Source organism: Georgenia sp. X1117, assembly GCF_057784635.1.
Genome location: NZ_CM173492.1, coordinates 2,559,937 through 2,674,141 on the forward strand (window position 1 = coordinate 2,559,937; position 114,205 = coordinate 2,674,141).

102 protein-coding genes and 4 tRNA genes (2 of these 106 running past the window's edge) are annotated in these 114,205 nt (G+C 73.5%); 73 read left to right on the plus strand and 33 right to left on the minus strand.

Annotation, left to right across the window (positions count from 1 at the left end):
* Positions 1-1,319, plus strand: partial view of a cytochrome c biogenesis protein ResB gene (resB, locus tag AC3D3D_RS11820; protein ID WP_463661790.1) — the 3' portion only. Its footprint begins 496 nt before the window's first position; 1,319 of the gene's 1,815 nt are visible here — the last part of the coding sequence; its start codon lies off the left edge, out of view; it ends in the stop codon at positions 1,317-1,319.
* Between the two features lie 80 nt (positions 1,320-1,399).
* On the plus strand, positions 1,400-2,404 hold the full coding sequence (gene ccsB, locus AC3D3D_RS11825; protein ID WP_463661789.1) for a c-type cytochrome biogenesis protein CcsB: 1,005 nt from the start codon (positions 1,400-1,402) through the stop codon (positions 2,402-2,404).
* A 150-nt stretch (positions 2,405-2,554) separates the two neighbouring features.
* On the opposite strand, the gene AC3D3D_RS11830 is transcribed toward ccsB, so the two are convergent.
* On the minus strand, positions 2,555-3,190 hold the full coding sequence (locus AC3D3D_RS11830) for a PLD nuclease N-terminal domain-containing protein (protein ID WP_463661788.1): 636 nt from the start codon (positions 3,188-3,190) through the stop codon (positions 2,555-2,557).
* A 60-nt stretch (positions 3,191-3,250) separates the two neighbouring features.
* Between AC3D3D_RS11830 and AC3D3D_RS11835 the strand changes: the two genes are divergently transcribed.
* Positions 3,251-3,706: a DUF4229 domain-containing protein gene (locus tag AC3D3D_RS11835; protein ID WP_463661787.1), complete on the plus strand. Its 456-nt coding sequence runs from the start codon at positions 3,251-3,253 to the stop codon at positions 3,704-3,706.
* A 63-nt stretch (positions 3,707-3,769) separates the two neighbouring features.
* Here AC3D3D_RS11835 and AC3D3D_RS11840 read toward each other — a convergent pair whose 3' ends face one another.
* From AC3D3D_RS11840 to AC3D3D_RS11860, 5 genes are all read right to left on the minus strand, one after another.
* A complete protein-coding gene (locus AC3D3D_RS11840) occupies positions 3,770-4,642 on the minus strand; it encodes a 1,4-dihydroxy-2-naphthoate polyprenyltransferase (RefSeq protein ID WP_463661786.1) in 873 nt (290 codons plus the stop codon).
* A gap of 44 nt (positions 4,643-4,686) precedes the next feature.
* Positions 4,687-6,033: an AMP-binding protein gene (locus tag AC3D3D_RS11845; RefSeq protein ID WP_463661785.1), complete on the minus strand. Its 1,347-nt coding sequence runs from the start codon at positions 6,031-6,033 to the stop codon at positions 4,687-4,689.
* A gap of 51 nt (positions 6,034-6,084) precedes the next feature.
* Positions 6,085-7,305 carry an MFS transporter gene (locus tag AC3D3D_RS11850; RefSeq protein ID WP_463661784.1) on the minus strand — a complete coding sequence of 407 codons (1,221 nt, stop codon included), beginning with the start codon at positions 7,303-7,305 and terminating at the stop codon, positions 6,085-6,087.
* Positions 7,306-7,389: 84 nt separating this feature from the next.
* A complete protein-coding gene (locus AC3D3D_RS11855) occupies positions 7,390-7,785 on the minus strand; it encodes a MerR family transcriptional regulator (protein ID WP_463661783.1) in 396 nt (131 codons plus the stop codon).
* Positions 7,786-7,802: 17 nt separating this feature from the next.
* The gene (locus tag AC3D3D_RS11860) at positions 7,803-8,771 is read right to left on the minus strand and encodes a 1,4-dihydroxy-2-naphthoyl-CoA synthase (protein WP_463661782.1); all 969 of its coding nucleotides are present in this window, start codon (positions 8,769-8,771) and stop codon (positions 7,803-7,805) included.
* Positions 8,772-8,843: 72 nt separating this feature from the next.
* Here AC3D3D_RS11860 and AC3D3D_RS11865 point away from each other — a divergent pair, with 72 nt between their 5' ends.
* Both AC3D3D_RS11865 and menD read left to right on the plus strand, forming a co-directional pair.
* On the plus strand, positions 8,844-9,878 hold the full coding sequence (locus AC3D3D_RS11865) for an o-succinylbenzoate synthase (RefSeq protein ID WP_463661781.1): 1,035 nt from the start codon (positions 8,844-8,846) through the stop codon (positions 9,876-9,878).
* Positions 9,875-11,581 (plus strand): 2-succinyl-5-enolpyruvyl-6-hydroxy-3-cyclohexene-1-carboxylic-acid synthase, encoded by a 1,707-nt coding sequence (menD, locus tag AC3D3D_RS11870; protein WP_463661780.1) that lies wholly within the window; start codon positions 9,875-9,877, stop codon positions 11,579-11,581. Before AC3D3D_RS11865 ends, menD begins: the two co-directional genes overlap by 4 nt.
* Before the next feature lie 117 nt (positions 11,582-11,698).
* Here menD and AC3D3D_RS11875 read toward each other — a convergent pair whose 3' ends face one another.
* Positions 11,699-12,523 (minus strand): LysR family transcriptional regulator, encoded by an 825-nt coding sequence (locus AC3D3D_RS11875; protein ID WP_488512051.1) that lies wholly within the window; start codon positions 12,521-12,523, stop codon positions 11,699-11,701.
* Between the two features lie 173 nt (positions 12,524-12,696).
* Here AC3D3D_RS11875 and AC3D3D_RS11880 point away from each other — a divergent pair, with 173 nt between their 5' ends.
* The 6 genes from AC3D3D_RS11880 to AC3D3D_RS11905 all read left to right on the plus strand — a co-directional run bounded on the left by AC3D3D_RS11880 (position 12,697) and on the right by AC3D3D_RS11905 (position 18,975).
* On the plus strand, positions 12,697-13,941 hold the full coding sequence (locus AC3D3D_RS11880) for an FAD-dependent oxidoreductase (RefSeq protein WP_463661778.1): 1,245 nt from the start codon (positions 12,697-12,699) through the stop codon (positions 13,939-13,941).
* A 28-nt stretch (positions 13,942-13,969) separates the two neighbouring features.
* On the plus strand, positions 13,970-14,833 hold the full coding sequence (locus AC3D3D_RS11885) for an NAD-dependent epimerase/dehydratase family protein (protein WP_463661777.1): 864 nt from the start codon (positions 13,970-13,972) through the stop codon (positions 14,831-14,833).
* A 35-nt stretch (positions 14,834-14,868) separates the two neighbouring features.
* On the plus strand, positions 14,869-15,609 hold the full coding sequence (locus AC3D3D_RS11890) for an ABC transporter ATP-binding protein (RefSeq protein ID WP_463661863.1): 741 nt from the start codon (positions 14,869-14,871) through the stop codon (positions 15,607-15,609).
* Positions 15,606-16,520, plus strand: a complete 915-nt coding sequence (locus AC3D3D_RS11895) for an ABC transporter permease (RefSeq protein WP_463661776.1) — start codon at positions 15,606-15,608, stop codon at positions 16,518-16,520. Before AC3D3D_RS11890 ends, AC3D3D_RS11895 begins: the two co-directional genes overlap by 4 nt.
* Before the next feature lie 28 nt (positions 16,521-16,548).
* Positions 16,549-17,568 (plus strand): ABC transporter substrate-binding protein, encoded by a 1,020-nt coding sequence (locus AC3D3D_RS11900; RefSeq protein ID WP_463661775.1) that lies wholly within the window; start codon positions 16,549-16,551, stop codon positions 17,566-17,568.
* A 216-nt stretch (positions 17,569-17,784) separates the two neighbouring features.
* On the plus strand, positions 17,785-18,975 hold the full coding sequence (locus AC3D3D_RS11905; protein ID WP_488512642.1) for an isochorismate synthase: 1,191 nt from the start codon (positions 17,785-17,787) through the stop codon (positions 18,973-18,975).
* A 19-nt stretch (positions 18,976-18,994) separates the two neighbouring features.
* Here AC3D3D_RS11905 and AC3D3D_RS11910 read toward each other — a convergent pair whose 3' ends face one another.
* Positions 18,995-19,381, minus strand: a complete 387-nt coding sequence (locus AC3D3D_RS11910) for a TraR/DksA family transcriptional regulator (protein WP_463661773.1) — start codon at positions 19,379-19,381, stop codon at positions 18,995-18,997.
* A gap of 64 nt (positions 19,382-19,445) precedes the next feature.
* On the opposite strand from AC3D3D_RS11910, the gene cmtR reads away from it, so the two are divergent.
* The 26 genes from cmtR to AC3D3D_RS12040 all read left to right on the plus strand — a co-directional run bounded on the left by cmtR (position 19,446) and on the right by AC3D3D_RS12040 (position 45,768).
* Positions 19,446-19,802: a Cd(II)/Pb(II)-sensing metalloregulatory transcriptional regulator CmtR gene (cmtR, locus tag AC3D3D_RS11915; RefSeq protein ID WP_463661772.1), complete on the plus strand. Its 357-nt coding sequence runs from the start codon at positions 19,446-19,448 to the stop codon at positions 19,800-19,802.
* 2 nt (positions 19,803-19,804) lie between these two features.
* Positions 19,805-20,488, plus strand: coding sequence for a cation efflux transmembrane domain-containing protein (locus tag AC3D3D_RS11920; RefSeq protein WP_463661771.1), 684 nt, complete (start codon positions 19,805-19,807; stop codon positions 20,486-20,488).
* A gap of 280 nt (positions 20,489-20,768) precedes the next feature.
* Positions 20,769-21,101 carry a methyltransferase family protein gene (locus AC3D3D_RS11925; RefSeq protein ID WP_488512643.1) on the plus strand — a complete coding sequence of 111 codons (333 nt, stop codon included), beginning with the start codon at positions 20,769-20,771 and terminating at the stop codon, positions 21,099-21,101.
* A gap of 222 nt (positions 21,102-21,323) precedes the next feature.
* Positions 21,324-21,764, plus strand: coding sequence for a YtoQ family protein (locus AC3D3D_RS11930; protein WP_463661769.1), 441 nt, complete (start codon positions 21,324-21,326; stop codon positions 21,762-21,764).
* A gap of 189 nt (positions 21,765-21,953) precedes the next feature.
* The gene (locus AC3D3D_RS11935; protein ID WP_463661768.1) at positions 21,954-23,492 is read left to right on the plus strand and encodes a S1C family serine protease; all 1,539 of its coding nucleotides are present in this window, start codon (positions 21,954-21,956) and stop codon (positions 23,490-23,492) included.
* A 116-nt stretch (positions 23,493-23,608) separates the two neighbouring features.
* Entirely contained in the window at positions 23,609-24,304 is a 696-nt protein-coding gene (locus AC3D3D_RS11940) for a demethylmenaquinone methyltransferase (RefSeq protein WP_463661767.1), read from the plus strand.
* 344 nt (positions 24,305-24,648) lie between these two features.
* Complete coding sequence (locus tag AC3D3D_RS11945) at positions 24,649-24,816, plus strand: hypothetical protein (RefSeq protein ID WP_463661766.1); 168 nt, start codon at positions 24,649-24,651, stop codon at positions 24,814-24,816.
* Positions 24,817-24,831: 15 nt separating this feature from the next.
* Positions 24,832-25,608 carry an ABC transporter substrate-binding protein gene (locus tag AC3D3D_RS11950; RefSeq protein ID WP_488512645.1) on the plus strand — a complete coding sequence of 259 codons (777 nt, stop codon included), beginning with the start codon at positions 24,832-24,834 and terminating at the stop codon, positions 25,606-25,608.
* Positions 25,609-25,803: 195 nt separating this feature from the next.
* Positions 25,804-27,102 (plus strand): geranylgeranyl reductase family protein, encoded by a 1,299-nt coding sequence (locus AC3D3D_RS11955; RefSeq protein ID WP_463661765.1) that lies wholly within the window; start codon positions 25,804-25,806, stop codon positions 27,100-27,102.
* Between the two features lie 232 nt (positions 27,103-27,334).
* Positions 27,335-27,697, plus strand: coding sequence for an NADH-quinone oxidoreductase subunit A (locus AC3D3D_RS11960; protein WP_463661764.1), 363 nt, complete (start codon positions 27,335-27,337; stop codon positions 27,695-27,697).
* Positions 27,698-27,759: 62 nt separating this feature from the next.
* Positions 27,760-28,314 (plus strand): NuoB/complex I 20 kDa subunit family protein, encoded by a 555-nt coding sequence (locus AC3D3D_RS11965; RefSeq protein WP_463661763.1) that lies wholly within the window; start codon positions 27,760-27,762, stop codon positions 28,312-28,314.
* Positions 28,311-29,030 (plus strand): NADH-quinone oxidoreductase subunit C, encoded by a 720-nt coding sequence (locus AC3D3D_RS11970; protein ID WP_463661762.1) that lies wholly within the window; start codon positions 28,311-28,313, stop codon positions 29,028-29,030. The genes AC3D3D_RS11965 and AC3D3D_RS11970 overlap by 4 nt, the downstream gene beginning before the upstream one ends.
* Positions 29,030-30,373, plus strand: a complete 1,344-nt coding sequence (locus AC3D3D_RS11975) for an NADH-quinone oxidoreductase subunit D (protein WP_463661761.1) — start codon at positions 29,030-29,032, stop codon at positions 30,371-30,373. The genes AC3D3D_RS11970 and AC3D3D_RS11975 overlap by 1 nt, the downstream gene beginning before the upstream one ends.
* The gene (gene nuoE, locus AC3D3D_RS11980) at positions 30,370-31,197 is read left to right on the plus strand and encodes an NADH-quinone oxidoreductase subunit NuoE (protein ID WP_463661760.1); all 828 of its coding nucleotides are present in this window, start codon (positions 30,370-30,372) and stop codon (positions 31,195-31,197) included. Before AC3D3D_RS11975 ends, nuoE begins: the two co-directional genes overlap by 4 nt.
* On the plus strand, positions 31,194-32,519 hold the full coding sequence (gene nuoF, locus AC3D3D_RS11985; protein WP_463661759.1) for an NADH-quinone oxidoreductase subunit NuoF: 1,326 nt from the start codon (positions 31,194-31,196) through the stop codon (positions 32,517-32,519). The genes nuoE and nuoF overlap by 4 nt, the downstream gene beginning before the upstream one ends.
* On the plus strand, positions 32,516-35,119 hold the full coding sequence (locus AC3D3D_RS11990; protein ID WP_463661758.1) for an NADH-quinone oxidoreductase subunit G: 2,604 nt from the start codon (positions 32,516-32,518) through the stop codon (positions 35,117-35,119). Before nuoF ends, AC3D3D_RS11990 begins: the two co-directional genes overlap by 4 nt.
* Positions 35,116-36,489, plus strand: a complete 1,374-nt coding sequence (gene nuoH, locus AC3D3D_RS11995; protein WP_463661757.1) for an NADH-quinone oxidoreductase subunit NuoH — start codon at positions 35,116-35,118, stop codon at positions 36,487-36,489. The genes AC3D3D_RS11990 and nuoH overlap by 4 nt, the downstream gene beginning before the upstream one ends.
* A 1-nt stretch (position 36,490) precedes the next feature.
* Entirely contained in the window at positions 36,491-37,216 is a 726-nt protein-coding gene (gene nuoI, locus AC3D3D_RS12000) for an NADH-quinone oxidoreductase subunit NuoI (protein ID WP_463661756.1), read from the plus strand.
* Complete coding sequence (locus AC3D3D_RS12005) at positions 37,213-38,205, plus strand: NADH-quinone oxidoreductase subunit J (protein WP_463661755.1); 993 nt, start codon at positions 37,213-37,215, stop codon at positions 38,203-38,205. Before nuoI ends, AC3D3D_RS12005 begins: the two co-directional genes overlap by 4 nt.
* Positions 38,202-38,501: an NADH-quinone oxidoreductase subunit NuoK gene (gene nuoK, locus AC3D3D_RS12010; RefSeq protein ID WP_463661754.1), complete on the plus strand. Its 300-nt coding sequence runs from the start codon at positions 38,202-38,204 to the stop codon at positions 38,499-38,501. The genes AC3D3D_RS12005 and nuoK overlap by 4 nt, the downstream gene beginning before the upstream one ends.
* Positions 38,502-38,512: 11 nt before the next feature.
* Positions 38,513-40,480 carry an NADH-quinone oxidoreductase subunit L gene (gene nuoL, locus AC3D3D_RS12015; protein ID WP_463661753.1) on the plus strand — a complete coding sequence of 656 codons (1,968 nt, stop codon included), beginning with the start codon at positions 38,513-38,515 and terminating at the stop codon, positions 40,478-40,480.
* Between the two features lie 24 nt (positions 40,481-40,504).
* Positions 40,505-42,250: a complex I subunit 4 family protein gene (locus AC3D3D_RS12020; protein ID WP_463661752.1), complete on the plus strand. Its 1,746-nt coding sequence runs from the start codon at positions 40,505-40,507 to the stop codon at positions 42,248-42,250.
* The gene (nuoN, locus tag AC3D3D_RS12025; protein ID WP_463661751.1) at positions 42,247-43,842 is read left to right on the plus strand and encodes an NADH-quinone oxidoreductase subunit NuoN; all 1,596 of its coding nucleotides are present in this window, start codon (positions 42,247-42,249) and stop codon (positions 43,840-43,842) included. The genes AC3D3D_RS12020 and nuoN overlap by 4 nt, the downstream gene beginning before the upstream one ends.
* Positions 43,839-44,837 carry a polyprenyl synthetase family protein gene (locus tag AC3D3D_RS12030; protein WP_463661750.1) on the plus strand — a complete coding sequence of 333 codons (999 nt, stop codon included), beginning with the start codon at positions 43,839-43,841 and terminating at the stop codon, positions 44,835-44,837. Before nuoN ends, AC3D3D_RS12030 begins: the two co-directional genes overlap by 4 nt.
* Before the next feature lie 28 nt (positions 44,838-44,865).
* Positions 44,866-45,198: a transposase gene (locus AC3D3D_RS12035; protein ID WP_463661749.1), complete on the plus strand. Its 333-nt coding sequence runs from the start codon at positions 44,866-44,868 to the stop codon at positions 45,196-45,198.
* Positions 45,199-45,324: 126 nt separating this feature from the next.
* Positions 45,325-45,768 carry a hypothetical protein gene (locus AC3D3D_RS12040; protein ID WP_463661748.1) on the plus strand — a complete coding sequence of 148 codons (444 nt, stop codon included), beginning with the start codon at positions 45,325-45,327 and terminating at the stop codon, positions 45,766-45,768.
* Here the strand turns inward: AC3D3D_RS12040 and AC3D3D_RS12045 are convergent.
* Both AC3D3D_RS12045 and AC3D3D_RS12050 read right to left on the minus strand, forming a co-directional pair.
* On the minus strand, positions 45,678-47,261 hold the full coding sequence (locus AC3D3D_RS12045) for an MFS transporter (RefSeq protein WP_463661747.1): 1,584 nt from the start codon (positions 47,259-47,261) through the stop codon (positions 45,678-45,680). The genes AC3D3D_RS12040 and AC3D3D_RS12045 overlap by 91 nt on opposite strands.
* On the minus strand, positions 47,258-48,154 hold the full coding sequence (locus AC3D3D_RS12050) for an ABC transporter substrate-binding protein (protein WP_463661746.1): 897 nt from the start codon (positions 48,152-48,154) through the stop codon (positions 47,258-47,260). Before AC3D3D_RS12050 ends, AC3D3D_RS12045 begins: the two co-directional genes overlap by 4 nt.
* Positions 48,155-48,399: 245 nt before the next feature.
* Between AC3D3D_RS12050 and AC3D3D_RS12055 the strand changes: the two genes are divergently transcribed.
* Genes AC3D3D_RS12055 through AC3D3D_RS12070 form a run of 4 tightly spaced genes read left to right on the plus strand, consistent with a single transcriptional unit; the run spans position 48,400 to position 53,615 of the window.
* Positions 48,400-50,028 (plus strand): ABC transporter substrate-binding protein, encoded by a 1,629-nt coding sequence (locus AC3D3D_RS12055; protein WP_463661745.1) that lies wholly within the window; start codon positions 48,400-48,402, stop codon positions 50,026-50,028.
* Positions 50,025-51,086 (plus strand): ABC transporter permease, encoded by a 1,062-nt coding sequence (locus tag AC3D3D_RS12060; protein ID WP_463661744.1) that lies wholly within the window; start codon positions 50,025-50,027, stop codon positions 51,084-51,086. The genes AC3D3D_RS12055 and AC3D3D_RS12060 overlap by 4 nt, the downstream gene beginning before the upstream one ends.
* Positions 51,076-52,020 (plus strand): ABC transporter permease, encoded by a 945-nt coding sequence (locus AC3D3D_RS12065; RefSeq protein ID WP_463661743.1) that lies wholly within the window; start codon positions 51,076-51,078, stop codon positions 52,018-52,020. The genes AC3D3D_RS12060 and AC3D3D_RS12065 overlap by 11 nt, the downstream gene beginning before the upstream one ends.
* Entirely contained in the window at positions 52,017-53,615 is a 1,599-nt protein-coding gene (locus AC3D3D_RS12070) for a dipeptide ABC transporter ATP-binding protein (protein WP_463661742.1), read from the plus strand. The genes AC3D3D_RS12065 and AC3D3D_RS12070 overlap by 4 nt, the downstream gene beginning before the upstream one ends.
* Before the next feature lie 38 nt (positions 53,616-53,653).
* Here AC3D3D_RS12070 and AC3D3D_RS12075 read toward each other — a convergent pair whose 3' ends face one another.
* Positions 53,654-54,004 (minus strand): HepT-like ribonuclease domain-containing protein, encoded by a 351-nt coding sequence (locus AC3D3D_RS12075; protein ID WP_463661741.1) that lies wholly within the window; start codon positions 54,002-54,004, stop codon positions 53,654-53,656.
* A complete protein-coding gene (locus AC3D3D_RS12080; RefSeq protein WP_463661740.1) occupies positions 54,001-54,444 on the minus strand; it encodes a helix-turn-helix domain-containing protein in 444 nt (147 codons plus the stop codon). The genes AC3D3D_RS12075 and AC3D3D_RS12080 overlap by 4 nt, the downstream gene beginning before the upstream one ends.
* A gap of 213 nt (positions 54,445-54,657) precedes the next feature.
* Here AC3D3D_RS12080 and AC3D3D_RS12085 point away from each other — a divergent pair, with 213 nt between their 5' ends.
* Positions 54,658-56,655 (plus strand): thioredoxin domain-containing protein, encoded by a 1,998-nt coding sequence (locus AC3D3D_RS12085; protein WP_463661739.1) that lies wholly within the window; start codon positions 54,658-54,660, stop codon positions 56,653-56,655.
* An 82-nt stretch (positions 56,656-56,737) separates the two neighbouring features.
* On the opposite strand, the gene AC3D3D_RS12090 is transcribed toward AC3D3D_RS12085, so the two are convergent.
* From AC3D3D_RS12090 to eccCa, 4 genes are all read right to left on the minus strand, one after another.
* Positions 56,738-58,138, minus strand: a complete 1,401-nt coding sequence (locus AC3D3D_RS12090; RefSeq protein ID WP_463661738.1) for an ATP-binding protein — start codon at positions 58,136-58,138, stop codon at positions 56,738-56,740.
* A 63-nt stretch (positions 58,139-58,201) separates the two neighbouring features.
* Positions 58,202-59,218, minus strand: coding sequence for a carbohydrate kinase family protein (locus tag AC3D3D_RS12095; protein WP_463661737.1), 1,017 nt, complete (start codon positions 59,216-59,218; stop codon positions 58,202-58,204).
* Positions 59,215-60,600 (minus strand): mannitol dehydrogenase family protein, encoded by a 1,386-nt coding sequence (locus AC3D3D_RS12100; RefSeq protein WP_463661736.1) that lies wholly within the window; start codon positions 60,598-60,600, stop codon positions 59,215-59,217. The genes AC3D3D_RS12095 and AC3D3D_RS12100 overlap by 4 nt, the downstream gene beginning before the upstream one ends.
* Before the next feature lie 136 nt (positions 60,601-60,736).
* A complete protein-coding gene (gene eccCa / locus AC3D3D_RS12105) occupies positions 60,737-64,831 on the minus strand; it encodes a type VII secretion protein EccCa (protein ID WP_463661735.1) in 4,095 nt (1,364 codons plus the stop codon).
* Between the two features lie 210 nt (positions 64,832-65,041).
* Between eccCa and AC3D3D_RS12110 the strand changes: the two genes are divergently transcribed.
* Together AC3D3D_RS12110 and AC3D3D_RS12115 are read left to right on the plus strand one after the other, a co-directional pair.
* Positions 65,042-66,421, plus strand: coding sequence for a hypothetical protein (locus AC3D3D_RS12110; RefSeq protein ID WP_463661734.1), 1,380 nt, complete (start codon positions 65,042-65,044; stop codon positions 66,419-66,421).
* Between the two features lie 614 nt (positions 66,422-67,035).
* Complete coding sequence (locus AC3D3D_RS12115; protein WP_488512068.1) at positions 67,036-68,541, plus strand: RDD family protein; 1,506 nt, start codon at positions 67,036-67,038, stop codon at positions 68,539-68,541.
* 146 nt (positions 68,542-68,687) lie between these two features.
* On the opposite strand, the gene AC3D3D_RS12120 is transcribed toward AC3D3D_RS12115, so the two are convergent.
* From AC3D3D_RS12120 to AC3D3D_RS12160, 9 genes are all read right to left on the minus strand, one after another.
* Entirely contained in the window at positions 68,688-70,079 is a 1,392-nt protein-coding gene (locus AC3D3D_RS12120; RefSeq protein WP_463661732.1) for a hypothetical protein, read from the minus strand.
* 31 nt (positions 70,080-70,110) lie between these two features.
* Positions 70,111-70,461: a hypothetical protein gene (locus AC3D3D_RS12125; RefSeq protein ID WP_463661731.1), complete on the minus strand. Its 351-nt coding sequence runs from the start codon at positions 70,459-70,461 to the stop codon at positions 70,111-70,113.
* A gap of 63 nt (positions 70,462-70,524) precedes the next feature.
* Positions 70,525-72,381: a hypothetical protein gene (locus AC3D3D_RS12130; protein WP_463661730.1), complete on the minus strand. Its 1,857-nt coding sequence runs from the start codon at positions 72,379-72,381 to the stop codon at positions 70,525-70,527.
* 55 nt (positions 72,382-72,436) lie between these two features.
* Complete coding sequence (locus tag AC3D3D_RS12135) at positions 72,437-72,781, minus strand: hypothetical protein (RefSeq protein ID WP_463661729.1); 345 nt, start codon at positions 72,779-72,781, stop codon at positions 72,437-72,439.
* Between the two features lie 73 nt (positions 72,782-72,854).
* A complete protein-coding gene (locus tag AC3D3D_RS12140; RefSeq protein WP_463661728.1) occupies positions 72,855-74,783 on the minus strand; it encodes a hypothetical protein in 1,929 nt (642 codons plus the stop codon).
* A gap of 86 nt (positions 74,784-74,869) precedes the next feature.
* Positions 74,870-75,589 carry a septum formation family protein gene (locus AC3D3D_RS12145; RefSeq protein WP_463661727.1) on the minus strand — a complete coding sequence of 240 codons (720 nt, stop codon included), beginning with the start codon at positions 75,587-75,589 and terminating at the stop codon, positions 74,870-74,872.
* Positions 75,589-75,969 carry a hypothetical protein gene (locus tag AC3D3D_RS12150; protein ID WP_463661726.1) on the minus strand — a complete coding sequence of 127 codons (381 nt, stop codon included), beginning with the start codon at positions 75,967-75,969 and terminating at the stop codon, positions 75,589-75,591. Before AC3D3D_RS12150 ends, AC3D3D_RS12145 begins: the two co-directional genes overlap by 1 nt.
* Positions 75,970-76,104: 135 nt before the next feature.
* The gene (locus tag AC3D3D_RS12155) at positions 76,105-76,401 is read right to left on the minus strand and encodes a WXG100 family type VII secretion target (RefSeq protein ID WP_463661725.1); all 297 of its coding nucleotides are present in this window, start codon (positions 76,399-76,401) and stop codon (positions 76,105-76,107) included.
* Between the two features lie 35 nt (positions 76,402-76,436).
* Positions 76,437-76,736, minus strand: coding sequence for a WXG100 family type VII secretion target (locus AC3D3D_RS12160; RefSeq protein WP_463661724.1), 300 nt, complete (start codon positions 76,734-76,736; stop codon positions 76,437-76,439).
* 381 nt (positions 76,737-77,117) lie between these two features.
* On the opposite strand from AC3D3D_RS12160, the gene eccD reads away from it, so the two are divergent.
* The 5 genes from eccD (at position 77,118) to AC3D3D_RS12185 (ending at position 83,206) form a co-directional block, all read left to right on the plus strand.
* Complete coding sequence (eccD, locus tag AC3D3D_RS12165; protein WP_463661723.1) at positions 77,118-78,458, plus strand: type VII secretion integral membrane protein EccD; 1,341 nt, start codon at positions 77,118-77,120, stop codon at positions 78,456-78,458.
* Positions 78,459-79,901, plus strand: a complete 1,443-nt coding sequence (gene eccB, locus AC3D3D_RS12170) for a type VII secretion protein EccB (protein WP_463661722.1) — start codon at positions 78,459-78,461, stop codon at positions 79,899-79,901.
* Positions 79,898-81,286 carry a S8 family serine peptidase gene (locus AC3D3D_RS12175; RefSeq protein ID WP_463661721.1) on the plus strand — a complete coding sequence of 463 codons (1,389 nt, stop codon included), beginning with the start codon at positions 79,898-79,900 and terminating at the stop codon, positions 81,284-81,286. Before eccB ends, AC3D3D_RS12175 begins: the two co-directional genes overlap by 4 nt.
* 82 nt (positions 81,287-81,368) lie before the next feature.
* Entirely contained in the window at positions 81,369-82,769 is a 1,401-nt protein-coding gene (locus AC3D3D_RS12180) for an FAD-dependent oxidoreductase (protein ID WP_463661720.1), read from the plus strand.
* 29 nt (positions 82,770-82,798) lie between these two features.
* Positions 82,799-83,206, plus strand: a complete 408-nt coding sequence (locus AC3D3D_RS12185; RefSeq protein ID WP_463661719.1) for a hypothetical protein — start codon at positions 82,799-82,801, stop codon at positions 83,204-83,206.
* Positions 83,207-83,246: 40 nt separating this feature from the next.
* On the opposite strand, the gene AC3D3D_RS12190 is transcribed toward AC3D3D_RS12185, so the two are convergent.
* Positions 83,247-84,179: a hypothetical protein gene (locus AC3D3D_RS12190; RefSeq protein WP_463661718.1), complete on the minus strand. Its 933-nt coding sequence runs from the start codon at positions 84,177-84,179 to the stop codon at positions 83,247-83,249.
* 247 nt (positions 84,180-84,426) lie between these two features.
* Between AC3D3D_RS12190 and AC3D3D_RS12195 the strand changes: the two genes are divergently transcribed.
* Together AC3D3D_RS12195 and AC3D3D_RS12200 are read left to right on the plus strand one after the other, a co-directional pair.
* Entirely contained in the window at positions 84,427-85,875 is a 1,449-nt protein-coding gene (locus AC3D3D_RS12195; RefSeq protein ID WP_463661717.1) for a hemolysin family protein, read from the plus strand.
* Positions 85,872-86,900 carry a hemolysin family protein gene (locus AC3D3D_RS12200; protein ID WP_463661716.1) on the plus strand — a complete coding sequence of 343 codons (1,029 nt, stop codon included), beginning with the start codon at positions 85,872-85,874 and terminating at the stop codon, positions 86,898-86,900. Before AC3D3D_RS12195 ends, AC3D3D_RS12200 begins: the two co-directional genes overlap by 4 nt.
* 92 nt (positions 86,901-86,992) lie before the next feature.
* On the opposite strand, the gene AC3D3D_RS12205 is transcribed toward AC3D3D_RS12200, so the two are convergent.
* Complete coding sequence (locus AC3D3D_RS12205) at positions 86,993-87,490, minus strand: YajQ family cyclic di-GMP-binding protein (RefSeq protein ID WP_463661715.1); 498 nt, start codon at positions 87,488-87,490, stop codon at positions 86,993-86,995.
* Positions 87,491-87,606: 116 nt separating this feature from the next.
* Between AC3D3D_RS12205 and AC3D3D_RS12210 the strand changes: the two genes are divergently transcribed.
* From AC3D3D_RS12210 to AC3D3D_RS12245, 8 genes are all read left to right on the plus strand, one after another.
* A tRNA-Tyr gene (locus AC3D3D_RS12210) sits at positions 87,607-87,687 on the plus strand.
* Positions 87,688-87,954: 267 nt separating this feature from the next.
* Positions 87,955-88,027, plus strand: a tRNA-Thr gene (locus AC3D3D_RS12215).
* Positions 88,028-88,078: 51 nt separating this feature from the next.
* Positions 88,079-88,152 (plus strand) — tRNA-Met (locus AC3D3D_RS12220).
* Positions 88,153-88,208: 56 nt separating this feature from the next.
* Positions 88,209-88,379: a 50S ribosomal protein L33 gene (gene rpmG / locus AC3D3D_RS12225; RefSeq protein ID WP_463661714.1), complete on the plus strand. Its 171-nt coding sequence runs from the start codon at positions 88,209-88,211 to the stop codon at positions 88,377-88,379.
* Between the two features lie 32 nt (positions 88,380-88,411).
* Positions 88,412-88,885, plus strand: a complete 474-nt coding sequence (locus AC3D3D_RS12230; RefSeq protein ID WP_463661713.1) for an FAS1-like dehydratase domain-containing protein — start codon at positions 88,412-88,414, stop codon at positions 88,883-88,885.
* Complete coding sequence (locus tag AC3D3D_RS12235) at positions 88,882-89,313, plus strand: MaoC/PaaZ C-terminal domain-containing protein (RefSeq protein ID WP_463661712.1); 432 nt, start codon at positions 88,882-88,884, stop codon at positions 89,311-89,313. The genes AC3D3D_RS12230 and AC3D3D_RS12235 overlap by 4 nt, the downstream gene beginning before the upstream one ends.
* An 11-nt stretch (positions 89,314-89,324) precedes the next feature.
* A complete protein-coding gene (locus AC3D3D_RS12240) occupies positions 89,325-90,455 on the plus strand; it encodes a UDP-N-acetylmuramate dehydrogenase (protein WP_463661711.1) in 1,131 nt (376 codons plus the stop codon).
* 42 nt (positions 90,456-90,497) lie between these two features.
* Positions 90,498-90,944, plus strand: a complete 447-nt coding sequence (locus tag AC3D3D_RS12245) for a protein-tyrosine phosphatase family protein (protein WP_488512073.1) — start codon at positions 90,498-90,500, stop codon at positions 90,942-90,944.
* A gap of 91 nt (positions 90,945-91,035) precedes the next feature.
* Here AC3D3D_RS12245 and AC3D3D_RS12250 read toward each other — a convergent pair whose 3' ends face one another.
* From AC3D3D_RS12250 to AC3D3D_RS12260, 3 genes are read right to left on the minus strand one after another with little or no spacing between them, the layout of a single operon-like run.
* Positions 91,036-91,947 carry an esterase/lipase family protein gene (locus tag AC3D3D_RS12250; RefSeq protein ID WP_463661709.1) on the minus strand — a complete coding sequence of 304 codons (912 nt, stop codon included), beginning with the start codon at positions 91,945-91,947 and terminating at the stop codon, positions 91,036-91,038.
* Positions 91,944-92,930: an alpha/beta fold hydrolase gene (locus tag AC3D3D_RS12255; protein ID WP_463661708.1), complete on the minus strand. Its 987-nt coding sequence runs from the start codon at positions 92,928-92,930 to the stop codon at positions 91,944-91,946. The genes AC3D3D_RS12250 and AC3D3D_RS12255 overlap by 4 nt, the downstream gene beginning before the upstream one ends.
* Positions 92,927-93,979 carry an adenosine deaminase gene (locus tag AC3D3D_RS12260; protein WP_463661707.1) on the minus strand — a complete coding sequence of 351 codons (1,053 nt, stop codon included), beginning with the start codon at positions 93,977-93,979 and terminating at the stop codon, positions 92,927-92,929. The genes AC3D3D_RS12255 and AC3D3D_RS12260 overlap by 4 nt, the downstream gene beginning before the upstream one ends.
* Before the next feature lie 97 nt (positions 93,980-94,076).
* On the opposite strand from AC3D3D_RS12260, the gene AC3D3D_RS12265 reads away from it, so the two are divergent.
* A complete protein-coding gene (locus AC3D3D_RS12265) occupies positions 94,077-95,372 on the plus strand; it encodes a phosphotransferase family protein (RefSeq protein WP_463661706.1) in 1,296 nt (431 codons plus the stop codon).
* A 190-nt stretch (positions 95,373-95,562) separates the two neighbouring features.
* Positions 95,563-95,973 carry a hypothetical protein gene (locus AC3D3D_RS12270; RefSeq protein ID WP_463661705.1) on the plus strand — a complete coding sequence of 137 codons (411 nt, stop codon included), beginning with the start codon at positions 95,563-95,565 and terminating at the stop codon, positions 95,971-95,973.
* A gap of 16 nt (positions 95,974-95,989) precedes the next feature.
* Here AC3D3D_RS12270 and AC3D3D_RS12275 read toward each other — a convergent pair whose 3' ends face one another.
* The 3 genes from AC3D3D_RS12275 to AC3D3D_RS12285 form a co-directional block, all read right to left on the minus strand.
* Positions 95,990-96,664 carry a response regulator transcription factor gene (locus tag AC3D3D_RS12275; RefSeq protein ID WP_463661704.1) on the minus strand — a complete coding sequence of 225 codons (675 nt, stop codon included), beginning with the start codon at positions 96,662-96,664 and terminating at the stop codon, positions 95,990-95,992.
* A complete protein-coding gene (locus tag AC3D3D_RS12280; RefSeq protein WP_463661703.1) occupies positions 96,664-98,361 on the minus strand; it encodes a sensor histidine kinase in 1,698 nt (565 codons plus the stop codon). Before AC3D3D_RS12280 ends, AC3D3D_RS12275 begins: the two co-directional genes overlap by 1 nt.
* Before the next feature lie 188 nt (positions 98,362-98,549).
* Positions 98,550-99,770: a pyridoxal phosphate-dependent aminotransferase gene (locus AC3D3D_RS12285; RefSeq protein ID WP_463661702.1), complete on the minus strand. Its 1,221-nt coding sequence runs from the start codon at positions 99,768-99,770 to the stop codon at positions 98,550-98,552.
* A 163-nt stretch (positions 99,771-99,933) separates the two neighbouring features.
* Here AC3D3D_RS12285 and AC3D3D_RS12290 point away from each other — a divergent pair.
* The 12 genes from AC3D3D_RS12290 to fusA form a co-directional block, all read left to right on the plus strand.
* Positions 99,934-100,006, plus strand: a tRNA-Trp gene (locus AC3D3D_RS12290).
* A 109-nt stretch (positions 100,007-100,115) separates the two neighbouring features.
* The gene (gene secE, locus AC3D3D_RS12295) at positions 100,116-100,367 is read left to right on the plus strand and encodes a preprotein translocase subunit SecE (RefSeq protein ID WP_463661701.1); all 252 of its coding nucleotides are present in this window, start codon (positions 100,116-100,118) and stop codon (positions 100,365-100,367) included.
* 80 nt (positions 100,368-100,447) lie between these two features.
* Positions 100,448-101,317: a transcription termination/antitermination protein NusG gene (gene nusG, locus AC3D3D_RS12300; RefSeq protein ID WP_463661700.1), complete on the plus strand. Its 870-nt coding sequence runs from the start codon at positions 100,448-100,450 to the stop codon at positions 101,315-101,317.
* A 55-nt stretch (positions 101,318-101,372) separates the two neighbouring features.
* On the plus strand, positions 101,373-101,804 hold the full coding sequence (gene rplK, locus AC3D3D_RS12305; protein WP_463661699.1) for a 50S ribosomal protein L11: 432 nt from the start codon (positions 101,373-101,375) through the stop codon (positions 101,802-101,804).
* Positions 101,805-101,895: 91 nt separating this feature from the next.
* The gene (gene rplA / locus AC3D3D_RS12310) at positions 101,896-102,612 is read left to right on the plus strand and encodes a 50S ribosomal protein L1 (protein ID WP_463661698.1); all 717 of its coding nucleotides are present in this window, start codon (positions 101,896-101,898) and stop codon (positions 102,610-102,612) included.
* Positions 102,613-103,198: 586 nt separating this feature from the next.
* A complete protein-coding gene (gene rplJ / locus AC3D3D_RS12315; RefSeq protein WP_463661697.1) occupies positions 103,199-103,723 on the plus strand; it encodes a 50S ribosomal protein L10 in 525 nt (174 codons plus the stop codon).
* 65 nt (positions 103,724-103,788) lie between these two features.
* Positions 103,789-104,178 (plus strand): 50S ribosomal protein L7/L12, encoded by a 390-nt coding sequence (gene rplL, locus AC3D3D_RS12320; RefSeq protein WP_463661696.1) that lies wholly within the window; start codon positions 103,789-103,791, stop codon positions 104,176-104,178.
* Between the two features lie 583 nt (positions 104,179-104,761).
* Positions 104,762-108,259, plus strand: coding sequence for a DNA-directed RNA polymerase subunit beta (rpoB, locus tag AC3D3D_RS12325; protein ID WP_463661695.1), 3,498 nt, complete (start codon positions 104,762-104,764; stop codon positions 108,257-108,259).
* 51 nt (positions 108,260-108,310) lie between these two features.
* Positions 108,311-112,207: a DNA-directed RNA polymerase subunit beta' gene (locus tag AC3D3D_RS12330; RefSeq protein ID WP_463661694.1), complete on the plus strand. Its 3,897-nt coding sequence runs from the start codon at positions 108,311-108,313 to the stop codon at positions 112,205-112,207.
* A gap of 383 nt (positions 112,208-112,590) precedes the next feature.
* A complete protein-coding gene (rpsL, locus tag AC3D3D_RS12335; RefSeq protein ID WP_425708342.1) occupies positions 112,591-112,965 on the plus strand; it encodes a 30S ribosomal protein S12 in 375 nt (124 codons plus the stop codon).
* Positions 112,965-113,435, plus strand: coding sequence for a 30S ribosomal protein S7 (rpsG, locus tag AC3D3D_RS12340; RefSeq protein WP_463661693.1), 471 nt, complete (start codon positions 112,965-112,967; stop codon positions 113,433-113,435). The genes rpsL and rpsG overlap by 1 nt, the downstream gene beginning before the upstream one ends.
* Before the next feature lie 72 nt (positions 113,436-113,507).
* Positions 113,508-114,205 carry the beginning of an elongation factor G gene (fusA, locus tag AC3D3D_RS12345; RefSeq protein WP_463661692.1) on the plus strand. Its footprint extends 1,417 nt past the window's final position, so the window shows 698 of its 2,115 coding nt (coding positions 1-698); its start codon is at positions 113,508-113,510; its stop codon lies beyond the right edge, outside the window.

Below are 114,205 nucleotides of genomic sequence, written 5' to 3' on the forward strand. Positions count from 1 at the left end.
GGCACACCGTGCGCAGCTACGCCGCCGCCCCTGCCGAGCTCGGCGGGTCCGCCCGCGGCTCGCTGCGCCGCCGCTTCCGCACCGCGGTCACGACGAAGGACGACGGCACCGTCGAGGTCGCCGCCGAGCGCGGCTACCTGCGCGAGACGGGCAACATCGTCTTCCACCTCGCCCTGCTCGCCGTGCTCGTGGCCTTCGGGCTGGGCCAGATGGTCTCCTACCGGGGCCAGGCGGTCGTCGTCGAGGGGGAGAGCTTCGCGAACTCCGTGGTCGACTACGACTCCTTCGACGCCGGCTCGCTGGTGAGCACGGGCTCGCTGTCGCCGTTCACGCTCACGCTGACGGAGTTCACCTCGGAGTTCACGCTCGACGCCCAGGCCCGCGACTTCCGCGCCTACGTCGACGTCACCCGTGCCGACGGGACCACCGAGCCGGGCGAGATCGCCGTCAACCACCCGCTCGACGTCGACGGCACCCACGTCTACCTCTCGGGCAACGGGTACGCCCCGCGCCTGACCGTCCACGACGGTGCCGGCGAGGTCGCCTTCTCCCAGCCCGTCCCCTTCCTGCCCGAGGACGGGGTCTACACCTCCCGCGGCGTGGTCAAGGTGCCCGACGTCTCCGCGGGGCAGGAGCAGCTCGGCCTCACCGGAACCTTCCTGCCCACCGCGGTCGTCGACGACACCGGCACGCCGGTCTCGATCCACCCCCAGCCCGAGGACCCGCTGCTCGTGCTCACGCTGTGGGTGGGCGACCTCGGGCTCGACGAGGGCGTCCCGCAGAACGTCTACGTCCTGGACACCGACGGCATGCGGCAGGTCTACGAACCCGCGCCCGACGGCTCGGCGGGCTCGGCCGAGGGGGGCCAGACGCCGCTGACGATCTACCTCACCCCCGGCCAGACCGTCGAGCTGCCCGAGGGGCTGGGCTCGATCACCTTCGAGGACCTGCCCCGGTTCGCGGCCCTGGACCTGCGCGACGACCCCACGCTGCCCTACCTGCTGGTCGCCGCGGTCGTGGCGATGCTCGGGCTCTTCGGATCCCTGTTCGTGCCGCGTCGTCGCCTGTGGGTGCGGATCACCCCCGACGGCGAGGGGTCGCGCCTGGAGACCGCGGCGCTCGCCCGCGGTGACGACCCGGGCACCCGCCGCGAGGTCGAGCTGCTGCTCGAGGCCCTCGGGCCGGGCACGGAGCAGGCCGAGGAGGACGCGGCGCGGTCCGCCGAGCAGCCGTCCGACGAGAACGCGGCGGAGTCCGCCGAGAAGCCCGCCGAGGATCCGCCGGAGGGGAGTGGGCAGGACGGTCCCACGTCCGGCTGACCGTCACCGGCCCGTTCGCCCCGGGGTGCACAATGGCAGGGAAGCGCGCCCGCCGGGTGCCCCGATCATGAGGACCTTGCATGCCCGAGTCCACGTTGGCCCAGATCTCCACCGCGGCGATCTACGGCGCCATCGCCGCGTACGTCGTGGCCCTGCTCGCCTTCGCGATCGACCTGGCGCGGCTGGCCGACCATGACGAGCGCGGCCGCCGGTTCGCGCGGATCGGCATGTCGACGATGGTGGCCGGCTTCGCGATCCACACCGTCGGCGTCGTCGCGCGGGCCGTGGCGACCGAGCGCGTCCCGTGGGCGAACATGTACGAGTTCTCGATCGTGTTCACGCTGGTCGCCGTCGGGATCTTCCTCCTGCTCAACCGCTCGCGCGACCTGCGCTACCTCGGGGCGATCGTCGCCGGGCTCGTCGTGCTCTCGCTCGGAGTCGCCGTCTCCGTGCTCTACGTGCGTGCCGACGGCATCCCGCCGGCCCTGGACAGCTACTGGCTCATCATCCACGTGTTCGTCGCCACGATCGCGGTCGGCGTCCTGGGGGTCTCCGCGGTCCTCTCCCTGGCCCAGCTGCTCCAGGAGCGCGCCGAGATCGGGCGGGCCCGGCGCGAGGCCGAGGCGCTGACCGCGGCCGACAGCGAGGCCCTCGTCGCCGCCTCGGGCACCACCACCCGCGGTTCCGGTACGGCGGGTACGGCGGGCACCGGCGGCGCGGAGCGCACCGGGTTCGCCGGCTACCGCGACCGCCTCTCGGAGCGGATGCCGAGCTCGGCCGAGCTCGAGCGGATGGCCTTCCAGCTCATCGCCGTCGGCTTCATGCTGTGGACCTTCACGCTCATCGCCGGCGCGATCTGGGCCGAGCACGCCTGGGGGCGGCCGTGGGGCTGGGACGTCAAGGAGGTCTGGTCGCTGCTCATCTGGATCGTCTACGCGGCGTTCCTGCACGCGCGCCTCACCCGCGGGTGGGAGGGGCGCCGGGCGGCCTACCTCTCGCTGACCGCCTTCGCGCTCATCCTCGGCAACTACTTCATCGTCAACCTGCTGCTCAACTCCCGGCACGCCTACTCCGGTATCGGCTGACACCGGTACGGCTGCGCCGGCATCGGGCGACGACGCCGGGCGGGCGGGGCTCGATCCCGCGAGCAGGAACGGGGGAGCGCCCGGGCCGACGGTGGACGACCGACCCTCAGGCCGGGGAGTCCGGCGCTGCCGGTCGGGACGAGCCGGCGCTCAGGCGGGGGAGCCGGGGCTGCGCCTCGGGTCGTCGACGGCGACGCCGCCGCCCGGCTCCTCACCGTCGTCGAGGCTGTCGGTGTCGCGCGGATCGGCGTCCCGCGGGTCTGCGTCGCGCGGATCGGCGCCGCGCGGGCCGGCGCCGTCCTCACGGGCAGGAGGGTCGAGCAGGTCGCCCTCGGCGTGGGGCGGGTCCCCGGCCCCGAACGCTCCGTCGCCCCCGGTCGCCCCGTCGGGGCTCTCCCCGGCGGAGAGGGCGGTGCCGCGACCACGCTCGCGTTCCTCGTCACGCTCGCGCTGGCGCCGCTCCCGCTCACGACGACGACGGTCGGCCTCGAGCCTGGCGAGGAACTCCGGGTCGTCGTCGGGGGCGACCGGGCCGCTGCTCGGACGCCGACCGGCCGGGCCGCCGCTGGGCGCGCCGCCGGCCGCGCCGCGAGCGCCCGATCCTGCGGCCATCCGGGCCAGCACGATCCAGCCCAGGGCGCCGATGACGGGCAGGAAGAGGATGAGGATGATCCAGATCGCCTTGGGGATGCGGGCGGGCATCCGCTCCTCGGGCGTGCGGGCGCAGTCGATCAGCGCGAAGACGATGACGGCGACCGCGAGCAGGATCGGAACGATGCGTGACACTCTCCTAGGGTAGGTCGGCGCCCGGCCGTCGGTGGTCGATGGTCGACGTAGCCTGTCGCGGTGGCCATCCTCAGGTACGCGCTCGCGCGCATCGCCGTCCTGCTCGCCGTCGCGGGCGTGCTCTACCTGCTCGGGGCGCGGTCCTGGCTCATGTGGCTCGGGGCGCTGGTCCTGGCCGCGATGGTCTCCTACGTCATCCTGCCGGGCCACAGGAACGCCGCCGCGGGCACGCTCGCCCGCCAGGACGACCGACGCACCCGCGTCGACCGCGACGCCGAGGAGGAGGACACCATGCTCGACGTCGCGGAGACGGGCACGGGAGAGGACGCGGAGGTCACAGGGGACACGGCCGACGCGGATGCGCGGACAGCCGCGGACGCCGGACCGGACGCCGCCACCGACGCCGACGCGGGCACGGACGCCGAGGGTTCCACCCTCGAGCGCACGCCCGAGGCCCTCGAGGACGCCCCCACCTACCACGACGGCCCGGAGGAACGGGACGAGAACCGGGACTGAGCCGCCGGTCCGGCCGGCCACCACCGCGGGCGGCGGGCCGCCCCGGAGCCGCTGCTGCCGGCGTCAGGCCAGTGCGAGGCCGAGGCCGAGCAGCACCCCGTAGGCGAGCTCGAGGAACCCGGTGTCGCGCAGCACGACGATGAGCTCGCGCCCCGCGGCCCCGCGCAGCACCGGAGTGCAGCAGCGCACCACCAGGGGCACGGTCGCCAGCACGAGCAGCGACCATGGCGCGACCACCGCGCAGACCAGGCCGAGCAGCACGGGCACCACAAGCATCGCCACGTAGGCCGCCCGTGCCCGTCGCTCGCCGAGGCGCACCGCCAGGGTCCGCTTGCCCGCGGGGGTGTCGGTGGGGATGTCGCGGATGTTGTTGACCATGAGCAGCGCGCAGGCGATGAGCCCCACGCCCACGGCCGCCGCCCACGCCGTCCACGGCAGCGTGGCCGCCTGCGTCCACGTGGTGCCCAGCGTCGCGACGAGGCCGAAGAACACGAAGACGAAGATCTCGCCGAGCCCCATGTACCCGTAGGGGCGGCTGCCGCCGGTGTAGCCCCAGGCGGCCAGCACGCACACCGCGCCCACCGCGAGCAGCCACCACTGGCCGGCGAGCGCGACGAGGACCAGTCCGAGCACGGCGGCCACCGCGAAGCTCGCCAGCGCCGCCGCCTTCACCCGCCCCGGCGCGGCCAGGCCGCCACCGGTGAGCCGCTGCGGACCGGTGCGGAACTCGTCGGTGCCGCGCACGCCGTCGGAGTAGTCGTTGGCGTAGTTGACGCCGACCTGCAGCGCGAGGGCGACCCCGGCCGCGAGCAGCGCGCGGGGCACGGAGGCGGCGCCGACCTGGGCGGCGGCGCCGGTGCCGAGCAGCACGGGGGCCACGGCGGCCGGCAGGGTGCGGGGCCGGGCGCCCTCGATCCAGTCGGCGACGCTCGCCATCACACCTCCACGCATGCGGCCCGCGGGCGCGGGCATCCTCGAGGTTAGTCCGCCGCGGGGGAGGTCCTCGCCCCGTGCCGTGCGACGTCGAGCACGCGGGGGCCGGGTTCCCCGGCCGGTCTCGCCGGGTCGTCGGCCGGACCCGCACCGGGATTGTCACCGGCCCGTCGTGCACCGGCCCGCCGTGCGTCTGCCGCGTGCAGCGCGTCGGCCGCGAGGGCGGCGACCGCCCGGCGGTCGACCTTGCCCGGACCCCGCAGCGGGAGGTGGTCGGTGAGCACGAGCGCGCGGGGAGCGTGGGCGGGGGACAGGTCCGCGCAGGCCGCCCGGGCGGCGCCCAGCAGCTCTGCGGCGCCGCCACCGGAGGGGGAGGCGGGGACGACGACGGCGACCACGAGGTCGCCCCACTCGGGGTCCGGCACCCCGACGACAGCGCACTCGGCCACCCCGTCGACCTCGCCGAGGTGCCGCTCGACCAGCAGCGGGGAGACCGTCACGCCGCCGGTCGTCAGGGCGTCGTCGAGGCGGCCGAGGATCTCCAGGCGTCCGCCGGCGAGCCGGCCCGAGTCGGTGGTGCGGAGCCGGCCGCCGACGAAGGTGGGGGCGTGCGCGGGGGCGTCGTCGAGGTAACCGGTGGCGAGGACGGGGCCGGACAGGTGGACGCGCGTCTCGGCGTCGACCTCGACGCGGACCCCGTCCAGCGGGACGCCGTCGTAGACGCAGCCGCCACCGGTCTCGGTCATCCCGTACGTGCGCACCACGCGCAGGCCCGCCTCCGCGGCGCCGCGTCGGGCCGCCGGGGCGAGCGCGGCCCCGCCGACGAGGATCGCGGCCGCCCGCGCGAGCGGGGCCGTGACGCCGGGGCCGGCCGCGAGGGCGCGGACCAGCTGGGTGGGCACGAGCGAGAGGTAGGTGCGGCCCTGCTCGGCGCTCGCCGCGACGACCTCGGCCAGCCGGCCCGGCTCGAAGCCGCCGGCGGTGTCGAGCACCGCCGGCGGGGCGCCGGCGAGGAACGAGCGGGTGAGGATCTGCAGCCCGGCCACGTGGTGGGCGGGCACGGCCAGCACCCAGCGGCCCGGAGCGCCTAGCCGCTCGTGCGTGGCCCGGGCGGAGGCCGTCAGCGCGGCGGCGCCCAGGGCGACGACGTGCCCCCGCCCCGTCGTCGAGCCCGAGGTGCGCAGCAGCACCGCGGTGCCGGCGGGCACCGCGGTGACCAGGTCGGCCGCGAGCTCGGCGCGGGCCCCGTCCGGGTCCGTACCCGGGGCGACCGGCAGCAGCGGCGGCAGATCGGCCCCGGCCAGGCGCGCCGCGAGCGCGCGGTACAGGTCGGCGACGGCGCCGGGGTCGGTCCCGCCGGGCAGGACCTCGACGTCTGACGGGTCGGCGCTCACCGGGCCAGGTTAGGCCGCCGTGGCCACCGGAGCCGCCGTGGCCGCGGTGCGTCAGCGCGCGCGCTCGCCGGAGAGTGCCGAGGGGTAGCGCCTGACCGCCAGCGTCGTGACGCCCAGGTTGACGAGCCCCACCGTGCCCGCCGCGGCGAGGACGGCGACCCCGCCACCGACGGTCAGTGCCGCGCCACCGATGATTCCCGCGACGGCGATGCCCACGTACAGGCCGCTGGTGTTGAGGGCGATCGCCTCGGTGCCGGCGGGACCGGCGACCTGCAGCGCCCGTGCGTTCATCGGCGGGTTGTAGGCCCACCCCGCGGCGCCCCACCCGACCATGCCGAGGGCGAGCACGCCGAACGGGACCCGCCCGTCGAACGCCACCCCGGCGGCGGCGAGGCCGAGGATCGAGACGACCAGCACGGCCAGCAGGGTGAGGAGCGACCGGTCGGTGCCCCAGCGGTCGTTGAGCCGCCCGCCGACGACCGTGCCCACGGCTCCGGCCACGCCGTAGATGCCGATCGCCACCGGCACCAGGTGGGCGGCCCCCCAGCTCACGTCGCCGACGACCGGGGCGATGAAGATGTACGGCATGAAGCCGCTCGTGGCACCGATCGTCGTCCCCAGCACGCAGCTGAGCACGGCCGGGTGCCGCAGGACCCGCACGCGCTCACGGACGGTCGTCTCCGGTGCCCCGGGCAGATCCGGGAGCGTCAGCGCGGTCACCACGGCGGCGAGCGCCGACAGCGCCGCGACGAGGACGAAGGTCGCCGGCCAGCCGTACGTCCCGCCCACCCAGGACCCCAGCGGGACCCCGACGACGAGGGAGACCGTGAGGCCGGCCGCCACCGTCCCGATCGCGCGCCCGGTGTGCCCCGACGGGGCGAGCCCGCCGGCCAGCGCGAACGCTGCCGGGCTGATGGCCGCCGCGACCAGCGCGGCGAGGACGCGCATCCCCATGAGGATCGCGTAGCTCGGGGCGAACGCGGTCGCGAGGTTGACCAGCGCGAACAGCGCCAGACCGCCGACCAGGAGCCGCTTGCGCGGCAGTGCGGCGGTGGCCATGGCCAGCACGGGGGCGGACACGGCGTAGACGAGGGAGAACGCGGTGACGAGCTGCCCGGCGGCCGCCTCGCTCACCCCCAGGTCGGCAGAGATCTCCGGCAGGATCCCGGCGATGATGAAGTCGTCGGTGCCGATGACGAAGGTGGCCAGCAGCAGGCCCGGCAGCCAGGGCATCGCTGAGGTCGAGGGGGCCGGTGCGGCAGGTGATCGCATGCCGGGGACGCTAGGAACCTGCCGCTGGCGTCAGGGTCAACCCCGGGGGTGGGACCGGTGGCGGTGGGCCTGGCGGTCGGCCGGTCAGTGCCGGCCGGGACCGTCGAGGGAGGACCGCACGGAACCGGCGTGCACGCGCAGGCGGTCGCGCACGGTCTCGAGCCGGGCGATGAGCGCGTCGAGCCTCTCGAGCCTGGCCTGGATGGGTCCCAGCTCGGCCCGGCACGGGGGAGTCTGGTCGGCCGGCAGGTCGAGGCACCCGGCCTCGGCGTGCTCACGGATGTCCTCGGTGGTCAGCCCGACGTCGAGGAGCGCCTTGACGTTCTCCGCGCGGACGACCGCGTCCTCGTCGTAGAGGCGGTAGCCGTTCCCCGCCCGCGCCGGACCGAGCAGCCCCTGCTGCTCGTAGTGGCGCAGCGCCCTCGGCGTGGTGCCGAGCCGGGCGGCCAGCTCGCCGATCTGCATCGTCGCTCCCGCCATCGACCCAGACTACGGGCTCACACCTGGTAGCCGAAGCGGCTCCAGTCCGGCGCGCGCTTCTCCAGGAACGCGTCGCGGCCCTCCTGGGCCTCCGCGCTGCCGTAGGCCATCCGCGTGGCCTCCCCGGCGAAGACCTGCTGGCCGGCCAGGCCGTCGTCGGCCAGGTTGAACGCCAGCTTGAGCATGCGGATGGCCTGCGGGGACTTCGTGGCGATGATCCGCGCGTACTCCAGGGCGGTGGGCTCGAGCTCGGCGTGCGGGACGGCCTCGTTGACCACGCCCCAGCGCTCGGCGTCGGCGGCGGAGTACTCGCGCGCCAGGAAGAAGATCTCGCGGGCCCGCTTGTCCCCGACCTGGCGGGCCAGCAGCGTCGAGCCGTAGCCGGCGTCGAAGCTGCCCACGTCGGCGTCGGTCTGCTTGAACCGACCGTGCTCGAGGGAGGCGACCGCGAGGTCGCAGACCATGACCAGCGAGTGGCCGCCGCCGGCCGCCCAGCCGCCCACCGCGGCGACGATCACCTTGGGCATCGTGCGCATGAGCCGCTGGACCTCGAGGATGTGCAGGCGCCCGGCCCGGGCGGGGTCGACCTGCTCACGGCGGCCCTCGACGTCGGCGCCGGCGTCCGCGCCGTCGACCTCGTAGCGGTACCCGTCGGCCCCGCGCACGCGCTGGTCGCCGCCCGAGCAGAAGGCCCAGCCGCCGTCCTTGGGGGAGGGGCCGTTGCCGGTGAGGATGATCGTGCCGACGTCGTAGGTCAGCCGGGCGTGGTCCAGGGCCCGGTAGAGCTCGTCGACGGTGCGCGGACGGAAGGCGTTGCGCAGCTCGGGGCGGTCGAGGGCGATGCGCACCACCGGCAGGTCCCGCTCGCCGTCGGGGCCCCGCTCCACGCCACGGTGGTACGTGACGTCGGTGCCCTCCCACCCGGTCACGTCCCGCCACACGGCCGGGTCGAACGTCTCGGACACCTGCTTCGGGATCGTGCTCACCGGGCCACGGTAGCCCGGTCCACGCGGCGTCGTCGGCGGTCGGGCAGCGGCGCGCGCGGGTACCCTTGGCCGGTGCCCCACCCTGCCCAGCCGGAGCCCGCGCGCACCCGCGCGGTGTACTCGACGGCGCTGCGCACCCGCTTCCGGGGCCTCACCCGACGCGACGGCGTCCTGCTCCGCGGCGAGGCCGGCTGGGGCGAGTTCTCCCCCTTCTGGGACTACGACGACGCCGTCTCCGCGCCCTGGCTGGCCGCGGCCCTCGAGGCCGCCGACGCTGGCTTCCCCGACCCGTTGCGCGAGCGCGTGCCCGTCAACGTCACCGTCCCCGCCGTCGGCCCCGAACGCGCGGCCGCGATCGTGCGCGCCTCCGGGGGCTGCACGACCGCGAAGGTCAAGGTCGCCGAGCCCGGGCAGACCGCGGCCGAGGAGATCGACCGGGTGGCCGCCGTGCGCGAGGCCCTCGGCCCGGCGGGACAGATCCGGGTCGACGCCAACGCCGCCTGGGACGTGGACACCGCCGTTCTCCGGCTGCGGGACCTCGACCGCGCCGCCGGCGGCCTGCAGTACGCCGAGCAGCCGGTGCCCGGCGTCGAGGACCTGGCCGCGCTGCGCCGACGCACCCACGTGCGCCTCGCCGCCGACGAGTCCGTGCGCCGCGCCGAGGACCCGCTGCGCGTGGCCCGTGCCCGCGCCGCCGACGTCCTCGTCCTCAAGGTCCAGCCGCTGGGCGGCGTGCGGGCCTGCCTGCGCCTGGCCGAGGAGGCCGGTCTGCCGGTGGTCGTCTCCTCCGCGCTGGAGTCCTCGGTGGGCCTGGCCGCCGGGGTCGCCCTCGCCGCGGCCCTGCCCCTGCACGAGCTCGACGGCGTGCCGCTGGCCGCCGGGCTCGCCACCGGCCACCTCCTCGAGCGCGACGTCACCACCGCACCGCTGCTGCCCACCGACGGGCATCTGCCCGTGCGCACGGTCGAGCCCGACGCCGTCCCGCCCGCCGACGCCGACACGGAGCGTCGCTGGCTCGACCGGCTCGAGGCGGTCGCCGCCCTGGGCGCCCACGGTGCCCACGGCGACCGACGCGCGGACGCGAGCCCGGCACGGGGCGCGCGATGAGCGCCGCCGAGCACCCCGAGGCGAGCGCGCACCTCGTCGCCCGCGACGTCGTGCGCGCCCTCGTCGCCGGCGGCGTGCGCGACGTCGTCGTCGCCCCCGGCTCACGTTCCGCGCCGCTGGCCCACGCCCTGCACTCCGCCGAGCAGGACGGGTGGCTGCGCCTGACCGTGCGCATCGACGAACGGGTCGCCGGCTTCGTCGCCCTGGGCCTGTCCCGGGCCGGCGAGCTCGAGCCGGGCGACGCGCCCGCACCCGCACTGGCCCGCCGACCGGTGGCCGTGCTGACGACCTCCGGCACGGCGGTGGCCAACCTGCATCCGGCCGTCCTCGAGGCCGACGCCGCCGGGATCCCCCTCGTCCTGCTCACGGCCGACCGCCCCCACGAGCTCCGGGGCACCGGCGCGAACCAGACGACCGACCAGGTCGGCCTGTTCGGGCCGGCCCTGCGCCACCTCGTCGACGTCCCCGCCGGCGCGCCCGCGGGTGCGCCGCTCACCCAGCACGTGCGGCGGGCGCTCGCCGCCGCGACCGGCACCCGCACCCGGGACCCCGGCCCGGTCCAGCTCAACATCGGCTTCCGGGAGCCGCTCGCGCCGGACAACCAGTGGGCGCCCGGGCCGCCGCCGGAACGCCGTTCGCTCGTCCACGCCGCGACCACCCCCGAGCCGGTCACCCTGCGGCGCGGCCCCCGCACCGTCGTGCTCGCCGGCGACGCGGCCGGCCCGGCGGCCCGCCGCCTGGCCGAGGCCGGGGGCTGGCCACTGCTCGCCGAGCCCTCCTCGGGGGCGCGCGGCGGTCGCTGCGCCGTCCCCGCCTACCGTGAGCTCCTCGACCTGCCCCAGCTGGGCGGCCGCATCGAGCGGGTCGTCGTCGCCGGCCACCCCACGCTGTCGCGGCCCGTCACCCGCCTTCTCGCGCGCGCGGATCTCGAGGTCGTCGTGCTCGCCGCCACCGGCCGCTGGCCCGACGCCGCCGGGACGGCCACCACCGTCGCCGCCGACGCCGTGCTCGATCCCGACGACGACGGCCCGGGGCCGGACGAGCGGTCCTGGCTCGAGCTCTGGGCCGACGCCGGGCGCGCCGTCGTCGCCCGCCTGGCCCACCCCGCCGCCGGGCCGGCGGGCACCGAGAGGCTGGACGCCCTCGCGGTGGCGGCCCTGGTCGCCGGGGGCGCCCGCCGCTCGGGCACGCTGCTGCTGGGCGCCTCCCGGGTGGTGCGCGACGTCGACCTCGTCGGGCAGCCCTGGATGGACCCCCTGCCGCACGTGCTGGCCAACCGCGGGCTGGCCGGCATCGACGGCACGATCTCCACCGGTGCCGGGCTCGCCCGCGGCTCCGGCCGGCCCGTGCGCGTGCTGCTCGGCGACCTCACCTTCCTGCACGACGCCGGCGGACTCCTGCTGGGCACCCTCGAGGACGAGGTCGACCTCCAGGTCGTCGTCGCCGACGACGCCGGCGGCGCGATCTTCTCCCTGCTCGGCCACGAGGACGCCACCCCGGACGGCTTCGCCCGCCTGTTCACCACGCCGCAGACGGCCGACCTCGAGGCCCTCGCGCGCGGGTACGGCGCCAACTACCAGGCACCGCGCACGCTCGACGAGCTCCAGGCGGTCCTCGCGGCGCCGATCTCCGGTCGGTCGGTCGTCCACATGCGGATCGGCGAGCGCCGCGCCGAGACCTCCCGGGCACGGTCGCTCATCTAGACGCGTGGGCAGGCAGTCGAGACGCGGCCGAACCGGGACTGCACGGTGCACGAGGCACGCCGATGACCGCTGACCGGAGCAGCCCTGGGCGTCGGCAGCCGTCTTCGGCCCGCACGTTCAGAGAGTCGACATCTCATACGGCCGCGCCGAGATCGCCGCTGCGACGGCGAGGGTCGCCTCGCCCGCACCGCGCGAGTACGCCACCCAGCTCGTCAGCTCGAGCGCACCCGGGCTGATCGCTACCCACGGCCAGGACGGTACGAATCTTTGCGCGGTGTCCCTCGTGACAAGGAGGCCGTCCGCCCCGGCAGCGAGGGCGACCAGCTCGACGTGCTCGCTGAACCGGCGGAACCGCCAATCCACCGCGGCACTCACCGCGGCCGCTGCGGCAACAAGATCCCGCCACTGGCCGGAGTTCTCCCACGTCTCATGGCCCAGCACCCGGCGACCGTGCATGTCGGCAAGCGATCGCACCTCGCCCGCCAGCTCGGGTCGCACGGCGATGCCGAGCTGCTGGCGGAACACTTCCTGAGTGACGAGCCCGCCGGCGTCATGGTGCAGTATCCCGACGTCGAGACGCCCCTCCTTCAGTGCTCGCTCCTGCTCCGGGGTGAAGAGGTCGACGAGGTCGAGGTCGATGTGCGGGTGACGCTCGCGAAGGTCTCCCATGACCTCGGTGAACCAGCTGGTGGGCAGGCTCGGGGGCATACCTACCCGTACCGTCTCTCGTTCGGCGGCCGCGGCCGTCATCACTTCGGGGATCCGAGCAATGTCCGCGGAGATTCGGCGGTAGTGCCGCAGGAGGCGTTCGCCAGCCGCCGTCGTCGTCACGCCGCGAGAGCTGCGACGAAGAAGCTGGGTGCCGAGCTCGCGCTCGAGGTTGCGGACCTGCCTCGAGAGAGAAGGCTGGGTCATCGCCAGGTGTGTGGCCGCGCGGGACATCGACCCGGTCTCGGCGCAGGCCGCGAAGTACGACAGGTGACGAAGCTCCACGTCCCTAACCTATGCCTCCTGGGCATGGCTGCGAGGAAGAAGGCACTTCCGGTTGCCGACCAACCGTGTGAGCCTGTCGGTCGGCACCCGCCCGGGTGGCCGACGGACGCAAGGGAGCGTGCATGGTGGGGTACGACGTTGTCGTTGTCGGCGGTGGAGCAGCGGGGATCGCGGCTGCCGTCGGAGCGTCCCGTACGGGAGCCCACACCTTGCTCGTCGAACGCTACGGCTACCTCGGCGGCGCGGCCACGGTCTCGAGCGTCCTCACGCACTGCGGATTCTTCGACCAACAGCGTCGCCAGGTGGTCGCCGGCATCGGTCAGGACGTCCTTGACCGGCTCGCCGCACAGGACCTGTACAAGGTCCACACCGTCAGCTCGACGGGTAACACCATCGTGCTGCTCGACCTCGAGACGATGAAGCGGGTCTACGACGAGCTCGTGCTCGACTCCGACGTCGACCTCCTGCTCCACACCACGCTGGCCGGTGCTCGGGGCAACGCCGAAGGACCATTCGAACTTGACCTCCTGCACCGCGGAGGTGTGGACACGGTCGCCGCGCGCGCTGTCGTCGACTGCTCCGGCGACGGCGCCCTCGCCGGCCAGCTCGGCGCCGCGATGGCGGTCTCTCCCGTCGCGGACCGACAGGCCGCTACCCAGGTCATGCGCATCGGCGGCATCGCCGACGGTGGCCCGGAGATCACGTCGTCGGTGCTCGACGCCGCGGTCGGCGCGTATGTCGAGCGCACCGGGGCGCGAATCGATCGGACGAGCGGGATCGCCGTGCGGACCCCTGTGGTCGGCGACGTCATGCTCCTCCTCGCCGACCAGGTCGTCGACGCCCTCGACCCGCGCGACCTCACCCGTGCCGAGATCGAGAGCCGTGCTGAGAGCTGGCACTACCTACGTGCACTGCGCGAGGGCATTCCCGGCTGGTCGGACGCGTACCTGCTGTCCACCGGCCCACAGATCGGGATCCGCGAGGCACGCCGTGGTGCAGGAACCGCCACCGTGACCGCCGACGACGTGCGGACCGGCGCCCGTTACCCCGAGACGGTGGTGGCCCGCGGTGGCTGGCCGATGGAGCTCCACCTCGAGCCCGGAGTCACACGCTACGAGCGCGTCGCCGACCGCGGCCACTTCGACATCCAGTACGGCTCGGTCTCATCCGCCAGTCATGAGGGCCTCTTCCTCGGCGGTCGTATCGTCTCGGCAGACCCGCACGCTTTCGGCTCGGTGCGCGTCATGGGCACTTCCTTCGCCACGGGCCACGCGGCCGGAATCGCCGCGGCCGGCTACGCCGACGGCCGGGGTCGGGACGTCGGCTGGACCCGAGCCGTGCTTGCTGAGCAGAAGGCGCTGCTGTGACTCGGTCTCGGACGAGGGGAGGCAGGCGGTGAGTCGCATCGTCCTCACAGGAGCCGGGGGTTCCCTGGCCGCAGACGTCATGCCCGCCCTGCTCGAGGCGGGGCACCAGGTCGTGGCTGTCGATCTCGCGCCGCCGGACCCACGGCCCGGCCTTCTGCCGGTCCGGGCCGATGTCACCGACCTCGCGACGATGCGTGAGGCGTTCGCGGGCGCCGATGCCCTCGTCCACCTCGCCGGCATCCCGCTCGAGGACGACCCCGACCGGTTGTGGGACGTCAACGTGCGCGGCACGCAGGTAGTGCTCGAGGCGGCCCGCTTCGCCGGCGTCCATCGCGCCGTCCTCGCCAGCTCGATCCACGCCGTCGGATTCGTCCCGGTCCCCGAGGTGGCCCGCGGGATCGGCCTCACCAGCGTCCCGGTGGAGGATCGAGTTCCTGACGATGCCGCCGTCCGTCCGAACACCTACTACGGGGCCTCGAAGGCAGCGGTCGAGGCGCTCGGCTCGCTGTACGCGGACCGGTGGGGACTTGAGGTCGTCCTCCTGCGCATCGCCAGCCGGCAGGCGGAGCCGACCGCGCGGCGTCATCTGAGGACATGGCTCTCGCCCGCCGACGCCGGCCGGCTCGTGCTTGCGTCGGTCAGTGCCCAGGTTGTCGGCTGCACCACTGTCTTCGGGGTCTCCGCGAACTCCGGTCGGTACGTGAGCGACGCTGCCGCCGCACGCGTCGGTTTCACGCCGCAGGACGACGCCGAGGAATACCGTGACCGAGTGCTCGTGACTCCCGTCGAGCACGACCCGTCCGCCGGCTGGCTCCATCTGCTTGGCGGAGAATTCTGCTCACCGGAGCCGCCGCGCGCGCACGGCTCAACCACCTACCCGGAGGCCCAGTGACTTCCCCAGGCTCCAGCGCGATTCAGGTGCGCGACATCTCCAAGGTCTTCTTCTCGGGCGCTGGCACGACAGTGGCGCTCGACCATGTTGCCCTGAACGTCGACGAAGGCGAGTTCGTCTGCATCCTCGGCCCGTCCGGGTGCGGCAAGTCCACGCTCCTGCGCATCATCGGCGGCCTCGAGACTGCGACCGCGGGCGAGGTCGCCATCGCGACGTCCGACAGACCGGCCTTTGTGTTCCAGGAGCACGGAGTCTTCCCCTGGTACACGGTTCTCGAGAACGTGGCTTTCGGGCTGCGTATGAACGGCGTGCGACGGGCGAGCCGCATCGCCACCGCCCGAGAGTGGATCCACGCCGTCGGGCTGAGCGATTTCGAGGATGCCTACCCGCACAACCTCTCCGGCGGCATGCGGCAGCGCACCGCCATCGCCCGTGCCTTCGCCACGGGTTCCGACCTCCTCCTCATGGACGAGCCGCTCGGTGCCCTCGACGCGCAGACGCGCCAGCTCATGCAGGAGCTCCTCATCGACCTGTGGGAGAAGGAGCGCAAGACGGTCGTCCTGGTCACGCACTCCATCGAGGAATCCATCCTCCTCGGCGACCGCGTCGTGATGATGTCCGCCCGCCCCGGGCGTATCCGCCGCGAGATCACCGTCCCCTTCGAGCGGCCCCGGACGATGGGGCTCGAGGCCTCGGCAGAGTTCGCCGAGCTGCGCTACGGCATCTGGAACGACCTGCGTGACGAGGTCATGGCGAGCGAGGGGGCCAGGGCATGAGCACCGGGACCACGCGGAGGACCGCACCAGACAACGGTCACCGAGGGACCGGCGATGAGCGACGTGTCGACGACTCAGTCGTCGAGCAGGCCGCGCGGGCCGAGGCTGCCCGTGCGAAGCGGCTGCGTACACGTGACCTCGTGCTCTCGATCGGTACGCCCATCATCCTGCTGGCGCTGTGGGAGTGGGGCGCGCGGACGGGCGCGATCGATGCGCGTCTCTTCTCGGCCCCGAGCGAGGTGTTCCGTCGCACATGGGAGATGCTCGCCTCGGGCGAGCTGGGCGATCACATCTCCGTCACCGTCTACCGGTTCGCCACGGGCTACATCGCCGGCGGTCTCCTCGGCGTGGTCGTCGGCATGCTGCTAGGGATGTCTCGGGCGGCCAACGCGGCATTCGGCCCCCTGTTCTCGGCGTTGTACGCACTCCCGAAGATCGCGATCCTTCCCCTGCTGTTCCTCATCTTCGGGCTCAACGACACCTCCCGGATCATCGCGGTCGCGGTGACGGTGTTCTTCGTCCTCCAGATCAACACCCAGGGTGGGATCCGTCAGCTCGATGCCAAGGTCCAGGAGGCGGCGACCGCCTACGGCGCCGTGGGTACCAAACGGCTCGTGCACGTGATCCTGCCTGGCGTCCTCCCATCGGTATTCACGGGCTTCCGGGTGGCTGCCGGCCTCGGAGTGGTGATCGTGACCGCGGTCGAGTTCGTAGCCTCGGACTCCGGTCTGGGTTACCTGATCTGGAACTCGTGGCAGCTGTTCCAGCCGGAGAAGATGTACGTCGGTCTCGTCAGCGTGGCGCTGCTGGGCGCGTTGGTCACCCTCGTGGTCAACGTCGTCGAGCGAATCGCCGTGCCATGGCGGCGCGACGGCGCAGGACGACGACGGAGTCGTCGCTCGAACCGGTGATCGGTTCATTCACCCACAAGGAGAGAAGATGAGACGACAGACCCGGATCGCCGCCGCAGCCGCGGCGGGACTTGCCCTCACGCTCGGTGCGTGCGGTGGATCCGACGACGATGGTGACGACGGCGATGCCGGGGGCCTTGAGACGGTCGACGTCATTCACGTGCCCTCGACGCTGTTCGCGCCCCTGTACGTGGCGGACGAACGTGGTTACTTCGAGGAGGCCGGCATCGAGCTGTCGCTCGACACGGTGCAGGCCGGGCAGGACGCCATCCCGCTGACCGCTGCCGGCCAGGCGGACGTCCTCATCGCGGGGTTCGGCTCGGGCCTGTTCTCCGCAGTCAACGACGACCTCGAGATCCGAGTGGTCGGTTCCATGGGTGGTGGCGGTGGTGAGCCCGACAACTCGCCCACCGCGCTCATGGTGGCTTCCGACCTCGTCGAGTCAGGCGAGATCAGCGAGATCGCCGACCTTGAGGGACGCACCGTCGCACTGTCGGGTGGCCTCGGGGGTGCCGGCGCGTATCAGTTCGCGGCGGTGCTTCTCGAGGCCGACCTCACGCTCAACGACATCGAGGTCCTCAACGTGGGTTTCGGTGACATGGCGGGAGCCCTTGCGAACGGCCAGGCGGATGCGGCGATGCCGCCAGCGCCCTTCACCACCGCGATGGAGGAGGACGGTACCGCGGAGCAATTCGCCCTCCCCCCGGCCGGGACCATCGCCTCCGGTGTCATCTACAACGAGGAGTTCATCGACTCGGACCTCGCCCAGCCGTTCTTCGACGCGCTCGTCCGCGGCTCCCTCGACCTCCAGGACGACCCGTACGACCCGGAGATCCTCCAGATCCTCGCCGACGCCACGGGCCAGGATCTCGAGGTCCTGGAGGCCAACCCGTCCTACGTGTGGGAGCCGGACCTCGCGCCTGCGACCGAGCAGCTCCAGCTCCAGCAGGAGGCGTTCCGTGCGGCGGGCCTGTTCGACTTTGACGACGACGTCCCTCTCGAGGACCTCGTGGACACCCGGTTCGCGGAGAACGCGCCGACCGAGTAGCTGCCGTCGGTCGGCAATGACCGATCGGGACCGACCGGGGCGGGTGCGAGCGGCCCGTCCCGGTCGTCCCGGGCCCTAGTGAACCGGGGCAACGAGAAGTGACGCGAGAGGGAACCACGCATGGATGACAGGCCCATCGACGCTCCGGTCAGCACCGGTGGTGCGCCGCTCGAGGAGGCGCTCGCAGCCGGGGACGTCCGGCATGCCGCGATCTGGATGCGCGAGGGTCGAGGCCTCGTGGCCCGCGGGGGACTTCGGGTCGGCCTTACCGGCCCTGATCGTCTTGCGCGGCTGGAGGGGCTCTGGCGGGCCCTCGACGTCCGTGCGTCCGGCGGCCACACTCCGGTCGCCTTCGTGGCCTCGACGTTCTCCGACAGCTCACCGACCGCGTCGGTCCTTCACATTCCGGCGGATGTCGTGCGCATCGGGTACGGCGCCGCAACGTGGCATCAGACGGTGCGTCCGGGGTCTGTCGACGAGGCTCTCGACGCCGATGCCGAGTGTGCCGGAGCGGTGCATGCTGCGCGCGAACTCGAACCGTCGGGGTCAGGTGCGCCGGTCGACAGAGTGGGTGACCCGGACGTCGACCCAGGCGTGAATGCGGCCCGCTACGTCGATCTCGTGAAGCACGTGCTCACGGACATCGCCAGCGGGGACGTGCGCAAGGTCGTCACCTCACGTGCACTGGTGCGACAGGAGTCGCCCGAGGTCCTCGACCGACTCCCGGCACTGCTTGCCGAGGCCTATCCGGGTGCCTGGACGTTCGCCGTCGACGGCCTCGTAGGGGCGACACCCGAGCTGCTCGCCGCCCGGACGGGGGAGCGCGTTCGGTCGCGGGTTCTCGCGGGTTCGCTTCCGCGCGGGAGCCGACCCGACACGGACCTGGTCGCCGAGATCAGGACCTCCCGCCGGTTCGCCGAGGAGCATGCGCACGCAGCCCGTTCCGTCGTGGAGGGGCTCGCCGCCGTGCTCGAGCTCGAGGTGGGGGATCCCGCGCCGTTCGTCCTTGAGCAGCCCAACATCTACCACCTGGCCACGGACGTCGCGGGGCGCTCCAGCTCGGGCCTTGGCCTGCTCGACATCGTCGCCGCCATCCATCCGACGGCTGCTGTCGCGGGCACCCCCCGCGATGCGGCGACGGCGATCATCTCCCGCCGTGAGGCGCACGACCGCGGCCGCTACGCCGGACCGGTGGGCTGGATCGACTCAGCGGGTGATGGTGAGATCGGCCTGGCCCTGCGCTGCGGTCAGGTCGAGGGGGACTCGATCCGGCTCTTCGCCGGCGGCGGCATCGTGGCCGGCGCCGACCCGGACGACGAGGTGGCCGAGACCGAGGGCAAGCTGCGCCCCATGCGCGAGGCACTCGCGGCCGCCCGCGCCTCGCGGCGCCGCACCGCGCGTCACTGAGCCTGGCTGGGAGCACCACCTACGCCGTTCTCGTCGAGCCTGCGCACCCGACGCAGGTGGTCGCCTCCGGCCGGACCGCGAGCCTGGCCGGCGGGATCGGGTTCCCGCAGACCGCGCAGCGCCCGCCCTCGCCCCGGTCGCGGCGGGCGAGGGCCTCGTCGATCACCGCCAGCGTCTCGAGCCGCATCCGGCGCAGGCCCTCGAGGCGCGACCACTGCGTCGACAACGGCTCGCCCTCCGGGTCGTGCTCGTCGTCGTCGGACCCGTCCCGGCGCGCGCTCCGCAGCGCGCCCAGCTCCTGCTCCACCTCGGCGAGCCGTGCTGCCGCCTCCGCGCGGCGAGCGTCGAGCCCGTCCGCGGCCGGACCGCCGCGATCCGCGGGGCGCGACGACGAGGTCTCGGTCATCGGCACAGTCTGCACCCGTGAACCTGGCCTTCAAACAGGTCAGCAATCGCTGTATGGTCAGTACATGCTGACCATTGCCACGCGGGTGGAGGCGATGAACCGCCTCGGCCGGGCCATGGCGGACCCGACCCGGTCCCGCATCCTGCTCGCGCTCCTCCAGGCGCCCGGCTACCCGGCCCGGCTCGCCCGAGAGCTCGACCTCACGCGGACGAACGTGTCGAACCACCTGACCTGCCTGCGCGGCTGCGGCATCGTGGTCGCCGAGCCGGAGGGCCGGCAGACCCGCTACGAGATCGCCGACCCGCACATCTCCGCCGCGCTGACCGCCCTGGTGGACGTCACGCTCGCCGTCGACGAGAGCGCGCCCTGCGTGGACCCGGCGTGCACGGTGCCGGGCTGCTGCGAGCGTCGCGAGGCGTGACGATGACGTCGACGACACTGGCACCGGCACGCGTCGAGGTCCTGCGACGGCGCATCAGGGTCGTCGTCACGATCACGATCACCTGGAACGTCATCGAGGCCGTCGTCGCGCTGCTGGCGGGGCGGGCCACGTCGTCCTCGGCGCTCATCGGATTCGGGCTGGACTCCACCGTCGAGGTGCTGTCCGCCGCGGCGGTGGCCTGGCAGTTCGCGGCCCCCGACCCGCAGGTGCGGGAGAAGGTGGCGCTGCGGGTCATCGCGGTGTCGTTCTTCGCCCTGGCCGCCTACGTCACGGTGGACTCCGTGCTCTCGCTCGCCGGCCTGAGGGACCCCGAGCACTCGCCGGTCGGCATCACCCTTGCCGCGCTCAGCCTCGCCGTCATGCCGTTCCTCAGCTGGTTCGAGCGCCGCACCGGACGCGAGCTCGGGTCCGCCTCTGCGGTGGCGGACTCCCGGCAGACCCTCATCTGCACGTACCTCAGCGCGGCCCTGCTCGTGGGTCTGCTGCTCAACAGCCTGCTCGGCTGGACCTGGGCCGACCCGCTGGCGGCACTCGTCATCGCCGTCGTCGCCGTGCGGGAAGGCGTCCAGGCCTGCCGGGGCGATGCCTGCTGCGCCGCCCCGGCAGCCGTACCGGCCGGCGATCAGGTGACCGACTCGCCCGTGGACGGCTGCTGTGCGCGCTGACGGGGGTGCCGTGGAGACTCCGACGACGCGCCGGATACCGCCCGTCGTGCTCATGGCCGGTGCGCTCGCCGCTCAGCGACTGATCGCTCGGCGACGCGTTCCGGCACGAGCATCGCAGGGCGGGGCTGTGGTCGTGCTGGCGGCGTCGGCCTGGTTGGTGGGCCGGCCGCTCCTGGAGTTCCGGCGGCGACGCACGACCGTCAGCCCGGTCGCCCTCGGTGCCGGCACGTTGGTCACGTCCGGCCCGAACCGGTTCACCCGTAATCCCATGTACCTCGGCATGGCTGGGGTCCTTCTCGCTCACGCGCTCAGTCTGAGATCGCCGGTGGCGGTCCTGCCGGCAGGTGTGTTCATGGCGGTGATCGACCGTGTCCAGATCCCCGCCGAGGAGGTTGCGCTGCGGACGCTGTTCGGGGACGAGTACGACGCCTACGTCCGGGCGACGCCGCGCTGGCTCGTGCCCCGTCTCTCGGCGCGACTGTCCGGTGCGGCCTCTGACGGCCTGGCGCTGCACCGGCCCGCAGTGACCCGAGGAGGTTTCTCCCATCTGCCCCGGCACTCGCTCGCGACCCCCAGCGCCGAGATCGTCGGCGACCTCCGGGGAGAGCGTTGACCCCGTTCGCCCTCGACACATCGGCGTCTGCCTAGCTGCTGGTCGAGGAACCGGGCGTCCAGTTCCGTGCGCCGGCAACCTGATCTCCGGGCCTGGGTCTTCGCCCACCTCCCTCCGCACACGGCCGGACGTGGCCGCGCTGGCACGCCGTGCCGGACCGGTGGCATGGTGAGGCCGAGAGCGGGCCACGCCCGACCGCACGACCCCGAGGAGTCTTCGGCCATGACCTTCTCCGTCTACCTGTCCGGCGAGATCCACACCGAGTGGCGTGACGAGATCCGACGGGGCGCGGAGGCCGCCGGGCTCGACGTCACGTTCAGCGCGCCGGTGACCGACCACCCCGCCAGCGACGCGGCCGGTGATCATCTCGGCGAGACCCCGAGCCAGTTCTGGCGCGACCACCAGTCCGCGAAGGTCAACGCCATCCGCACGCGCACCCTCATCGAGCAGAGCGACCTGGTCGTCGTGCGGTTCGGGGACAGGTACAAGCAGTGGAACGCCGCCTTCGACGCCGGTTACTGCGCCGCGCTCGGCACGCCCTACATCACCCTGCACGACGAGGACGTCGTCCACGCGCTCAAGGAGGTCGACGCCGCGGCGCAGGCCTGGTGCACGACCACCGACCAGGTCGTGGAGACCCTGCGCTACGTGCTCGAGGGGTAGGTCCGGGCACCAGCCGGCGACACGGATCGGCGGCGCTCCGCCGGGGTCGATGCCGTCCGGTCCGCGCCGCTCCCAGTCCGTTCCCAGGAACGGCCGAAGATCCACAGACGGATCCCAGCGTGCATCGACGACGCACCCAGCGGGGCGGGGTTACCTCGTGGTCGTCACGTCGACCACGAGGAGCACGAGATGTCGCACGATCCCGACCAGCGCAACCACCCGGACGGAGCCCGGCCGGACTCCGACGCCGCCACCCACCCGTCGGACCGGTGGCACCCGACGGGCCAGGCCCACCCCACGGGCCAGGCCCACCCGTCCGACCGGGCCTATCCGTCGGCCCAGGTGGACCCGTCGGCCTACGGGCCGCCGACCGGCCCGCGGTACCCGGCACCCGCCGCCGCCCAGGGACCCTACGGCCGCACGGCCGTGCCGGGCGGCTTCGGCGCGACGGTCTCCGGTGCCCTCACCCCGCACCCGTCCGGTCACACGGCACGGCCACCAGCCGCCGGCACCGCCCCGACCGGCACCGCCCCGACCGGCGTCGCTACAGCCGCGCCCGCCGTCGACCCGGCCGTGCCCGGGGCCGCGACCGCAACCGCCGAGCACCCCCGCGGCGGCTTCCGCACCGCCCTGCTGGCGGCCTCCCTGGCCGCCGTGCTCGCCGCCGGCACCACCGCCGCCCTGACCGGGGCCTTCCGCGACCCCGCCACCACCGCGACCGTCGACCAGCCCGTCTCCTCCACCGACGCCTCGGCCGAGGTCGTCCAGGCCTCCGACGCGTCGGCCACCGACGTCACCGGCTGGAGCGAGGTCGTCGACGCCGTCACCCCCTCGGTGGTGGCCGTCTCCGTGTCCGGCGGGCAGGGGGAGGGGCTCGGCTCGGGCGTCGTCCTCGACACCGACGGGCACGTGCTGACCAACGCCCACGTCGTCGACGGCGCCGACCAGGTCACCGTCACCCTGGCCGACGGCCGCATGATCGCCGCGGAGATCGTGGGCAGCGACCCCGCCTCGGACCTCGCGGTCCTCGCCCTGTCCGACGTCCCCGACGACCTCCAGCCGGCCGAGCTCGGCTCGGACTCCACCCTCACGGTCGGCGACCCGGTGCTCGCGGTCGGCAACCCGCTGGGCCTGCAGTCCACCGCCACCACCGGCATCGTCTCCGCCCTGGACCGCCCGGTGACCGCCTCCGGCGTCGACGGATCGTCTGCCTCGGTGACCGCGGCCATCCAGGTCGACGCCGCCGTCAACCCCGGCAACTCCGGCGGCCCCCTGTTCGAAGCCGAGGGCCGGGTCGTCGGCATCACGAGTTCGATCGCCACCCTGTCCGGCGGCGGCGAGCAGTCGGGCAGCATCGGCGTCGGCTTCGCCATCCCCGTCGACCTCGCGGCCCGCGTCGCAGAGGAGCTCATCACCGACGGCACCGCCTCGCACGCCTACCTCGGGGTCCGCATCGGCGACGGCGAGGCGGAGGCCGACGGCGTCACCCGGTCCGGCGCCCTGGTCGGCAGCGTCGAGCAGGGCACCCCCGCCGAGGAGGCCGGCCTGCGGGAGGGCGACGTCGTGGTGAGCATCGACGGCGCCCCGGTCTCCTCCGGGGTGGCGCTGACCGCCGTCGTGCGCGAGCACGTCGACGGTGACCAGGTCACCCTCGGCGTGGTCCGCGACGGCACCACCGACGACGTCGAGGTCACCCTCGCCGCCACACCGGACGGGGCGGTGCGCTGAGCGCGGCAGGGCCCGGCGGGGGCGGACCCGCCGGGCCCGGTCCGGCCCGGGCCCCGCGGCCGACGACCCGCTGGGCGCCGTCCGCACCGGCGGCGCATCACTGGGACACTGGGGCCATGAACCGAGCCGGCCTGGACAAGGACCCCCGAGCGGTCGCGGGGATGTTCGACGACGTCGCCCAGCGCTACGACCTGACCAACGACGTCCTCACCTTCGGCCAGGTCCGCATCTGGCGGGCCGCTTCCCGGCGCGCGCTCGACGCCCGACCCGGCGACCGCGTCCTCGACCTCGCCGCGGGCACCGGCACCTCATCCGCGGAGCTCGCCGACCAGGGCGTCGACGTCGTCGCGTGCGACTTCTCCACCGGGATGATGTCGGTGGGCAAGCGCCGCCGCCCCGACCTCGCCTTCGTCGCCGGGGACGCCACCCGCCTGCCCTTCGCCGACGCCTCCTTCGACGCGGTGACGATCTCCTACGGGCTGCGCAACATCGTCGACCACGTGGCCGGGCTGCGCGAGATGCTGCGCGTGACCCGCCCCGGCGGCCGGCTCGTGGTCACCGAGTTCTCCACGCCCACCTGGGCGCCGTGGCGGGCGACCTACCACTTCTTCCTCACCCAGGCGCTGCCCCGCATCGCCCGGCTGTCCTCGTCGAACAACCCCGCCTACGGCTACCTGGCGGAGTCCATCGAGGACTGGCCCGACCAGGAGGGCGTCGAACGAGACCTGCGCTCGGCCGGCTGGGGAGCCGTCCAGCACCGCAACCTCTCGGGTGGCATCGTCGCCGTGCACCGGGCTCGCCGACCCTCCTGAGCCCAGGCTCGGGTTGTCCGACAACAGGATCGGTGTCGACGAGCATCGTTGAGCAGTCGGAAGCCGAGGCCGGTGATCGCCGCGCTCCGCGATCGGCCAGGGTGTGACCGCGTCGCAGCCCGCCCCTACGTCCGGTGCAGATGCGCGACGGTTTCGTGCGTTGCAACGATTGCGTGTCCCGCGATCGCGAGAAGTGATGACTAGCGGTGGTCAACGTGTGATAGATGCGCGCACGCCGCCACGTGTCTGTCATGGTTCACCCGCGCTCACTGTTGAGCGACCTCCTCCCGGCGGTTGCCGACAGCAGCCCCCCGATCACTCCACGACATCGAGGAACGGCAGACATGCGGAACCACCGATCGCTCGCGCTCGCCACATCCACCGGTCTCCTCGTCACCCTTGCCGCCTGCGGTGGGGCCTCGGACGACGAGAGCGCCTCGGGTGACGACGGCGGGCTCACGCCCATCACGGTCGGGGCTCTGCCCATCCTCCCGACCGCCGGTCTCCAGTGAGGGATCGACGAGGGCATCTTCGAGGAGCATGGCCTCGACGTCACGCTCGCGACCAGCCAGTCCGGTGCCGCCCTCATCCCCTCGGTCGTGGCCGGCGAGTACGACTTCGGTACGAGCAACTCGGTCTCGGTGATGGTCGCGCTCGACGCGGGCCTCCCGATCCAGGTGACCTCCGGGTTCGTCAACGCGCTCCCGGAGGGGGACGACATCACCGGCGTCTACACGCTGCCCGGGTCCGGCATCGAGTCTCCCGAGGACCTTGCCGGTGCGTCCGTGGCGGTGAGCACGCTCAACAGCGTGGGAACCGTGACCGTGCGCGAGGTCGTGCGCCGCCACGGCGGAGACCCCGACGCGATCGAATTCGTCGAGCTCGGCTATCCGGACATGCCGGCAGCGCTCGAGTCCGGCCAGGTCGACGCCATGTGGAACGTCGAGCCCTTCCTCACCACCGTCGAGCAGGAGGGTGCGGAGCTGGTCACCTGGAACTTCCAGGAGCTCGCCCCGGGTGTCTCGACGATGGTCATGGTGGCCGCGGCGGACCAGGACCCCGAGCTCGTCGAGCAGTTCACCGCTGCGCTCGACGATGTCCTGACGCAGGTCGAGGACGATGAGGAGGGACTGCGGGCCACCGTCCCCTCGGTGCTCGACCTCGACCCCGAGATCGTCGAGATCGTCCGGATCGAGCAGTTCGCGACCGAGGTCGACACCGAGCTGCTGCAGGTGTTCGCGGACCTGGCACTCGCCGACGAGCTCGTCTCCGAGCCGGTGGATCTGTCCGACTGGGAGAGCTGATCCCGCACCGCTCAGCGTGCCCCGCCAGGGACCTTCGTCCCACCCTTTACGTGCGGTGAATGTCCCGGAAATCCGCGGAAAGTCCGGGGAGCGACGAGCATCACCCCGCCGGGCTCCCCTGCGGTCGAGAGCCCCCGCGGACCGGGCTACGATTCTTCGGGCGGATCGCCCCACCGACCCCCGAGGAGCCTGACCGTGACTGCCGCACCAGTCGTCGACGACGCGGACGTCGTCGTCGTCGGCGCCGGTCCGGCCGGGGCGAGCGTGGGGCACTACCTCGCCCAGCAGGGGCACCGCGTGATCGTCCTGGAGAAAGGCAGCTTCCCCCGGGACAAGGTCTGCGGCGACGGCCTCACCCCCCGCGCGGTCGCCGAGCTCATCCGCATGGGCGTGCCCACGCGCGAGGAGGACGGCTGGATCCGCAACCACGGCCTGCGCACCTCGGGCGCCGGTCACCGGATCGAGATCCCCTGGCCCGAGCTGGCCTCCATGCCGTCCTACGGCCTGGCCCGCGCCCGCTCCAGCCTCGACGAGATCCTCGCGCGGCACGCCCAGGCCTCCGGCGCCGACCTGCGCGAGGGCATGAGCGTGACCGGCGCCGTCCGCCACGAGCGCACCGGTCGGGTCGTCGGCGTCACCGCCCGCCCCGTCGACGAGCGCGGCCGCCGCGCCGGCGAGGAGGTCACCTTCCGGGCCCCGCTCGTCGTCGACGCAGGGGGCGTCTCCGCCCGCCTGGCCACCTCGACGGGCATCGAGAAGGACGCCGGCCGACCCATGGGCGTGGCGATCCGCACCTACTTCCGCACGCCCCGGCACGACGACCCGATGATGGAGTCCTTCCTCGAGCTGTGGGACGGCAAGCCGGGGGAGTCGAACCTCCAGCCCGGCTACGGCTGGATCTTCGCCCTCGGCGACGGCACCGCCAACGTCGGCCTCGGCACGCTCTCGCCCACGGCCACCCCCACCAAGCTGGACTACAAGGGCCTGTTCGCCACGTGGATGCGCAACGTCCCCGAGGAGTGGGGCTTCACCCCGGAGAACCAGGTCGGCGAGCTGCGCAGCGCCGCCCTGCCGATGGCCTTCAACCGCAAGCCGCACTACAAGGACGGTTTGCTGCTCGTCGGCGACGCCGGCGGCATGGTCTCCCCGTTCAACGGTGAGGGCATCGCCTACGCCCTGCAGTCGGGCCGCATCGCCGCCGACGTCATGGGTCAGGCGCTCGCCCGCACCTCGGACTACGAGCGCGTCAAGGCCCTGCGCACCTACCCGCGCATCATGGCCGAGGAGCTCGGCGGCTATTTCACCCTCGGCCGCGGCTTCGCCCACCTCATCTCGCACCCGCGGATCATGCGGGCCTGCGTGAGGTACGGCCTGCCCCGCCCGGTGCTCATGCAGTTCGTCATGAAGCTCCTGGCCGACGGCTACGACACCCGCGGCGGGGACTGGATGGACCGCCTCATCGCGGCGCTCGCCAAGGCGGCCCCGGCGTCATGACCACCACCCGCACGACGACGTGCCCCCGCACGCGGGACCTCCGTCCCACCGCCTGCCGCGCCACGGCGGGCACCGACACGCCGGGCGGCGCCACCGCCCGGGGCGCGGAGCGCCAAGCGGCGGGAGCCGGCTGCGGGAACGTCTACCCTGGGAGACGGGTACGGATCGCGCGCACCAGGGCCGCGCGCAGCTATGACAGCAGGTCCACCCCGAGGATGCAGACGGAGGACAGATGACCAACCCCTACGTGCCGTTGCTCATCATGATGGCGGTGGCGGGCGCGATGGCCCTCGGCGGCCTCGGCGCCAGCCTGATCATCGGCCCCAAGAAGTACAACCGCGTCAAGGTGGCCAACTACGAGTGCGGCGTCGACCCGACGCCGCGCGCACCCTCGGCCGGCCGGTTCCCGGTGAAGTACTACCTCATCGCGATGACCTTCATCATCTTCGACATCGAGGTCGTCTTCCTCTACCCCTGGGCGGTGACGTTCTCCGAGCTCGCCGCCTTCGGGCTGATCGCGATGCTCGTCTTCATCGCCCTCATCACCGTGCCCTACATCTACGAGTGGCGCCGCGGAGGCCTGGAGTGGGACTGACCGGCGCGCGCTGAGCGCCGCCACCAGCCCCAGCACTCACACCACACCTGAAAGGACCACGCATGGGCATCGAGGAGAAGCTCCCGGCAGGGTTCGGACTCACCACCGTCGAGGCCGTCGCCGGGTTCGCCCGCGCGAACTCGCAGTGGCCGGTCACCATGGGCCTGGCCTGCTGCGCCATCGAGATGATGGCCGCCGGCACGCCCCGGTTCGACATGGCCCGCTTCGGCCTGGAGGTCTTCCGCGCCTCGCCCCGCCACGCCGACGTGATGATCGTGTCGGGCCGCGTGAGCCACAAGATGGCCCCGGTCGTGCGCAACGTCTACGACCAGATGTCGGACCCCAAGTGGGTCATCTCGATGGGCGTGTGCGCCTCCTCGGGCGGCATGTTCAACAACTACGCCATCGTCCAGGGCTGCGACCACATCGTCCCGGTCGACATCTACCTGCCCGGGTGCCCGCCGCGCCCCGAGATGCTCATCAACGCCATCCTCGAGCTGCGCGAGCAGGTCAAGAAGGCGCCGCTGGGCGTCAACCGCGTCGAGGCCGCCCGTGCGGCCGAGCGCGCCGCCCTCGGTGCCACCCCCACGCACGAGATGAAGGGGCTGCTGGCGTGAACGAGATCGACCCCGGCGGGGATGTCACCGCCCCCGGCCCGGAGGGCCGCACCGAGCTCGACGTCGTGGCCGTGCGCCGCGGCCAGTTCGGCGTGCACGGCTCCGGCGACACCTCCGGCTTCGGCGGCCTCGTCGTCGCCATCAGCGAGCCCCCGGAGGCCGAGCGGCCCTACGGCGGCTGGTTCGACGAGGTCGTCGACGTGCTCCGCGAGGTGCTGGCCGACCAGGGCATCGATCCCGACGCCGCCATCGAGCGCGTCGTCGTCGACCGCGGCGAGCTCACGTTGCAGATCGCCGGCGAGCACCTCGTGGCCGTGTGCCAGGCGCTGCGCGACGACCAGGACCTGCGCTTCGAGCTGTGCCTGGGCGTGTCCGGCCTGCACCTGCCCGAGCACACCGGGCGCGAGCTGCACGCCTCGTACCACCTGTACTCGATCACGCACAACCGCCAGCTCGTGCTCGAGGCGACCTGCCCCGACGCCCACCCGCACCTGCCGTCGGTCGTCTCCGTCTACCCCGGCAACGACTGGCACGAGCGCGAGACCTTCGACCTGTTCGGGATCGTCTTCGACGGCCACCCCGCGCTGGCGCGCATGTTCATGCCCGACGACTGGGTGGGGCACCCGCAGCGCAAGGACTACCCCCTCGGCGGCATCCCGGTGGAGTACAAGGGCGCCACCGTCCCGCCGCCCGACACCCGGAGGTCGTACAGCTGATGGCCGCCCCCACCACCCCCGCCGCCCCCGGCCCCGCCCTCGGGGACGAGGAGCCGGACTTCATCGCCGACGGCGGCGACTGGTCCGACATCGCCGCCGAGGCCGAGCGCCTCGGCGAGGAGCGCATCGTCGTCAACATGGGCCCGGTGCACCCCTCCACGCACGGCGTGCTCCGCCTCATCCTCGAGATCGACGGCGAGACCGTGCACGAGGTCCGCGTCGGCCTCGGCTACCTCCACACGGGCATCGAGAAGAACATGGAGTTCCGCACCTGGACCCAGGGCGTGACCTTCTGTACCCGGATGGACTACGTCGCCCCCTTCTTCCAGGAGGTCGCCTACTGCCTGGCGGTGGAGAAGCTGCTCGGCGTCACCGACCAGGTCCCGGCGCGGGCCAACCAGATCCGGGTCCTGCTCATGGAGCTCAACCGGATCAGCTCCCACCTCATCGCCCTGGGCACCGCCGGCAACGAGCTCGGCGCCACCACGCTGATGACCCTCGGCTTCCGCGGCCGCGAGAACGTCCTCGACATCTTTGAGCGCGTCTCCGGCCTGCGGATGAACCACGCCTACATCCGCCCCGGCGGGGTCGCCCAGGACCTGCCGCCCGGGACCGTCCAGTTCGTCCGCGAGCGCCTGGCCGACATCCGGCTCTCGGTCGTGGAGATGATGAAGCTGGCGATGGAGAACCCGCTGTTCAAGCTGCGCCACGTCGGCGTCGGCGTGATCTCCCTGTCCGGCGCCCTGGCGCTGGGCCTGACCGGTCCGTGCCTGCGCGCCGCCGGCCTCCCGCTGGACATGCGTAAGTCCCAGCCGTACTGCGACTACGAGACCTACGAGTTCAACGTCCCCACACGCGAGAGGTCCGACGCCTACAACCGCGTCGCCGTCCGCTTCGACGAGTGCTTCGAGTCGCTGCGCATCGTCCTGCAGGTCCTCGACCGGCTCGAGGCCTCCGAGGGCGAGCCCACGATGGTCGCCGACAAGAAGATCGCCTGGCCCGCCCAGCTCTCCGTGGGCACCGACGGCCAGGGCAACAGCCTCGACCACATCCGCCACATCATGGGCGAGTCGATGGAGTCCCTCATCCACCACTTCAAGCTCGTCACCGAGGGCTTCCGGGTCCCGCCGGGCCAGGTGCACCAGACGGTCGAGCACGCCAAGGGCATCATGGGCGTCCACCTCGCCTCCGACGGCGGTACGCGCCCCTACCGGGCGCACTTCCGCGACCCCTCGTACTCCAACCTGCAGTCGATGTCCCTGATGAGCGAGGGCGGCCAGCTGGCCGACGTGGTGGTCATCCTCGCCTCGCTCGACCCCGTCCTCGGAGGAGTGGACCGATGACCGAGCAGCTCTACGCCGACGACGTCGAGACCGCCCTGCGGGCGGACATCGCCGCGATCGTCGCCCGCTACCCGCAGCCGCGCTCCGCGCTGCTGCCCATGCTGCACCTCGTGCAGTCCGTCGACGGCTACGTCTCCGCCCGCGGCATCGCCCTGTGCGCCGACGCGCTGTCGATCACCCGCGCGGAGGTCTCCGCGGTGGCCACCTTCTACAGCCAGTACAAGCGCCACCCCAACGGCGAGTACAACGTGGGCGTCTGCACCAACGCGCTGTGCGCGGTCATGGGCGGGGACCAGATCTTCGAGACCCTCTCCGACCACCTCGGCGTCGGCCACGACGAGACCACCCCCGACGGGCGCATCACCCTCGAGGAGCTCGAGTGCAACGCGGCCTGCGACTACGCGCCGGTCGTCATGGTCAACTGGGAGTTCTTCGACAACCAGACCCCGGCCTCGGCCACCGCGCTGGTCGACGACATCGCCGCCGGCACCCCCGTGCACCCCACGCGCGGGGCGACCACCGTGGGGACCTTCAAGGAGATCTCCCGTGTCCTGGCGGGCTTCGAGGACGGCCGCGCCGACGAGGGCGTGGGCGCCGGCGAGGCCTCGCTGCTCGGCCTGCGCCTGGCCCGGGACAAGGACTGGCGGGCCCCCCACGTGGAGGGCACCCAGGGGCAGGGCGCCCCGATCGCCGAGGCCGCCGGCGTCGCGCCGGTGGGCGAGGCGGGATCGAGCGCGGAGCACCCCTCGCCCACGCCCGGCGAGGCCGAGCCCCACCGCGCGCGGGACGCCATCGGCGACGCGACGACCGAGGAGGACAAGTGACACTGACCAGCCCCGGCACCCTCACGCCGGTCCTCTCCGACCTGTGGGACGTCCCGCGCTCCTGGACCCTCGACGTCTACCGCGAGCACGGCGGCTACGAGGGCTGGGCCAAGGCCCTGACGATGGCCCCGGCCGACGTCGTCGACCTGGTCAAGTCCTCCGGCCTGCGCGGCCGCGGCGGCGCCGGCTTCCCCACCGGGCTCAAGTGGTCCTTCCTGCCGCCGGCCGACGGCGGCCCCCGCTACCTCGTGGTCAACGCGGACGAGTCCGAGCCCGGGACCTGCAAGGACATCCCGCTCATGCTGGCCAACCCGCACGTGCTCATCGAGGGCATGGCCATCACCAGCTGGGCGATCGGCGGCGAGCACGCCTTCATCTACCTGCGCGGCGAGACCGTGCATGTCTACCGGCGGCTCCTGGCCGCGGTGCGCGAGGCCCGCGAGGCCGGGCTCATCGGCCGCGGCATCGGCCCCGACGGCGCGTACAACCTCGAGATCACCGTGCACGCCGGCGCCGGCGCCTACATCTGCGGGGAGGAGACGGCGCTGCTGGACTCCCTGGAGGGCCTGCGCGGCCAGCCCCGCCTCAAGCCGCCCTTCCCGGCGGTCGCGGGCCTGTACGCCCGTCCCACGGTGGTCAACAACGTCGAGTCGATCGCCTCGGTGCCCGGCATCCTCGCCCACGGCCAGGACTGGTTCACCGCGATGGGCACCGAGAAGTCGGCCGGCCACGGCCTGTTCTCCGTGTCCGGGCACGTCAACAACCCCGGGCAGTTCGAGGCGCCCTTCGGCATCACCATGCGCGAGCTGATCGAGATGGCCGGCGGCGTGCGCGACGGCCACCGCCTCAAGTTCTGGACCCCGGGCGGGTCCTCGACGCCGATCCTCACCGACGAGCACCTCGACGTGCCGCTGGACTACGAGTCCGTCGGCGCGGCCGGGTCGATGCTCGCGACCCGCGCGCTCATGGTCTTCGACGAGACCGTCTCGGTGGTCCGCGTCATCTCGAAGTGGACGGACTTCTACCAGCACGAGTCCTGCGGCAAGTGCACGCCCTGCCGCGAGGGCACGTTCTGGATGAAGCAGGTCATGCACCGCCTGGAGGACGGGCGCGGCCTGCCCTCCGACGTCGACCTGCTGCTCGAGGTCTCCGCGAACATCGCCGGCCGCTCCTTCTGCGCCCTCGGCGACGCGTCGGCCACCCCCATCCAGTCCGGCATCGCCCACTTCCGCGAGGAGTTCGAGGCCGGCTGCCACACGCCCGCACGGGAGCTGTTCCCCTACGAGGCGTCGGCGATCTTCCACGAGGCAGGTGTGCGATGACCCAGACCGAGGAGCGGACCGCGCCCGCGGCCCCCGAGCTCGTCACGGCGACGATCGACGGCCGCGAGGTGTCGGTCCCCAAGGGGACCCTCATCATCCGGGCCGCCGAGCAGGTCGGCATCCAGGTGCCCCGGTTCTGCGACCACCCCCTGCTCAAGCCGGCCGGTGCCTGCCGCCAGTGCCTGGTCGACGTCTCGATGCCCGACCGCGAGGGCAACCTCCGGGCGATGCCCAAGCCGCAGGCCTCCTGCACGATGGAGGTCACCCCCGGCATGGTGGTGGCCACGCAGCACACCTCCGAGGTCGCGGACAAGGCGCAGCACGGGATCATGGAGTTCCTGCTCATCAACCACCCGCTGGACTGCCCGGTGTGCGACAAGGGCGGCGAGTGCCCCCTGCAGAACCAGGCGATGAGCAACGGCCGCGCCGAGTCCCGGTTCGTCGACGTCAAGCGGACCTTCCCCAAGCCGATCGCGATCTCCACCCAGATCCTGCTCGACCGCGACCGCTGCATCCTGTGCCAGCGCTGCACCCGGTTCTCCTCCGAGATCGCCGGCGACGCCTTCATCGCGCTGCAGGGCCGCGGCGGCGGCACGCCCGGGCGGGACGTGCACGCGCTCAACGGTTCGCAGGTCGGCACCTTCGACGCCGACGTCCTCGGCTTCGACGACGCCGGCCTGCCCGACGCGGTCGGCGTGGGGATCGCCGGCCCCGACGGTGTCCCGGGCCTGAGCGCCGGGCACGCCACGGCACCGGTCGGCACGGCCGAGGCCGACACCTCGGGCCGCCCGTTCACCTCCTACTTCTCGGGCAACACCATCCAGATCTGCCCGGTCGGCGCGCTGACCTCGGCGATGTACCGCTTCCGCTCGCGCCCCTTCGACCTCGTCTCGACCCCGTCGATCGCCGAGCACGACGCCGGCGGCTCGGCCATCCGCGTCGACCACCGCCGCGGCGCCGTCGTGCGCCGCCTGGCCGGCAACGACCCCGAGGTCAACGAGGAGTGGATCACCGACAAGGACCGCTTCGCCTACCACTGGCAGGACGCGCCGGACCGCCTGCGGATGCCGCTCGTGCGCGACCAGGCCACCGGCGAGATGCAGGAGACCAGCTGGTCGGAGGCCCTCGCGGTCGCCGGCGCCGAGCTGGCCCGGGCCCGCGACGCCGGCGGCGTCGGCGTACTGCCCGGCGGCCGCCTCACCCTCGAGGACTCCTACGCCTGGTCGAAGTTCGCCCGCACGGTGCTGCGCACCAACGACGTCGACCACCGCGCCCGCCCGCACAGCGCCGAGGAGGCCGACTTCCTCGCCTCCGAGGTCGCCGCGACCGGCCTGGGCGTGACCTACGGCGACATCGAGCGCGCCGGCCGGGTCCTGCTCGTGGCCCTCGAGCCCGAGGAGGAGTGCGGCACGATCTTCCTGCGCCTGCGCAAGGGCGTACTCGCCGGCTCGGTGCGCGTGAGCACCCTGGCGCCGATGGCCACCCGGGGCGCCACCAAGATGCGCGCCGACCTCGTCGAGGTCGTCCCCGGCGGGGAGGCCGCCGCGCTCGACGCCCTCGACCAGGCCCTGGTCGAGGAGCTCTCGGCGCCCGGCGCCGTCGTCCTGGTGGGGGAGCGGGCCGCGGCCCTGCCCGGCACGCTCAGCGCCGTCACCCGGCTGGCCCGCCGCACCGGGGCACGCGTGGCCTGGGTGCCGCGCCGCGCCGGTGAGCGTGGCGCCGTCGACGCCGGGCTGCTGCCCAACCTGCTGCCCGGCGGCCGCCCGGTGGCCGACCCGGCCGCCCGCGCCGACGCCGGGGCCGTGTGGGGGATCGACGCCCTGCCCGAGCAGCCGGGGCGCGCGCACCGCGAGATCCTGCTCGCCGCCGCGGCCGGGGAGCTGACCGGCCTGCTCATCGGCGGCGTGGAGACCCTCGACATGATGGACCCGGCCGCCGCGATGCGCGCCATCGGCCAGGTCGACGTCCTCGTCCAGCTCGAGGTGCGGCGCAACGCTATCTCCGAGCTGGCCGACGTCGTCCTGCCCGTGGCCCCGCCCGTGGAGAAGGCCGGCTCCTTCGTCAGCTGGGAGGGGCGCGTGCGTCCCTTCGGCCAGGTCCTCACCTCGCACGCCCTGTCCGACCGCGTCGTCCTGCGGGACATCGCCCGGGAGATGGGGCGCGACCTGGGGCTCGCCACGCTGGCCGAGCTGCACGCCGAGCTCGCCGAGCTCGACCCCTGGGACGGTCCGGTCACCGCCCCCGCGACCGGGCCCGGACCGGTGCCCGCGCCGGGGCAGGGCCAGGCCGTGCTCGCCTCCTGGAAGCTGCAGCTCGACGCGGGCCGCGGCCAGGACGGCGAGCCGCACCTGGCCGGCACCGCGCACCGGCCCGTCGTGCGCCTGTCGCCGACCACCGCCGCCGCGCTCGGCGCCGTCGACGGCGGGCGGGTGCGCGTGACCGGCCCGACCGGCTCCCTCACCCTGCCGCTGACGGTCACCCGGATGGCCGACGGCGTCGTGTGGGTGCCCGAGAACTCCCCGGGCAGCGCCGTGCGCGCCCAGACCGGGGCGGGCGTGGGCACCCTCGTCACCGTCAGCAACGCGGAGGTTTCCCGGTGATCACCGTCCTGTCGACGTCGACGGCGCTGCCGACGGCGGACTTCTCCCACGACACCTGGTGGATCTCGCTCATCAAGGCCGTCGTGCTCATCCTCCTGCTCATCCTCGGCGTGCTCATGGTGCTGTGGGTCGAGCGGCGCGGGCTGGGCAAGATGCAGACCCGTGAGGGCCCCAACGTGCTCGGGCCCTGGGGCCTGTTCCAGGCGATCGCCGACGCGCTCAAGCTGGTCCTCAAGGAGGACATCCAGCTCAAGGGCGCCGACCGGGTGCTGTACATGCTCGCGCCCGGCATCGCCGCGTTCTGCGCGTTCCTGGTCTTCGCGGTCATCCCCATGGGCCCGGCCATCACCAACGGCGCCGACCCCACGTGGTGGACGCCCATGCAGCTGACCGACGTCCCCGTCGCGGTGCTCTACATCCTGGCGATCACCGCCCTGGGCGTGTACGGCATCGTGCTCGGCGGCTGGTCCTCGAACTCGACCTACCCGCTGCTGGGCGCCGTGCGCTCCTCGGCCCAGGTCATCTCCTACGAGCTGTCGATGGGCCTCGCCCTGGTCTCGGTCTTCCTCGTGTCCGGATCGATGGCCACCTCGCAGATCGTCGACGCCCAGACGAACATCTGGTGGGCCGTCTCCCTGCTGCCGGCCTTCGTCATCTACGTCATCTCGATGGTCGCCGAGGTCAACCGGCTCCCCTTCGACCTGCCCGAGGCCGAGGGCGAGCTCGTGGCCGGGCACTCCATCGAGTTCTCCTCGATGAAGTTCGCCTGGTTCTACCTGGCCGAGTACATCAACATGTTCAACGTCTCGGCCGTGGCGACCACCCTGTTCCTCGGCGGCTGGCGGATCCCGTTCCTCTCGGACCACATCGTGTGGTGGGCCGCCCCGATCGTCGGCTTCCTCGTCTTCTGGCTCAAGGTCTGGGCCTGCATGTTCGTCATGATCTGGATGCGCGGCACCCTGCTGCGCGTGCGCTACGACCAGCTGATGAACCTCGGCTGGAAGGTCCTCATCCCGGCCGCACTGGTCTGGCTCGTGGCCGTGGCGATCATCCAGGGCGTGCGCCAGTTCTCCGACCTCGAGCTGTGGCAGCTGCTGGCCGTCATCGCCGGCCTGCTGCTGGTCGTCATGATCATCACCTTCCTCGTGCCCGAGAGGAAGGAGCCCGACGACGCCGAGAAGGAACCGGAACCGTTCGAGCCGTTCGCCGAGGGCTACCCGGTCCCGCCGCTGCCCGGGCAGACCCTGCCGCCCTCGCCGCGCGCCGGCCGGCCGCGCGCCGGGGCCGCCGACCCGGTCGCCGCCACGAGCGCCCGCGCCGGGGCCGCCGACACCGACACCGCCACCGACGCCACCACCGAGGAGGCCTGACATGGCAGACGACGACAAGCGCTCCGAGGTGAGCCGCCGCATCACGGCCGACGACGTGGTCGTGCGCAACGGCGAGGAGGAGATCCGCCTCGCCCCCGACGTCCCCGGCCCGGTCGGCTCCCTGCTGGCACCCGTGGCGGGCTTCGGCGTGACCATCGCGTCGATGTTCAAGCCCTCCCGCACGGTCCAGTACCCGTTCGAGAAGCCCCCGACGCAGCCGCGCTACCACGGCCGGCACCTGCTCAACCGCTACGCCGACGGCCTGGAGAAATGCATCGGCTGCGAGCTGTGCGCCTGGGCGTGCCCGGCCGACGCCATCTACGTCGAGGCCGCCGCCAACGGCGCGGAGGGGCAGTACTCGCCCGGCGAGCGCTACGGCCGCGTGTACCAGATCAACTACCTGCGCTGCATCTTCTGCGGGTACTGCATCGAGGCCTGCCCGACGCGCGCCCTGACGATGTCCAACGACTTCGAGCTCGCCGGTCCCACCCGCGAGGGCCTCATCTACGAGAAGGGCGACCTGCTCGCCCCGCTCGGCGACGGCATGCTCGCCGCCCCGCACCCCATGGTCGAGGGCACCACCGACGCCGACTACTACCGCGGCGAGGTCACCGGCCCCACCCAGGCGCAGGTCGACTGGGTCGCCGAGCACCGTCCCGACGACGAGACCCTGCCCGCCGCGCGCGAGCACCTCGCCACCACCTCGAGCCAGGGGAGCACGCGATGAGCCCGAGCCTGGTCACCTCGGTCGAGGGCCAGATCGGCACCGGCGAGACCACCCTGTTCTGGGTGCTCGCCATCGTCATGGTCATCGCCTCGAGCGGGCTGCTGTTTGCCCGCCGCGCCGTCTACGCCGCGGTCTCGCTCATCCTCGTGATGATCTGCCTGGCCTTCATGTACACCGCGCAGGGGGCGCCCTTCCTCGGCGTCGTCCAGGTCGTGGTCTACACCGGCGCGATCATGATGCTCTTCCTCTTCGTCCTCATGCTCGTCGGCGTCGACGCCGCGGACTCCCTGCACGAGACGATCCGGAACCAGCGCTGGGTCGCCGTCGTGGCCGGCCTGGGCCTGCTCGTGGTCCTCGTCGGCGTCGGGATCCAGGCGGTCGGGCTGCGCGACAGCGTCGGCCTGGCCCTGGCCAACGCCGACTCCAACCCGGTCGGCGTCGCCCGCGTGCTGTTCGGCGACTTCGTGCTGACGATGGAGCTGACCGGCGCGCTGCTCATCACCGCCGCCCTCGGCGCGGTCGTGCTCACGCACCGTGAGCGCCTCAGCCCCAAGGTCACGCAGGTCGAGGTGGCCGCCGAGAAGATGAAGGCCTTCAAGGAGAGCGGCGGCCGCCTCGGCCAGCTCCCCTCGCCGGGTGTCTACGCCCGCTCCAACGCCGCGGACCTGCCCGCCCTGTCCGCCACCGGCGAGCCGATCGTCACCTCCGTGCCGCGCGTGCTGCGCGTGCGCGGCCAGGAGCGCACGATCGGCGAGGTCAGCCCCGAGACCGTGGCGGCCGTGGCCCGCTCGAAGGCCGACCCCGCACGCGGTCTGCACGGCGGCGAGGCCTCCCGCGCCGTCGAGCAGTCAGGTCTGGCCGCCATGCCGGGCGAGCCCGCCCCGGTCCCGCTCGTGCCCGGCTCCCCGGGACGCGCGATCGGCGCGCGCCGCCAGGCCGCCGCCGTCGAGGCCCCGCCCACCGAGAACACCGCCGAGGACGACCGATGAACCCGATGAACTACGTGGTGCTCGCCGGCATCCTCTTCGCCGTCGGCGCCACGGCGGTGCTGACGCGCCGCAACGCGATCGTCCAGCTCATGGGCGTCGAGCTCATGCTCAACTCCGCCAACCTCGTGCTCATCACCTTCGCGCGCGTGCACGGCAACCTGGCCGGCCAGGTCGGCGCGTTCTTCGTCATGGTCGTCGCCGCCGCGGAGGTCGTGGTCGGGCTGGCGATCATCGTGTCCGTGTTCCGTACCCGTCGCTCCGCCTCGGTCGACGACGTCAACCTGCTGAAGAGCTGAAGGGAGCAGGAGTGAACGTCCCGACCCTCGTCGCCGCCTCCGACGTCGTCGCGCCCGTGGCCGCCGACGGACCCGCGAACCTCGCGTGGCTGCTCGTCGCCGTCCCCCTGGCCGGAGCCGCGATCCTGCTGCTGGCCGGCAAGGCCGCCGACGCCTGGGGCCACTGGCTCGGCGTGCTGGCCTCGGCCGCCGCCTTCGTCGTCGCCGCCTGGATCGCCATCGACATGATCGGCCGCGACGCGTCCGAGCGCGTGATGGACCTGCACCTGTACGACCTGCTGCCCGCGGGGACCCTCGACGTCGCCCTGGGCCTGCGGGTCGACCCCCTGTCGATCACCTTCGTGCTGCTGGTGACGCTGGTGGGCACGCTCATCCACGTCTACGCCGTCGCCTACATGTCCCACGACCGTGCGCGGCGCCGGTTCTTCGCCTACCTCAACCTCTTCGTCGCGGCGATGCTCCTGCTCGTCCTGGGCAACAGCTACCTCGTGCTGTTCGTCGGCTGGGAGGGCGTGGGCCTGGCGTCCTACCTGCTCATCGGGTTCTGGAACCACGTCCCCGAGTACGCGGTGGCCGCCAAGAAGGCGTTCATCATGAACCGCGTCGGCGACATGGGCCTGCTCATGGCCATGGCGGCGATGTTCGCCGGCCTGGGCACCGTCAGCTTCGCCGGGGTCGCCGAGGCCGCCCCGGCCGCCTCGACCGGCCTGCTCACCGTCGTCGGCCTGCTCCTCCTGCTCGCGGCCTGCGGCAAGTCCGCGCAGTTCCCCCTGCAGGCGTGGCTCGGCGACGCGATGGCCGGCCCCACCCCGGTCTCCGCCCTCATCCACGCCGCCACGATGGTCACCGCCGGCGTGTACCTCGTGGTGCGCTCGGGCCCGATCTTCGACCTCACCCCCGACGCGCGGATGGTCGTCGCGGTCGTCGGCGCGATCACCCTGCTGTTCGGGGCGATCGTCGGCTGCGCGAAGGACGACCTGAAGAAGGTCCTCGCCGCCTCGACGATGTCCCAGATCGGCTACATGATCCTCGCCGCCGGCCTGGGCCCGATCGGCTACGCCTTCGCGATCTTCCACCTGGTGACCCACGGCTTCTTCAAGGCCGGGATGTTCCTCGGGGCGGGCTCGGTCATGCACTCGATGGGCGACCAGGTCGACATGCGCCGCTTCGGTGGTCTGTCGAAGGTCATGCCGATCACGTGGATCACGTTCGGCCTGGGCTGGCTGGCGATCCTCGGCATCCCGCCGTTCTCCGGCTTCTGGTCGAAGGACAAGATCATCGAGACCGCCTTCGTCCCGCAGGACGGGCACGCCGGCTGGGAGCCCTGGGTCTTCGGCCTGGTCACGCTCGTCGGCGCGGGCATCACCGCCTTCTACATGTCGCGGCTGTTCTTCATGACCTTCCACGGGAAGCGCCGCTGGACGACGAAGGAGGAGGGCGCCGAGGTCCACCCCCACGAGTCGCCGTGGCTGATGACCCTGCCGATGATCGTGCTGGCCGTCGGGTCGGTCGCGCTGGGCTTCGTGCTCCAGCTCGGCGGCGGCTTCGTCACCTGGCTCGAGCCGGTGACCGGCCACCACGCGCACGACGAGCCGGTCCTGCCGATCCCGGTGATCATGGGCGCGACGATCGCGATCGTCGTCCTCGGTGCCCTGCTCGCCTGGTCGCTGTTCGCCCGGCGCGAGGTCCCCACCACCGCCCCGGCGGCGGGCGTGCTCGTCACCGCCGCACGCAACGACCTGTACCAGGACGCGGTCAACGAGGGCGTGTTCATGCGCCCGGGCCAGCAGCTCACCCGCGGGCTGGTGGAGACCGACGAGAAGGCCGTCGACGGGGCCGTCATGGGCCTGGCGGGCTCCACCGCCGGCCTGGGGAGGCTGCTCGGCAGGCTCCAGAACGGTTTCGTCCGCTCGTACGCCGCACTGATGATGGCCGGCACCGTGATCGCGCTGCTCGCCGTCGTGGCCTGGCGTCTGTAGAGCCAGGGAAGAGGAAGAGAACCTGTGAACACCGCAACCCTCCCGTGGCTCACCCTGCTGGTGGCCGTCCCGGTCGTCGCCGGTGCGCTGCTGCTCGTCCCGGGCCTGCGCCGGCTCGCCCGGCCGCTCGGCCTGGGCGTGAGCCTGATCGTGCTGGTCGGCGCCGTCGCCGCGACCGTCACCGACTTCGACCTCGGCGCCGCCGGTGAGCACCAGCTCACCGAGCAGGTCTCCTGGATCCCGCAGATCGGCGTGTCCTGGGCGCTCGGCATCGACGGCCTCGGCCTGGCGATGGTGCTGCTCACCGCGTTCCTCGTGCCGCTGGTCCTGCTCTCCGGCGTCCCGGTCCGCAGAGGGGACGACGCGGCGACGACCGAGCGCCGCGAGGCGACCTACGTCGCGCTCGTCCTCATGCTCGAGGGCATCCTCGTGGCGGTCTTCGCCGCGCGCGACGTCTTCCTGTTCTACGTGCTCTTCGAGGCGATGCTGCTGCCGATCTTCCTCCTGGTGGGGATGTACGGCGGGCCCCGACGCCGCGCGGCCGCGATCAAGTTCCTGCTCTACTCGCTGGCCGGCGGGCTCGTCATGCTCGCGGGCGTGGTGGCCCTCTACCTCCAGGGCCCCCGCGGCGCCGAGGGCTTCCTCGTGGACAACCTGGTCGGCACGGTCGCGGGGGACTCGCTGACCGGCCGGCTCATCTTCCTCAGCTTCCTCGTCGCCTTCGCCATCAAGGCCCCGATGGTGCCGGTGCACACCTGGCTGCCGGACACCGCCGAGCAGTCCCCGGCCGGGGTCTCGACCCTGCTCGTGGGCGTCATGGACAAGGTCGGCACCTTCGGCATGATCGCGCTGCTGCTGACGATCTTCCCCGAGCAGGTGGCCTGGGCCGCTCCGGTGATGATCGTCCTCGCGATCGTCTCGATCCTCTACGGCGCCTTCCTCGCGCTGGGCCAGCAGGACATCATGCGGCTCGTCGCCTTCACCTCGGTCTCGCACTTCGGGTTCATCGTCCTCGGCGTGTTCGTCGGCTCCGAGGTGGCCCTGACCGGCGCGATGTTCTACATGGTCGCCCACGGCCTGTCCACGGCCGGCATGTTCCTCGGCTCGGAATACCTCGTGCGGCGCCGCGGCTCGCAGCGCATCGGCGACTTCGGCGGGTACCAGCGGGTCGTCCCGGTCCTGGCCGGGACCTGGCTCGTCGTCGCCCTGGCCTCCATCGCCCTGCCCGGCCTGTCCGGCTTCTGGGGCGAGTACATGGTGCTGCTCGGCACCTTCGAGGTCAGCTGGGTGGCCGCCGCCTTCGCCGTGCTCGGCGTCGTGCTCGCCGCCCTGTACGTCCTCATGCCCTACCAGCGGATCTTCACCGGCCCCGCGCCGATCACCCCCGCCGATGCCGACGCTCTCGCCGGGGAGCACGCCGCGACCGGCGCGGACGCGACCGGCGGGGACACCTCCGTCGGGGCCGCCGCCGCGGGAACCGGCACCGGCACGGGCACGGGCGCCGGCACCGCGACGGCGGTGCGCCGCCGCGCGGCGCGGGCCACCGAGCTGCGCGACCTCGACGCCCGCGAGCGCACCGTCATGGGCACGCTCGTCGCGGCGATGCTCGTCCTGGGGCTCTACCCGGCCCCCGTCGTCGAGCTCCTCCAGCCGGTGGCCGAGACCTCCGTGGTCGCCTCGGCGGAGGAGGGCTCGCCCGCCGCCGGTGACGCCGACGGCACCTCCGCGCCCCTGTCCAGCCCGATCACGACCGTGGGGAGCGCCCTGTGACCGCCGCCCTTGCCGCGACCGCCTTCGTCGCACCGACCATCTCGTGGGCCCCGCTCGTCCCGGTCCTCGTCGTCGGCGGTGCGGCCGTCATCGGCGTCCTGCTCGAGGCCTTCGTCCCGCGCCAGGTCCGCCGCACCGTCCAGGTGCCCTTCGCCCTGGTCGCGGTCGCCGGCGGGCTCGTCACCGTCGTCTGGCGCCTCGCCGAGCTGTGGGGGGAGGAGGGCAGCGCCCCGTCCAACGTCGTCGCCTCGGGCGCCTACGTCGAGGACCTGCCCTCGCTGGCGATCCAGGCGGTGCTGCTGATCGCCTCCCTGCTCGCGCTTCTGGTGATGGCCGACCGCACCGAGGTCCTTGACGGCGCCTTCGCGCCCCAGGCCGCGGCCCGGCCCGGCTCCGCCGAGAGCGACGCCGCCACCCGCGCGGGACTGGTCCAGACCGAGATCTTCCCGCTCACCCTGTTCTCGCTGACCGGCATGATGGTCTTCCCCGCGGCCGGCGACCTCATCACCCTGTTCGTCGCCCTCGAGGTGCTCTCGCTGCCGCTGTACGTCCTCGCGGCCACCGCCCGCCGGCACCGCCTGCTCTCGCAGGAGGCGGCGGTGAAGTACTTCATCCTCGGCGCGTTCGCCTCGGCGTTCTTCCTCATGGGCATCGCCCTGCTGTTCGGCTTCGCCGGTTCCTTCCGGCTGGCGGACATCGCCGCCGCGGTGGGCACCACGACGGGCCTGGACTCGCTGCTGCTGCCCGGCGTCGTGCTCGTGCTCGTCGGCCTGCTGTTCAAGGTCGGCGCGGTGCCGTTCCACGCCTGGACGCCGGACGTCTACACCGGCGCCCCGACCCCGGTCACCGGCTTCATGGCGGCCGCCACCAAGATCGCCGCCTTCGGCGCGATGCTCCGCTTCGTCTACGTCGTCGCCCCGGACCTGGGCTGGGACCTCGAGCCGGTGGCCTGGACGATCATCATCCTCACCATGCTCGTCGGCACGGTCATGGGCCTCGTGCAGACCGACATCAAGCGGATGCTCGCGTACTCCTCGATCGCCCACGCCGGGTTCGTGCTCATCGGCGTGTTCTCGCTGACCGTGCAGGGCATCAGCTCGGTGATCTTCTACCTGCTGGCCTACGCGGTGGCCACGGTGGGTGCGTTCGCCCTGGTCACGCTCGTGCGCAACAAGGACGCCGGCGGCTCGATCACCGGTGAGGCCACCCGCCTGGACCAGTGGGCCGGGATCGGTCGCCGTCGCCCGTTCGTCGCGGTGGCGATGCTCATCTTCCTGCTGTCGTTCGCCGGCATCCCGCTCACCGGCGGGTTCGTGGGCAAGTTCGCGGTCTTCAGCGCCGGGATCGAGGGCGGTGGTGCCATCCTGGTGGTGCTGGCGGTGCTCTCCTCGGCGGTCACCGCGTTCTTCTACTTCCGGCTGGTGGTGCACATGTTCTTCGACGAGCCCGACGGCGAGGGCGTGACCGTGGTGGCCTCCGAGGGGATGACCCTCGTGGCCGTCATCGTCTGCGCCGTGGCCACCCTGGTCCTGGGCATCTACCCCGGCCCGGTCCTCGAGCTGCTCTCCGGGGCGACGGCGTTCGTCCTATGACGCGTCTCGAGCTGATCTCCGCGCGGCTGGAGGGACAGGTCAACCCCGTCCTGGCCGACGTCGAGGAGCGGCTGGCCGCGGCCGTGCGCGGCACCGACCGGCTGACCGAGGCACCGGCCTCGCACCTGTCCGACGCCGGCGGGAAGCGGCTGCGCCCCCTGCTCACCGTGCTCACCGCCCAGCTGGGCGACGGGGCCGGCGACGAGGTGGTGCGGGCCGCCGTCGCGGTCGAGCTCACCCACCTGGCGACCCTGTACCACGACGACATCATGGACTCCGCCGAGGTGCGCCGCGGGGTGCCCGCCGCGCACCTGGTGTGGGGCAACAACGTCGCCATCCTCACCGGCGACCTGCTCTTCGCCCGGGCCTCCTCGCTGGTGGCCTCCCTCGGCGCGGAGGCCGTCGCCCTGCACGCGGCCACCTTCGAGCGGCTGTGCCTGGGCCAGCTGCACGAGACCGTGGGACCGGAGGAGGGGGTCGACGAGATCGAGCACTACCTCGAGGTCCTCGCCGACAAGACGGGCTCGCTCATCGCGGCCTCCGCCTACTACGGGGCCGAGTTCTCCGGGGCGGACACGGAGCTGCGGGACGCGGTGGCCAGCTTCGGGGAGAAGGTCGGCGTGGCCTTCCAGCTGGCCGACGACGTCATCGACGTCGCCTCGAACGCCGAGGAGTCCGGCAAGGTGCCCGGCACCGACCTGCGCGAGGGCGTGGCGACGATGCCGGTGCTGCTCCTACGCGCTCGGCGCGCGGCCGGGACCCTGGACGCCGACGGCGAGCGGGCCCTGGCCCTGCTGGAGTCCGACCTCTCGGGCGACGAGGCCCTGGCGGAGGCGGTGGCCGCGCTGCGGGCGCACGAGGTGCTCGCGGAGTCCCGCGACGTGGCGCGGCGGTGGGCCGACAGCGCCGTCGCCGACCTCGAGGTCCTGCCCGAGGGCGAGGTCCGCGACGCGCTCACCGAGCTCGCCACGATGCTCGTCGACCGGATCGGCTGACCGCGCCGGGGCCGGGCGAAGGGACCGCATGCCGTTCGAGAAGAAGTACAGCGACAAGCTGCGCGACGCCGCGGTCGCCCGCGTCGTCGAGCGGCGCCGCGCCGAGCCCGGCAACCGGTCGATCCTGCGCGAGGTGGCCGAGGAGATGGAGGTCGGCGAGCAGTCCCTGCGGCTGTGGGTCAAGCGGCTCGACGACGGCATGTTCGACGCCTCCGCCCGTACCAGCTGGCGTCAGGCGCCCAAGGACGAGCTCGTCGCCCGGATCGCCCAGCTCGAGGCCGAGCTGGCGACCGCGCGCGAGGAGATCGAGGTCCTCAAGCGGGCCTCGGCCATCTTCGCCGCCGAGATCGCCAAGCGCTGAGGGACGGCGCCACCCGCTCACCGCCTCCCGTCCGACATCTGGACTCGGCCCCTCGGTGCGCCTCCCGCCACCCGGGAGCCGGAGCAGACTGCGACCGACCAGCTGCCGCCCGACCGAGGAGGACCGATGTCCGGACACGACTATGCCAGTGCCATCACCTCCTGTTCCACCGAGGTGAGCGGCCGTTTCACCGTGCGCGGGCCGGCCTTCGAGCTGCTCGCCGACGGCTCGGTGGGCACCGGCGGACCCGGCCGGGCCCCGGGTCCGCTCGACCTGCTCGTCTCCGCGCTGGTCGTCAACCTCATGAACATCCTCCGCCTCGGCGTCGAGCCCGACGACGAGCCCCACGACGACCTGCCGGTCCGGGTGCGCGCCCGCACCTCCCGGTACGCCGGTGGGCGGGTGAAGGCGGGCCGGCTCGTCGTCGAGGTCGCCATCGACGGCTTCGACGAGATCGACACCGCCGCCCTGGTCGAGCGCTACCGGACCGGGTGCCGGATCCTGCCCGCCGTCGAGCTGGTGCTCGACGTCGAGCTGCGCGCCGTGGCGGCCTCCGCCGTCGCCGCCTGAGGGCGGCGCTGACGGCGCAGGTCGACCAGCGCGACCGCGAGTGCGGCGAGCAGGAAGGCGCAGGCCACCGCGGTGGCCCGCAGCGTCGCGGTGGTGTGGCTCGCGGCCGGCGCCGTCGACAGGGTCCAGCCCGGCCCGTAGACGGTGGTGAAGTAGGCGACCGAGGCGGTGGCCACCCCGAAGCTGTTGGCGATGCGCTGACCGAGCTGGCCGATCGCCCCGGCCGCGCTGCCCTGCCCCGGCGGGACGTCGGCGAGCATCTGGGCGTGGTTGGGCGAGACGACCATCCCGGTGCCCAGGCCGGTCAGGGCCTGGAGCGCCACCACACCGGTGAGGAGCGCGGCGCCGGGCGGCCCCCAGCCCAGCAGGGCCGCGGTCCCGAGCATCGACGCCAGCGCCAGGACCATGCCCAGCGCGGTCAGCCGCCGCCCCCAGGTGGTGACGAGCCGGCCGCCGATGCTCGCCCCGAGCGCGGAGCCGATCGCCGCGGGCAGCATGACCAGCCCCGCCAGGAAGGGGCTGAGCCCGGCGACCTGCTGGAGGTGGATGGTCAGGGCCAGCGAGAAGCCGGGCACCGCGGCGAACCAGGTCGTCGAGACGAGGACGCCGTTGCGGAAGGAGGGCAGGCGCAGCAGTGCCGGATCCACGAGGGCGGGCCGGCCGGCCCCGGCGCGTGCCCGCGAGCGCAGGACGAACCCGGCGAGGAGGATCGCGGCGGGCACGAGCAGCCACCACCGGTGCGGGTCGTCGCCCGGACGGCCGGTGGTCGCCACGATCGGCGCGAGTAGCGTGACCAGCGTGCCGGCCAGCAGGAGCACCCCGAGGACGTCGAGGTCGGGCCGGCGCGCGGGGCGTCCCGCCGGCTCGCGGGGGAGCAGCAGGTGGGCGGCCACCACGAGGAGAACCCCCACGGGCAGGTTCATCGCGAACACCCCGCGCCAGCCGAGCAGCCCGGGCAGGAGGAGCAGGCCGCCGACGCTCGGGCCGAGCGCGGTCGCGCAGGCCACGCACACCCCGTACACGCCGAAGGCCCGCGCCCGGGCCGCACCGGTGAACCGTTGCGGGACGATCCCCATCATCTGGGGCATGAGCAGCCCGGCCGCGACCCCGAGCAGCGCCCGCCCGGCGATGAGCGTGGCGGCGTCGGGGGCCAGGGTGCACACCGCGCTGGCGAGGAGGTAGCCGAGCAGCCCCACCATGGCCAGGCGGCGTCGTCGGCCGTGGTCGCCGAGGCGCCCGGCCGGCACGAGCGTGACGGCGAAGGCCAGGACGTAGGCGGCGGAGACGAGCTGGATCCGTACCGGGCCGGGGTCCAGGGCGGCGTCGATGGAGGGGATCGCCAGGGAGACCTTGTGCAGGTCGAGCAGCAGCATCCCCGCGGTGAACCCGCACAGCAGGACGAGCAGCCGGTCCCGTCCCGCGCCCACCCCCGGCGGTTCCCCGGGCGGCGGCACCGCCGGCGCACCCGGCGCCGCCGCCTCGGGGCCGGTCATGGGAGGGTGATGAACTTCGAGGCGTCGACGAGGCGCTGGTACTCGTTGTCGGCGTCGATGAGACCCCAGCCGGCGATCCAGTCGACGATCCGCTGGTACTCGGCCTCGGGGTAGGGGCCGGGGTGGACGTAGCGCAGGCGGCCCAGGCTGAAGTCCTCGGGGACGAGCTCCTCCACGCCGGCGGCCTGCTCGATGAAGTACCCGAGGTAGGGGCGCACGTCCCGCTGGATGTCGTCCACGGCGCGGCTGACGGCCCGGTTGATCTTCTCGAACTGCTCGGGGTCGAGCTCGTCGCCGGCCACCTCGGCGCCGTAGTAGTGGGCCTCGGCCAGGATCTTGTACCCGCGCTTCTCGGCGACGGTGATCCACGGCTCCATCAGGGCCACGGCCGCCAGGTCGCCGTCGGCCACGACGTCGAGGCGGCTCTTGCCCTTGACGCCGACGAGGGTGATGTCCTCGCGCGGCAGGAAGCCCTCGAGGGTCTGCAGGGCGAGGTAGTGCGAGCCGTGGTGGAAGTTGACGCCGACCGGCACGCCGGCCAGGTCGGAGGCCACGTTGTAGGGGGAGTCCCCGCGCACGACGATCGCCTGGCTGGCCACCGCGGCGCGACGGGCCACGACCTTGCCGCCGCGCCGGCTGTCCTGGGAGCGGCGGAGCTGGCCCCACTCGCAGGCGTTGTAGAGGTTGGTGGTGCCGGCCTCGAAGAGGGTGAAGGTGTGGAAGGAGTCCTGCGCGCCCGGCTCGGTGATGAGCTCGAGGCCGTCCTCGGGGGCGGCGGGCTTGGGGACGAGCTCGACGTCGAGCCCCTCGTCGGTGAAGTAGCCCTTGTCGCGGGCGACGAAGTACGGCAGGTAGAAGATCGCGCCGTTCGTCTCGATGTTGATCGTGCTCATGCTGACCTCCGGTGATAGCGGATGGGACGTTCTATATAGAACGCATGGCCGGGACGCTACGCACACGGATCGGCGCGACGGTGGGGCTCAGGCCCGATGTCCGCATGTTGACACCGATCGCTGTCATCTCAGGATGTGGGAGATTGCCGGTGCCGCCGATAGAAGTTGCATATGGGTCCTTAACGTCGCCGCAGCACGACCGACCAGTGCCCCACGCCGGGCCGCCCCACCGAGAGGACTCCCTCATGGCTCGATCCACGCCCGACCCGCACCGCCCCCGTCGCTTGGGCGTGCTCGGGGCCGCCCTGCTCGGCGTCGCGATGCTGTCGGCCTGTACGCGGGCGAGCGCGGGCTCCGGGGGCCAGGCCGCGGACCCCGACGGTGAGCCCGTCGAGGGCGGCACGCTGCACTACCGGGCCGCGCCGGGCGCCTCGGGCGGGGGCAGCTCGATCGACCCCGCCACCGCGACCGGGTACGGCCTGGCGGTGCCGCTGCGCCAGGTCGTCGACTCGCTCGTCTTCCACGCAGAGGACGGCGAGTTCGAGCCCTGGCTGGCCACCGACTGGGAGGTCAACGAGGACGCCACGGTCTACAGCTTCAACCTCCGCGAGGACGTCACCTTCTCCAACGGGGAGGAGCTCGACGCCGAGGCCGTGGCCGCCAGCTACCGCTCCATCCTCGACGGCGGTGCCAGCTTCGCGACCGCCAACGCCTGGATCGGGGACCTGGAGGAGATCACCACCACCGGGGAGCACGAGGTGGAGTTCCGCTTCGGCACACCCAACTCCTCCTTCCTCCAGGCCGCCTCGACCAGTGTGCTGGGCATCGTGGCGCCGGAGACGGCCGCGTTGTCCTACGACGAACGGCAGGACGGGCTGACGATCGTGGGGTCCGGGCCGTTCGTCGGGGCCGAGGTCCGTGCCGACGAGGGCTACGTCCTCGAGCGGCGCGACGACTACGCCTGGGCGCCGGAGTCCTTCCCCAACCAGGGGGCCGCCCACCTCGAGGCGATCGAGGTGCCCCACATCTCCGACAGCAGCATCGCCGCGGCGGAGCTCCGCTCGGGCGGGCTGACCCTCCTGCACAACACCGAGCCCGCCGACAAGACCGAGCTCGCCTCGAACCCGGACGTCACCATCCGCACCGAGCCCCTGCCCAGCGGCTCGATCGGCCTGGTCGCCAACTCCGACCACCCCGGGCTCGACGACGAGGCGGTGCGGGTCGCCCTCGGGCTCGCCACCGACCGCGCGGCCATCCTCGAGCGGGCCTCGGCCATCGACGTCGAGGCCACCAGCGTGCTGTCCGCGTCCAACCCGTTCTGGTCCGACCTGTCCGACCACATCGTCACCGACACCGAACAGGCGGCGCAGATCCTCGACGACGCCGGCTGGACCATCGGCGAGGACGGCGTGCGCGAGCGCGACGGCGTGCGGCTGAGCTTCGACCTCATCTACACCGGCTCGACGATCTCCCACGAGCCGAACCTCGCCGTCCTCCAGTCGCAGTGGGCCGACCTCGGGGTCGAGCTGACCTTCGGCGCCCTGACCACCCCCGACCTCAACGCCCGCACCGCGAGCGGGGACTACGCCTTCGCCTGGCAGGGGGCCAGCCGGGCGGATGCCGACGTGCTGCGGGCCAACTTCGGCGGGCAGGACCCCGAGCTGGACGCGCTCTTCGAGGAGATCCGCGCCACGCCCGACGTCGATGCACGCCAGGAGCTCGTCACCGAGGCGTCCACGCTCATCCTCGAGCGCGGCTACTTCATCCCCCTCTACGACTTCATCCAGCCGCTGGCCTACCGCAACGAGCTCGCCCTGCCGGTGCTCGAGGGCAGCCACATCCCCATGCTCGTCAACGCCTGGATCGAGCAGTGAGCGTCGTCGAGCTCGAGCGGGCCCCGCGCAGCGACCTGCGCGAGGTGGCCGAGGCGCCGGCCGCGCCGTCGCGGCGCTGGCCGCGCGTCCTCGCCGGGCACGCGCTGCGCGGAGTGGTGGTGGTCTGGGCCGCCTACACCCTCACGTTCGCGTTGCTGTTCGTCCTGCCCGGGGACGCGGTCCTGGCCCGGGTGGGGGCCGCCGAGATCGGTGCGGCCGACCTCGGGGCCGCCGACCTCGCCCCGCTGCGCGAGGAGCTGGGCCTGGGGTCCTCCCTGGCGGTCCAGTACGGCCAGGGACTGCTCGGGCTGCTCACCGGCGACCTCGGCAGCTCGCTCGTCAGCGGGCGCCCCGTCACCACCCTCATCGCCGAGGCGCTGCCCGGAACGGCCGCCCTGGCCGGCTTCTCGCTGCTGGTCTCCCTCGCCGGCGGGGTCGCCCTCGCGGTCGGCGCCGTCGCGCCCCGACGCCGGTGGGTGCGCTCGCTGGTGGCGATGGTCCCCGCCGTCTACGTCAGCCTGCCCGTGTTCTGGGTGGGGATCGTGTGCATCTACGTCTTCTCCCTGCAGCTGGGCTGGTTCCCGTCCTCGGGCAGCCAGGGGGTGGCGTCGTTGATCCTGCCCGGCATGGTGGTCGGTCTGCTCGGTGCCGCCCAGCTCGCCCAGGTCCTCATCAGCTCGCTGCGGGCCGAGGTCGGCGAGACCTACGCCGCGGTGACCGCCCCGGCCAAGGGTGCCTCGAGGTACCACGCGGTCGTGCGGCACTGCCTGCGCAACGCGGCCCTGCCGTTCCTCACCGTCCTGGGGCTGCGGATCGCGGCCCTGCTCGGCGGCACCGTCGTGGTGGAGAGCGTCTTCTCCCGCGGCGGGCTCGGCCGCCTCATCGTCGAGTCCGTGCGCTCCGTCGACCTCACCGTGGTGCTGGGGGTCGTCGTCCTGCTCGCGGTGGTCTACGTCGTCGTCAACGCCCTGGTGGACGTCGCGTACGTGCTCGTCGACCCCCGACTGCGCCGGCGCGGGGGCGCCGGCGCCGAGCTGAGGAGCGACCATGTCCGCTGAGACCAGGCACGACGTCGAGACGGCCTCCGACGTCGGGACCACCTCCGACGACGGGAGCGCGGCCGGGGCCGAGGCTACGGACGGGACCCCTGCCGGCGTCGGGACCCCGCACCGGCAGCGCCGCCTGCGCCGGTCGCGCCGCCGGCGTGGGCCGGTCGAGCTGCCCCTGCTGCTCGTCGCGCTGGCCGCACTGGTGCTCGTCGCGCTGCTCCCCGGCGCGATCGCCCCCTACGACCCGCTCGAGCTGGCCGGACGTCCCTTCGAGCCGCCCGGCGGCGCCCACCTCCTCGGTACCGACGAGGTCGGGCGGGACCTGCTCTCCCGGATCCTGCACGGGCTGGGGATCTCCCTGGGCGCCGCCGCCGTCGCGGTCGCGGTGGCGCTGGGGACCGGCCTGGTCGTCGGCGTGCTCTCGGGCCTGCGCCCGCACGGGATCCTCGACCGGGTCCTCGGCGTCCTCAGCGAGGCCGTCCTGGCCGTCCCCGGAGTGCTCCTCGCCCTGGCCGTCATCACCGCCTACGGGCGCGGGGCCCTCGTGGCGGGCGTGGCCGTCGGCATCGCGGAGGCGCCCGGCTTCGCGCGGCTCGTGCGCGGCCAGGTCATCCAGGCCCGCAACCGGACCTACGTCGAGGCCGCCGTCGGGCTGGGCACCTCACCGCTGCGGGTGGTCACCCGGCACGTCGTGCCGCAGGTCCTCCCGCCGCTCGCCGCCTACACGGCGCTCAACCTCGGCCTCGCCCTCCTGGCCATCGGCTCGCTCAGCTACCTCGGCTTCGGCGAGGCACCGCCGTCGCCGGAGTGGGGCGTGCTCATCGCCGGCGGGCAGAGCTACCTCATCCACGCGTGGTGGGTGGCGGTCCTGCCCGGCATCGCCCTGGTCGCCACCGTCGTCCTCGTCAGCCGCATCGCCCACCTTCTCCAGGAGGAGCAATGAGCCTCGCCGTCCGCGTCACCGACCTCACCGTCCGCTACGGGCGCGAGACCGAGGTCCCCCCGGCCCTGGACGGGGTCAGCCTCGAGGTGCCCGCCGGGGCCGTGACCGCCGTCGTGGGGGAGTCCGGCTCGGGCAAGTCGACCCTCGCCCACACCCTCGTGCGCCTGCTGCCGCGCAGCGCCCGCGTCGCCGGCAGCGTCGAGCTGGCCGGCGAGGACGTCCTGCGCCGCAGCGAGAAGGAGTTCCGGCCGCTGCGCGGGCGGCGCATCGGCTTCGTCCCGCAGGACCCCATCGCCTCGCTCAACCCGACGATGACGATCGGCGCCCAGCTGCGCGAGGCCTTCCGCCTGGCCGGCCGCCGGGTTGACGCCGCCACCGACGCTCTGCTGCTCGAGGACCTGAGCCAGCTCGGGTTCCCCGAGCCCGAGGCGCTGCTCGGCCGGTATTCCCACGAGTTCTCCGGCGGGATGCGCCAGCGGGTGCTCGTGGCCATCGCCTTCTCCCAGCGGCCCGAGCTGGTCATCGCCGACGAACCCACCAGCGCGCTCGACGCCCTGGTCGGCGCGGAGGTGCTCGCCGGCATCGCCGACGTGCGACGTCGCCACGGCACCACCGTCGTGCTCATCACCCACGACCTGGCCGTCGCCCGGCGGCACGCCGACCACGTGCACGTCCTCCACGGCGGACGGTTGGTCGAGAGCGGGCCGGTGGCGGGCGTCTTCGGCGCGCCCGCCCAGCCCTACACGCGCACGCTCCTGGACAGCTCGGTGCGCCTGCGGGGCGGGGAGGTGGTGAGCGTGGCCGAGGCCCTGGCGGATCGGCCCGCCCGCCCCGTGCCGGTGGTCGATCCCGGCGCCGAGCCGGCGGTGCGTGTCGACGGGGTGTCGAAGTCCTTCGGCGCCACGCGCGCCGTCGACGACGTCTCCCTCGTGCTGCCGGTCGGCCAGACCCTGGCGGTGGTGGGGGAGTCGGGCTCGGGCAAGACCACCACGGGGCGGATGATCCTCGGGCTCGAACGGCCCGACCAGGGCACGGTGCAGGTGTTCGGGCAGGACGTCGGCCGGGCCGGTCGGCGGGCGCTGCGCGAGCTGCGCCGGCAGATGCAGGTCGTGTACCAGAGCCCCTTCGAGTCGCTCAACCCGCGCCTCACACTCGGGCAGATCATCGCCGAGCCGCTCCAGGCCCACGGTCAGGGGGACCGCCACGCCAGGCGCCGGGCCGCGGCCGAGCTGCTCGAGCTCGTCCAGCTACCGGGGTCGTACGTGGACCGTCGGCCGCGCGAGCTGTCCGGCGGGCAGCGTCAGCGGGTGGGCATCGCCCGGGCACTCGCGCTGCGCCCGCGCCTGCTCGTGCTGGACGAACCGGTCTCGGCCCTCGACGCCACGGTGCAGTCCCAGGTCGTGGCCCTGCTGGCCGAGCTGCAGCGCGAGCTGGACCTCACCTACTTCCTCGTCACCCACGACCTGGGGGTGGTCACCGAGCTGGCCGACCAGGTCATGGTGCTGCGCGCGGGACGGGTGGTCGAGGCCGGACCGGTGGGGCGGGTGGTGGCCGACCCCGACGACGACTACACGAGGGCGCTGCTGGCGGTGTGAGTGGCGGGAGCGTGTGGCGGACGGGCTCGGCGGCGGCTCTACCCGAGCCCCGGCAGCACGACGTCGGCCAGGTAGGTGCGCAGTGCGGGGACGTCACGGGTGACGGTGCGCCACACACGGCGTGGGTCGAGGTCGTCGTACTGGTGCGCGGCGAAGTTGCGCATCCCGACGATCTGTCGCCACGGCTGGGCGTCGAACCTCTCGAGGATCGCTGCTGGGATGTGGTTGATGCCCTCGCCGATCCGGATGAGCCCCATCTCGATGGCCCACTGGCTGCGGACGTCGTGCTCGAAGTCGACGTAGCCGGTACGAGTCAGATCGGCCAGGGTGTCGCAGACGGCGATCACGCGTGTGACGGCGTCGCGCGCCTTGCCTGACTCGGTGGTCATACGACGACCGCCTCGCGCAGGACCCGCTCGCGGAACTCTCCTCGCAGGGTGTCGGATGCGACGACGTCGACGTCGACGCCGAGGAGGTCGTGCAGGGCCTGACGGAGGCCGATCTCGTCGAGCAGGCTGGCCTCGTCGTCGAAGTCCACGAGAAGGTCGATGTCGGACTCCGCGCTGTCCTCGCCGCGTGCCACAGAGCCGAAGACTCGCGGGGCACTGGCGTGGTGGGCGGCGACGGTGGCGCGTACGGCCGCGCGGTGCTGCGTGAGGCGTTCGGACGGGCGCGCACGGAGCGCGTCGCGGATCCTGCCCAGCACCTCGGGGTTCGGGGAACGCCGACCGTTCTCGTAGGCGGAGATGTTCGGCTGCGGGACGTGCGCGGCGCGGGCGAGCTGCGACTGGCTCATCCCGGCCGCCTGCCGTTCCGCACGAATATCCATGGTCCCAGGATATCGCGGACTTATCGCCATCGATATGGATGGAGGAGCCGCCGTGTTGCCTCGCGGTAGGGGCGGGTACGGGGGACGACGAGTGCGGCGGTCGCTGCTCGCGGGCACCGCTGAGACGTCAGCCGCCAGCCCTGCCCGCTCCCTCCCCGCTCGTGCACCATGGAGGGACGACAGCCCCGCCCGCCCTTGCTTGGAGCGATCGCCATGACCAACCGTCTCGCCGACGCGACCAGCCCCTACCTGCTCCAGCACGCCGAGAACCCGGTCGACTGGTACCCGTGGGGCGAGGAGGCCTTCGCGGAGGCGCGCCGCCGGGACGTCCCCGTCCTGCTCTCGGTCGGCTACGCCGCCTGCCACTGGTGCCACGTCATGGCCCACGAGTCCTTCGAGGACCCGGCCGTCGCCGAGGCCCTCAACGCCGGCTACGTCGCCGTCAAGGTCGACCGCGAGGAGCGCCCCGACGTCGACGCCGTCTACATGAGCGCCACCGTCCTCATGACCGGCCAGGGCGGCTGGCCCATGACCTGCCTGCTCACCCCCGACGGCGAACCGTTCTTCTGCGGCACCTACTTCCCGCGCGAGCGGTTCCTCGCCCTCCTGGACTCCGCCGGGAAGGCGTGGCGCGAGCGCCGCGACGAGATCCTCACCTCCTCGGCCGCGATCACCGACGCCGTGGCCCGGGCGGGCGGCCCGGCCCCGGCGCACCGCGTCGACGAGCAGGTCCTCGCCGACGCGGTGACGACGCTCGCCGGGGAGGTCGACGCCACCCACGGTGGTTTCGGGTCAGCGCCGAAGTTCCCGCCGTCGATGGTCCTCGAGCACCTCCTGCGCCACCACGCCCGCACCGGCCACCCCGAGGCGCTGCGCATCGTCGAGGCCACCGCCGAGGCCATGGCCCGCGGCGGCATCTACGACCAGCTCGCCGGCGGCTTCGCCCGCTACGCCGTCGACGCCGCCTGGGTGGTGCCGCACTTCGAGAAGATGCTCTACGACAACGCCCAGCTCCTGCGCGTCTACCTCCACCTGCTGCGCGCCGCGCCCGACGGGCCCCAGGCCGCCCTCGCCGAGCGCGTGGCCCGGGAGACCGCCGACTTCCTCATCGCCGACCTGGCCACCCCCGAGGGCGGCTTCGCCTCCGCCCTGGATGCTGACACCGACGGCGTCGAGGGGCTGACCTACGTGTGGACGCCCGCCCAGCTGGCGGACGTGCTCGGCGAGGGCGACGGCGCCCGGGCCGCCGACCTGCTCGGCGTCACGGCGCAGGGCACGTTCGAGCGCGGCGCCTCGGTCCTCCAGCTGCGCGCCGACCCGGATAACCCCACATGGTGGGCCGACGTGCGGGCCCGGCTTCTGGCGGCCCGCGCGCAGCGCCCCCAGCCCGCCCGCGACGACAAGGTCGTCACCGCCTGGAACGGCCTGGCGATCGCCGCCCTCGCCGAGGCCGGGACCCAGCTCGCCGAGCCGAGCTACCTCGACGCCGCACGCACCTGTGCCGACCTCGTCCTACGGGTGCACGTCGTCGACGGACGACTGCGGCGCGTCTCCCGCGACGGCGTCGTCGGGGAGGCGGAGGCCGTGGCCGCCGACCACGGCGACCTCGCCGAGGGACTCCTCGCCCTCCACCAGGCCACCGGCGAGCCGCGCTGGCTCACCGCCGCCGGCGAGCTCCTCGAGTCCGCGCTCGACCGGTTCGCCGCCCCGGAGGGCGGGTTCTTCGACGTTGCCGCCGACGCCGAGCGGCTCGTCGCCCGACCCCTGGACGTCACCGACAACGCCGAGCCCTCGGGCAACGCCGCGCTCGCCGGCGCCCTGACCACCTACGCGGCGCTCACCGCCTCACCCCGGCACCGCGAGGCGGCCGAGGCCGCGGTCGCCTCCGCCGGGGCGCTCGTGCGCGAGGCGCCCCGCTTCGCCGGGTGGATCCTCGCCGTCGCTGAGGCGCAGGTGGCCGGCCCGCTGGAGGTCGCCGTCGTCGGCCCGGAGGCGGGGGAGGGGCGCGCGCAGCGCGACGCGCTCGAGGCCGTGGTGCGCGCGTCGGCGGCCCCGGGCCTGGTTCTCGCTGTCGGCGAGCCCGACGCGGCCGGCGTCCCACTGCTCGCCCACCGCCCGCTCGTCGGCGGCGAGCCAGCGGCGTACGTGTGCCGCGGCTTCGTCTGCGACCGCCCGGTCACGACTCCGGCCGAGCTCGCTGCCCTCGTGTGACGCTCCGACGGGTTGTGGAGAGGTTGCGAGGCGACTGCAACATCTACTGCAAAGGTGATTTTCCAGTAGATGTTGCAGTAGATCAGCGAAGCGACCACGAGGCGCGCGGATCCCTTGGGCTCCGGCCGTCCCACGCGATCAGCTCGAGGTCCCTCAGGACCTGAAGGTGACGTGACGCCGTGGGGCGCGTGATGTTCGCAAGATCGGCCACCTGCCCGGTGCTCAGTGGCCGACCTTCAAGCCGAAGGACGTCGAGGATGCGGCGGGCGGACTTCGTCAGGCTCGCTCGCACATCCGCATCGAGTGCGTCCGCCGTGGAGAGGGTGAGCCGCACGGAACCGCTGCCCTGTGAGTACATCGGATCCGTGAGGCCGAGTGCGCGCATCTCGCCGAAGATGCGCTTGATGCCCTCACCGAGCTCGCGGGCGATGCCGAGGTCGGAGCACACCCGGACGATGCGCGGGTTGCGTGCGTAGCGACTGATCGCGAGCGGATTGCTCGGGTCGGCGAGACCGGGGAACCGTCCAGGATTCTCGATCTCGATGCGGTTGGGGAAGATCTCGACCCTGACGTGGTCGCCGGCGATGGAGTAGGACCGGTGGAGGACGGCGTTGACCAGGCCCTCGAGCCACACGTCGCGCGGGATGATGGGGCGTGGTTCGAAGCGGCCGCTGGGGCCGAGTGCCTGCACCTTGGGCACCCACTGGTCGATGACGGCCGCGGCAGCCTCGATCTGTTCGGGGATCGACCCCTCGCAGCGGATGTCTCGCCCCTCGTAGAGAGACATGCTCGCGCCTGTCCCGCGATCGTTGTCGGCGTACTGCAGGACGCGGACGACCGCGCTGGGGTGCAGCGACTGGGGCCGTTCGGCGAACAGCAGCCAGCCGGCGACGGTGAGCTGGCCGTCCCTCGTGAGCAGGTCGCGGGCGGCGAGCATGCCCTCCGGCGTCCGAGATCCGATGGCTGTCTGGTAGGCGGCAACCTGGTCGACGTCGAGATCCTCGAGACCTGCGTCGACGGCGGTCCCGTCGAAGGGCGCACCACCGCGGTCGTACTCGAGCTCGCGGCGCTGGGCGTAGCCCAGCTTGCGGGACTCGTCCCCGACGCGCAGGAACACCTCGCCCTTGGGGGTCTCGTGGACGTGCTCCCCGGGGTGGACGCGGATGACAAGCACCGCTCGACCATCGTCGCTTCGTAGCTCTGATGTGCTGGATCGGACGACCGGAGACGTGAAGTCGTGGCTCGCCTGGCGGAGGTCGTTCAGCCGCTTGTCAGAGATGCCGTCGACGACCCCGTCGTGGATCCCGACCACCACGTAGCCACCCTCCGCGTTCGCCATGGCGACGAGCGGCACGGCGAGATCACGTGCGCTGATCCGGCCGGACTTGCGCTCGAACCATTGGGTCTCACGCACCCCGGTCAATCGCTCGACGGCCTCGTGCGGAGGCAGGGAGAGTACACGGTCGACCTCGCCCGGCTGCATCAATCTACTGTAACATTTTTACAGTAGTTGGCAGTAGGTGTGTCAGCAGCGTCCTCGCCCGGCTCAGGCCACGTCCTCACCCAGCGCTTCGTCCAGCTCCGCCGCGTCGGGCAGGTCCGCGCCGCGCCGGCTCACCGTCACGCCCGAGGCCGCGGCGCTGCGCCGGCCGATCGCCTCCAGTTCGAGCGCCTCGCCACCGGCCCCGGCCCGCACCCGCAGCAGCGAGTCGATGAGCGCCGCCATGTAGCTGTCCCCGGCGCCGACGGTGTCGACCACGTCCACCTGGGCGCGCGGCACGCGCACCACCCGATCCTGCTCGGCGAGGATCGCGCCCTCGGCCCCGAGGGTGACGACGACGAGCGGGGTGCCCAGGCCCAGCACGTGCTCGGCCACCTCCTCGGGCGTGAGGCCGGGCAGCAGCCACTCGGCGTCCTCGTCGGAGATCTTGACGACGCCGGCACTCGCGGCGAGCTCGTCGAAGCGGCGCCGGACCTCCTCCTTCGGCGGCAGCAGCGCGGCGCGGACGTTGGGGTCGAAGGAGACCAGCGCGCCCGCCGCCCGCGCGCGCTCGACGATCTGCCCCACCCGGGTCGCGCCGGGCTCGACGAACGCCGAGTACGACCCGACGTGCACGGCGGCCGGGATCTCGACCGACTCCACCTCCGGCAGCTCCCAGGCGACGTCGAACTCGTAGGCCGGCACGCCGCTCGAGTCGACGGTGGCCACCGCCGTCGAGGTGCGCCCCTCGACGACCGACCCCGCCAGCACCCTCACCCCGGAGGACTCGAGGTGCTCGCGGACGAGCCGGCCGTCGGCGTCGTCGCCGATGTGGGTGAGCAGGCCGACGTCGACGCCGAGCCGCGCGAGCCCGACCGCCATGTTCGCCGGGCTGCCCCCGGGGACGCGGCCGCTGGCCCGCGCCGGGCCGCCGGGCTCGTCGGGGAAGACGTCGACGAGGGCCTCACCGACGACGAGGACCTGCCCACCGCCGGCAGCCGCCCCCGTGCCACCCGCAACGCCCGCGCCACCCGCCGGGGCCCCGCCACCGGCGGACGTGGCCCCGGCCCCGTCCGCGCTCACGCCTCGTCCTTCGCCAGCAGTGCCTCGGCGGCCGCGAGCACGCCGTCGGCGGCGATCGCCTCGTGGGCGGAGACGAAGGCCGCTCGGAAGCGCTCGTCGGCCCCGATCGAGCCGAAGATCGACTCGTCGTCGAGGAAGGAACCGGTCTCCGAGCCCAGGCGGGCCACGGCCTCGTCCAGCTTGTCGCGCTGGCGGTCCTCGATCGTCCCGGTGAGGTCGCTCCTCGCCGAGACGTGCGCGAGGGCGGCCAGCGTGAAGGCCGTCGCCCGCACCGGCAGGTCGCGCTCGAGGAGGTCCTTGACCACCGGCACGACGAAGGCGTTGACCCGGTCGGCACCGTCGGTGGCGATCCGCACGAGGGTGTCGGCGATGGCCTCGTTGCCGAAGCGGGTGAGGATCGTGTCCTGGTACTCGGCCAGGTCGATGCCCTCGACGTCGCCGACGGTGGGCCGCGCCTCGCCGGCGATGTAGGCCGCCGCCAGGCGCGAGAGCACCGGGTCGGTCGCGGCCTCGTGCACGTACTCGTGCCCCGCCAGCAGCCCGGTGTACCCCAGCAGCTGGTGGGTGGCGTTGAGGATGCGCAGCTTCATCCGCTCGTAGGGCACCACGTCCTCGACGAGCTGGACGCCGACCGTGTCCAGGTCCGGGCGCCCGCCGGGGAAGTGGTCCTCGAGGACCCACTGGACGAAGGGCTCGCCGACCACCGGCCGCCGGTCGGTGATCCCCAGCTCGCGCTCGACCATCGCCCGGTCCTCGTCGGTGGTCACCGGGGTGATGCGGTCGACCATGCTGGCGGGGAAGGCGACGTGCTCCTCGATCCACGCCGCGAGGTCGCCGCCGCGTCCCTTCGCGTGCCCGAGCACGCTGCGCCGCGCGATCTGGCCGTTGGCCTCGATGTTGTCGCAGCTGACCACCGTGAACGGCTCGGTGCCGCGCTCACGCCGCAGCGCGATCGCGTCGACGATGTAGTCGAACACCGTCGGGGTGCCCGAGGGGTCGGGATGCTCGGCGTAGCCGCCCTCGGTGATCGTCAGCGTGACCAGGCGGGTCGCCGGGTCGGCGAGCCGCTCGACGACGGCGTCCGGGTCGTCGGGCGCGTGCAGGTAGTCGACGATCGAGCCGATCGTGCGCGACTGAAGGGGCTCGCGCGAGTCGCGCAGCACGAGGGTGTAGGTGAAGTCCTGGGCGGCGAGGTCGTCGCGCATCGCCTTGTCGCCCGGGAACAGGCCGACGCCGCAGATCGCCCAGTCCGTGGCGCCCGCCTCGAGCAGGCGGTCGACGTACATCGCCTGGTGCGAGCGGTGGAAGTTGCCGATGCCGAAGTGCACGATGCCCGTGGTCAGGGCCGTGCGGTCGTACGCGGGTGAGGTCGGTCCAGCCATGACGTGCTCCCGTTCGTCGTCGAACCTTGTCTGGTGCGTGCCGATCCGGAGGGGACCACCAGCGTAGGGGTACGACAGCGGCGCCGCCCGGGCGGGTGGACCGCCGGGCGACGCCGCGTGCGCGGGGCGCGCCTGGTCAGGGGTGGACCTTGGGCAGCCAGGCGAGCTGGCCGACCTCGTTGCCGCGGTCGCGGGTGATCATCTGCGCGCGGCCCGGCCCGGACTTCTTGGCGCGGATCCGCCCGATGACCGGACCGTCGTCGGGATTGCCCGACAGCAGGAAGGCGGGCGCGGCAAGGTCGGTCATCGTCTGCATGACCGGCTCGAACATCGCCCGCGAGGCGCCACCGATCCGGCGGGTGATGACCACGTGCAGGCCGATGTCCTTGGCCTGCGCCATGAGCGGCTGCAGGGCGGCGATCGGGTTGCCCGCGGAGGTGTTCACCAGGTCGTAGTCGTCGACGAGGATGTAGACGTCCGCGCCCGTCCACCACGAGCGGGTGCGCAGCTGGTCGGGCGTGACGTCGGGCCCGGGCAGGCGCCCCTTGAGGAAGCCGGCCAGCCCCTTGAGCTCGGTGGTGGCCATGTCGTGGGTGGACAGGTAGAGGCCCAGGTGGCTCTCCGGGAGCTCGCCGAGCAGGGCGCGGCGGAGGTCGACCGCGATGATCTGCGCCTCCTTGGGGCCGTGGCGGCGCGCGACCTCCGAGGCGAAGGCCCGCAGGAAGGTCGACTTGCCCGACTTGGTGTCCCCGAGCAGGAACATCAGCGGGTCGGCGTCGGTGTCCAGGACCACGGGCCCGAGCCGCGCCTCGTCGACGCCGAGCAGGACGCCGCCGGCGAGCTCCTCCTCGGTGGCCTGGGCGCGGATCTCGTCCAGGGTGATCTGCTCGGGCAGCAGCCGCAGCTTCGGCCCGGCCGGGCCGGTCCAGGAGGAGTTGACGCGTTCGACGAGGTCGTCGACGCCGGCGCCGAGGGTCCCGGCGTCGCCGTCGCCGTCGATGCGGGGCAGGGCGGTGAGGATGTGGTGCTTCGACTTGGCCAGGCCGCGGCCGGGGCGCCCCTCGGGGATGTTCTTGGCCAGCTTGCGGTCGACGTCGGAGTCGAGCGCGTCGCCGAGGCGCAGCTCGAGGCGCGAGCCGATCATGTCCTTGAGCTGCATCCGGAAGTCCATCCACCGGTTCGCCGTGCCCACCAGGTGCATGCCGAAGGTCAGGCCCCGGCCGGCGAGCTGCTGCAGCGGGATCTCGAGGTCGTCGAAGTCGGCCTTGATGGTGGGCCACCCGTCGACGACGAGGAAGATGTCCCCGTAGCCGTCGTCGACCCGGCCCTGCGCGCGGCGGGTGCGGTAGGTCTCGATGGAGTCGATCTTGTTCGCCCGGAAGAACGTCTCGCGCTCGTCGACCAGCTGGCGCATCTCGGCCACGATCCGGCGCACGACGTCCGGCTCGGAACGCGTGGCCACGCCCGCGACGTGCGCGAGGTCGGTCATCGAGGCGAAGGTGCCGCCACCGAAGTCGAGGACGTAGATCTGCACCTCCTGCGGGGTGCGCGTGAGGGCGAGGGCGGTGACGACGGCGCGGGCCGCCGTCGACTTGCCGGTGCGCGGGCCGCCGACGATGGCCATGTGGCCGCCGGCCCCGGACAGGTTGAACACCAGGTCCTCGCGGCGCTGCTCGAGCGGCTTGTCGACCACGCCCATCGGCAGCACGAGGTCGCCGGCGTTGCGCCACCGCGGGGAGTGCAGACCCAGCTCGGGGGTGACGGTGAGGTCCGGCATGAGCTCGTCGTAGGTCTGCGGCACGTCCAGCGGCGGCAGCCACACGACGTGCGCCGGCGGGCCCTGGCCCTCCATCCGGCTCACGCCCAGGTCGAAGGTGGAGGGCTGGTTCTTGCGCTCCTCCTCGGCCTTCTTCTCCTCCTCGGCGGCCTTGCGCTCCTCGACGGCGCGGGTGGCGTCGTCGGCGGCCTCGAGCCGGCGTGCGAGGTCCTCGGGGCTCTCGCCCAGGACCGGCGCGGCGGTGTAGGGGGAGATCTCGACGTCGATCGTCTCGGTCTCCGGGCCGGCCCCGATCCCGCCCTCGGACCGCTTCCGGCGGCGCCGCACGGGCGGCGGGCCGGAGACGTAGGCCGCCCGGAAGCGGATCATCGTCGTCGTGTCGGGCTTGAGGTAGCCGACGCCGGGCATCGGCGGCAGGTCGTAGGCGTCGGTCACGCCGAGCACGGTGCGCGACTCCTGGGCGGAGAAGGTGCGCAGACCGATGCGGTAGGACAGGTGCGACTCCAGGCCGCGCAGCCGCCCCTCCTCCAGGCGCTGGGAGGACAGCAGCAGGTGCATCGACAGCGACCGGCCCAGCCGGCCGATGGCGACGAACAGCTCGGCGAACTCCGGCTTGGCGGAGAGCAGCTCGGAGAACTCGTCACAGATGATCATCAGCGCCGGCAGCGGCTCGAGGTCGGTGCGCCCGTTCGTGCGCGCCTTCTCGTAGTCGGTGACGTTGGCGAAGTTGCCGGCCGCGCGGAGCAGCTCCTGGCGGCGGACCATCTCCCCGCGCAGCGCGTCCTCCATGCGGTCGACGAGGGTGAGCTCCTCGCCGAGGTTGGTGATGATCGCCGAGACGTGCGGCATGCCGGCCATACCGGCGAAGGTCGCGCCACCCTTGAAGTCGACGAGGACGAGGTTGAGCGCCTCGGAGCTGTGCGTCATCGTCAGCGCGAGCACCAGGGTGCGGAGCACCTCGGACTTGCCCGAACCGGTCGCGCCGATGATGAGGCCGTGGGGGCCCATGCCCTGCTGGGCGGACTCCTTGATGTCGAGCTGGACCACGCGACCCTCGGGGGTCAGGCCGATCGGCACGCGGAGGCGGTCGCGGGGCAGGCGCGGGCGCCAGGCCTGGCTGACGTCGAAGTCGCGCACGTCGCCGATGCCGAGCAGGTCGGTCAGCTCGGCGGAGACCTCCGCCGGTGCGTCGCCGGCGTCGTCGCCGTCGGCGGTGACCTGCCCGGAGCGGATCGAGGCGAGGCGGGCGGTCAGGCGCCGCGCGGCCGCCTCGGCCTCGGCGAGGCTGAGCTGGTCGGCGATGCCGACCTGCGGCTCCGCACCGACCTGGAGGATCTCCACGGGGGTCTCGCCCTGGAGCGGCCCCTCCTCGACGACGTCGTGCAGCAGCAGCCGCAGCGTGCTCGTGGAGACCAGCGCCTCCCACGTGGCGGGCAGGTCGAGGACGGTGACGCCCATGACGCCGTCGGGGGTGAGCACGGGGTTGACGGAGGGGACCTCGCCGCCGTCGACGACGACCAGCACGTGCGGCAGCTCGGGGTCCCCGCCCACGCGGCCGAACCGGGGCCGCTCGGCGATCCCCGCCGGCAGCAGGTCGGCGAGGTGGGCCAGCGAGGTGGTGAGCATCCGCGCCGGGCCGACGGCGTCGTTGACCCGGGGGGACAGGGCGTGGGGGAGCCACTTGATCCACTCCCACTCGGGCAGGGCCTCCTCGGAGGCGATGACCGCGATCTTCAGGTCCTCGGGGGAGGCGAAGGTGGCCAGGTGGGTGATGACGCCGCGGGCGAGCGACCGGGCGGCCTCCTCGGAGCCGGCGACCTCGATGCGGGCGAAGGCCTGCAGGTCCATGCCCAGCGGCAGGCCGCTGACCTCGCGGTGCGAGACGAGGAAGCGGTGGGCCGCCGAGGCGGTGACGGGGTCGAGCTGGGCCAGGGTGGGGATCTCCGGCGCCTTGAGCGCCAGGGAGAGCGGCTGGGTGGCCGACCCGATGCGGGTGAGCAGGAAGTCCTCGTCCTCCGAGCTGCGTTCCCAGGCGCGGGAGCCCTCCTCGCCGATCGCGGCCAGCGACCCCGGGTCGGGCATCCGCCAGGCGGAATAGTCCAGCTGCATCTTCGCCGCGGTGCGCACCTTCTTGCGCAGGTCCGTGAGGTAGGCGAGGTACTCCCGCCTCGAGTCCATCACCGCCTTCTTGTGCTGGCGGCGCTGGCGGTAGATGTTCATGGCGACCATGAGCACCATCGCCGTCATGAAGGCGCCGCCCATGAGCACCATCCGGCGGTTGCCCGAGCCGCCGCCGAACATCATCACCGCGATCATGCCCATCGAGCCGACCATGGGCAGGACCATCATCAAGATGTTCTGCATGCCCTCGGGCTCGGGCAGCTCGGGCGGGACCTGCAGCGTCTCCTCGCTCTGCGGCGGGGGCGGCGGGGCCTTGGTGGACGGACGGACCACGGACTTCCTCCACGTCGATCTCCGGGCGAGGTCGCACCGTCCCCCGGGGCTCGGCGCGTCCGGGGACGGCCGTGGTGGCCGGTCCCCGTCCGCGCCCGGGCCGGAGGCCCGGAGCCGCCCCTAATATATGGTCTGGGGCGGCGTGCCGCGTCGCCCCCACGGGGTGGCCCTGCCGCGGGCCACGAACCGCTCGGACCGGGAGGGGAGCCGATGACCACGACGGCGGAGCCGCGCGTGCACGCCACCGTCGTCCTCGGTCCCGTCGTCCGCGACGTCGCGATCCCCGACGGCGCCACGGTCGCCGACGTCCTGCGTCGCCTGCGGGTGGACGCGCGCTCCCGCTCGGTTCTCGTCACCGACTCCTCGGGCTGGCGGGTCTCGCCAGACGACGTGGTCGGCGTGGACGTCCCCGACGGCATCGTGCTGTCCGTCATCCGCGGGTCCGCCGGTGCCACGGTGGAGACCGACGAGATGGGCCGGGCCCGCTCCCTGCCGACGGGGGCCGACTCGTTCGCCATCGCCGCGGCGGCGAGCGTCCTGCTCCTGGGCGGGATCCTGCTGCTGGCCGGTTCGGCCTGGTGGGGGATGGCCGACCCGCTGCCCGTCTGGTGGCGGGGCGCCGTCGTCGCCCTGCTCGCGGTGGCCGCGCTGGCGCTCGTGCTGCGGCGCGCGCGCGAGCGCACCGTCCTGCTCGACCTGGCGGCCCTGTCGCTGGTGGCGCTGTGCGCCGGCGTGCTCGTCGTGCCCTCCGACGGTCCGGCGCAGCTCAGGCTCGCGCTGGTCGTGGCGCCCGCGGTGGCGGGTGCGGCGGTGGCGCTGCGCGCCGGCGTCGCCGAGCGCCGGCGGGACCGGTCCGCGTCCTCGGCCGCGCTCGTGGCCACCGTGTGGCTCGGCGGTGCCCTCGCCGCGCTGGCCACGCTGCAGGTGGACACGGGCATGTCGGTGGTGGGCGCGCTCGTCCTGGGGGCCGTGCCGCCGCTGCTGCTGGCCATGCCGACCCTCGCGATCGACGTCCCCGACGACCAGCTGGTCGACCTCGAGCACGTCTCCCGCGACGCGGCCGGTGTACGGCAGGCCGCCCCGAAGGCGCCGGCGGAGATCACCGCGCCCCGCGTGCGCCGCGTCGTGACCACGGCCCGGCACCGTCAGGACCTCGTCGTCGTGCTCATGTCCCTCCTGTCCGCGATGCTCGCGCCGAGCGTGCTCGCGGTCGTGCCCCAGGGCGGCATCCGGGGCTGGGCGGCGCTCGTGACGGTCGTGCTGCTCGTCGTCTCGCTGCTGCTGGTCCCGCGGGGGGCGCGGGCGCGCAGCGTGCGCGTGGTGCCGCGGCTGGCGGCCTTCGTCGTCATCGGCCAGCTGGCCTGGGCCGCCGTCGTCGGTGGCCGGGCCGAGGCGCTGACCGTGGGTGCGCTGAGCGTGGCCGCCGCGCTGGTCGTGGCGGGGCTGGCGATCGCGGTCGCGCGCGGTCTGAGCAACGTCGCCCTGGCGCGGATGGGCGACATCGTCCAGGGCTTCGCCGTGTACTTCGCCCTGCCGGCCGGTGTCGTGGCCGCGGGCGCCATCCACTGGGTGAGGCAGGTGGGTCTGTGACCGAGGAGCAGCCGCGACGGCGCCGTGACCGGCGCGTGTCCCCGCCCGTCGACCCCGCTCAGGGGCAGGGGCAGGGCCGCGTCGCCGGGCAGGCGCCCGGGCCGGGGCAGGACCGCGCTGCCTCGCAGGGGCAGGGCCGCGTCGCCGGGCAGTCGCCCGGGGCCGGTCGGACCGGCCCCGCAACGGGTGACGCGGCGCCGGGCGCGGGCGACCCGCGAGGGGGAACGCGTCGTGCCCCCGGTGGCTCGCGCCCCGCGGGTGGTTCCCGCCCGGCCGAGGGCGGGTCGCGTCCTGCGGCTGGTGGCGGTCCCGCGGGTGGTTCCCGTCCTGAGGGCGGCTCGCGGCCAGCCGGTGGATCCCGACCGGCCGAGGGCGGTTCGCGGCCGGCGGCCGGCTCACGCTCCGCCGGGGGGTCCCGACCCGCGGGCGGTTCGCGCCCGGCCGGGGGCGGTTCCCGTCCGGCGGGCCGGCCCCCGGCATCGACGAGCGGTGCCACCGGTCCGGTGGTCGGCGGGGCCAGGCCCGGACGGGCCCCGCGGAGCGGCTCGCCACTGGGCGGACCGGGTGCGGCGACGACCGGCTCGGAGCCGGCGGCGACGCCGGGACGCGACGGCGTGCGCACCGGACTCCCCGGCGCCGGACGGACCGCCGCCCCGGGCGCCCCGCAGGGCGGGAGCGCCGGGCCAGGGGCCGAGGCCGACGGCGGATCCTCGACCGGCGGATCCTCGACCGGCGGAGCCGACCCCAACCGCGACCGACAGACCCTGCGGATCTCGCGCCGTGGCCGTTCGGTGGCCCCGACGGCCGAGGACGGCCGACCCGCCCCCGGCGGAGCGGCCGGGACCTCCAACGGCGCGCGCGCCGCACTGCCGACGCCGGACCGGCGCACGAGCCCGCCCGCTGCCCCGACGTCGGCAGGCCGGACGCCCGAGGATCGGACGCCGGGGGACCGGATGCGGGGCGGCCCCGCTGCCGGGACGCAGACCGCGCCGACGACCGGCCCGCCGGCCAGCACCACGGCAGGCCCCGCGCCCTCGCCGTCGCCGTCGTCCGGCAGCCCGACCGACGCTGCGGCCGGGACCGCGTCGGTCGCCTCCGCGCCGGAGACCGGTACGACGGACTGGAGCGCCACCGTCGGTGAGGGCGCCGGCACCGGCGCGCCGACAGCCACCCCGCCCGCAGCGCCGGGCCGGCCGACGTCCGCCGACCGCTCGGCGCCCGCGGAACGGCCCACTCCGCCCGACCGCTCCACGCGCGCGGACCGTTCGGCACCGTCCGCCCGCTCCGCACCGTCTGCGCGCTCAGGCGCCTCGGGAGCGCCCGCGCGCTCGGGCGGTTCACGCCCGGCAGGTTCCGCGCCGCTCGGTGGCCGACCCGCGCCGGGCGGGCGCCCCGCGGGCTCCCGACCCTCCGGGGGGCCGGTCCCGTCCGGCCCCGCCACCGGGGGGCACGCCTACGCCGGGGCGAGCGACCGTGGCCCGCGCCCGGACCAGCCCCGCGAGGTCGGCGCCGGCCAGCGCGGCCGGGCGCACCTCACCGCCGAGGCGCCCTCGACGCCGGACCGGTTCCCCGACGGTCGCCCCCGCACCGGGGTGCTCCTGCAGCTGGCCGCCTACCTGGTGACCCTGGTGGTCGTGGTGGGCCCCGCCGTCGGGGTCTGGTTCCTCACCGGCTCGATCGTCCTCACGGTGCTGACCGTCGTCGAGCTTGCCGCCCTGTTCGTCCTGCTGCGCGCGCGCACGGGGATGACCCCCGGTGGCCTGGTCCTCGGGCTGCGGGTGGCCCGCCGGGGCAACCACCTTGCGCCGGGCCTGGCCCGGGAGTCGGCACGCTCGGGGGTCCTGGCCGGCGCCCACCTGGTCGTCGTCGGCGGGATCGTCCTGGCGCTCTCCGGCCTGTTCGACCCGCAGAAGCGCGGTCGGGCCTGGCACGACCGGATCGCCCGCACCCGCGTCCTGCCCACGCGCAGGATCACCCGTGAGCTCAAGGAACGGCCCGACGCACAGCGCCGGGTCCAGGCCACGATGGAGCCCGTCCCGGCGGACCGGATCGACCTGGGCCGCGAGGTCACCCGGCTCGGCGACGACCCCCGGCACGGCTCGGGCACGCGAGGTTCCTGAGCGGTGCCAACGCGGCACACGGCCGGACGTCGGAGCCGGGCCTTCTCCTGAGCCTCGACCCCACCGCAGGCACGGACGGGCCCGGGCGAGCAGCTGCTCGCCCGGGCCCGTCCGTGTGGCGCCGGGAACTCAGCGTCCCTCGCCGATCACCACCGGTCGGTGGCGGGGTCGTCGCCCTCACGCAGGTGCGCAGGTGCCGGCCGGGCCGCCTCACGGCCACTCGCCCGGGCCCCCTCGGGCCGCGCGATGATCCGCGGCCCGCGCGGCTGCTCGAGCTCCTCGACCTCGGCCGGCGCCTCGGCGCCCTCCTGGTCCTTCCGCTTCCGGCGGCGGCCGCCGGCCTTCGCGCCCGCGACACCGCCCATGGGCATGCCGCCCATCATCGGGGCGCGTCCGCCCGCGCCGGCACCAGAGCTGGAGCCCGAACCGGAGCCGGAACCCGGCCCCGCGCCCGCCACGCCGCCCGGTGCCACGGCCGGCCGCACCGCGGCGGTGCCGGCGCCACCGGCGCCCGGCGTGGCCGTCGGCAGTCCGACACCACCGACCGGGCCGACACCGCCGACGCTCCCGCTGACCGGGGCGACGGCAGCGCCGCCGGGCCCGCCTGCGCCGGGTGCACCGGTACTGGGGGCCCCGACTCCGGGCGCGCCGGTACCGGGCGCACCGCCGCCGCCACCGCCACCGCTGGGCGGGGGAGTGGGGCCCGGGGTGGGCGCGTCGACATCGGGCGGGGGAGCGACGATCCCGCCGTCCGGCGGACGGATCGGATCGATGATCACCCACTCATCGGGGTCGGGCTCCCACGGGATCGGATCGACCGGAGGGTTGATCCCGAACAGCGGCGGGCGCTGGATGGGGCCCACGACGTCGTTCGGCGGCGGCACCCAGCCGAACCGCGGCGGATCGCCCCGCTCCGGCCCGCCCGGGATCTGGATCATGCGCCACTGGTCGTCCCCGGTCTCGATCGGGTCGTGGATGCTCGGCGGAGGCGCGGGAGTCCGGATCCCCGGCACCATCTCGCCGTCCTGCCCCTTCCAGGGCTCGCCGCGACCGTCGGCGATCTCGGGCATCTGATCGATCGCCGTCTGGATCTGGATGTCGAGGTGCCGCATCGTGTCCGAGGCGTGCACGTCGTACCGCCACCTGTCGTCGGAGGTGAAGTTCTCGCGCCGCTCGATGGCGTAGCTGATCTCGGACTCGACGCAGGCCCCGTGGGCGTCCGCACTGGCCACGCGGGCTTGCTCCATCGAGGAGTACATCTCGTTGACCTCGACGGACCGGTGTCGCGACCAGCCCTCGATGCGGCTGAACACGCCCACCGCCTCGTCGCCGGCCTGACCGGTGATCCCCAGGTCCGCCTGTGCGCCGCGCAGGTTCTCGGCGATGGTGTGGAGCTCGCCGGCAAGGGTCTGGAAGCTGACGTTGGACTCGTGGGTGGGGCCGTCCTGGAAGGTGTTGATCCAGGCCAGGTGCCGGGTGAGCACCGTCGGCTCCAAGGGGTCGGTGCTCGTGGGGCTGGTCGATTCCCTGGAGCTCATGGGACCGCTCTCCTCACTGGTGCTCATCGGCTCAGACGTCGATGGTGGACATGGTCAACCCACGCAGCCGCTCCCCGGTGACGCGCAGCAGCTCGCGGGTCTCGTCGTCGACGCCCTGGATCTCGGCCGCGGACCTGTTGAGCGACCACACGAGCCGATTGAGGTCCTCGAGCAGGAGGTAGAGCCCCCCTTCCATGTCGCCGAGCCGGCTGACCACCGCCTCACCCATCCGGGCGGCATGGACCTCCTCGCCCCAGCTGGTGGTCTGGAGATCGCGCTCGCTCGTCAGGCGAGCGCGCAGGCCCTCGAGGTCGTCGACGGTCGAGGCCAGCAGCCGGACCCGTGCCTCGAGCACGTCCGGTTCGAGTACCACCTGATTCATGTCATCCCCCTTGTCGGTGGAGGCGAACATCCCGTGGCTACGGCTGCACGCCCCGCCTGTACGTCACCAGTCGTCCGACTCGTCGCGGACCCGCATGCGCGGGGCCGGCCTGGACTCGCCCCGGCTGCCGCGACGGCCCACCGGTCGTCCGTTGCTGCCACTGTTCTCCTCGAGCTGGTCGACCGGGTCGAGATGATCTGGGGAGTTCGCCCCACCCGCGTCGCGGCGGCCGCCGCTGCGGCCGCCAGCCGGAGCCATGCCCATCGGCATCGCGCCACCACGGGCGCCGCCGCGACCGGATGCCGCCGCGGTGGCACCGCCGGCGGCAGCGCCGCCACGAGCGCCGCCCTGGGGGCCACCACGAGCGCCGTCGACAGCGCCCGCAGGCCGGCCGGCCCCTGCCGGTCGTCCGGCGACACCGGGGCGTGCCGCCCCGCGCGGAGAACCGCCACGGCCGCCCGCTCCGCCGGCGAGCGGGGCAGCGACCCCGCCCCGCGGAGCACCGGCGCGACCGGCTCCGGTGCGGCCGGCGCCCGCGCGCGAGCTGCCACGACCACCGGCCCCACCTGCGCCCGCGCCGCCCATCATCGGGCCGACCCCACCGGCGCGTCCGGCGGTGGTATGTGCACCGCCGGCACCGCGACCACCCGAGCCGCGGCCACCTGCGCCGGCCGCGGCGCCACCCATCGGCATCATGCCGCCCATCGGGCCCATGCCGGCGGCACCCGCCGCAGGAGGCGCCCCCACGCCGCCGGGTGCGCCGGGCATCGCACCCGGACCGCCGAGCGAGACCCCGGCTCCGCCGGGCGCGCCGGGCAGTGCCCCCGGACCGCCGACGCCCGGGACGCTCGGGGCGCCGGGTGCGGGAGCCGTGGGCATCGCGGAGTCGACCGAGGGGCCACCGGGGGAGGGGATCTCGGGCATCGGCGGCCGGTAGTAGGTGGGGCGATCCAGGCCGCCGCCGGGCGGGTCGACCTCGAGCCCCGGGGGTGGGAGCGGGTCGGGCAGCGGACGGATCGGCGGGTCGACCTCGAGGCCCGGGGGTGGGAGCGGGTCGGGCAGCGGGTCGATCTCCAACGGCGGATCGAGCTCGGGCCTCGGGTACGGGAGCGGGTCGGGCAGCGGGTCGATCTCGAACCGCGGGTCGTCGAGCCCCAGGTTGGGCGGACGCCCGCCCCAGAGACCGTCGTCGGGTGAGTCAGGCCACGGGGTACCCAGGCGGGGCCGGTCGGGTCCGCTGCCACCCAGGCCGAGGTCGCTCCCGCCCGGGCCTGTGCCCGGGCCGCCCGGGAGCGGGGTGGGGCCGCCCGGTGCGGGCATGCCGGGGGCGCTGCCCCCGCCACCGCCACCAGGGACGCTGCCACCACCACCACCACCACCGGCGCCACCACCGCCGCCACCGGGAATGCTCCCGCCCCCGCCGCCGGGGACCTCGGAGCCGCCCCCACCGGGGATCTCGGCCGAGCCGTCGGCGATCTCGGGCAGCATGGCGATCGCGTCCTCGACCTGGAAGTCGAGCGACTCGATGGCCTCGCGGGCGGAGCGGTTGTACTCCTCCTTGCGCTCCTCGTCCCAGCTCCCGCCCTCGTAGGCGGCGGTGAAGCTCTCGTTGAGGTCGTAGTAGAAGGTCTGCGTGGTGGAGCCGGCAGTGCGGGCGTAGTCGACCGCCTCGGCGATCGCCTCGACCTCGCCGGCCCGGAACTCCGCCCACTGCTGCACCCGCCCGAAGGCCTGGACCGCCTCGTCCCCGGCCTGCCCCTCGATGCCGAGGTTGCCGGCGGCGGACGCCAGGTCGTCGGCCAGCGCGCGCAGCCGCTCGGCCATCCCGCCGAGGTCGGTCGTGAAGGTGTCGATGGGGGTGGCCTGGAACGGGCTGATCTGACTGAGGTTGTCCGTCAGCGAGGTCGGGCGGTCACTCATCGTGCTTCCTGGCTCCAGCGGTGGTCGGTGGTGGGCGTCCGGTCCTCCGGACGGGTCAGTCGAAGTTGCCGAGCTCCATGTCGGAGAGCTGCTCGCGGGTCTCCGAGAGCAGGTCGGAGGTCTCCTGGTCGACGCCCTCGATGAGGGTGGCGGACTCCTCCAGCGCGATCGAGAGCGCGCTGAGGTCCTGCAGGAGCCTCGTCATCCCCATCCCGAGGTCGTACATCGCGTCCGAGACGCGGTCGCCGATGCGGTTGATCGTGATGAGGTCCGACCAGCCCGGCCTGTGGTTGTACCGGCCTGCCCAGGCGTCGGAGCGGATCGCCGCCACCTCGTCGACGGTCTCGGCGAGCAGCCGGACGCGGGTGGCAAGGACCTCCGGCTGGAGCTCGATGGCCATGTTCTCTCCTCGTGCGAGTCAGCACCGGGGCGACCGAGAGGGGGCGGGATCCGTGGATCCCGCCCCCTGCCCGTCACCAGTCGTCGTTCTCCGTCTGGGTGGCGACCGTCGGTCCCTGCCGGGACTCGGAACGGTCACCCTTGCCGGCGCCGGCCGAGACGTCGGGATCGGTGTGCTCCTCGAGCTGCTCGACCTTGTCCAGGTGCTCGACCTCGGACTCGGGGCGCTCCTTGTCCTTGCCCCCGGTCCGCGCGCCGATCATCCCGCCACCGACGCCGCGGCCACCCGCCGCACCCGCGCCACGGCCCACGGCCGGACCCGAGGTGGCGGCACGGCCGCCCGCGGCGTTGGCGGCGCCGCCGCGCCCGAGCGCCGGCCCGGAGGTCGCCGCACGGCCGGAGCCCGCGCCTGCGCGCGCACCGGTGGCACCGGGAACCGCGCCGAGCGTGCCCGGACGGGCGGCGCCGCGGCCGGCGGTACCCGCCGTCCCGCCACGACCCGCGGCACCCGCGGCAGCAGGACGACCTGCGGCACCGGTCGCGCCGCGGCCCGCGGCTCCAGCGGCGGCGGTGGGACGCCCAGCGGCTCCCTGGCCACCGACGGCGGGACGCCCCGCAGCGCCGACGGCGCCTCCGTGCCCGGCCGCACCGCGACCGCCGGCGGAGGCAGCGGCACCACCACGGGCGGGGGCACCCGCTCCACCACGGGGAGGAGCGCCGGCCACACCGGGGCGTGCTGCGCCGCGGCCACCGGCGGCACCGGCCGCGCCACCGCGCGACGGCGTGCCCGCCGCACCACCACGACCGGCGACGGGTCCGGCACCCGGACCGCGACCACCGGCACCACCGGCACCACCGGCACCGGGCATGCCCGGGACGCCGCGCCCGCCCGCACCGGCACCGCCGGGACGGGGGGCCAGACCACCGGCGCCGGGGCCGGGGCCACCGATGCGGGTGAACGGCGGGCGAGCTCCGGGCGGCGGTGTACCGCCACCACCGGGACCACCGGGGCCGCCGGGTCCGCCAGGAAGGACCGGCAGCGGGCCGATGCCGCCACCGGGCGGCGGCACCGGGGCGGGACCGGGCGGTGGCACCGGGGCGGGACCGGGCGGCGGGGTCGGCGTAGGAAGCGGCGGCGCGGGCGTCGGCATCGGGGCGTCGACGTCGGGTCCGTCAGGCCGCTCCGGCGGGTTCGGCAGGTCCGGCGTCGGCGGGTCCGGCACGATCGGCGGGTCGGGCACGATCGGCGGGTCCGGCACGATCGGCGGGTCCGGCGGGTTCGGCGGCTCGTACGGAGGGTCGAACGGCGGGTCCGGCACGACCGGCGGGTCGAACGGCGGACGCGGGTCCCGGATGATCGGCGGCTCCCACGGCTCGTACGGCTGCGGGGAGACCGGGACGTCCGGGCCGGTGCCCGGGCCCCCGGGAGGGCCGCTCGGGCCCGGCGGGTTGCCGGAGGGGGTGTAGCTCACCGGCGGGCCCGAGGGGGCCGACTCGCCGCCCTGCCCCTTGTACGGGCGCCCGGTGGAGGGCTCGATCTCCGGGATCATCGCGATCGCGTCCTCGACGGCGTAGTCGAGGGACTCGATCGTCTCGCCGGCGTTCCGGTTGTAGGACTGGGCCACGCTCTGCTTGTAGTCGTCCTCCATCGCCTCCCACATCGGGGACCGGACCTCGGCGTTCCACCCCTCGCGCTGGCTGGAGTAGTCCGTCTGGGCCGTCCCGGCGGCGTCCGCGGCCCGGCCGATGGCGTTGTTGATCTCGGTCGCCTCGCTGGCCCGGTGCCGCGCCCAGGCCTCGAGCTCCTGGAACCCGGTGCTGGCCTCGTCGCCGGCCTGTCCCTCGAGACCGAGCTCGCCGGACGCCGTACGGATGTTGTCGGCGATCTCGTTCAGCGATTCCGCGAAGCTGGTGAACCGGTCCTGGATGGAGGTCAGCGTGCCGCGTTCGAGGCTGTCGACGTTCGCCAACGTGTTCGTCAGCGTCGTGGGGATGGTGGACATGATGGGTTCTCCTGCGGTGTCGTCGCGTCAGGCAGCGGATCGGGTGCGGTGGGGGAGCGTCAGGGGCCTGGCGCCGGGTCCTGCGGTCATTCGGTGATCCCCCCGTTGCCGAAGGCGGAGGTGGTCTGCGGGTCCCAGTGGACGAGCACGCAGACGATCTCGGTGTCGCCTGACGCCCACGTGGTCCCGGTGGGGTGGTAGAGCGTGAGGAAGGTGTCCCCCTCCTCGTAGGGGCCGCCCAGGTAGGACTCGATCTGCGCCTCGCACTGCGGGCGGGCCGTCTCGGTGAGGGCGTCGACCCCCGGGAACTCCCCCTCGTCGAGGTTGAAGGTGTAGAACACCTCGCCGTCGTGCTGCTCGGAGCAGTCCAGCGCGGTCGTCGCCTCGTCGCCGAGGGTGTCGAGGCAGTCGCCGGGACGCAGCTCGTCCAGCTCTGCGATCGTCTCGCCCTGGTCGAACGGCTCGAGCTCCGGGGGCAGCGGCTCGCGGGCGTCCCCGCCCCCGGTGTCCCCGCCCTCGGCCGCGTCGCCCTCCGACGGCGCCTCGGCGCCCGACGGCTCCTCGCCGTCCGTGGGTGCCTCGACGGGCTCGCCGGCGTCGTCGGACCCCGTCTCCTCGGACGGGGTCTCGTCGGAGCCCGCCTCCTCGGACGGGGCCGGCCCGGCGGTGGCCGCGGTGTCGGTCGATCCCTCGGGGGCGGGGGCCGTCGTCTCCTCGTCCCCGCACGCGGTGAGCACGAGCAGCGCCGCGGCGACGAGCCCGAGGGCACATGCCGGGGCGCCGGCGACCGGTCGAGACGTACGCATCAGGCCAGGGTGGGGTACGGGCCGCCGAGCGGGCCTCCGCCGCTGCGGGCGCTCTGGGCGTTCTCGATGTCCCGGCCGAGCGACTCGAGGTCCTCCATGAGGTTCTCGTCCGTCGTCTCCAGGAGTGCGGCTGCGTCGAGCAGGGCCTGGCGCACGTTCTCGGTCGACCGGAGCATCCCGTCGACCCCGCCGGCGAGCCCGTACGTGGCGGTGGCCAGCGGGGAGGCGACGCGGGAGACCGTCGTCAGCTCCGACCAGGCACCGCGCTGGTCGAACCCGGCCGTGCGCATGCGGTCGCTGAGGTCGGACAGGTCGTCGACCACGGACGCCAGGTGGTCCACCCGGGCGCGCAGCACCTCCGGGTTGAGGGCAATGTTCATTCCGACCGTTCCTCCAGATCGTCTCTCACCGCGTGGATGGTGATGGTCTCGGCGGGGCGCCTCGCGGCGCCGCGACGCACGAGAACCACGGAGGCGCCGGGACCGATGCCCCGGCGCGACCGTGGCGCGCGTGCGTCAGACGTTGCCGCCGAAGTTGTTGGCCGCGAGGCGGTCGGCGTCGGCGAAGTTGCCGCGGCTGCGCAGGACGAGGGACTCGATGGCCATGAGGATGGAGTCGACGTCCTCCATGTTCTGGTCCCAGTGGTGCTTGGCGGTGTCCCAGGCCTGGCGGGCCTCACCGTGGAAGCGCTCGCGCAGGTCGGCGGTGCCCGTGTGCAGGTCGTCGAGGTGCTGGCGGATGCGGTTGCCGGCGTTGCCGATGTCGGCGGCGCCCTGGTCGAGAGCGGAGTGAGTGACGCGGATGTCGTTCATCTGGATGTCTCGCAATCTTCGTGATCGTGGGTCGGTCAGCCGAGCAGGTTGTTGAAGTTCGTGGTGCCCTCTTCGTCCTGGGCGGTGAACGACGACTGGGTGCCGCGCAGGTTCTCGGCGAGGGTGGTGAGCACGGAGTTGGTGTGCGTCGCCTCCTCGTTCCAGCGCTGCATCGCACGGTCGAACGCGATGCGGGCGGAACCGGTCCACTGCGTGCCGATGCTCTGCAGCTGCGTCCCGAGGTTCCGGAACTCGGTGTCGACCGTCTGCTTGGTCTCGTCGACCCGGCTAGCGGCGGTCTCGAGTGCGCCTTCGCCTGCCTCAACGACGTTCATGCTGTCCTCCTAGGTTCTTCCGGTTGGTGGGACCGTGTGGGACCCGGTGCCCCTGGGGGCCTGACGTCCGCCGATCCGGCTTGACCCGCTCTCGACGACGACGATCACGTTACGGGCACGGCCCTGGCCGACCCCGGGGTCGGCTCGGGTAGACCTCCCCACCCCTGGGACCTGCCGAGAGGCCAGTATTGGTGCGCTTCTCGGCCGCTGGCCAGGGCCCGACGGAAAGTCACCGTCAGGTCACCTCCCGGACACCTTCGGGGGCATGGGGGAGCCAGGGGTCACCGCCGTCGCGTCCTGCGCCGGAGGGTGGGACGGATATCCTCTCCGGGGCGTGCCCGACGGGCCGCCGCAGGGCCGAGCGACGACGGAGGGCAGCGCGTGAGCCAGGCAGTGAGCAGGCGGTCGGTGGGCACCGTCGTCCGCGTCACCCTGGTCGAGGGGGAGCACCGCACCGACCTGGCCCTGCCGGGCTCGGTGCCGGTCGCGGAGATCGTCCCCGGCCTGGCCCGCCGCCTGGGCATGCTCGAGGTGCGCGCGGCCGTCACCGGCTACCGCCTGACCCGCACCGACGGCACCGAGCTCGCCGTCGACCAGTCGCTGACCGCGCAGGGCATCGAGGACGGGGCACTGCTCTCCCTCGTCGCCCGCGACGCCGGCACGTCGGGCCGCGTCTACGACGACCTCGTCGAGGCGGTGTCCGACGCCGTCGAGGCCCAGCACCGGGCCTGGACGCCCGCGGATTCCGCGCGCATGACCCTGGTGGCCACCCTCGTCCTGGTGATCACCGGCAGCGTCGTGCTGCTCAGCGCCGACGACTCCACCCTCCTGGTCCCGGTCGTCGCCGGGGCCGCGGCCCTGCTCTCCCTCGGCGTGACCGGCGTGCTGGCCGCCCTGGGCCGGTCGGCCGCCAGCCTCACCATGCTCGCCTCGACGGCGGTGCTCGCCCTCACCGGCGGCCTCGCCCTCGGTGTGGGTCCGATGACCGGCGAACCGCTCGCCTTCGGCGGGCTCGGCGTGCTGGCCGTGGGCCTGCTGGCCTGGCCGTTCCTGGGGTCGGTGCGCGAGCACGCCGCCGTGCCGGTCCTCGTCGGCCTGGTCCTGGCCGCCCTCGGCGGACTGCCGCTCCTCACGAGGCTGGACATCGGTCAGGTCGCCGCCGGGGTCGTCGCGCTGTCGGGGATCGTGCTCACCTCCGCGCCGTGGATCGCGCTGGCGATGACCGGCATCCGGGTGACCGTGCCGCGCGACCAGGCCGAGCTCGACGCCGAACGGCAGGAGATCAACGCCGCCCGCGTCCGGGCCGAGTTCCTGCGCGGCTCGCGGCTGCTGCTGGCACTGCGCCTCTCGGGCGCCGCCGCGATCGTCGTCGCCACCCCGCACACGGTGGCCACGGGGGTGTGGGGAACCGCCCTGGTCCTCGTGGTCTGCCTCGCCCTCATCCTCGGCGTCCGCGAGATCTACGCGCGCCGCGACGTCATCATCACCACGACCACCGGTGTCCTCGGCGGCGCCGTCGCCGGGCTGACGGCCGTGGTCGTGCACCCCGACTGGTGGCTCGTCGTCGCCCTCGTGGTGGCCGCGCTGACCGTGGCCATCGTGGGGCTGGCCGTGCTCAGCCCCGGTCCCCGGCCGGGCCTGCAGCGGATGGGAGACACCGTCGAGGTGATCTGCGTGCTGGCGGTGCTGCCCCTGGCCACCTTCGCGGCGGGCGTGGTCTAGATGGCCAGCAACAAGGACATCCTCGACGCCCAGCGGTTCAACCGGCAGCGGCTCGTCACCTCCTTCGTCTCCGGTGCACCGGGCGGGCGCGAGCTCGAGCCCGGCAAGCCCTGGCGCGGTGTCGTCGGCGGCCTCGTGCTCGTCGGCCTCATCATCGCCGGCAGCTTCGTCTCTCGCTGGCTGGCGCCCGGCGTCCCCGACGGCTGGGACGACGGCTCGCTCGTCGTCGTCGAGGAGGACGGCTCGCGGTACGTCACCTCCGAGGGCGTGATGTACCCCGTCCTCAACACCGCCTCCGCCCGCCTCGTCCTCGGCGCCGGCGAGATGGAGGTGCGCACCCTGTCCCAGGAGGAGGTCGCCGGGGTCACCCGCGGCCCCTCGGTCGGCATCCCGGACGCGCCCGACTCCCTGCCCGAGCCCGAGGACCTCGTCAACGACGCCTGGCTCTCGTGCGTCACGGCCTCGGGGGCCACGTGGACGGCGGTCGGCCGGCCCACCGTGGACACCTCCGGCACCACCGTCGACGCCACGCCCGCCGAGGGCGAGGCCACCCTCGTCCGGGTCGAGGGCACCCTGTGGGTCATCTCCGGGGCCACCCGCCACGAGGTCGACGCCGACCAGGAGAACGCGATCGTGCGCGCCCTGGGTCTGTCCACCGTCGACGTCCCCGAGACCTCGGCGGCCTGGCTCGAGCTCTTCGCCGTCGGGACGCCGCTGGCGCCGCTGGCCACCGAGGGGGCCGGCCAGGAGATGGCCGAACCCGTGCCCGGGATGCCCGAGCTCGTCGCCGGCCAGGTCGTGCGCATGACCGGGGGCGCCGGCGACGGCGACCACTACGTCCTCGGCGCCGCCGGTGAGCTGCACCCGCTCAGCGAGGTCGGCCTGGCGATGTGGGGCATCGGCGACGGTGCGCACCTCGACGATGTCGTCGAGCTCACCCCCGCCGACCTCGGCGAGATGCCCACCGGCGACCCCGCCGACCCCGCCGACTGGCCCGACGAGATCACCGCCGCCGTCACCTCCACCGAGGGCGTCACCGCGTGCGCGCAGCTCGTCGCCGACGCCATGAGCGAGACGTCCGCGCTGGTCGCCGGCACCGACGTTCCCGAGGTCTCCTCCGACACCGTCGCCATCGAGGGCGGCGCGGGTGCGCTCGTCTCCGGCACCGGGGGCGGCCTGCTGACCGCCGACTTCTTCATCGACGAGACGGGACGCGCCTACCCCCTGCTCGGCTCCCGCGGGGAGACCCTGGGGATGCTCGGCTACGAGCTGGAGGACCGCCAGGTCGTGCCGAGCCCCTGGGTGCGCCTGTTCCCCCAGGGGCCGGGTCTGCAGCAGCTCGACCTGCCCGCGCTGGGGGAGTCCGGCGACGAGGGGACCTCCGAGTCGCCGTCGGACACCGAGGCCGCCAGCGAGGACGCGAGCTCCGGCGAGGGTTCGTGAGCCCGCGTCACCGGGCGCCGCGCCGGAAGGCCCTGCCCCGGCCGGCCGCCGGGCACGGGACGCCCCGACACCGGGCCCCGTCCGTCCCCGGGAACGCACGAGCGGGTGCGGCAGCTGCCGCGCTGGCCGCCGCCGCGGTCCTGGCGGTCCCGGTGCTCGCCGGCGCCGGGACCGGCGCGAGCGCCACCGGCACGGTGCTGCCCGGGCCGGTCCGCACGGAGCTGCCCGAGGCCTGCGTGCCCGAGGAGACCCCCACCGAGCCCTCCCCGGTCTTCGACCAGCTCGGCGTCGACGAGCGCGTGTGGGAGCTGACCCGCGGTCAGGGCGTGACCGTCGCGGTCGTCGACTCCGGCGTCATCCCCTCCGAGCCCCACCTGGGCGAGGACGTCGTCGTGCCCGGCTGGGACCCGATGGGCTCCGTGCCCGACGAGGAGAGCCGCACCGAGGGGCCGCCGCTGTCGAGCACGGACGGCCGCACCGACGTCACCAACCACGGGACGGCCATCGCCGGCGTCATCGCCGCCCGCGAGGCCGAGGACTCCGCGGTGGTCGGGATCGCCCCGGCGGCGCAGATCCTGCCTGTCCGGACCTTCATCGACAACGAGGACGACGGGCTCGTCGAGGCGGGTTACGGCACCGACACCGGGCGGATGGCCGAGGGCATCCGCTGGGCCGCCGACCAGGGTGCGCAGATCATCAACGTCTCCCAGTCGATCACCGAGCCCGACCCGGTCCTGGAGGACGCCGTGCGGCACGCGGCGGAGTCCGGCTCGCTCGTCGTCGCCAGCGCCGGGAACCTCGAGACCACCGACGAGGGGCCCGGCGCGCGGTACCCGGCGGCGTACCCCGAGGTCCTCTCCGTCACCGCCTCGACGATCGACGGGCTCCCCTCGGAGACCGCCGTCCACGGCGATCACATCGACGTCGCCGCCCCCGGCGACCCCGTGTGGTCGGTGTGGCTCGACGACGGGGACTGCTACCTCAGCGGTCAGTCCTCGGCCACGAGCTACGCCACCGCCTACGTCTCCGCCGTCGCCGCGCTCGTGGCGTCCTACCACCCCGACGAGACGCCGGCGCAGTGGGCCCACCGACTCACCGCCACCGCCGTGCGCACCGTGCCCGAGGAGCCCGACGAGCAGCTCGGCTGGGGCATCGTCGCCCCCTACGCAGCGCTGTCCTTCGTCGACGACGGCTCGGCCCCCGGTCCGCAGAGCCCGGTCCACGAGGCACCCTCGGCGGAGGAGGCCACCTTCGTGCCCGTGCCCGAGCGTCCGCAGGACCCGCTCGACGCCGTGCGGGGCACGGCGGCGTGGTGGGTGTTCGGCGCGTTCGTCGTCGTCGGGGGAGCGGGCCTGGTCGCCCGGGCGCCCCGGCGACGCGGCTGACCTCACGGAACCGCCCCGTTCGCAGGCCCGACGCCGACCTAGACTGTCCCTCGGACCTCAGCCACCGCACCGAGAGGACGCAGTGACCAGCTCACGCCCCCTGCACGTCGCCCTGGTGGGCGCCGGACCCGCCGGCACCTACGCGGCCGACATCCTCGCCGCCTCCGGCCTGGACGTGCGCATCGACCTCCTCGAGAGGCTCCCCGCCCCCTTCGGCCTGGTCCGCTACGGCGTCGCCCCCGACCACCCGCGGATCAAGGCGATCATCCGCGCGCTGGAGAAGGTGCTCGCCCGCGGGGACGTCCGGCTGCTCGGCAACGTCAACGTCGGGCAGGACGTCTCCCTGGCGCGCCTGCGCGAGCTGTACGACGTCGTCGTCATCTCCTCCGGCGCCGACGCGGACGCCCCGCTCGAGCTGCCCGGCGTCGACCTGCCGGGCGTGCACGGCGCCGCGGACTTCGTCTCCTGGTACGACGGCCACCCCGACGTGCCGCGCACCTGGCCGCTGGCGGCCCGCGAGATCGCCGTGCTCGGCGTCGGCAACGTCGCCCTGGACGTGGCCCGCATCCTGGCCAAGCACCCCAAGGACCTGCTGAGCACCGAGGTGCCCGCCAACGTCGTCGCCGGGCTCGAGGCCTCGCCGGTGACCGACGTGCACCTGTTCGGGCGCCGCGGCCCCGCGCAGGTGAAGTTCACGCCGCTCGAGCTGCGCGAGCTCGCGAAGGTCCCCGACGTCGACCTGCTGGTCGACGAGGAGGACTTCCACTTCGACGAGGGTTCCGAGGAGGCGATCCGCTCCTCGAACCAGACCAAGCAGGTCGTCAACACCCTGATGGACCTGGCCATGCGCGACCCCGCGACGCTCACCGCCTCCCGGCGCATCCACCTGCACCTGTTCCACGCCCCGGCCGCCGTCCTCGGCTCGCCCGAGGAGGGCGTGACCGCGCTGCGCACCGAGCGCACCGAGCTGACCGGGGACGGCTCCGTGCGCGGGACCGGCGAGTTCGTCGAGACCCCCGTGCAGGCCGTCTACCGCGCCGTGGGCTACTACTCCTCGCCCATCGACGGCCTGCCCTTCGACGTCCGGGGCGGGGTCATCCCCAACATCGAGGGCCGCGTCCTGGGCGACGACGGCGAGACCGTGCCCGGGGTGTTCGTCACCGGCTGGATCAAGCGCGGCCCGGTGGGCCTCATCGGCTCGACCAAGTCCGACGCCCAGCAGACGATCGGCCACGTCGTCGAGGACGTCGAGGCCGGCGTCGTCGGGGACGGCGACGAGCGCGGCGGGCGCGAGGCGCTCATCGCCGAGCTGGACGCCGCCGGCGTGCCGTGGACGGACTGGTCGGGCTGGGAGCTGCTCGACGCCTACGAGCGGCGCCTGGGCGAGAGCGACGCGCACGTGCGCGAGCGGGTCAAGGTCGTCTCCCGCGAGGCGATGACCGGCATCTCCCGCGGCCAGGAGGACGTCGGCCCGCTCTACTGATCGGCCCGCCCCCCGCTCGAGAGGAATCCGTGCCGCCCGGCAGCGACGACCCGACCGACCGCCCGAAGCGGTCGGCGATCTTTCCGCTCGTCCAGCGCATCATCGCGGTGGTGCTTTGCGTGGTGTTCGTCATCTCGGTGGCGGCTCTCGTCCTCGGCGGCACGCGTGAGGAGTGGGTGCGGTGCGAGGTGGTGGCGGCCGAGGGCCGGCAGGGCGGCATGAACTCGCCGAGCGCCTTCCTGGTGAGGATCGAGACCGCGGACTGCGGCACCATGGCCTACCGCGACGGGGTCACCAGGGACAACCACGACGCCGTGGCGGCCACGTTCGAACCGGGCCACTACGAGATGAGGATGGGCATCCTCTCGCGCTGGGCGGCGCGGGGCTGGGTGCCCGGGCTAAGTGCCTCGTTCGAGGAGTTCCGGCCGGTCCCGTAGTCGGGGCGGTCACGCGGCCGGGCCCTCGCCGATGCTCGGCTCAGGGGCGCAGGCGGGGCAGGATCCTCGCCGAGCGCAGGACGCCCCACGCGATCCACACGACGGCGGTGACGGCGGCGACCACGGGCGTGCCCACCACACCGACCCACGCCAGCCGGAAGTACGTCTCGACCATCGCGGCGGACGGCGCCTCGTCGACGCGGACGGACGCCCAGGTCGGCGGGGCCTCGAGCAGGTCGTCCTCGAACGGCTCGCACGCGATCTCGAAGCTGCCGGTCGTCCCGCTCGGGATCACCCGGGCGGACTCGTGGTCCTCGCTCGTGATCTGGCGGAGCAGCCACCAGGACCGCAGCTCGAGCCCGTCGGGGTCGTGGGCGGTGCACCGCACGGCGTGCTGGTCCTCCGGGTACCAGAGCCAGGCGTCGCTGCCGCGGTCGACGGTGACCTCGACCGTCCGGCCGTCGAGCGGCACGCGGGTACCGCCCTGCCCCATGGCGATGTTGATCCCGACCCCGACCGCGAAGGCCACGACGCAGACCAGGATGAGCCAGCGGCCGGTGCGGACCACGCCGTGCAGGACCCGGCCGACGAGCGCCCGGGGCGACCGACCGGCGTCGGGAGCGGCGGCGGGGGTGGCTGCGACCGGCGTGAGACCCGACGTGGTCGTGCCCGGGGCGGGCCCCGAGGTGGTGGCGCCGGGCGCGGTCCCCGGGGCGGTGGCCCAGGGGGCGGGGCCGGTGGCCCCGGTCCTGCCCCGCGCGGCGCCCCACGGCGAGGTGTCGGCCCCCGCACGCAGCCGCTCGACGTCGTCGCCGGCCGGTGCGGCGGCGTGGCCCGGTCCGCCGCCCTGGCTCGGAGCACCGGCATCGCTCGTCCGCGCGCCCGCCGATGCGCGCGGGACCCCGTCGTAGGGGTTGGTGCCCCGGCCTCCGGGCGGGGGAGCGGCGGCGTATCTCGACGGGTCGTGCGGCACGGGGGCAGGGTAGGTCACCGGCGGGGCGGGCCCGGGCGGCGGCGCACGTCCCCCGACCGCGCACGTCTCGCGCCGGCGCACGTGCTCCGCGTGCACGTCCCCCGGGGCGGCGTGCACGCGACGGCCTCCGGGCCGGTACCCTGCTCGCGTCCTCCATCGCCTACCCAAGGACCCCGATGCCCGGCCGAAGTACCAGCCCCGCGCCCCCTGACGGAACGGACCGAGGGGGTGCGGAGTGAGTCCAGCGGTGTCGATCCTTGTCGGCGTCCTGGTCATCGTCCTCATCACGGCGGCCACCGCGTACTTCGTCGCCCAGGAGTTCGCCTACATCTCCGTGGACCGCTCACGGCTCGCGGCCCGTGCCGCCGCGGGCGACGAGCGCGCCGCCCGGTCCCTGGCGATCACCCGCCGGACCTCGTTCATGCTCTCGGGCGCCCAGCTCGGCATCACCGTCACCGGTCTGCTCGTCGGGTACGTCGCCGAGCCCCTCGTCGGTCAGGCCTTCGGTGAGATCCTCGGCTCGACCGGGCTGACGACCGCCGTCGCGGTGGGTCTGGGGGCGGCGATCGCCCTCATCTTCTCCACCTACGTCCAGATGCTCTTCGGCGAGCTGTTCCCCAAGAACGTCGCCATCGCCTCGCCGGGGCCGCTCGCCGACGCGCTCGCCCCGTCGACCACCTGGTACCTGCGGCTGCTCGGCTGGCTCATCAGGATCTTCGACCAGGCCTCGAACCTCCTGCTGCGGATGCTGCGCATCGAGCCGGTCCACGACGTCGAGCACTCGGCGACCGCGCGCGACCTGCGCAGCATCGTCGCCGAGTCGCGGGAGGCGGCGACCCTGTCCCCGGCCATGTCCGTGCTGCTCGACCGCGTCATCGACTTCTACGACCGCGACGTCGAGCACGCGATGATCCCGCGCGCGCAGGTCGACGTCGTCCGCGAGGGGCTCATGGTGGGGGAGGTGCGCGAGGTCATGGCCGGCGGGCACACCCGCTACCCGGTGCTCGCCACCGACTCCGAGCAGGTCCTCGGCTTCGTCGACCTCAACGACGTCCTGGGCACCGCCCTGCCCGACGACGCGCCGGTCACCGACATCATGCGCGCCCCCCTGGTGGTCTCCCACCTGGAGTCGCTCAGCTCCGCCCTCGACCAGCTCGGCCAGGGCGGCCGGCTCGCCTGCGTCGTCGACGAGTACGGCGGCTTCACCGGCGTGCTCACCCTGGAGGACCTCGCCGAGGAGGTCGTCGGCGAGATCGCCGACGAGCACGACCCCGCGCCCCTCGAGGTCCGCCCGGGCCCGGAGGAGGGGGTCTGGCTCGCGCCCGGCGGCGTGCCCCTGGACGAGGTCGAGCGTGCCCTCGGGGTCGAGCTGCCCGACGGCGACTACGAGACGATCGCGGGCCTGGTCATCGACGTCGCCGACGGCCTGCCCGAGGTCGGGGACACCGTCGACGTCGAGCTGGGGGTCGACCCCGGCGAGTTCGCGCGGAACGACAACCCGGTGCCGCGCGTCCTGCGCGCCGAGGTCCTCGAGGTCGACACCTGGGTCCCCGGTCTGCTGCGCCTGACCGTGACCGACGCCGAGGAGGCGGGCGACGACGCGGAACCACACGGTGGCGACGGCGACGATGACGGCGACGGGGGTGGCGCGGACGCGCCCCGGCCGGCCCGGTCCGAGGGCGAGGTGCCGGCATGAGCCCGCTCGTGACGGTCGTGGTGACGATCGCGCTCATCGCGCTCAGCGCCTTCTTCGTGGCGACCGAGTTCTCCCTCGTCTCGGCCAAGCGGCACCGCATCGAGGAGCTCGCCCCGTCCTCGCGCACCGCCCGGGCCGCGCTGCGCAGCTCCTCGGAGCTCACTCTCCTGCTCGCCGGCTCCCAGCTCGGCATCACCGTCTGCACGCTCGCGCTGGGGGCGACCACGAAGCCCGCGGTGCACCACGCGTTGACCCCGCTGCTCGAGCTCACCGGCATGCCCTACGTGGCGGCCGACGTCGTGGCCTTCGTCCTGGCCCTGGTCGTCGTCACCTTCCTCCACCTCGTGGTCGGGGAGATGGCGCCGAAGTCCTGGGCGATCGCCCATCCGGAGCGGTCGGCGATGATGCTCGCGATCCCCATGCGCGGGTTCCTGTGGGTCTTCCGGCCGATGCTCAAGATCCTCAACCACCAGGCCAACGCCCTCGTACGACGCTTCGGCATCGAGCCGGTCGACGAGGTCCACGCCGGTCAGGACCCCGACGCCCTGCGGGCGCTGGTGGAGCACTCCGCGGACGTCGGCGTGCTCGACCCGGCCTACCAGGAGTCGCTCAACCGGGTCCTCGACCTGCGCTCGGCCACGATCGGCGAGCTGCTCGACGGCGAGCCGGTGGCGGCGCTCGAGCCCGGCGCCACCGTGCAGGACGCGCAGGACCTCGCCCGCTCCTCGGGGCACCTGCGCCTGCTCGTGGGCACGGGGGGCCGGTACACGGGAGCCGTGCACGTGCGCGACACGCTCTCGGCCGACGGTCCCGGGCAGCCGGTCACGCCGTACGTGCGGCCGCTGCTGCGCCTGGACGCCGACACCCCGCTGCCCAGCGCCACGAACCTCATGCGGCTCGGGCGCCACCAGCTGGCGCTGGTGACCGCCGCGGACGGGCGGGTCGGCGTCGTGACGATGGCCGACGTCCTGCCGCGCCTGCTCGCCGTCTCCCGCGCCTCGTCCCCCTCCAGCTCTGGCGAGTGAGCAGGAATCTGCCTGGCGAGTGAGCACCGTCGTCGGGGGCGGGGTCGGTCGGAACCGCCCCCGACGACGAACCGCGCCCCCGAGCGGGACGGTCAGCGGTAGTTGACGAACTGCAGGGCGGCGTCGATGTCGTCGGCCCGCTTGAGCAGCGCGATGACGGCCTGGAGGTCGTCGCGGGACTTCGAGCTCACCCGGATCTCGTCGCCGGTGATGGTGGACTTGACACCCTTGGGGCCCTCGTCGCGGATGAGCTTGGTGATCTTCTTCGCCACCTCCTGGCTCAGCCCCTCCTTCAGCGGCCCGGCCAGGCGGAACTCCTTGCCGGACTGGACGGGCTCCTTCTCGCCGAGGTCGAGCGCCTTGAGCGAGACGCCGCGGCGGACGAGCTTCGTCTCGAGCACGTCGAGGACGGCCAGCGTGCGCTCGGCGGTGTTGGCGGCCATCGCCACCACGTCGCCCTTGAGCTCGACCGAGGCGCCCACGCCCCGGAAGTCGTAGCGCTGGCCGATCTCCTTGGCGGCCTGGTTGACCGCGTTGTCGACCTCCTGACGGTCCACCTTCGAGACGATGTCGAACGACGAGTCGGCCATGGCTCCTCCACTGGTCGGGCCCACAGGGGCGGGGGTGACGCAGACCTCCCGCATCCGGTGCGGGGTCTGCGGCCGGATGTTGATATCGTGCCATCCGCACCCCAGGGGGTGTTCCCGGCGAGTTGCCCGAGCGGCCAAAGGGAGCTGACTGTAAATCAGCCGCGCAAGCTTCGCAGGTTCGAATCCTGCACTCGCCACCGACCGGCCGGACCCGTGACCCACGGGTCCGGCCTTCGTCGTTCCCGGCCGCCGGCCCCGACGCCGGGGTGAGGACCTGGGGGCGACGACGACGCGACGACGGCGCCCGCCGACCCGCTCCCGCACGGGCGGGAGCGTGACCCGGCCCACCGCCGTCGGTGCGTGTGAGCACACTCACCGCCCAGGGGGCCGCCGTGGTTGGCCCCGGCCCGCGGCGCCGTTGTAGGCTCGTCCGCGCTGCCCCGGAGACCTTGGTCCTCGGGGGTGCCCCGATAGCTCAGTCGGCAGAGCGTCTCCATGGTAAGGAGAAGGTCAAGGGTTCGATTCCCTTTCGGGGCTCAGGTTCACGGAATAGCCGTCGTCCATGCGCGGTTGGACCCGTGGACGCGTGGCGGGGTAGCTCAGCTGGTCAGAGCGCACGACTCATAATCGTGAGGTCGGGGGTTCGAGCCCCCCTCCCGCTACCGCGCCCGGCCCGCACATCGACGGCGCTGGCACAGCGATCAGGAACGAGGACACCATGGCCACCAAGTCGGCGGACATCCGCCCGAAGATCACCCTGGCCTGCGAGAACTGCAAGGGCCGGAACTACATCACCAAGAAGAACAAGCGGAACACCCCGGACCGCCTGCAGCTGCAGAAGTTCTGCCCGCGCTGCAACGCGAAGACCGGTCACCGCGAGACCCGCTGATCGCTCGGCCCACGCCCGGCTAGCCTGGGCGGATGACCGAGACCCCTGCGCGCCCCGTCGGCGTCGACACGACGCTCGCGGGGCGCAGCTATGCGCCCACCGAGACCTACGTGGTCTCCGCCGCCAAGATCGTCGAGATGGCCGAGGCGACCGGCGCGACCCACCCGCTGCACCTCGACGCCGAGGCCGCCCGGGCCGCCGGCTACGCCGACGTCGTCGCCCCGCCCACCTTCGCCGTGGTCCTCGCCCAGCGCGCCGAGCAGGCCTACGTGGCCTCGCCCGAGTCCGGCATCGACTTCTCCCGGGTCGTCCACGCCGACGAGCGCATCGCCCACCACCGTCCGATCGTCGCCGGCGACCGGCTGCGCACCACCGTGCTCGTCGAGCGGATCCTCGCCCGCGGGGCCCTCACCCTCGTCACCACCCGGGCGGACATCGCCGAGGAGGGCACCTCCGAGCCGGTGGCGACCGTGACCTCCACGCTCGCCGTGCGGGGTGAGGCATGAGCGCCACCGACCCGCGCCGCATCCCCGAGGTCGGCGAGGAGCTGCTCCGCGCCACCGTCCCGGTCACCCGCACCACCCTCGTGCGGTACGCGGGCGCCTCGGGCGACTTCAACCCCATCCACCACGACGACGCCGTCGCGGCCTCGGTGGACCTGCCCGGCGTCATCGCCCACGGCATGGCCACCCTCGGCATCGCCGCCGCCCAGGTGGAGACCTGGGCGGGCGGGCCGACCGCCGTGCTCGACGTCCAGACCCGGTTCTCCCGCCCCGTCGTCGTCCCCGCGGGCGAGGGCACGACGATCGAGGTCGTCGGCGTCGCCGGGGCGGTGGACGGCACCCAGGTGCGGGTCGACGTCGACGTGCGGCACGAGGGCGTCTCGGTCCTCACCCGGGCCCGGGTCCTCGTCGACCTGGCGCGGTCGCTGTGAACGCGGACCGGGTGACGACGCCGGGCCGGAACCCCGGCTCGGACACCGCGGCCCCGACGACCTTCGCGCAGGCCACCACGCTGCGCGTCGGCGGCCCGATCGGCACGCTCGTCGAGGCCGGCAGCGAGGCGGAGATCATCGACGCCGTGCGCGACGCCGACGAGGCGGGTCGCCCGCTGCTCGTCCTCGGCGGCGGCTCCAACCTGCTCGTCGCCGACGAGGGCTTCGACGGCGTCGTCGTGCGTGACACCCGCCGCGAGCTCATGGTCGAGAGCGTGGCCGGGTGCGGCGGCGGCCAGTTCTCCGCGCCCGCCGGCGCCGTGTGGGACGACGTCGTTGCCCGGGCGGTCGCCGAGGGCGCCTCCGGGTTCGAGGCGCTGTCCGGCATCCCGGGCTCGACCGGTGCGACCCCGGTGCAGAACGTGGGCGCCTACGGCCAGGAGGTCTCCGGCGTCATCTCCCACGTCCGCGCCTGGGACCGGCTCACCGGCCGCCCGCGCACGCTCGCCCTGTCCGAGCTCGGGCTCGGCTACCGCACCTCCGTGCTCAAGCGCTCCCTGACCGACGCCGGTGCCGGTGGCGGCCGCACGTGGGGGCCCACCGGCCGCTGGGTCGTCATCGACGTCGCCTTCCAGTCCCCACCCACCCGCATGTCCGCCCCCGTGCGGTACGCCGAGCTCGCCGCGCGGCTGGGGGTCGAGGTCGGGGACCGCGCGCCCTCGACCGAGGTCCGCGAGGCGGTCCTCGAGCTGCGCCGCGGCAAGGGCATGGTCCTCGACGACGCCGACCACGACACCTGGTCGGCCGGGTCCTTCTTCACCAACCCGGTCCTGCGCCCCGACGACGCCGCGCGGCTGCCCGCCGGCGCGCCCCGGTTCGAGGCCCCCGCCCCCGACGGCTCGGGCGAGACCTGGGTGAAGTCCTCGGCCGCCTGGCTCATCGACCACGCCGGCTTCACCAAGGGCTACGCGCTGCCCGGGCCCGCGGCGATCTCCTCCAAGCACGCCCTCGCCCTGACCAACCGGGGCGGGGCCCGCGCCGCCGACGTCCTCGCGCTGGCCCGCGAGGTGCGCGACGGCGTGCTGGCCACCTACGGGGTCGAGCTCGTCCCCGAGCCGGTGCTCGTCGGCGTCGAGCTCTGACGCGATGACCGGCGAGGCGCCGGGTGCCCGTGGCGGGCCGGCGTGACGGCCTGGGGGCAGGAGCCCGGCGTGCTCGTCCTGCCCGACGGGCGGCGCGTGCGCGGCACGGGCGCCCGCCGGCGGCGCGGCGACGTACCGGCGCCCGACCTGGCCGTCTACCTCCTGGGCCGCGAGCCGGACGACCCGGGGTGGCCCTACCGGTGGGTGCGATGGCCGGACTTCCGCCTGCCGCGCTCGACGCCGGACGCGCTGGCGGCCCTGAGCGAGGCCCACCGGCGCGCGGCGGACGAACGGGTGGAGATCGCCTGCGGCGCGGGCGTCGGCCGTACCGGCACGGCGATGGCGGTCCTCGCGGTGCTCAGCGGGGTCCCGGCCGGCGACGCGGTCGACTGGGTGCGCGCCCGCTACCACCGTCGCGCCGTCGAGACGCGTGCCCAGCGGGCGTGGGTGGTCTCGGTCGCGCCGGGCCTCCGCGGAGGCCCGAGGTAGGAGGGCGCGGGGTGGCACCGGCGCGAGCCGACGTGACAGCGGGCCGACGCGACACCGGGCCGGAGCGGCACCCACGGTGCCGACGTCGCGCTCAGCCTGGGGCGACGCCACCTCCCGGCCCCGTTGCATCGGCGTCGGCGTCGGTGCGGGCCGCGAGGCGGCGCACGTGGGCGTCGACGAGGTCGTGCACGGACCGGGAGCCGAGCGGCCGGAAGTGCCCCCGCTCGGGCAGGGTGATGTTGAGCGCCCCGGGCAGGTGGGAGCCGCCGGGGATGTGCGGGTCCCAGGCCGGGGACAGGGAGACGATGCGCGCGTCGACGTCGGTGCGGCCGGCGAGCGCCACGAGGTCGGGGTGCGCGGGCCGCAGCGCGCCCACGACCGAGCGCGGCGGGAAGGCGCGGGCCCAGACCGAGCCGCGCCACGGCGTCGCGACCGTGACGAGACCGGCCACCCGGTGACCCTGGGGCCCGAGCATGGTCGCCTTGCCGATGAGGCCCCCCTTGGAGTGGGCCACCAGCACGACGCCGGTGAGGTCCTCGGCGGCCAGGAAGGCCGCGGTCCGACGGGCGCCCTCCCGGATCGGGCGGTCGTTGAGCCCCAGGCCGGGCACGACGCCGACCCGGTGACCCCGGCGGGACAGCGAGCGGCCGAGCCGGGCGAGCATGTGCCAGGACTCGTAGACCCCCGGCAGCAGCACGACGAGCGCCGCGCCGGTCCCGGGCTTGTGCCGGGCCACGGAGCGGTGTCCCGCCCCGGGCTTGTGCCCGGCCGCGGGCCTGTGCCCGGCCACGGGCCGGTCGGCGAGGCCGGGACGCCACGTGCCGCGGCGCAGCAGACCGCCCGCCGAGCGGGCGGCGGTGAGCGCGACCCACGCGTAGTCCAGGCCGTGCGCGAGCGGACGGGTGGTGAGCTCGAGCGCGCGCGAGACCCGACCGCGGGCACCGGCGGCGCCCGACCCGTTCACGGCGGCCCGGTCGGTGCCACCGGGGCGGCGCGGGCTCATCCGTCCTCCGTCAGTCCCCGACCGTCGTCGGCCGGCGACCCCGGGGGCACCGCGGAACCGGGGCCGGACCGCTCGTCCGCGGCCAGATGGGACAGGGCCGCGCGGACGACCGCCGGATGGTCCTCGACGACCACGGAGTGCGCCGCCCCCGGCACGAGCTCGACCCGGCAGTGCGCCACCCGGCCGGCCAGGTCCGCCGCCCAGTCGCGGGGGACGAGCCGGTCGTGCTCGCCGTGCAGGATCGTCACCCGGGCCGTCGGCGCGGCCAGCGCGAGGCGTTCCTCGATCCGGTAGGACATGACCTCGGGCAGGATCTCCGCCATCCACCGCGTCGTGGCCGTGAGGTAGGAGCGGGTCGCCAGGAGCCGGAGCCGGTGCGTCTCGTGCACGGCGGACTGCAGGTAGCGCCACAGCTGCAGCAGCGGGCGGCGCTCGGCGGCGTTGACCGGCGGGCCGACGAGGACCGCCCGGTGGTAGGCGTCCGGCCGGCGCGCCATCATCTCGACGGCGACCTGGGCGCCCATCGAGTGCCCCACGAGTACAGGCTCGCGCACGCCGCCGGCGACCAGCACGTCGTCGACGAGATCGGCCAGGCCCTCGACACCCAGCGTGCGCGGCGGGGGCGGGACGTCGCCGAAGCCCGGCAGGTCGACCAGCAGGACCTCCCCGGCCTCGGCCAGGTCCTCGGCCAGCGGCAGCAGGTACCGCGAGGACAGCCCGACGCCGTGCAGCAGCACGAAGGTCACCCGCCCGTCGCCGGGGACGTCCGGCCGGCGCCGGTCCGCGCCGGGCCCGGGGGCGCCGATCCGGTGCACGCGCACGAAGCTGCCCGCCAGGCGCTGCATCGACGTCGCGGTCCGGGCGAGGCGGGCCGAGCTGCGGCGCGAGCCCGGGCGCAGGCGGACCTGCTGGCCCGCCGGCGGGGAGGCCAGGTCCGCGGCGTGCAGCGTGAGGTGCCGCCACCAGGGCAGGCGAGGGCTCACCGAGGGTCCCGCGCGGGCGGGGCACCGTCGTCGGGGGCGGCGAGCCAGGCGTCGACCTCGGCGACCCACCGGGCGACGTCGCGGCGGTCGGCGCGCGAGGCGGCCAGGGAGGCCTTGGCGAGGGAGGCGATCTCGGCGTCGATCATCCCGTGCACCTCGCGGGCGGCGACGTACTGGTCGGTCAGTCGCGAGAGGAACAGCAGCGGGTCGTCGGCACCGAGGGCGACCTGGGCGCCGGCGTCGACGAGCGTGCGCAGGGGGACCTCGGCCGGGGTGGGGTAGACGCCGAGGGAGACGTTCGAGGCGGGACAGACCTCGAGGGCGATGCCGGCGTCGACGACCCGGGCGAGCAGGTCGGGCGACTCGGCGAGCCGCACCCCGTGGCCGAGCCGGTCGGGGTGCAGGTGGGCGAGGACGTCGGCGACATGGTCGGGGCCCAGCAGCTCCCCGCCGTGGGGGACCGCGGCCAGGCCGGCGTTGCGGGCGATGCGGAAGGCGGCGGCCCAGTCGGAGGTGACCCCGCGGCGCTCGTCGTTGCTCAGGCCGAAGCCGATGACCTGCCCCGGTCCGTCCCCGGCGTGCAGGGCGGCGAGCCGGGCCAGGGTGCGCGCGTCGAGCGGGTGGCGGGTCCGCGAGGCCGCGACGATGACGGCGACCTGCACGCCGGTCGCGCGCGAGGCGGCCGCCGCCTCGTCCAGGACGATCTCCAGGGCGGGGGTGAGCCCCCCGACGAACGGCGCGTAGGACGTGGGGTCGACCTGGATCTCCAGGCGCCGTGAGCCCTCGGCCGCGTCGTCGGCGGCGGCCTCGGCCACGATCCGCCGCATCGCGGCCTCCGAGCGGACCACGGCGCGGGCGGCGTCGTAGGAGCGCTGGAACCGGAACCAGCCCCGCTTGTCGGCCGGGACCCGCAGCGCCTCGTCGTCGGTGAGGTTCTCCGGCAGGCGCACGCCCTGGGCGGCGGCGAGGTCGACGAGCGTGCGCACGCGCATCGACCCGGTGAAGTGCAGGTGCAGGTGGGCCTTCGGGAGTCGGCCCAGGTCGCGCATCGGGACATCATGCCAGGACAGGGGACCGGCCGGGCGGGCCGACGGAACCTGATCGTCGTGGCGCGCGGCGGGCCCCGGGTGTGGTCTCATTTCCAGCATGAGCATCTCGGCGGCGGCGATGAGGGAGCCGGCCGACGTCGCCCTGCTGACCGGGCCCGACGCCGGTGACGTCCTCACCTCGGCCCTCGTGCCCGACGACGGACGACTGGTCGAGTGGGCCGTGCACACCGTCCACCACCGCCCGGGGGCGGGCGTGACGGTGGGCTACACCGCCACCGTGGAGCGCACCGCCTCGGACGGCTCGCGCAAGCGCACCGAGGAGTACCTGTGCGCGACGACGGCGCGGCTGACGAGGAACGCCGGCCCGGGCCTGGTCCGGCTCGAGCCGCCCGACGGCCGCGGCCCGGTGGTCCACCTCTGGCGCCACCCCGCCGACCCGGAGCTGCCCGCGCTGGCCACGGCCTGCGACTCGGTGAAGATGTCGCGCCGCCTCGGCGAGCAGGTCTCCCTCGAGCTCGTCGCCTACCGCCCCACGCGCCGCGCCGTCCTGCGGGCGACCGGCGCCTCGGGCACCGTGCACTTCGTCAAGGTCGTGCGGCCCGTGGCGCTCGCCGACCTGGTGGGCCGCCACCGGATGCTCACCGCCGCCGGCGTGCCCGCCCCGGCCGTGGTCGCCGAGGAGCCGGCGGGCCTGGCCGTCCTCGCCGAGGGCAGGGGGGAGTCCCTCGCCCGCGTCCTGCACCGCGGACCGGGCCGCGATACCGACGCCGTCCTGCACGCCCTGGTGCGCACCCTGGACACCCTGCCGGTCTCGGCCATGCAGCTCGCCCGGCGCTCGGCCTGGTCGGAGCGGGCCGGGCACTACGCCCACGCCGCGGCCACCGTCCTGCCGGAGGCCGAGGGGCGCACGCGGGCCCTCGCCCAGGGCATCGACCAGCTCCTGCACGCCGGGCCGCCGCAGCCGGTGGTCCCCGTGCACGGGGACTTCTACGAGGCCAACGTGCTGATGGACCCGCGCGAGGGGTACGTCGCCGTCTCCAGCCTGCTCGACGTCGACTCGCTCGGCCCGGGCCACCGCAGCGACGACCTGGCCTGCCTGCTGGGGCACGTCTCGGTGCTCGTGCACCTGGCCCCCGACCGGTACCCGGCGGTCCCGCACGTGCTCGCCCGGTGGGCGCAGCTGTGCGAGCAGATGGTCGACCCCGTCCAGGTGTGCACCCGGGCGGCCGGCGTCACCCTCTCCCTGGTCGCGGGGGCCAAGCGCGCCGACGGCCGCTGGCGGGCGGACGCGGAGGGCCGCCTCGTCACCGCCGAGGCCTGGCTCGCGCGGGCCCGCGAGTTCGCCTCGGGCCGGGTCAGCGGCCCGTTCGTCGTGCCGCCGCCGATCGGCTGAGCCCACCCGGCGCCGGACGTGCCGGGCGCGGCAGGAGCCGGCGGGCGAGGCGCGACGCGCCGGACGTGGCCGCCCGGCCGAGATGAGAGTGCTCTCATCGTGCACTCGGCCGACGCTCACCGGCGGTGGGCACGATGGTGGCGTCGGCGACGGGCCGGCGCAGGGACGACAGATCGACGGAGGCGACGAGGTGCGCATCAAGGGTTCGTGGGTGGCCGTGGGTTCGTTGTCGGCCGTCGCCGTCGTCGGCGGCAGCGTCCTGGCGAGCGCGGACCTGGAGGACGACACCGTCGAGTCGGTGACCGTCCCGCCGGGCACCGACGTCCCCGGGTCGCCCACCGCGGCCCCGGAGGAGCCCACGACCGACGAGGAGCCCACCGAGGAGCCGACGACCGACGAGGCGACCACGGTCCCGCCCGAGCGCAGCGCCGTCACCGCCGCCTCTCCCGAGCCCGCGCCGCAGCCCCCGGCGCCCGCGCCGGCTCCGACCCGGGCGCCGGCCCCGGTGCCCGCCCCCGCTCCCGCGCCGGTCCCCGCGGACAGCCCGGACTCGCCCCCGAGCGCGCCCTCGCCGGTGAGCGCCGAGAGCGCCGACGACTGACGGTCGCGCCGCCCGCTCAGCGGGCGACGAGCCGGTAGCCCATCCGCGGCACGGTCGCGATGCGCTCCGCACCGATCTTCTTGCGCAGGTAGCGCACGTAGACGTCGACCACGTTCGACCCGGGGTCGAAGTCGTAGCCCCACACCCGCGAGAGGATCTGCTCGCGCGAGAGCACCTGCCCCGGGTGCAGCATGAAGGTCTCCAGCAGGGCGAACTCCCGCGCGGAGAGGTCGACCGTGCGGCCGGCGACCGTCGCCTGCCGGGTGCGCACGTCCAGGGACAGGTCGTCGACCTGCAGCAGCGTCGGGTCGGCGCCGGCCTGGGCGGGCTGCGCCGAGCGGAGCCGCAGCCGCACGCGGGCCAGGAGCTCCTCGAAGCGGAACGGCTTGGGCATGTAGTCGTCCGCCCCCGACTCCAGCCCCGTGACGGTGTCGTCGACGGAGGTCCGGGCGGTGAGCATGATGACCGGGACGGTGTGCCCCTCGCCGCGCAGGGTCTCCAGGACCTCGAACCCGTCGATGTCCGGCAGGCCGACGTCGAGGATGACGATGTCGTACCCGCCCGTGCGGGCGTGGTTGAGCCCGTCCTTGCCGGTGGTCACGGCGGTGGGCTGGTGGCCGGCCGCGGTCAGGCCCTTGGTGACGAACGAGGCGATACCCACCTCGTCCTCGATGATGAGGATCTGTGCCACTACCCGTTCCCTGCCTCTCGTCGGCCCGGCCCCGCGGCCGGGATGTCGTCGTCGGTCTCGCCGCCCGGGGCGTCGAGGTCGAGGTCGTCGTCGAGCTCGAGGTCGCGGGCCGGCAGGTCGAGGACGAAGGTCGAGCCGGCCCCGAGGACCGAGTCGACGTCCACCGTGCCGCCGTGCGCCTCGGCGATGGCCTGGACGATGGCCAGACCCAGACCGCTGCCCTCGGTGCGCTGCTGGCCGGGGCCGTAGGAGCGGGCGAACCGCTCGAAGATCCGCCGGGTGTCCTCCTCGGCGATGCCCCGGCCCTCGTCGCGGACCCACAGGAGCAGGCGCCCCTCGTCGGTGGCCGAGCCGAGCGCCACGGTCGTGCCTGGCTCGGAGAACTTCACGGCGTTGGCGGCGAGCTGGATGAGGGCCTGGGTGATCCGCTGACCGTCGACCACCGCCTCGGCCTCGAGCCGGGCGTCGACGACGAAGCGCCGGTCGCCGAGCTGGCGCACCTGGTCGAGCACGTTGTCCAGCACGGGCCCGAGGTCGGTGGGGGCGGGCTGGACGAAGGCGGGCCCGTCGGCCTTGGCGAGCATGACCAGGTCGTCGGCGAGCCGGTGCATCCGGTCCAGCTCGGAGATCGTCAGCTCCCGGGTCTGGCGGGCGTCGTCGGCGTCGTCGGGGTTCATCAGCTCGAGGTGACCGCGCACGATGGTGATGGGCGTGCGCAGCTCGTGGCCGGCGTCGTCGAGGAGCTGGCGCTGCGAGAGGAACGAGGCCTCGAGGCGGGCGAGCATGGCGTTGACGGTCCGGGTGAGGTCGGCGACGTCGTCGGACCCGTGGGCCTCGATCCGGCCCGATAGGTCGGTCTCGGTGATCCGCTCGGCCGTGGTGCGCAGCTCGCGCAACGGGGCCAGCAGGCGACCGGAGACCACCCAGGCCACGATGCCGACCACCAGCATCGACGCCAGCGAGACCAGCAGGTAGGTCCGGGCGGAGGCCCACACCGGGGCGAGCTCGGCGTCGGTGTCGAAGGCGATGACGATGGCACCCTCGGTCGGCGGGCTGCCCAGGGGTCCCAGGGGCGGACCGGTGGGCTCGACCGCGACCGGCAGCATGGCGAAGCGGTAGGTCGACCGTGCGGTGGTCACCGTGCTGATCGTGCCCTGGCCGCGCTCGACGGCGCTGGTCAGCGCGGCGATGAGCTCGGGGTCGGAGCGCATGTCCAGCCCGCCGGGCTGCCACCAGCGCGGCGTGGTGCCCACGTAGCCCAGGGCACCCTCGTTGTCGTCGGGGATCTCGGAGGCCATCGCCGTCCACACGGCCTCGGAGATGCCGTCGTCGGCGTCCACCGCGGTCGGGTCGGTGAGGATCTGGGACATCTCCTCGGTCGTGCGCTGCAGCGTCTGCTCGACGGAGTCCAGCACCCGGCCGCGCTCGAGCCACACGGCCGTGCCCATGACCAGCAGCAGCGTGGCGGCGGTGAGCAGGACCACGGTGCGCAGGATCGTGCCGCGCACGGTGGTGCGCCGGTACCAGGGCCGCTCGGCGGCCAGGGGGACCTCGGCGCTGCCGGTCGCGGTGCCGGAGCCGGTGGTGGTGCCGGCGCCCGCGGTGCGGCCCGCGGCCGGCGGGGTGGGGGCCGAGGGCGCCGCGTCGCGTCCGGGCGTGCGTGTCGGCGCCACGGCCCGGCCGTCACGTCCGCTCATCGCACACCTCTCCTCGGGACGGGTCCGCCTGCCTCAACCTAGTCTCCGGCGCCGGGATGAAGCCGAGATGAGAACGGCACGGGTCCCTTCCCATCCCCGTCACGGACGCCGACGGCCCGGTGCGCACCCGCTCGGGGCGCGCACCGGGCCGTCGGTGCAGCTCGCGCGCCGGGGGACCGGCGCTGGGCTCAGGAGAGGAGCTCGGCGATGCGGCCGACGGCCTCGGTGAGGTTCTCGTCGGAGGTCGCGTAGCTCAGCCGCAGGAAGCCCGAGGGGCCGAACGCCTCGCCCGGGACCACGGCGACCTCGACCTCCTCGAGGATGAGCGCGGCCAGCTCGGCCGACGTGGTGGGCACCTGCCCGCGGATCTCGCGGCCCAGCACGCCCTCGACCGAGGGGTAGACGTAGAACGCGCCCTGCGGCTCGGGCACCTCGACGCCGTCGATCGCCCGCAGCAGGTCGACCACGAGCCGGCGACGCCGGTCGAAGGCACTGCGCATCTCCTCGACCGCGGTCAGGTCCCCGGACACCGCGGCGAGCGCGGCCCGCTGGGAGACGTTGGCGACGTTCGAGGTGAGGTGGGACTGGAAGTTCGTCGCCGCCTTGACCACGTCGGAGGGGCCGACCAGCCAGCCCACCCGCCAGCCGGTCATCGCGTAGGTCTTGGCCACGCCGTTGAGCACGATGGTGCGGTCGGCCAGCTCGGGGACCACCTTCAGGACCGGGGTGAAGGTGGCGTCGCCGTAGACCAGGTGCTCGTAGATCTCGTCGGTGATCACCCAGATGCCGCGCTCGAGGGCCCAGCGGCCGATCCGCTCGGTCTCCTCGGGGGTGTAGACGGCGCCGGTCGGGTTCGACGGCGAGCACAGCACGAGGACCTTCGTACGGGACGAGACGGCCGCCTCGAGCAGATCGACGTCGACCTTGTAGCCGCGCTCGGCGCCGGCGAAGACCGGTACGCCCACACCCCCGGCCAGCGAGATGGCCTCGGGGTAGGTGGTCCAGTACGGGGCGGGCAGCAGCACCTCGTCGCCCGGGTCGAGGATCGCGGCGAAGGCCTGGAACACGGCCTGCTTGCCGCCGTTGGTCACCAGGACGTCGGCGGGGGAGATCTCGTAGCCGGAGTCGCGCAGCGTCTTGGCCGCGATCGCCTCCTTGAGGACCGGCAGGCCGCCCGCAGGGGAGTAGCGGTGGTTGACCGGGTCCTGGGCGGCGGCGACGGCGGCGTCGACGATGTAGGACGGCGTCGGGAAGTCGGGCTCGCCGGCGCCGAGGCCGATGACCGGGCGGCCGGCGGCCTTGAGCGCCTTCGCCTTGGCGTCGACGGCCAGGGTCGCGGACTCGGCGATGCCGGCCAGACGGGCGGAGATGCGGGGACGGGAGGCAGTGGACTCGCTCACGCAGACCATGGTCGCACGACGCGGACGGGAGGTCGCGGGGGTCCGTCGGCGCAGGTGTGACGCGTGACCTTCGGCACCTCGGTCGACCGGGTCCCTCGCGGTGCGTACTATGGTCCATCGGCGGTGCGAACCGCAGACTTCCCCGTGCCCGCACGGGGCGGGTCCCCGCCGAAGGGCAGTGGCGCAATTGGCAGCGCACCGGTCTCCAAAACCGGCGGTTGAGGGTTCGAGTCCCTCCTGCCCTGCACCTGACGGCACGCAGCACCGCCGTCGGGCCGGTCCACCACGGTGGGCGTGCCCGTGACCCGTGCCGGGTGCGGGTGTGACGGCGAGACGATGAGGGACTGGGCTGACGTGAGTGAGACGACGGCCGCCGGCGGCGGCTCTGGGCACAGGTCCGACGCCGAGCCCCGGCGCGGCCTGTTCGCACGGATCGCACGGTTCTTCCGGCAGGTCTTCGCGGAGATCCGCAAGGTCGTCCGCCCCACGCGGCGCGAGCTCATCACGTACTTCTTCGTCGTCGTCATCTTCGTGCTGGTGATGATGGCGATCGTCGGGGTGCTCGACCTCGTCTTCGGTCAGCTCGCCCTGTGGACGTTCGGCTGAGCCGACCCACGGCCCCCGGGCCATGACCACGCGTGACCGTCCGGTCGCGCGTCCGACGCATCCAAGGAGGATGTTCCCTCGTGTCTGTGGACTTCAGCGGCGACGACACCACGTCGACCGACGACCTCGGCGGCGACGCCGCGGCTGACGGGTCGACCCCGCTCGAGGTCGACCCCAGCGCCGAGGCGGACACCGCCGCGGACGGCGCCGGCGATGGCGACACCGCCGAGCCAGCTGCCGACGAGGCCGCGGCCGACGCCGGGCAGGACCCCGCGGCCGACGGCGAGGACCAGGCGCCCGCGCCGGCCGAGACCGGCGACGACGCCGCCGAGGAGCTCGACCCCGAGGCGGCCTACCGGCTCGAGATGCGGATGCTCCCCGGCGACTGGTACGTCGTCAACACCTACGCGGGCTTCGAGAAGCGCGTGAAGGCCAACCTCGAGCACCGCATCACGACCCAGAACATGGAGGACCACATCTTCCAGGTCGAGGTGCCGATGGAAGAGGTCGTCGAGATCAAGAACACCCAGCGCAAGCTGGTCAACCGCGTGCGCATCCCCGGTTACACGCTGGTGCGCATGGAGATGACCGACGAGTCCTGGGGCGTCGTCCGGCACACGCCCGGCGTCGTCGGGTTCGTGGGTAACGCCCACAACCCGATGCCGCTCTCGCTCGACGAGGCCATCTCCATGCTCAACGTCTCGTTCGCCGAGGCGCCCGGCCAGGTCGAGGCCGGCGGCGAGGCGGTCGAGACCGGTGGCGAGCAGCGCCCCGTCGTCGTCGACTTCGAGGTCGGGGAGTCGGTCACCGTCACCGACGGCCCCTTCGAGACCATGCCCGCGACCATCTCCGAGATCCACGTGGAGAGCCGCAAGCTGCAGGTGCTCGTCAGCATCTTCGGCCGGGAGACCCCGGTCGAGCTCTCCTTCTCCCAGGTCGCCAAGCCCTGAGAGAGCCGCCCGTGGTCGCCGCCGCGGGCACCGACAGAACAGGTAAAGGACCCGAATGCCTCCCAAGAAGAAGGTCTCCGGCTACATCAAGCTCCAGATCCAGGCCGGAGCAGCCACCCCCGCACCGCCGATCGGTCCCGCGCTGGGCCAGCACGGCGTCAACATCATGGAGTTCTGCAAGGCGTACAACGCCGCGACCGAGTCGCAGCGTGGCAACGTCGTGCCCGTCGAGATCACCGTGTACGAGGACCGCTCGTTCACGTTCATCACGAAGACGCCGCCGGCCGCCGAGCTCATCAAGAAGGCCGCCGGTGTGCAGAAGGGGTCCTCGACCCCGCACACCGACAAGGTCGCCTCGATCACCCGCGAGCAGGTCCAGGAGATCGCCCGGACCAAGGCCGAGGACCTCAACTCGAACGACATCGAGGCCGCAGAGAAGATCATCGCGGGCACCGCCCGCTCCATGGGGATCACCGTCGACGGCTGACCCCGCAGGCGCCGCAGCCGCGGCGCAGTGGCAGGGCCCGGCGCGGGCCCGACGACCACGACTGCTCCGTCACAGACACAGGAGAAGCAGAATGACCACGCGCAGCAAGGCCTACCGCAAGGCCGCCGAGAAGATCCACGACGGGGAGCTCTACGCCCCCCTCGCCGCCGTCCGCCTGGCCAAGGAGAACGCCGGCACAAAGTTCGACCAGACCGTCGAGGTCGTCTTCCGCCTCGGCGTCGACCCCCGCAAGGCGGACCAGATGGTCCGCGGCACCGTCAACCTCCCGCACGGAACCGGCAAGACCGCCCGGGTCCTGGTCTTCGCCGTCGGCGACCGTGCGCAGCAGGCGATCGACGCGGGTGCCGACGAGGTCGGCGGCGACGAGCTCATCGAGAAGGTCGCGGGCGGCTACACCGACTTCGACTCGGCCATCGCCACCCCGGACCTCATGGGCAAGGTCGGCCGCCTCGGCCGCGTGCTCGGTCCCCGTGGCCTCATGCCCAACCCGAAGACCGGCACGGTGACCATGGACGTCGCCAAGGCGGTGTCCGACATCAAGGGCGGGCGGATCGAGTTCCGCGTCGACAAGCACGCCAACCTGCACTTCGTCATCGGCAAGGCCTCCTTCGACGAGACCCGCCTGGTGGAGAACTACGCCGCGGCGCAGGAGGAGATCCTGCGGCTCAAGCCCTCCAGCTCGAAGGGCCGCTACATCACCCGGGCGACGATGAGCACGACGATGGGCCCGGGCATCCCGCTCGACGCCACCAAGACGCGCAACCTCACCACCGAGGACGCCTCCTGACCTCCGTCCAGCACTGACTGGACGTTGTTTCGACGAGGGCCCGGCCGACCCGCGAGGGTGGCCGGGCCCTCGCCGTCGTGCAGGGGGAGGGGCGGTGGGGCTGCTTGCGTACCAGCCGCTCCCGGCCGGCCACTCGCGACCGGCCGCTCCCGGCCGGCCGCTCCCGACCGGCCACTCCCGGCCGGCCACTCCCGACCTCTCAACGGCTGAGGTGACTTTTCAGCACGCACTGACGGTTGAGAGGTGGATCTGCCGGTTGACAGGTGGCGAGGTGGGCGACGTCTCCGGCGAACCGCCCGCTCGACGGCCAGCCGGGTACCGGCCCCGACGACGGCGGAGGACCCGGCGGGGTGAGCAGGCACACGCCGGCCGGGGGGTACCGCGCGGCGCGGGCACCGCTACGATGGACCCTGCCAAAGACCGTCGGTCATGCGGGGCACCCGCCCCGGATCGAAGTCCACGCAGGTGGAGCCGGCGCAGGCGTGCTACGAAGCCTCGCATCCTCGCGATGCGCAAGCCCCGTGCCGTCTGCGCGGGGCTTTCCTCATGTGCGGACACCGTCGGTCCCACATCGGAAGGAGGGCTCATGGCACGGCCAGACAAGACCGAGGCCATCGCCGAGCTCGAACAGGGCTTCCGCGAGGCGCAGGCGGTGCTGCTCACCGAGTACCGCGGCCTGAGCGTCACCCAGCTGGGGGAGCTGCGCCGCTCGCTGGCCGGCTCCGGTCGTTACGTGGTCGCGAAGAACACGCTCGCGGCCATCGCGGCGGAGCGTGCCGGCGTCGAGATCGCGCGTGAGACCCTCACGGGCCCGACGGCGATCACGTTCGTCACCGGCGAGGTGTCGGAGGCCGCCAAGGCGCTCAACGACTTCGCCAAGGAGAACGAGCAGCTCGTCCTCAAGGGCGGTGTCCTCGACGGCAACGAGCTCTCGGCGGACGACGTCAAGAAGCTCGCGAACCTCGAGTCCCGCGAGGTGCTCCTGGGCAAGGCGGCCGGTGCCCTCACCGCCGCGCTGTTCCAGGCGGCCTACATGTTCACCGCGCCGGCCACCGAGGCCGCCCGCACCATCGACGCCCTGCGCGAGAAGCAGGCAGCCGCCGAGGCCTGACCGGGCCGCGGCACTACCCACCCCCTCTGCTCGCGTAGCAGGACCCATACGGAAGGAAAGCCACCATGGCCAAGCTCACCACCGACGAGCTCATCGAGGCGTTCAAGGAGCTCACGCTCATCGAGCTCTCCGAGTTCGTCAAGCAGTTCGAGGACACCTTCGGCGTCGTCGCGGCCGCGCCGGTCGCCGTCGCCGGTGCCGCCCCCGCCGCGGGCGGCGACGCCCCGGCCGCCGCCGAGGAGCAGGACTCCTTCGACGTCGTCCTGGAGTCGGTCGGCGACAAGAAGGTTGCGGTCATCAAGGAGGTGCGCGCCCTCACGTCCCTCGGCCTCAAGGAGGCCAAGGACCTGGTCGACGCCGCCCCGAAGGCCATCCTCGAGGGTGTCGACAAGGAGGCCGCCGACAAGGCCAAGGAGCAGGTCGAGGCCGCCGGCGCCACCGTCACCATCAAGTGATCGTCGCCCCTGACGGGGGCGCACCGATCCACCGGCCCGGGACCGGGACCCAGCGCGGGTCCCGGCCCCGGGCCGTCGTCGTGCCGGGGGAGGGCGCTCCGACGTCGTGCTGGCGGACTGCGCTCCGCCGTTGCGCCTGCGCAGGCCGGCCCGTCGTCGTACCGGGGCAGGCCGGTCCGGCGTCGTGCCCCGGGGCAGGCCGCACCGTCGTCGCGGCGGGTGCCCGACGCGCCGGGAGCGGTCGGTGCGCCGGACGGGTGACCCGCGCCTGCACGTGCCCTACACTGGACGCGGCCTGAGGGCCGGTCCGGCGGATCGACGACGCTCCACCGGGTCTCACGGGCTGACCGCGGTGAGTCCGGGATCACCAGCACCTGCGGGCGCGTGTCTGGACCGGGCGCGCACGCCCGTGTAGGGTGGACACTTGCGTTAGCCGACGCCTGCCCCGCCTCCGCCCATCCCGGCACCGACGTGTCCGGACCGCCATCGAGCCGCGCCACCAGGCGCGACACCTCTCCCGGGGGCGCGGGAAGACGACCGGCAAACCGCCGCGTGCACACCTCTCCGCAGGGAAGGACCCCCTTTGGCTGCCTCGCGCACCTCTGCCGCCCCGTCCGCCGACCTCGTCGCGAAGCGTCTCGCGTCGCCCAGGCTGTCGTTCGCCAAGATCTACGAGCCGATGCAGGCGCCCGACCTGCTCGGCCTGCAGACCGAGAGCTTCGACTGGCTCCTGGGCAACGACGCGTGGCGCGCCCGGCTCGAGGACAACCCTGACGGGTCGACCCACACCATCTCGGGCCTGGAGGAGATCTTCGAGGAGATCTCCCCGATCGAGGACTTCTCGGAGTCGATGTCGCTGTCCTTCAGGGACCACCGCTTCGAGCCCGCCAAGCACACCGCCGAGGAGTGCAAGGAGAAGGACCTCACCTACGCGGCGCCGCTGTTCGTCGTCGCGGAGTTCATGAACAACACGACCGGCGAGATCAAGTCGCAGACCGTGTTCATGGGTGACTTCCCGTTGATGACCGACCGCGGCACGTTCATCATCAACGGGACCGAGCGCGTCGTCGTCAGCCAGCTCGTGCGCTCGCCCGGCGTGTACTTCGAGCGCACCGCCGACAAGACCTCGGACCGCGACATCTTCACCGCCAAGGTCATCCCCTCGCGCGGCGCGTGGCTCGAGTTCGAGATCGACAAGCGCGACGCCATCGGCGTGCGCATCGACCGCAAGCGCAAGCAGTCGGTCACCGTCTTCCTGCGCGCCCTCGGTCTGACCGAGGCCGAGATCCGCGGCCACTTCGAGGACTACCCGGTCCTGCTCGAGTCGCTGGAGAAGGACACGGTCAAGACGCAGGACGAGGCCCTGCTGGACATCTACCGCAAGATCCGTCCGGGCGAGCCGCCGACGGTCGAGGCCGGCCGCAACCTGCTGGACTCCTACTACTTCGCGGCCAAGCGCTACGACCTGGCCAAGGTCGGTCGCTACAAGATGAACAAGAAGCTCGGCATGACCACCGAGCCGGGCGAGTCGCTGCTGCGCGTGCAGGACATCATCGCCACCATCCGGTTCATCCTCGCCCTGCACAAGGGCGAGGAGGTGCTCCCGGGCACCCGCGACGGCGAGAAGGTCGACGTCCGCGTCGAGACCGACGACATCGACCACTTCGGCAACCGGCGCATCCGCGCCGTCGGCGAGCTCATCCAGAACCAGGTCCGCACCGGCCTGTCCCGGATGGAGCGCGTCGTGCGCGAGCGCATGACCACCCAGGACGTCGAGGCGATCACGCCCCAGACGCTCATCAACATCCGGCCGGTCGTCGCCTCCATCAAGGAGTTCTTCGGCACCAGCCAGCTCTCGCAGTTCATGGACCAGAACAACCCGCTCTCGGGCCTGACCCACAAGCGGCGGCTGTCGGCCCTGGGCCCGGGCGGTCTGTCCCGTGACCGCGCCGGCATGGAGGTCCGTGACGTCCACCCCTCGCACTACGGCCGCATGTGCCCGATCGAGACCCCTGAGGGCCCCAACATCGGTCTCATCGGATCGCTCGCGACCTTCGCGCGGATCAACTCCTTCGGCTTCGTCGAGACCCCCTACCGCAAGGTCGAGGGCGGCCGGGTCACCGGTGAGATCGAGTACGTCACGGCCGACGACGAGGACCGGCACACCATCGCCCAGGCCTCGGCCCCGCTGAACGAGGACGGCACGTTCGTCGAGGAGCGGGTCCTGTGCCGCACCCCCGGCGGCGAGCCGGCGCTCGTCGAGCCCACCGAGATCGCGTTCATGGACGTCTCCGCGCGCCAGATGGTCTCCGTCGGTACCGCGATGATCCCGTTCCTCGAGCACGACGACGCCAACCGCGCCCTCATGGGCGCCAACATGCAGCGTCAGGCCGTGCCGCTCATCCGCGCCGAGGCCCCGCTCGTGGGGACCGGCATGGAGCGGCGCGCGGCCGTCGACGCCGGTGACGTCGTCACCTCCGAGGTGGCCGGTGTGGTCACCGAGGTCTCGGCCGACGCCGTCGTGGTGCTCTCCGACGAGGGTTCGAGCTACACCCACCGGGTGATGAAGTTCAACCGCTCCAACCAGGGCAACTCCTACAACCAGCGCGTGCTGGTCGACGAGGGTGACCGCGTCGAGGTCGGCTCCGTGCTGGCAGACGGCCCCTCGACCGACGAGGGCGAGCTGGCGCTGGGGCGCAACCTCCTCGTCGCATTCATGTCGTGGGAGGGCTACAACTACGAGGACGCCATCATCATGTCGCAGCGTGTCGTCACCGACGACATGCTCACCTCGATCCACATCGAGGAGCACGAGGTGGACGCCCGCGAGACCAAGCTCGGCGCGGAGGAGATCACCCGCGACCTGCCCAACGTCTCCGAGGAGATCCTCGCCGACCTCGACGAGCGCGGCATCATCCGCATCGGCGCCGAGGTCAGCGCCGGCGACGTCCTCGTCGGCAAGGTCACGCCCAAGGGTGAGACCGAGCTGACCTCCGAGGAGCGGCTGCTGCGGGCGATCTTCGGCGAGAAGGCCCGCGAGGTGCGCGACACCTCGCTCAAGGTGCCCCACGGCGAGTCCGGCATCGTCATCGGCGTCCGCGAGTTCACCGAGGACGACGACGAGCTACCCCCGGGCGTCAAGCAGCAGGTGCGCGTCTACATCGCGCAGCGCCGCAAGATCACCGACGGCGACAAGCTCGCCGGCCGGCACGGCAACAAGGGCGTCATCTCCAAGATCCTCCCGGTCGAGGACATGCCCTTCCTGGCCGACGGCACGCCGGTCGACGTCATCCTCAACCCGCTGGGTGTGCCCGGCCGGATGAACGTCGGCCAGGTCCTCGAGCTGCACCTGGGCTGGGCCGCGGCCAACGGCTGGGACATCAGCGAGGCCGTCAAGGCCGCGGAGGAGTGGACGAAGAACCTGCCCGAGCACGTGCACGAGGCGCCGGCCGGCTCGACCGTGGCCACCCCGGTCTTCGACGGTCTCCAGCAGGACGAGCTCCAGGGCATCCTCGGCCACACCCTGCCCAACCGGGACGGCGAGCGGCTCGTCGCCCCCGACGGCAAGGCGCGGCTGTTCGACGGCCGCTCCGGCGAGCCCTTCCCGTCGCCCATCTCGGTCGGCTACATGTACATGCTCAAGCTGCACCACCTGGTCGACGACAAGATCCACGCCCGTTCGACGGGTCCGTACTCGATGATCACGCAGCAGCCGCTGGGTGGTAAGGCGCAGTTCGGTGGCCAGCGGTTCGGCGAGATGGAGGTGTGGGCGCTCGAGGCGTACGGCGCCGCGCACGCCCTCCAGGAGCTGCTGACGATCAAGTCCGACGACGTCACCGGCCGCGTCAAGGTCTACGAGGCCATCGTCAAGGGCGAGAACATCCCCGAGCCGGGCATCCCGGAGTCCTTCCGGGTGCTCATCCAGGAGATGCGCTCGCTGTGCCTGAACGTCGAGGCGCTCGACTCCTCCGGCACGGTCATCGACCTCAAGGACTCCGACGACGAGGTCTACCGCGCCGCCGAGGAGCTCGGCATCGACCTGTCCCGCCGTCCCGACGCCTCGAGCGTCGACGAGCTCTGACCCCGCCGCACGCGGCATCCGAACGAGCGAAAACGAAGGAAGTAGGACACGTTGCTCGACGTCAATCTGTTTGACCAGCTCCACATCTCCCTGGCCACCGCCGGCGATGTGCGCGAGTGGTCGCACGGCGAGGTCAAGAAGCCGGAGACGATCAACTACCGCACGCTCAAGCCGGAGAAGGACGGCCTGTTCTGCGAGAAGATCTTCGGTCCCACCCGGGACTGGGAGTGCAACTGCGGCAAGTACAAGCGCGTGCGCTACAAGGGCATCATCTGCGAGCGCTGCGGCGTCGAGGTGACCCGCTCGAAGGTCCGCCGTGAGCGGATGGGCCACATCGAGCTGGCCGCCCCGGTCACGCACATCTGGTACTTCAAGGGCGTCCCCTCGCGCCTGGGCTACCTGCTCGACCTGGCGCCGAAGGACCTCGAGAAGGTCATCTACTTCGCGGCCTACATGATCACCGAGGTCGACGAGGACGGCCGGCACGAGGACCTGTCGACCCTGCAGAACGAGGTCGACCTGGAGCGGGACGAGCTCCTCAAGGCCCGGGACCTGGCCGTCGAGAACCGGCTGAAGAAGATCGAGGCCGACCTCGCCGAGCTCGAGGCCGCCGACGCCGATTCCGCCACCCGCGAGAAGGTGCGCAAGTCCGGCGAGCGCGAGGCGGGCCAGATCCGGCGCAAGGGCGACCAGGAGATCGAGCGCCTGGAGAAGGTCTGGGACCGCTTCAAGAACCTCAAGGTCGGCGACCTCGAGGGCGACGAGGCGCTCTACCGCGAGATGAACGCGCGGTTCGGCATCTACTTCACGGGTGCGATGGGCGCCACGGCGATCCAGAAGCGCCTGGAGACCTTCGACCTCGAGGCCGAGGCCGAGGCGCTGCGCGAGCTCATCGCCACCGGCACCGGCCAGCGCAAGACCCGTGCGCTCAAGCGCCTCAAGGTGGTCAACGCCTTCCTGTCCACCGGCAACTCGCCGCTGGGCATGGTCCTCGACTGCGTCCCGGTCATCCCGCCGGACCTGCGCCCGATGGTGCAGCTCGACGGTGGCCGCTTCGCGACCTCGGACCTCAACGACCTCTACCGGCGCGTCATCAACCGGAACAACCGCCTCAAGCGGCTGCTCGACCTGGGCGCGCCCGAGATCATCGTCAACAACGAGAAGCGGATGCTCCAGGAGTCCGTGGACGCGCTGTTCGACAACGGCCGCCGCGGCCGGCCCGTCACCGGGCCGGGCAACCGGGCGCTGAAGTCGATCTCCGACATGCTCAAGGGCAAGCAGGGCCGGTTCCGGCAGAACCTGCTCGGCAAGCGCGTCGACTACTCGGGCCGCAGCGTCATCGTCGTCGGCCCGACGCTCAAGCTGCACCAGTGCGGCCTGCCCAAGCAGATGGCGCTCGAGCTGTTCAAGCCCTTCGTCATGAAGCGGCTCGTCGAGCTCAACCACGCGCAGAACATCAAGGCGGCCAAGCGCATGGTCGAGCGTCAGCGCACCCAGGTGTGGGACGTCCTCGACGAGGTCATCCGTGAGCACCCCGTGCTGCTCAACCGCGCACCGACCCTGCACCGCCTGGGCATCCAGGCCTTCGAGCCCCAGCTGGTCGAGGGCAAGGCCATCCAGCTGCACCCGCTCGTCTGCGGCGCGTTCAACGCCGACTTCGACGGCGACCAGATGGCGGTCCACCTGCCGCTGTCGGCCGAGTCGCAGGCCGAGGCGCGCATCCTCATGCTCTCGAGCAACAACATCCTCAAGCCCTCGGACGGCCGTCCGGTGACCATGCCCTCCCAGGACATGATCATCGGCCTGTTCCACCTCACCACCGAGCTCGACGAGGGCGCCGGCGCCGGCCGGTACTTCTCCTCGGTGGCCGAGGCCATCCTCGCGATGGACAACGGCGAGCTCGACCTGGGCGCCAAGGTGCGCATCCGCTTCACCGACCTGGTCCTGCCCGCCGGGCACGAGCAGGCCGAGGCGGCCGCCGCCGGCGAGCCGGTGGTCCTCGAGACCACGCTGGGCCGGACCCTGTTCAACGAGCTGCTCCCGACGGACTACCCGTACATCGAGGAGGTCGTGGACAAGAAGCGGCTCGGCCGCCTCGTCAACGACCTCGCCGAGCGCTACCCCAAGGTCGACGTCGCGGCCAGCCTCGACGCGCTCAAGGAGGCCGGCTTCCGCTGGGCATCCCGCTCGGGCGTGACGATCGCGATCTCCGACGTCGTGGCCCCCGAGGTCAAGGCGACCATCCTCGAGGAGCACGAGGCCAAGGCCGAGGCCATCCAGGACCAGTTCGACCTGGGTCTGATCACCGACGACGAGCGCCGCCAGGAGCTCATCGACATCTGGGGCGAGGCGACCGACGCGGTGGCCGACGCCATGCGGGAGAACTTCGCCAAGGACAACACCGTGTTCCGCATGGTGTCCTCCGGTGCCCGTGGTAACTGGATGCAGGTGCGCCAGATCGCCGGTATGCGTGGTCTCGTGGCCGACCCGAAGGGCGAGATCATCCCGCGCCCGATCAAGTCGAACTACCGCGAGGGCCTGTCGGTGCTGGAGTACTTCATCGCCACCCACGGTGCCCGCAAGGGCCTGGCGGACACGGCGCTGCGGACCGCGGACTCCGGCTACCTCACGCGTCGTCTCGTCGACGTCTCGCAGGACGTCATCGTCCGCGAGGCCGACTGCGGGACCCGCGCCGGGCTGCCGGTGACCATCGGCGAGCCCTCCGTCACCGGCGAGGGCCTGGTCCTGGCCGAGACGGTGGAGACCTCCGCCTACGCCCGCTCGCTGGCCGCCGACGTGACCGACGCCGACGGCACCGTGCTGGCCTCCGCCGGCGACGACGTCGGTGACGTCCTCATCGGCCAGCTGGTCGCCGCGGGCGTCGCCGAGGTCAAGGTGCGCTCGGTGCTCACCTGCGAGTCCCGCGTCGGTACCTGCCAGAAGTGCTACGGCCGTTCGCTGGCCACCGGCAAGCTGGTCGACATCGGCGAGGCGGTCGGCATCATCGCCGCCCAGTCCATCGGTGAGCCCGGCACGCAGCTGACGATGCGGACCTTCCACACCGGTGGTGCGGCGTCGGCCGACGACATCACGCAGGGTCTGCCGCGTGTCCAGGAGCTCTTCGAGGCCCGTACCCCCAAGGGTGAGGCCCCGATCTCCGAGGCCGCTGGCCGCGTGACCGTCGAGGAGACCGAGAAGGGTCGAGAGATCCGCGTCACCCGCGACGACGGCCAGGACGATGCGGTCTACCCCGTGTCCAAGCGACTGCGCCTGCTCGTCGAGGACGGTCAGCACATCGCCGTCGGCGACCAGCTCGTGGCCGGCAACGTCGACCCCAAGGCCGTGCTGCGCATCCTCGGCCCGCGTCGGACCCAGGAGCACCTGGTCGCCCAGGTGCAGGAGGTCTACCGCAGCCAGGGCGTGGACATCCACGACAAGCACATCGAGGTCATCGTCCGGCAGATGCTGCGGCGCGTGACCGTGCTCGACTCCGGCGAGACCCGTCTGCTGCCCGGTGAGCTCATCGACCGGGCCGCGTTCAACGACGAGAACCGTCGCGTGGTCTCCGAGGGCGGCAGGCCCGCGGCCGGCCGGCCCGAGCTCATGGGCATCACCAAGGCCTCGCTGGCCACCGACTCCTGGCTCTCGGCCGCCTCCTTCCAGGAGACGACCAAGGTGCTCACGGAGGCCGCGATGAGCGGCCGCCGCGACCCGCTGCTGGGCCTGAAGGAGAACGTCATCCTCGGTAAGCTCATCCCCGCCGGGACCGGGCTGCCGCGCTACCACGACGTCGTCGTGGAGCCGACCGAGGAGGCCCGCCAGATGGCCTTCACCGAGCTCGGCTACTCCGAGCTCGACTTCGTCGGCAGCCGTGCGGGCGAGCCCGTGCTGCTGGACGACATCGACTTCTCCGCCTACGGCGGGGAGGCGTACCCCGAGTTCCGCTGACCCGGCGGGGGAGCGCACGCCTCCCCGTCGCCAGCACCTCGCCGGCCCCGACGCGCCCGCGTCGGGGCCGGCGCCCCCGGGGCCCGGGACCGACGTGGTGCATCACACCCGTTCGGTCCTTGCGGTCCTTTGACGGCATAATCCGCCGACGGCTACTCTGGACGGCGGTGCCCGGACCGATCGGGCTCCCGTGCGCTCGCCTGACGTACCCGGATCCTCCGGTGGACCGAGGCGGACGATCCGCAGGTACGGCGCCCCAGACGTCATCCACGGCCCATCGGGCCGTACGAGGACCGACAGGTGCGACGCGCCCGGGCGCGGGGAGCGACCGACAGATCGACCCGAGGCAGTCGAACCGATTGCAGCAACGAGACGGAGAAGTAGTGCCCACGATCCAGCAGCTGGTCCGCAAGGGCCGGTCGGTCAAGTCGAGCTCCTCGAGCACGCCGGCCCTCAAGGGGAGCCCGCAGCGTCGTGGTGTGTGCACCCGTGTGTACACCACCACCCCGAAGAAGCCGAACTCGGCCCTGCGCAAGGTGGCGCGCGTCCGTCTCTCGAGCGGCATCGAGGTCACCGCCTACATCCCCGGTGTCGGGCACAACCTCCAGGAGCACTCGATGGTGCTCGTGCGCGGGGGGCGTGTGAAGGACCTGCCGGGTGTCCGCTACAAGATCGTGCGCGGCGCGCTCGACACGCAGGGCGTGAAGAACCGCAAGCAGGCCCGGAGCCGCTACGGCGCCAAGAAGGAGAAGAAGTAATGCCTCGCAAGGGCCCTGCCCCCAAGCGCCCCGTCGTCGTGGACCCGGTCTACGGCTCGACCGTGGTGACCCAGCTGGTCAACCGTGTGCTCCTCGACGGCAAGAAGTCCACCGCCGAGCGCATCGTCTACGGCGCCCTCGAGGGTGTCCGCGGCAAGACCGAGGGCGACCCCACGGCCGTCCTCAAGCGGGCGCTCGACAACGTGCGCCCGTCCCTCGAGGTGCGTTCGCGCCGCGTCGGCGGGTCGACCTACCAGGTCCCCGTCGAGGTGCGTCCCTCGCGCTCGACCACCCTCGCGCTGCGCTGGCTCGTCGACTACTCGCGCGCCCGCCGTGAGAAGACGATGACCGAGCGCCTGATGAACGAGATCCTCGACGCCTCCAACGGGCTCGGTGCGGCGGTCAAGCGTCGCGAGGACATCCACAAGATGGCCGAGGCGAACCGCGCGTTCGCGCACTACCGCTGGTGACCGCACGCGGCCGGGGGCTCCAGGCCGCGGCACGCAACCGAACGACACCGAACCTCACGAGGAGAACCCGACGTGGCAACTGACGTCATGACCGACCTGACAAAGGTCCGCAACATCGGCATCATGGCGCACATCGACGCCGGCAAGACGACGACGACCGAGCGGATCCTGTTCTACACGGGCGTCAACCACAAGCTGGGCGAGACCCATGACGGTGCGTCGACGACCGACTGGATGGCGCAGGAGCAGGAGCGCGGCATCACCATCACCTCCGCCGCGGTGACCTGCTTCTGGAACGACAACCAGATCAACATCATCGACACCCCGGGCCACGTGGACTTCACGGTCGAGGTGGAGCGTTCGCTGCGCGTCCTCGACGGTGCGGTCGCCGTCTTCGACGGCAAGGAGGGCGTCGAGCCCCAGTCCGAGACCGTGTGGCGTCAGGCCGACAAGTACGACGTCCCCCGCATCTGCTTCGTCAACAAGATGGACAAGCTGGGCGCGGACTTCTACTTCACGGTCGACACCATCGTCAAGCGCCTCGGCGCCAAGCCGCTCGTCCTCCAGCTGCCCATCGGCGCGGAGAACGAGTTCAAGGGCGTCGTCGACCTCGTCCAGATGCGCGCGCTGACCTGGCCGGCCGACTCCAAGGGTGACACCACCCTCGGTGCGAAGTACGAGATCAGCGAGATCCCCGAGGACCTCAAGGAGCGCGCGGAGGAGTACCGCACGCAGCTCATCGAGGCCGTCGCGGAGTCCGACGAGACCCT

Excerpts from the sequence above, each read along its gene's own strand:
- ccsB (WP_463661789.1), top strand. The coding sequence starts at position 1,400 with ATGCCCGAGTCCACGTTGGCCCAGATCTCCACCGCGGCGATCTACGGC.
- AC3D3D_RS11840 (WP_463661786.1), bottom strand. The coding sequence starts at position 4,642 with ATGGCGAGCGTCGCCGACTGGATCGAGGGCGCCCGGCCCCGCACCCTG.
- AC3D3D_RS11850 (WP_463661784.1), bottom strand. The coding sequence starts at position 7,305 with ATGCGATCACCTGCCGCACCGGCCCCCTCGACCTCAGCGATGCCCTGG.
- AC3D3D_RS11855 (WP_463661783.1), bottom strand. The coding sequence starts at position 7,785 with ATGGCGGGAGCGACGATGCAGATCGGCGAGCTGGCCGCCCGGCTCGGC.
- menD (WP_463661780.1), top strand. The coding sequence starts at position 9,875 with ATGAGCGCCGCCGAGCACCCCGAGGCGAGCGCGCACCTCGTCGCCCGC.
- AC3D3D_RS11875 (WP_488512051.1), bottom strand. The coding sequence starts at position 12,523 with ATGTCCCGCGCGGCCACACACCTGGCGATGACCCAGCCTTCTCTCTCG.
- AC3D3D_RS11880 (WP_463661778.1), top strand. The coding sequence starts at position 12,697 with ATGGTGGGGTACGACGTTGTCGTTGTCGGCGGTGGAGCAGCGGGGATC.
- AC3D3D_RS11895 (WP_463661776.1), top strand. The coding sequence starts at position 15,606 with ATGAGCACCGGGACCACGCGGAGGACCGCACCAGACAACGGTCACCGA.
- AC3D3D_RS11900 (WP_463661775.1), top strand. The coding sequence starts at position 16,549 with ATGAGACGACAGACCCGGATCGCCGCCGCAGCCGCGGCGGGACTTGCC.
- AC3D3D_RS11905 (WP_488512642.1), top strand. The coding sequence starts at position 17,785 with ATGCGCGAGGGTCGAGGCCTCGTGGCCCGCGGGGGACTTCGGGTCGGC.
- AC3D3D_RS11910 (WP_463661773.1), bottom strand. The coding sequence starts at position 19,381 with ATGACCGAGACCTCGTCGTCGCGCCCCGCGGATCGCGGCGGTCCGGCC.
- cmtR (WP_463661772.1), top strand. The coding sequence starts at position 19,446 with ATGCTGACCATTGCCACGCGGGTGGAGGCGATGAACCGCCTCGGCCGG.
- AC3D3D_RS11920 (WP_463661771.1), top strand. The coding sequence starts at position 19,805 with ATGACGTCGACGACACTGGCACCGGCACGCGTCGAGGTCCTGCGACGG.
- AC3D3D_RS11925 (WP_488512643.1), top strand. The coding sequence starts at position 20,769 with ATGGCTGGGGTCCTTCTCGCTCACGCGCTCAGTCTGAGATCGCCGGTG.
- AC3D3D_RS11930 (WP_463661769.1), top strand. The coding sequence starts at position 21,324 with ATGACCTTCTCCGTCTACCTGTCCGGCGAGATCCACACCGAGTGGCGT.
- AC3D3D_RS11935 (WP_463661768.1), top strand. The coding sequence starts at position 21,954 with ATGTCGCACGATCCCGACCAGCGCAACCACCCGGACGGAGCCCGGCCG.
- AC3D3D_RS11940 (WP_463661767.1), top strand. The coding sequence starts at position 23,609 with ATGAACCGAGCCGGCCTGGACAAGGACCCCCGAGCGGTCGCGGGGATG.
- AC3D3D_RS11945 (WP_463661766.1), top strand. The coding sequence starts at position 24,649 with ATGCGGAACCACCGATCGCTCGCGCTCGCCACATCCACCGGTCTCCTC.
- AC3D3D_RS11960 (WP_463661764.1), top strand. The coding sequence starts at position 27,335 with ATGACCAACCCCTACGTGCCGTTGCTCATCATGATGGCGGTGGCGGGC.
- AC3D3D_RS11965 (WP_463661763.1), top strand. The coding sequence starts at position 27,760 with ATGGGCATCGAGGAGAAGCTCCCGGCAGGGTTCGGACTCACCACCGTC.
- AC3D3D_RS11975 (WP_463661761.1), top strand. The coding sequence starts at position 29,030 with ATGGCCGCCCCCACCACCCCCGCCGCCCCCGGCCCCGCCCTCGGGGAC.
- nuoE (WP_463661760.1), top strand. The coding sequence starts at position 30,370 with ATGACCGAGCAGCTCTACGCCGACGACGTCGAGACCGCCCTGCGGGCG.
- AC3D3D_RS11990 (WP_463661758.1), top strand. The coding sequence starts at position 32,516 with ATGACCCAGACCGAGGAGCGGACCGCGCCCGCGGCCCCCGAGCTCGTC.
- nuoI (WP_463661756.1), top strand. The coding sequence starts at position 36,491 with ATGGCAGACGACGACAAGCGCTCCGAGGTGAGCCGCCGCATCACGGCC.
- AC3D3D_RS12005 (WP_463661755.1), top strand. The coding sequence starts at position 37,213 with ATGAGCCCGAGCCTGGTCACCTCGGTCGAGGGCCAGATCGGCACCGGC.
- nuoK (WP_463661754.1), top strand. The coding sequence starts at position 38,202 with ATGAACCCGATGAACTACGTGGTGCTCGCCGGCATCCTCTTCGCCGTC.
- AC3D3D_RS12030 (WP_463661750.1), top strand. The coding sequence starts at position 43,839 with ATGACGCGTCTCGAGCTGATCTCCGCGCGGCTGGAGGGACAGGTCAAC.
- AC3D3D_RS12035 (WP_463661749.1), top strand. The coding sequence starts at position 44,866 with ATGCCGTTCGAGAAGAAGTACAGCGACAAGCTGCGCGACGCCGCGGTC.
- AC3D3D_RS12040 (WP_463661748.1), top strand. The coding sequence starts at position 45,325 with ATGTCCGGACACGACTATGCCAGTGCCATCACCTCCTGTTCCACCGAG.
- AC3D3D_RS12045 (WP_463661747.1), bottom strand. The coding sequence starts at position 47,261 with ATGACCGGCCCCGAGGCGGCGGCGCCGGGTGCGCCGGCGGTGCCGCCG.
- AC3D3D_RS12050 (WP_463661746.1), bottom strand. The coding sequence starts at position 48,154 with ATGAGCACGATCAACATCGAGACGAACGGCGCGATCTTCTACCTGCCG.
- AC3D3D_RS12055 (WP_463661745.1), top strand. The coding sequence starts at position 48,400 with ATGGCTCGATCCACGCCCGACCCGCACCGCCCCCGTCGCTTGGGCGTG.
- AC3D3D_RS12065 (WP_463661743.1), top strand. The coding sequence starts at position 51,076 with ATGTCCGCTGAGACCAGGCACGACGTCGAGACGGCCTCCGACGTCGGG.
- AC3D3D_RS12070 (WP_463661742.1), top strand. The coding sequence starts at position 52,017 with ATGAGCCTCGCCGTCCGCGTCACCGACCTCACCGTCCGCTACGGGCGC.
- AC3D3D_RS12075 (WP_463661741.1), bottom strand. The coding sequence starts at position 54,004 with ATGACCACCGAGTCAGGCAAGGCGCGCGACGCCGTCACACGCGTGATC.
- AC3D3D_RS12080 (WP_463661740.1), bottom strand. The coding sequence starts at position 54,444 with ATGGATATTCGTGCGGAACGGCAGGCGGCCGGGATGAGCCAGTCGCAG.
- AC3D3D_RS12085 (WP_463661739.1), top strand. The coding sequence starts at position 54,658 with ATGACCAACCGTCTCGCCGACGCGACCAGCCCCTACCTGCTCCAGCAC.
- AC3D3D_RS12090 (WP_463661738.1), bottom strand. The coding sequence starts at position 58,138 with ATGCAGCCGGGCGAGGTCGACCGTGTACTCTCCCTGCCTCCGCACGAG.
- AC3D3D_RS12100 (WP_463661736.1), bottom strand. The coding sequence starts at position 60,600 with ATGGCTGGACCGACCTCACCCGCGTACGACCGCACGGCCCTGACCACG.
- AC3D3D_RS12110 (WP_463661734.1), top strand. The coding sequence starts at position 65,042 with ATGACCACGACGGCGGAGCCGCGCGTGCACGCCACCGTCGTCCTCGGT.
- AC3D3D_RS12120 (WP_463661732.1), bottom strand. The coding sequence starts at position 70,079 with ATGAGCTCCAGGGAATCGACCAGCCCCACGAGCACCGACCCCTTGGAG.
- AC3D3D_RS12125 (WP_463661731.1), bottom strand. The coding sequence starts at position 70,461 with ATGAATCAGGTGGTACTCGAACCGGACGTGCTCGAGGCACGGGTCCGG.
- AC3D3D_RS12130 (WP_463661730.1), bottom strand. The coding sequence starts at position 72,381 with ATGAGTGACCGCCCGACCTCGCTGACGGACAACCTCAGTCAGATCAGC.
- AC3D3D_RS12135 (WP_463661729.1), bottom strand. The coding sequence starts at position 72,781 with ATGGCCATCGAGCTCCAGCCGGAGGTCCTTGCCACCCGCGTCCGGCTG.
- AC3D3D_RS12140 (WP_463661728.1), bottom strand. The coding sequence starts at position 74,783 with ATGTCCACCATCCCCACGACGCTGACGAACACGTTGGCGAACGTCGAC.
- AC3D3D_RS12145 (WP_463661727.1), bottom strand. The coding sequence starts at position 75,589 with ATGCGTACGTCTCGACCGGTCGCCGGCGCCCCGGCATGTGCCCTCGGG.
- AC3D3D_RS12150 (WP_463661726.1), bottom strand. The coding sequence starts at position 75,969 with ATGAACATTGCCCTCAACCCGGAGGTGCTGCGCGCCCGGGTGGACCAC.
- AC3D3D_RS12155 (WP_463661725.1), bottom strand. The coding sequence starts at position 76,401 with ATGAACGACATCCGCGTCACTCACTCCGCTCTCGACCAGGGCGCCGCC.
- AC3D3D_RS12160 (WP_463661724.1), bottom strand. The coding sequence starts at position 76,736 with ATGAACGTCGTTGAGGCAGGCGAAGGCGCACTCGAGACCGCCGCTAGC.
- eccB (WP_463661722.1), top strand. The coding sequence starts at position 78,459 with ATGGCCAGCAACAAGGACATCCTCGACGCCCAGCGGTTCAACCGGCAG.
- AC3D3D_RS12200 (WP_463661716.1), top strand. The coding sequence starts at position 85,872 with ATGAGCCCGCTCGTGACGGTCGTGGTGACGATCGCGCTCATCGCGCTC.
- AC3D3D_RS12205 (WP_463661715.1), bottom strand. The coding sequence starts at position 87,490 with ATGGCCGACTCGTCGTTCGACATCGTCTCGAAGGTGGACCGTCAGGAG.
- rpmG (WP_463661714.1), top strand. The coding sequence starts at position 88,209 with ATGGCCACCAAGTCGGCGGACATCCGCCCGAAGATCACCCTGGCCTGC.
- AC3D3D_RS12230 (WP_463661713.1), top strand. The coding sequence starts at position 88,412 with ATGACCGAGACCCCTGCGCGCCCCGTCGGCGTCGACACGACGCTCGCG.
- AC3D3D_RS12235 (WP_463661712.1), top strand. The coding sequence starts at position 88,882 with ATGAGCGCCACCGACCCGCGCCGCATCCCCGAGGTCGGCGAGGAGCTG.
- AC3D3D_RS12250 (WP_463661709.1), bottom strand. The coding sequence starts at position 91,947 with ATGAGCCCGCGCCGCCCCGGTGGCACCGACCGGGCCGCCGTGAACGGG.
- AC3D3D_RS12260 (WP_463661707.1), bottom strand. The coding sequence starts at position 93,979 with ATGCGCGACCTGGGCCGACTCCCGAAGGCCCACCTGCACCTGCACTTC.
- AC3D3D_RS12265 (WP_463661706.1), top strand. The coding sequence starts at position 94,077 with ATGAGCATCTCGGCGGCGGCGATGAGGGAGCCGGCCGACGTCGCCCTG.
- AC3D3D_RS12280 (WP_463661703.1), bottom strand. The coding sequence starts at position 98,361 with ATGAGCGGACGTGACGGCCGGGCCGTGGCGCCGACACGCACGCCCGGA.
- AC3D3D_RS12285 (WP_463661702.1), bottom strand. The coding sequence starts at position 99,770 with ATGGTCTGCGTGAGCGAGTCCACTGCCTCCCGTCCCCGCATCTCCGCC.
- rplK (WP_463661699.1), top strand. The coding sequence starts at position 101,373 with ATGCCTCCCAAGAAGAAGGTCTCCGGCTACATCAAGCTCCAGATCCAG.
- rplA (WP_463661698.1), top strand. The coding sequence starts at position 101,896 with ATGACCACGCGCAGCAAGGCCTACCGCAAGGCCGCCGAGAAGATCCAC.
- rplJ (WP_463661697.1), top strand. The coding sequence starts at position 103,199 with ATGGCACGGCCAGACAAGACCGAGGCCATCGCCGAGCTCGAACAGGGC.
- rplL (WP_463661696.1), top strand. The coding sequence starts at position 103,789 with ATGGCCAAGCTCACCACCGACGAGCTCATCGAGGCGTTCAAGGAGCTC.
- rpsG (WP_463661693.1), top strand. The coding sequence starts at position 112,965 with ATGCCTCGCAAGGGCCCTGCCCCCAAGCGCCCCGTCGTCGTGGACCCG.